At 33.8% G+C, this 83,012-nt stretch carries 70 protein-coding genes, 1 rRNA gene, 1 pseudogene and 2 riboswitches; of the genes and pseudogenes, 17 read left to right on the top strand and 55 right to left on the bottom strand.

From position 1 onward, the window contains the following. Nucleotides 1-1,029 precede the first annotated feature (1,029 nt). Complete coding sequence (locus tag ACIQ4I_RS19735) at nt 1,030-2,079, bottom strand: 2,3-butanediol dehydrogenase (protein WP_403099265.1); 1,050 nt, start codon at nt 2,077-2,079, stop codon at nt 1,030-1,032. A 578-nt stretch (nt 2,080-2,657) separates the two neighbouring features. Here ACIQ4I_RS19735 and ACIQ4I_RS19730 point away from each other — a divergent pair. Continuing rightward, entirely contained in the window at nt 2,658-3,218 is a 561-nt protein-coding gene (locus ACIQ4I_RS19730; protein ID WP_403099263.1) for an SLOG family protein, read from the top strand. Nucleotides 3,219-3,359: 141 nt separating this feature from the next. Here ACIQ4I_RS19730 and ACIQ4I_RS19725 read toward each other — a convergent pair whose 3' ends face one another. The 3 genes from ACIQ4I_RS19725 to ACIQ4I_RS19715 form a co-directional block, all read right to left on the bottom strand. After that, on the bottom strand, nt 3,360-4,706 hold the full coding sequence (locus ACIQ4I_RS19725) for a nucleobase:cation symporter-2 family protein (protein ID WP_403099260.1): 1,347 nt from the start codon (nt 4,704-4,706) through the stop codon (nt 3,360-3,362). 15 nt (nt 4,707-4,721) lie between these two features. Beyond that, nucleotides 4,722-5,291, bottom strand: a complete 570-nt coding sequence (locus ACIQ4I_RS19720) for a xanthine phosphoribosyltransferase (RefSeq protein WP_403099257.1) — start codon at nt 5,289-5,291, stop codon at nt 4,722-4,724. Between the two features lie 222 nt (nt 5,292-5,513). Continuing rightward, nucleotides 5,514-5,615: riboswitch (purine riboswitch) on the bottom strand. A gap of 239 nt (nt 5,616-5,854) precedes the next feature. Next, nucleotides 5,855-7,327: an amino acid permease gene (locus tag ACIQ4I_RS19715; protein WP_403099256.1), complete on the bottom strand. Its 1,473-nt coding sequence runs from the start codon at nt 7,325-7,327 to the stop codon at nt 5,855-5,857. Between the two features lie 143 nt (nt 7,328-7,470). Continuing rightward, nucleotides 7,471-7,650: riboswitch (Lysine riboswitch) on the bottom strand. 209 nt (nt 7,651-7,859) lie between these two features. Between ACIQ4I_RS19715 and ACIQ4I_RS19710 the strand changes: the two genes are divergently transcribed. Next, on the top strand, nt 7,860-9,074 hold the full coding sequence (locus ACIQ4I_RS19710; protein WP_403099254.1) for a CynX/NimT family MFS transporter: 1,215 nt from the start codon (nt 7,860-7,862) through the stop codon (nt 9,072-9,074). Between the two features lie 72 nt (nt 9,075-9,146). Here ACIQ4I_RS19710 and ACIQ4I_RS19705 read toward each other — a convergent pair whose 3' ends face one another. The 10 genes from ACIQ4I_RS19705 to ACIQ4I_RS19660 all read right to left on the bottom strand — a co-directional run bounded on the left by ACIQ4I_RS19705 (nt 9,147) and on the right by ACIQ4I_RS19660 (nt 30,114). Then, on the bottom strand, nt 9,147-10,211 hold the full coding sequence (locus tag ACIQ4I_RS19705; protein WP_403099251.1) for a nitric oxide synthase oxygenase: 1,065 nt from the start codon (nt 10,209-10,211) through the stop codon (nt 9,147-9,149). A gap of 601 nt (nt 10,212-10,812) precedes the next feature. Further along, entirely contained in the window at nt 10,813-14,016 is a 3,204-nt protein-coding gene (locus ACIQ4I_RS19700; protein ID WP_403099248.1) for a hypothetical protein, read from the bottom strand. Further along, complete coding sequence (locus ACIQ4I_RS19695) at nt 14,013-15,440, bottom strand: glycosyltransferase family 2 protein (protein WP_403099246.1); 1,428 nt, start codon at nt 15,438-15,440, stop codon at nt 14,013-14,015. The genes ACIQ4I_RS19700 and ACIQ4I_RS19695 overlap by 4 nt, the downstream gene beginning before the upstream one ends. A 2-nt stretch (nt 15,441-15,442) precedes the next feature. Next, nucleotides 15,443-16,474 carry a HEAT repeat domain-containing protein gene (locus tag ACIQ4I_RS19690; RefSeq protein WP_403099243.1) on the bottom strand — a complete coding sequence of 344 codons (1,032 nt, stop codon included), beginning with the start codon at nt 16,472-16,474 and terminating at the stop codon, nt 15,443-15,445. Then, the gene (locus ACIQ4I_RS19685) at nt 16,474-17,385 is read right to left on the bottom strand and encodes a response regulator (RefSeq protein WP_403099240.1); all 912 of its coding nucleotides are present in this window, start codon (nt 17,383-17,385) and stop codon (nt 16,474-16,476) included. The genes ACIQ4I_RS19690 and ACIQ4I_RS19685 overlap by 1 nt, the downstream gene beginning before the upstream one ends. 371 nt (nt 17,386-17,756) lie before the next feature. Continuing rightward, the gene (locus tag ACIQ4I_RS19680) at nt 17,757-18,881 is read right to left on the bottom strand and encodes a DUF5050 domain-containing protein (RefSeq protein ID WP_403099237.1); all 1,125 of its coding nucleotides are present in this window, start codon (nt 18,879-18,881) and stop codon (nt 17,757-17,759) included. Between the two features lie 346 nt (nt 18,882-19,227). Further along, nucleotides 19,228-24,162, bottom strand: a complete 4,935-nt coding sequence (locus tag ACIQ4I_RS19675; protein ID WP_403099235.1) for a collagen binding domain-containing protein — start codon at nt 24,160-24,162, stop codon at nt 19,228-19,230. 407 nt (nt 24,163-24,569) lie between these two features. Beyond that, complete coding sequence (locus ACIQ4I_RS19670; protein WP_403099233.1) at nt 24,570-25,688, bottom strand: response regulator; 1,119 nt, start codon at nt 25,686-25,688, stop codon at nt 24,570-24,572. Continuing rightward, complete coding sequence (locus ACIQ4I_RS19665) at nt 25,669-28,752, bottom strand: ATP-binding protein (protein WP_403099230.1); 3,084 nt, start codon at nt 28,750-28,752, stop codon at nt 25,669-25,671. The genes ACIQ4I_RS19670 and ACIQ4I_RS19665 overlap by 20 nt, the downstream gene beginning before the upstream one ends. 165 nt (nt 28,753-28,917) lie before the next feature. Then, nucleotides 28,918-30,114: an MFS transporter gene (locus ACIQ4I_RS19660; protein WP_403099227.1), complete on the bottom strand. Its 1,197-nt coding sequence runs from the start codon at nt 30,112-30,114 to the stop codon at nt 28,918-28,920. A 585-nt stretch (nt 30,115-30,699) separates the two neighbouring features. Here ACIQ4I_RS19660 and ACIQ4I_RS19655 point away from each other — a divergent pair. The 5 genes from ACIQ4I_RS19655 to ACIQ4I_RS19635 all read left to right on the top strand — a co-directional run bounded on the left by ACIQ4I_RS19655 (nt 30,700) and on the right by ACIQ4I_RS19635 (nt 35,416). Beyond that, on the top strand, nt 30,700-32,184 hold the full coding sequence (locus ACIQ4I_RS19655) for a catalase (protein WP_403099225.1): 1,485 nt from the start codon (nt 30,700-30,702) through the stop codon (nt 32,182-32,184). Nucleotides 32,185-32,617: 433 nt separating this feature from the next. Next, nucleotides 32,618-33,193 (top strand): accessory gene regulator ArgB-like protein, encoded by a 576-nt coding sequence (locus ACIQ4I_RS19650; protein WP_403099222.1) that lies wholly within the window; start codon nt 32,618-32,620, stop codon nt 33,191-33,193. Next, nucleotides 33,177-33,371 carry a cyclic lactone autoinducer peptide gene (locus ACIQ4I_RS19645; RefSeq protein ID WP_403099220.1) on the top strand — a complete coding sequence of 65 codons (195 nt, stop codon included), beginning with the start codon at nt 33,177-33,179 and terminating at the stop codon, nt 33,369-33,371. The genes ACIQ4I_RS19650 and ACIQ4I_RS19645 overlap by 17 nt, the downstream gene beginning before the upstream one ends. After that, nucleotides 33,372-34,673, top strand: coding sequence for a sensor histidine kinase (locus tag ACIQ4I_RS19640; RefSeq protein WP_403099217.1), 1,302 nt, complete (start codon nt 33,372-33,374; stop codon nt 34,671-34,673). Further along, on the top strand, nt 34,670-35,416 hold the full coding sequence (locus ACIQ4I_RS19635) for a LytR/AlgR family response regulator transcription factor (RefSeq protein WP_403099214.1): 747 nt from the start codon (nt 34,670-34,672) through the stop codon (nt 35,414-35,416). Before ACIQ4I_RS19640 ends, ACIQ4I_RS19635 begins: the two co-directional genes overlap by 4 nt. Before the next feature lie 190 nt (nt 35,417-35,606). On the opposite strand, the gene ACIQ4I_RS19630 is transcribed toward ACIQ4I_RS19635, so the two are convergent. The 4 genes from ACIQ4I_RS19630 to ACIQ4I_RS19615 all read right to left on the bottom strand — a co-directional run bounded on the left by ACIQ4I_RS19630 (nt 35,607) and on the right by ACIQ4I_RS19615 (nt 40,465). Next, nucleotides 35,607-36,908 carry an ABC transporter permease gene (locus ACIQ4I_RS19630; RefSeq protein WP_403099211.1) on the bottom strand — a complete coding sequence of 434 codons (1,302 nt, stop codon included), beginning with the start codon at nt 36,906-36,908 and terminating at the stop codon, nt 35,607-35,609. After that, complete coding sequence (locus ACIQ4I_RS19625; RefSeq protein WP_403099208.1) at nt 36,898-37,593, bottom strand: ABC transporter ATP-binding protein; 696 nt, start codon at nt 37,591-37,593, stop codon at nt 36,898-36,900. The genes ACIQ4I_RS19630 and ACIQ4I_RS19625 overlap by 11 nt, the downstream gene beginning before the upstream one ends. Before the next feature lie 204 nt (nt 37,594-37,797). Next, a complete protein-coding gene (locus ACIQ4I_RS19620) occupies nt 37,798-38,727 on the bottom strand; it encodes an AEC family transporter (RefSeq protein ID WP_403099206.1) in 930 nt (309 codons plus the stop codon). A 160-nt stretch (nt 38,728-38,887) separates the two neighbouring features. Continuing rightward, nucleotides 38,888-40,465, bottom strand: coding sequence for a sensor domain-containing diguanylate cyclase (locus tag ACIQ4I_RS19615; RefSeq protein ID WP_403099204.1), 1,578 nt, complete (start codon nt 40,463-40,465; stop codon nt 38,888-38,890). A gap of 845 nt (nt 40,466-41,310) precedes the next feature. Here ACIQ4I_RS19615 and ACIQ4I_RS19610 point away from each other — a divergent pair. Both ACIQ4I_RS19610 and ACIQ4I_RS19605 read left to right on the top strand, forming a co-directional pair. After that, complete coding sequence (locus ACIQ4I_RS19610; protein WP_403099201.1) at nt 41,311-42,111, top strand: LysM peptidoglycan-binding domain-containing protein; 801 nt, start codon at nt 41,311-41,313, stop codon at nt 42,109-42,111. Nucleotides 42,112-42,278: 167 nt separating this feature from the next. After that, nucleotides 42,279-42,617, top strand: a complete 339-nt coding sequence (locus tag ACIQ4I_RS19605) for a heme oxygenase (RefSeq protein ID WP_403099199.1) — start codon at nt 42,279-42,281, stop codon at nt 42,615-42,617. 101 nt (nt 42,618-42,718) lie between these two features. Here the strand turns inward: ACIQ4I_RS19605 and ACIQ4I_RS19600 are convergent, their stop codons facing one another. Beyond that, complete coding sequence (locus ACIQ4I_RS19600; protein ID WP_403099196.1) at nt 42,719-43,585, bottom strand: SDR family oxidoreductase; 867 nt, start codon at nt 43,583-43,585, stop codon at nt 42,719-42,721. A 279-nt stretch (nt 43,586-43,864) separates the two neighbouring features. Further along, nucleotides 43,865-44,629 carry a C40 family peptidase gene (locus tag ACIQ4I_RS19595; protein ID WP_403099194.1) on the bottom strand — a complete coding sequence of 255 codons (765 nt, stop codon included), beginning with the start codon at nt 44,627-44,629 and terminating at the stop codon, nt 43,865-43,867. A 604-nt stretch (nt 44,630-45,233) separates the two neighbouring features. Between ACIQ4I_RS19595 and ACIQ4I_RS19590 the strand changes: the two genes are divergently transcribed. Both ACIQ4I_RS19590 and ACIQ4I_RS19585 read left to right on the top strand, forming a co-directional pair. Beyond that, entirely contained in the window at nt 45,234-46,430 is a 1,197-nt protein-coding gene (locus ACIQ4I_RS19590; protein ID WP_403099191.1) for a class I SAM-dependent rRNA methyltransferase, read from the top strand. Nucleotides 46,431-47,075: 645 nt separating this feature from the next. Continuing rightward, nucleotides 47,076-47,840, top strand: coding sequence for a CsxC family protein (locus ACIQ4I_RS19585; RefSeq protein WP_403099188.1), 765 nt, complete (start codon nt 47,076-47,078; stop codon nt 47,838-47,840). 180 nt (nt 47,841-48,020) lie between these two features. Here the strand turns inward: ACIQ4I_RS19585 and ACIQ4I_RS19580 are convergent. The 5 genes and pseudogenes from ACIQ4I_RS19580 to ACIQ4I_RS19560 form a co-directional block, all read right to left on the bottom strand. Then, nucleotides 48,021-48,137 (bottom strand): annotated as a pseudogene (locus tag ACIQ4I_RS19580) (IS3 family transposase); the annotation flags it as partial. 111 nt (nt 48,138-48,248) lie between these two features. Continuing rightward, nucleotides 48,249-49,247: a biotin synthase BioB gene (gene bioB, locus ACIQ4I_RS19575; RefSeq protein ID WP_403099185.1), complete on the bottom strand. Its 999-nt coding sequence runs from the start codon at nt 49,245-49,247 to the stop codon at nt 48,249-48,251. 1 nt (nt 49,248) lies between these two features. After that, nucleotides 49,249-49,839, bottom strand: coding sequence for a biotin transporter BioY (locus ACIQ4I_RS19570; RefSeq protein ID WP_403099184.1), 591 nt, complete (start codon nt 49,837-49,839; stop codon nt 49,249-49,251). A gap of 395 nt (nt 49,840-50,234) precedes the next feature. After that, a complete protein-coding gene (locus ACIQ4I_RS19565; RefSeq protein WP_403099181.1) occupies nt 50,235-50,522 on the bottom strand; it encodes a hypothetical protein in 288 nt (95 codons plus the stop codon). Nucleotides 50,523-50,788: 266 nt separating this feature from the next. Next, a complete protein-coding gene (locus tag ACIQ4I_RS19560; protein ID WP_403099179.1) occupies nt 50,789-51,079 on the bottom strand; it encodes a S8 family serine peptidase in 291 nt (96 codons plus the stop codon). Between the two features lie 300 nt (nt 51,080-51,379). On the opposite strand from ACIQ4I_RS19560, the gene ACIQ4I_RS19555 reads away from it, so the two are divergent. Next, a complete protein-coding gene (locus ACIQ4I_RS19555; RefSeq protein WP_403099176.1) occupies nt 51,380-51,808 on the top strand; it encodes a hypothetical protein in 429 nt (142 codons plus the stop codon). Between the two features lie 625 nt (nt 51,809-52,433). On the opposite strand, the gene ACIQ4I_RS19550 is transcribed toward ACIQ4I_RS19555, so the two are convergent. The 6 genes from ACIQ4I_RS19550 to ACIQ4I_RS19525 all read right to left on the bottom strand — a co-directional run bounded on the left by ACIQ4I_RS19550 (nt 52,434) and on the right by ACIQ4I_RS19525 (nt 58,311). Beyond that, entirely contained in the window at nt 52,434-53,048 is a 615-nt protein-coding gene (locus tag ACIQ4I_RS19550) for a PH domain-containing protein (RefSeq protein WP_403099173.1), read from the bottom strand. A gap of 453 nt (nt 53,049-53,501) precedes the next feature. Continuing rightward, on the bottom strand, nt 53,502-53,879 hold the full coding sequence (locus tag ACIQ4I_RS19545; protein ID WP_403099171.1) for a hypothetical protein: 378 nt from the start codon (nt 53,877-53,879) through the stop codon (nt 53,502-53,504). 40 nt (nt 53,880-53,919) lie between these two features. Beyond that, nucleotides 53,920-55,377 (bottom strand): FTR1 family iron permease, encoded by a 1,458-nt coding sequence (locus ACIQ4I_RS19540; RefSeq protein WP_403099168.1) that lies wholly within the window; start codon nt 55,375-55,377, stop codon nt 53,920-53,922. 324 nt (nt 55,378-55,701) lie between these two features. Further along, nucleotides 55,702-56,352 (bottom strand): FusB/FusC family EF-G-binding protein, encoded by a 651-nt coding sequence (locus ACIQ4I_RS19535; protein ID WP_403099165.1) that lies wholly within the window; start codon nt 56,350-56,352, stop codon nt 55,702-55,704. Nucleotides 56,353-56,769: 417 nt separating this feature from the next. Then, on the bottom strand, nt 56,770-57,918 hold the full coding sequence (locus ACIQ4I_RS19530) for a VanZ family protein (protein ID WP_403099163.1): 1,149 nt from the start codon (nt 57,916-57,918) through the stop codon (nt 56,770-56,772). A 102-nt stretch (nt 57,919-58,020) separates the two neighbouring features. Beyond that, nucleotides 58,021-58,311, bottom strand: coding sequence for a DUF6509 family protein (locus ACIQ4I_RS19525; RefSeq protein ID WP_403099160.1), 291 nt, complete (start codon nt 58,309-58,311; stop codon nt 58,021-58,023). A 66-nt stretch (nt 58,312-58,377) separates the two neighbouring features. Between ACIQ4I_RS19525 and ACIQ4I_RS19520 the strand changes: the two genes are divergently transcribed. After that, nucleotides 58,378-59,607, top strand: coding sequence for an alanyl-tRNA editing protein (locus tag ACIQ4I_RS19520; RefSeq protein ID WP_403099158.1), 1,230 nt, complete (start codon nt 58,378-58,380; stop codon nt 59,605-59,607). Between the two features lie 47 nt (nt 59,608-59,654). Here the strand turns inward: ACIQ4I_RS19520 and ACIQ4I_RS19515 are convergent, their stop codons facing one another. The 13 genes from ACIQ4I_RS19515 to ACIQ4I_RS19455 form a co-directional block, all read right to left on the bottom strand. Continuing rightward, on the bottom strand, nt 59,655-60,392 hold the full coding sequence (locus ACIQ4I_RS19515) for a sulfite exporter TauE/SafE family protein (protein WP_403099156.1): 738 nt from the start codon (nt 60,390-60,392) through the stop codon (nt 59,655-59,657). A 173-nt stretch (nt 60,393-60,565) separates the two neighbouring features. Then, nucleotides 60,566-61,879: a hypothetical protein gene (locus ACIQ4I_RS19510; RefSeq protein ID WP_403099154.1), complete on the bottom strand. Its 1,314-nt coding sequence runs from the start codon at nt 61,877-61,879 to the stop codon at nt 60,566-60,568. Between the two features lie 149 nt (nt 61,880-62,028). Then, the gene (locus tag ACIQ4I_RS19505) at nt 62,029-62,727 is read right to left on the bottom strand and encodes a hypothetical protein (protein WP_403099153.1); all 699 of its coding nucleotides are present in this window, start codon (nt 62,725-62,727) and stop codon (nt 62,029-62,031) included. Next, complete coding sequence (locus ACIQ4I_RS19500) at nt 62,727-63,464, bottom strand: hypothetical protein (protein ID WP_403099151.1); 738 nt, start codon at nt 63,462-63,464, stop codon at nt 62,727-62,729. Before ACIQ4I_RS19500 ends, ACIQ4I_RS19505 begins: the two co-directional genes overlap by 1 nt. Nucleotides 63,465-63,485: 21 nt before the next feature. Next, nucleotides 63,486-64,229: a hypothetical protein gene (locus ACIQ4I_RS19495; protein ID WP_403099149.1), complete on the bottom strand. Its 744-nt coding sequence runs from the start codon at nt 64,227-64,229 to the stop codon at nt 63,486-63,488. A gap of 1 nt (nt 64,230) precedes the next feature. Beyond that, nucleotides 64,231-64,962: a hypothetical protein gene (locus ACIQ4I_RS19490; RefSeq protein ID WP_403099147.1), complete on the bottom strand. Its 732-nt coding sequence runs from the start codon at nt 64,960-64,962 to the stop codon at nt 64,231-64,233. Further along, nucleotides 64,946-65,842: an ATP-binding cassette domain-containing protein gene (locus ACIQ4I_RS19485; RefSeq protein WP_403099144.1), complete on the bottom strand. Its 897-nt coding sequence runs from the start codon at nt 65,840-65,842 to the stop codon at nt 64,946-64,948. The genes ACIQ4I_RS19490 and ACIQ4I_RS19485 overlap by 17 nt, the downstream gene beginning before the upstream one ends. Before the next feature lie 2 nt (nt 65,843-65,844). Beyond that, a complete protein-coding gene (locus ACIQ4I_RS19480; protein WP_403099142.1) occupies nt 65,845-66,219 on the bottom strand; it encodes a GntR family transcriptional regulator in 375 nt (124 codons plus the stop codon). Between the two features lie 130 nt (nt 66,220-66,349). Continuing rightward, entirely contained in the window at nt 66,350-67,018 is a 669-nt protein-coding gene (locus ACIQ4I_RS19475) for an ankyrin repeat domain-containing protein (RefSeq protein ID WP_403099139.1), read from the bottom strand. Nucleotides 67,019-67,051: 33 nt separating this feature from the next. Beyond that, complete coding sequence (locus tag ACIQ4I_RS19470; protein ID WP_403099137.1) at nt 67,052-67,669, bottom strand: NAD(P)-dependent oxidoreductase; 618 nt, start codon at nt 67,667-67,669, stop codon at nt 67,052-67,054. Between the two features lie 170 nt (nt 67,670-67,839). Beyond that, complete coding sequence (locus tag ACIQ4I_RS19465; RefSeq protein ID WP_403099135.1) at nt 67,840-69,138, bottom strand: M48 family metallopeptidase; 1,299 nt, start codon at nt 69,136-69,138, stop codon at nt 67,840-67,842. Between the two features lie 79 nt (nt 69,139-69,217). After that, nucleotides 69,218-69,871: an SIMPL domain-containing protein gene (locus ACIQ4I_RS19460; RefSeq protein ID WP_403099132.1), complete on the bottom strand. Its 654-nt coding sequence runs from the start codon at nt 69,869-69,871 to the stop codon at nt 69,218-69,220. Between the two features lie 169 nt (nt 69,872-70,040). Continuing rightward, nucleotides 70,041-71,246 carry an MFS transporter gene (locus tag ACIQ4I_RS19455; RefSeq protein WP_403099129.1) on the bottom strand — a complete coding sequence of 402 codons (1,206 nt, stop codon included), beginning with the start codon at nt 71,244-71,246 and terminating at the stop codon, nt 70,041-70,043. A 143-nt stretch (nt 71,247-71,389) separates the two neighbouring features. Here ACIQ4I_RS19455 and ACIQ4I_RS19450 point away from each other — a divergent pair, with 143 nt between their 5' ends. Next, nucleotides 71,390-72,121 (top strand): DUF421 domain-containing protein, encoded by a 732-nt coding sequence (locus ACIQ4I_RS19450; protein WP_403099126.1) that lies wholly within the window; start codon nt 71,390-71,392, stop codon nt 72,119-72,121. A 186-nt stretch (nt 72,122-72,307) separates the two neighbouring features. Here ACIQ4I_RS19450 and ACIQ4I_RS19445 read toward each other — a convergent pair whose 3' ends face one another. Together ACIQ4I_RS19445 and ACIQ4I_RS19440 are read right to left on the bottom strand one after the other, a co-directional pair. After that, nucleotides 72,308-72,724, bottom strand: a complete 417-nt coding sequence (locus ACIQ4I_RS19445) for a protein-tyrosine phosphatase family protein (protein WP_403099123.1) — start codon at nt 72,722-72,724, stop codon at nt 72,308-72,310. A 2-nt stretch (nt 72,725-72,726) separates the two neighbouring features. Further along, complete coding sequence (locus tag ACIQ4I_RS19440) at nt 72,727-73,683, bottom strand: carbohydrate kinase family protein (protein ID WP_403099121.1); 957 nt, start codon at nt 73,681-73,683, stop codon at nt 72,727-72,729. A gap of 203 nt (nt 73,684-73,886) precedes the next feature. On the opposite strand from ACIQ4I_RS19440, the gene ACIQ4I_RS19435 reads away from it, so the two are divergent. Beyond that, nucleotides 73,887-74,450 (top strand): GNAT family N-acetyltransferase, encoded by a 564-nt coding sequence (locus ACIQ4I_RS19435; RefSeq protein ID WP_403099118.1) that lies wholly within the window; start codon nt 73,887-73,889, stop codon nt 74,448-74,450. A 210-nt stretch (nt 74,451-74,660) separates the two neighbouring features. Here ACIQ4I_RS19435 and ACIQ4I_RS19430 read toward each other — a convergent pair whose 3' ends face one another. Both ACIQ4I_RS19430 and ACIQ4I_RS19425 read right to left on the bottom strand, forming a co-directional pair. Further along, nucleotides 74,661-75,482, bottom strand: a complete 822-nt coding sequence (locus tag ACIQ4I_RS19430; RefSeq protein WP_403099116.1) for an Rv1352/Rv1906c domain-containing protein — start codon at nt 75,480-75,482, stop codon at nt 74,661-74,663. Nucleotides 75,483-75,545: 63 nt separating this feature from the next. Then, nucleotides 75,546-76,238, bottom strand: a complete 693-nt coding sequence (locus ACIQ4I_RS19425) for a Crp/Fnr family transcriptional regulator (RefSeq protein ID WP_403099114.1) — start codon at nt 76,236-76,238, stop codon at nt 75,546-75,548. A gap of 155 nt (nt 76,239-76,393) precedes the next feature. On the opposite strand from ACIQ4I_RS19425, the gene ACIQ4I_RS19420 reads away from it, so the two are divergent. Both ACIQ4I_RS19420 and ACIQ4I_RS19415 read left to right on the top strand, forming a co-directional pair. Beyond that, nucleotides 76,394-77,284: an EamA family transporter gene (locus tag ACIQ4I_RS19420; RefSeq protein ID WP_403099111.1), complete on the top strand. Its 891-nt coding sequence runs from the start codon at nt 76,394-76,396 to the stop codon at nt 77,282-77,284. Between the two features lie 79 nt (nt 77,285-77,363). Further along, the gene (locus ACIQ4I_RS19415) at nt 77,364-78,137 is read left to right on the top strand and encodes a FixH family protein (protein WP_403099108.1); all 774 of its coding nucleotides are present in this window, start codon (nt 77,364-77,366) and stop codon (nt 78,135-78,137) included. Nucleotides 78,138-78,256: 119 nt separating this feature from the next. Here ACIQ4I_RS19415 and ACIQ4I_RS19410 read toward each other — a convergent pair whose 3' ends face one another. The 7 genes from ACIQ4I_RS19410 to rrf form a co-directional block, all read right to left on the bottom strand. After that, entirely contained in the window at nt 78,257-78,427 is a 171-nt protein-coding gene (locus ACIQ4I_RS19410; protein ID WP_403099105.1) for a hypothetical protein, read from the bottom strand. A gap of 63 nt (nt 78,428-78,490) precedes the next feature. Beyond that, nucleotides 78,491-78,892 carry a hypothetical protein gene (locus ACIQ4I_RS19405; RefSeq protein WP_403099102.1) on the bottom strand — a complete coding sequence of 134 codons (402 nt, stop codon included), beginning with the start codon at nt 78,890-78,892 and terminating at the stop codon, nt 78,491-78,493. 83 nt (nt 78,893-78,975) lie between these two features. Next, nucleotides 78,976-80,349 (bottom strand): HAMP domain-containing sensor histidine kinase, encoded by a 1,374-nt coding sequence (locus ACIQ4I_RS19400; protein ID WP_403099099.1) that lies wholly within the window; start codon nt 80,347-80,349, stop codon nt 78,976-78,978. After that, the gene (locus tag ACIQ4I_RS19395) at nt 80,346-81,023 is read right to left on the bottom strand and encodes a response regulator transcription factor (protein ID WP_403099097.1); all 678 of its coding nucleotides are present in this window, start codon (nt 81,021-81,023) and stop codon (nt 80,346-80,348) included. The genes ACIQ4I_RS19400 and ACIQ4I_RS19395 overlap by 4 nt, the downstream gene beginning before the upstream one ends. A 267-nt stretch (nt 81,024-81,290) precedes the next feature. Next, entirely contained in the window at nt 81,291-82,385 is a 1,095-nt protein-coding gene (locus tag ACIQ4I_RS19390) for a DUF1648 domain-containing protein (RefSeq protein ID WP_403099094.1), read from the bottom strand. A 225-nt stretch (nt 82,386-82,610) separates the two neighbouring features. After that, nucleotides 82,611-82,775: a GntR family transcriptional regulator gene (locus ACIQ4I_RS19385; protein ID WP_403099092.1), complete on the bottom strand. Its 165-nt coding sequence runs from the start codon at nt 82,773-82,775 to the stop codon at nt 82,611-82,613. 94 nt (nt 82,776-82,869) lie between these two features. Beyond that, nucleotides 82,870-82,986, bottom strand: a 5S ribosomal RNA gene (gene rrf / locus ACIQ4I_RS19380). Nucleotides 82,987-83,012 lie beyond the last annotated feature (26 nt).

The following is an 83,012-nucleotide window of genomic DNA, read 5'->3' as shown; positions in this document are numbered from 1 at the left end:
ATTAGGCACGCCGCCAGCGTTCGTCCTGAGCCAGGATCAAACTCTCCATAAAAGTAAAGTTTGAAAGCTCATTAGCTTTGCTAGCGTATCATCTAAAAGATGATATCTATTGTTTGTCCTTGTCACTAACAAAAGTTAGTGATCAAAGTTTATTGATTAACGTCTTGCTTGTTCAGTTTTCAAGGTTCATATTATTACGTCGCTATCAAGCAACTTTTATATAATATCAAATCTTTTATTTTTTGTCAACAACTTTTTTCTTAAAAGATTTAATTTATTATCACCATTTCACAGGCGACTTACAAATTATATCAGTTCATTTCTGCGTTGTCAACAAATATTTAATTCATTTATAAGATTCATATCATTTTTGTCGTTTTGTTTTAGCGACTTGATTATATTATCATGTATATTTATATCCGTCAACAGTTTTTATCTGATTTTAAAAAAGAATAATATGAATTCAATCCTAGTCTATTTATTAAAATGGATCACTTCTATTATACTAACTTTCTATATTCAATTTTTCTCCATGATGCGCAGTTGTTTTTTTCAACATATCAATTGAAAAATCCTCTGTCTACTTCTGGCATGGCAGTCAATGCATTATCAATAATCGTTGAGAGTAATTCCTTTATCTCTAATGACAATGTAAATGCACGAATACCTTCACACTATTCCTTCTGTTGATTTTGTAACTCGATTAACCGGTTCTTTAATAAGTAATTTTGTGCATATGTAGCAAGCAACATCATTTGATTTTCTTCTATTATATGTTCTAACTTAAGGCAGACAATAAAATCAGCGATTTCTCTTCCCTCTAACTGCAACATACATACAATTTCTGTTCGATTTCTTTATAAAGCATCCGGATTCCCTTAGTGACGAATTGCCATTGCTTAGTTTTTAAAGATGTAAAGTAAAACCACCTACCCCTATAAAAGTAGAAAAACTGCAGATACACCTTAAACAAGGATGTATCTGCAGTTTTTTTCTATCTATTTAAAAATATAGTCAATTTATAAAAGCTTATTTTTCCCCGCTTAATTCAACAAGGATTTTAGCTTGTGATTTATCGTTTGTTAATGCTTCGAAGCCTTTTTCTACGATATCGTCTAGTACGATTTGAGATGTTACAATACCCTGCGGTTTCAATTGGCCCGTACCCATTAAGTCTACAGTTTGTTGGAAAGAAGTTGGTGTATATGCAATTGTAGAAGTAATTTTAACACCCGTGTTTGTTAACTGTAATGGATTCCACTCGATTGGACGTGCAAAGATTGATACGATAACCATTGTACCACGTGCACGAGTTGAATCGATTGCTTGTTTAAATGTTGAAGCAACACCCGCAACTTCGAATGTTACGTCTACACCACCAGGTACGATATCACGAACGGTTGCAGGGCCATCTACTTTACCAGAGTTAATGATATGAGTAGCACCAAGTTCTTTGGCTTTTTCTAAACGAGTTTCAGAAAGATCAAGAACGATGATTTTGCTTGCTCCAGCTGATTTTGCTGCAATTGTTGTAAGTAAACCGATTGGACCGGCACCATAGATTGCTACTGTATCACCAAATTTCAAGTTACCTTCTTTAACAGCTTGTACTGCTACAGCAGTTGGTTCTACTAGAGCACCATCTTGAAGTGTTAAAGTTTCAGGTAAACGATATAAGTTAGATTCTGGAACATTCGTAAATGTTGTAAAACCACCATCTCCATGTAAACCGATGAAGCTAAAGCCATCATAACAATCTATATCCTCGGGTTTATTACCATGTGTTAGCGTTGGGTTCACAACTACACGATCTCCTACTTTATAATTTTTTACGTCTTTACCGACTGTTTCAATTACGCCAGCAAATTCATGACCCATGATAATTGGAGCAATTCCCCCTGTTAATTCGTCAACTTTTTCTACTGGTACAAATACAGGTCCTTCTTGATATTCGTGTAAGTCACTACCACAGATACCTGCCCATGCAACACGAACTGTTACTTCATTATCTTTTAAAGGTTTTAACTCTTTTTCTTCTACACGAATGTCCTTTTTACCATGCCATACTGCTGCTTTCATTGTTAAACCCTCCTAGAAAATTATAATTTCTAACTTTATAAAAATTTTAATAACCGTGAGGTAGATGAGCCTCTTTTATGAGCCGGTTTCCGGAAACGTTTCATAAACTGTACTATATTTTTCCTTATATTGATTAGTACTGTTAAATTATAGTTTATTTTTCCATAAAATACACTCTAATAATCTTTTAATTCACAAATTATACATTTAATTTTAAGATGCCGTACTTCTAAAATACTCATTTAACATTTCTCTTCATCGGCATAAACATTCCATTGTAAACAGAAAAGAGCTATTGTAAAATTAAAAAGCAGAAATTGTTACTTGTATGAGAATACCTATTTTTCTCAATGTAACCGGACTATTTAACATGTAATTTCATCAACGACAAATACTACTTCTATATTTACATCAGTCAACCGGTTTCTTGGGAAATCGGTTTTTATATTAAGAATGAAACGCCCTTTTCCTCTCACAGTGTGAGGGGAAGAGTATTTGACCTCAAGAGATTAACCTGTAGCTGGATAATCGTAGTAGTGGAGCACACCCAATCTTAAAGTTAATAAGGAGACCTCGTTATGCTAAACCGACTTGTAATTACAGGTTACAAAGCACATGAACTAGGCATTTTCAACGATAGCCATCCTGGTTTACCAATTATCAAAAAATCAATACAGGATCGACTAATACCACTGATTGAAGATGGACTTGAGTGGGTCATTTTAAGTGGACAACTAGGTGTTGAAACATGGGCTGCTGAAGTTGTTATGGACTTACAATTGGAGTATCCAGAATTAAAATATGCCATTATGACACCATTTTTAGATCAAGAAAAGAATTGGAATGAAGCAAAGCAAGAAAAATATGAAATGATTTTAGCACAGGCCGACTTTGTGACGAGCCTTACAAAGCGACCATATGAAGGCCCTTGGCAATTTATCGAGAAAAATAAATTCTTTCTCAAAAATTCCGATGGTATTTTAATTATTTATGATGAAGAGAATGAAGGATCTCCGAAATATATAAAAAAACTTGCCGAGCAATATGCCGACAAGTATAACTATGAAATCCTTCTAGTTAATGCCTATGATTTACAAGTAGTTGCTGAAGAAGAACAAATGAGAAACTGGGAACAATAAACAAGTTGCTACCCAAAATGGGTAAGTCTTCTTCATAGTGTAAAAACCTCATCCAAGAGTTTCATTCATTACTACTTCATTTTCTTAAACTATAAAAAATAGCCTCGTCCTTTTCGGATGAGGCTATTACTTGTTTAATTATTAAGCATGTTTTTCAGTGAATTTTGGATTTGCTTCTTTCACTTCTTCTTGTACTTGTACATGATCAATTTCTACTTTTTCATCACGTCTCCATGGAATCATGTTGAAGACGATATTTAACACGATTGCTGTAACACTACCAGCAACAATACCGTTACTAGTTAAAATACGAACAGTTTCTGGTAGCATTTTGAAGATATCAGGAACAACTGTTACACCAAGACCCATACCAATTGCACAAGCAATGATCATGGCATTACCTTCTGATTCACCAATAGTAGTACTTAACATTTTAATCCCTTGAGAGATAACCATACCAAACATGGCGATCATCGCACCACCAAGTACCGCTTTCGGAATGATTGTTGTAAGGGCTGCAATTTTTGGCAAGAAGCCAAGGCAGACTAAGAAAATACCTGTTACAAAAATAACGGCACGATTCTTTACTCCTGTTAACTGCATTAAACCAACATTTTGGGAAAATGCAGTGTAAGGAAACGAATTGAAAATACCACCAATAATAGAAGCTAAACCCTCTGATCGATAACCACGCGCAAGTGCTTTATCGTCAATTGGTGTATTTGTCATATCACTTAAAGCAAAATATGAACCAGTTGATTCAACAAGTGATACAAGTGCAACCAATGTCATTGTAACGATAGGTACAACATGGAATTCTGGAGTTGAAAAATAGAATGGTGTTACAATTTGGCCCCATGCAGCATCTTTAACAGGTGTGAAATCTACCATACCCATGAAAGTTGCAGCGACAGTGCCAAGCACTAAACCTATTAAAATAGCAATTGAACGAACGAAACCTTTAGTAAAACGATACAACAAAATGATGGCAATTAATGTACCAAAAGCAAGCGAAATGTTAGAAGCAGAACCAAAATTCGGTGACCCTTGACCACCACCAGCATTATTAAAAGCTACTGGAATTAATGTAATCCCGATAATTGTAACAACACAACCTGTAACGATTGGCGGGAAGAATTTTACCAGTTTACCGAATACTCCTGAAATAAGAACAACAATTATACCTGATGCGATGACTGCACCATATATTGCTCCTAAGCCGAATTCCGTACCTATTCCAATAATTGGTGTTACAGCTGTAAATGTACATCCAAGAACTAATGGTAATCCGATACCAAATACCTTACCACGAGCAACTTGTAATAATGTAGCAATCCCGCACATCATAATATCAATGGATACTAAATACGTTAACTGAGTTGAATCAAATTTTAGAGCCCCACCAATAATTAAAGGCACCAAAATTGCTCCTGCATACATTGCTAGTAAATGCTGAATTCCAAGTGTTGCAAGTTTTACCTTGTTCATTTGATCCGTTGCCTCCTAAGCAAATTGTACTTTTCCGTTTTCTAATGAAGAAACAATAGCTAATGAATCAACGCGATAACCTTGTTCGCGTAATAATTGGCCACCAGGTTGGAAACCTTTTTCGATCACAATACCGATACCACTTGTAGTAGCATCTGCCTGTTTTACAATATCCAGTAAACCTTTGGCAGCTTCTCCGTTTGCTAAGAAGTCATCGATGATTAAAACAACATCATCATTATTTAAATAATCTTTTGAGACAGAAATAGTACTTGTTACTTTCTTCGTGAATGAGTAAACATCTGCAGAATAAAAGTTATCTGTTAATGTTACCGATTTACGTTTACGAGCAAAGACAACAGGGATTCCTAAAATAAGACCCGCCATTACTGCTGGCGCGATACCTGAAGATTCAATCGTAAGGATTTTTGTTAAACCTGCATCTTTATATAGATCAGCAAACTCTTGTCCGATTTCTTGCATGAGTTTTGGATCGATTTGATGATTTAAGAATGAATCTACTTTTAAAACGTCTCCTGATAAAACTTTACCTTCACTTACGATTTTGTCCTGAAGTGCTTTCAACTTTAGGATCTCCCTTCTTGTTTCGTTTTCTTGAAATTCCTTTAATAATGTAGATTCTATATCAACTTTTGGAGTAAGACATTGAAATGCCTAACAAATTGATAGAACCAAAATAAAAAAGCCCAAAGAACTTGTACATCCAATCATCTACGAGTGGAGCAAAGTCCTTCGAGCTATAGAGTCGAAAGGAATAGTAAAGAGAATACTACTTAAGTATACTTATTACTATTCATTGCTGCTCATAGTCAGTTCATTTACGGTGACCTGGTAGAGACTCGCGAGCCATATTCTCGCTATTATATGAGTGAATGATATTTTGTTTTAGATTTGAGAATGTCCCAATTATAGCACGCTATAGACAAATTTCAACAAAATATTAAAATATAAAACTATTCAGAAATGTTCAAAACCCGAATATTTACAAATATATAAGCAAAAATATAGGCATTACGCGAACATTAATGATGTTTGCAATCATAAATATACGCTGATTCACCTTTTAATCCTTTAAAAAAGGCTAATCTATTTCAGGTATCTTCCCCTGAGATAGATTAGCCTTTTAATTAACCGTGATTTGGTCGATCAGATGTAAAATCTGCATCCTCTAAACGAACAATTTTAGTTTTATGCTTCCATTTGTAACCGAACCACAGGATAAAGAAGATTGGTAAACCAATATAGGATACTAATATGCCATACCAATCGATATGATTTCCCGTAAAAGCTGTATAGTTTTGTCCTAATACAACAATCGCACATAGTACAAATGCAAAGATTGGTCCAAATGGGAAGAATCTTGAGCGATAAGGTAGTTCAGATAAGTCATGGCCCTGTGCAACATACGCTTTGCGGAAACGATAATGACTTGCTGCAATCCCTAACCACGCAATAAATCCGCACATACCTGAAGCATTTAACAACCAAATATATACAGTACCTGTACCAAATAATGATGCTAAGAATGATAAACAAGCTACTAGAACTGTTGCAACAAGTGCAGCCACTGGTACACCACGTTTGTTTAATTTTTTAAAGATTTTAGGTGCTTTACCTTCCATCGCTAATTGCCATAGTGTACGAGATGATGCATATAAACCAGAGTTACCAGCGGATAATATAGCTGTTAATATAACAGCGTTCATAATAGATGCTGCAAAAGCAATTCCTGCATTTTCAAATACTAAAGTAAATGGACTTACTGTTACATCATCACTATTAGCAAGACGTGGATCTGTATAAGGGATTAACAAACTAATAGCTAAAATCGCCAGAATATAGAATAACAAGATTCGCCAGAAAATTTGACGAACTGCTTTTGGAATTGTTTTACCAGGATTTTTTGTTTCCCCGGCAGTAATACCCAGTAATTCTGTTCCCTGGAATGAGAATCCAGCAGCTAAGAAAATTCCAAATGTTGCAAAGAAACCACCGTGGAAAGGTGCATCACCTTTAAAGAAATTTGTAAATCCAACTGGTGCTTTGCCTCCAAGAATTCCAAAAATCATTAAGAAGCTGACAATCAAGAAGATGATAACTGTAGCTACTTTAATGAAAGCAAACCAATATTCACTTTCTCCAAAACTATTAACAGATAAGTAATTTAACACAAAAATAATCACTAGAAACGCTGCGCTCCAAATAAATGAAGGCGTGTCTGGGAACCAATATTTCATCACAATGGATACAGCTGAAATTTCTGCCGCAATTGTAATCGCCCAGTTGTACCAATAGTTCCAACCTAGTGCAAATCCTAATGCTGGATCGATAAATTTTGAAGCATACGTATTAAACGAACCAGAGACTGGCATGAATGCAGCCATTTCTCCAAGGCTTGTCATCAAGAAGAATACCATAATCCCTATCAATCCGTAGGCTAGTAATGCTCCACCAGGTCCAGCAGCAGCAATCGAATTACCACTTGCTAATAGCAAACCTGTACCGATGGTTCCACCAAGTGAAATCATCGTAATATGACGACTTTTTAAACCTCTATTTAAGCTCGGCTGTTCACCAGAGCTTGTATTTTTTGTATTCATAGTTCTTCTCCTCTTTCCCATTTTCATTGCAAGAAAGGTCGGGTTGAAGTCAATTCAGCTTCGGACACAAGCCCGTAGCTATAAAAATAAAAATACCATCACAAGGATGCTTGAGATGGTATCTAAAATTCCCCATCAACCTTGATAAAGATAGCTCAACACGTCGTTTCAGACGTGACAGTTCTGTACCTTTCGATAACAGCCCCAGCATTGTTAATAAAAAGCTTACCAACACTTCGGCAATATTCCCTTTTTAATCGAGTCGTTAATGCTTTTTCATCTCGTCGATCATACTCATGAATACCGCGACCTCTACCTCACCTATTGGATGAGGCATGCAATATATAATTTCAATACGTTCCTCATTATAATACAAGGTATCCTCGATAACAAGACATAAAGCACATGGTATTTTAATACAATAGAAGTTTTGTAAATGTCCTAACCTCTTATTTTATGTCGAAATATTGAAATTTACTATCTATTAATGATACGGTTGCTAAAGAATCTTATTTACAAAGGAGGAAAGAGATTGGCTTCACAACAATCCACTAGAGAAAATAAAAAATTATCTTGGAATCGAAATACTTGGATACTCGTGCTTGGCATTATCTTCATTGCCGCTACATTACGTTCACCACTTACTTCAGTAGGTCCAATTATTTCTTATATAAAAGAAGACTTGGATATTTCGAATGTACTAGCTGGGTTTATAACAACCATCCCTTTACTAGCATTTGCAATCGTGTCACCATTTGCACCAAAACTCGCCAGAATATTCGGATTCGAAAAAACACTACTAGTTGCAATGGTCATATTAACAGCCGGTATTTCCATCCGTTCACTTGGAAATACTTTCTTCCTATTATTAGGAACTACATTAATCGGGATTGCTATAGCATTTGGTAATGTTTTGCTACCAGCTCTTATTAAGTTAAAATTCCCTTTACAAGTAGGCTTACTCACATCTATCTTCACTGTTGCGATGAATGTCTCAGCAAGCGTTGCAGCTGGGGTTAGTTATCCAATAGCTGGTACATCCTTCGGTTGGAAAGGTGCACTTGGCTGCTGGATTATTCTTTCCATTATCGCAATTATTGTATGGTTACCACAATTACGCCAGAAAGTAGCGATACAAGAAAATCAGAATGACGCGAAACTAAGCAAACCCATTTGGAAATATCCCTTAACTTGGGCAATTACACTAGCAATGGGATTGCAATCTCTAATATTCTATACAACAGCTGCTTGGATTCCAGCAATGTTAGAATCACAAGGAATGAGTGCAAATCAGGCAGGATGGATGTTCTCTATTATGCAATTTTCACAATTGCCTATGACTTTTCTTATTCCTATTTTAGCAGGGCGCAGATCTGATCAACGCTCACTTGTAGTAATGTTCGGTGCATTCTATGTGGTTGGCTTTACAGGAATATTAATGAATTGGACCTCACTGACTATGCTATGGATGATTCTACTTGGACTCGCAGGTGGGGCATCATTTGGACTTGCCATGATGTATTTCTCTTTACGTTCTCGCAATGCATTAGAGGCAGCAGAACTTTCTGGCACAGCACAATCTATTGGATACCTACTTGCAGCAGCAGGACCTGTTCTTTACGGATATATACATGATTTATGGGATAGCTGGCATGCAGCAAACATACTTTACGCAATCACAGTTGTCGGTTTAATAATCTCCGCATGGATTTCAGCAAAAGACCGCTTTGTAACGCCAGAAAAGTAAAAAAATCTTGAGCGACAACGTAATGTCGCTCAAGATTTTTTGTTCCTTACTGTTTATCATTAAACAAATATATTAATAAGGTGCTTTTTGATATGAATAAATGGGTGATTTTTTCGTATTATCGTAGGGCTTACGGAAAATATGCGTTGTGGCTGGTGATAACGGTGGTATTAGCCATGTCCAGTTTCCTGTTACATCACGATTTGCACTCTCTTCATTTGCCTCAAAACGTTTAAACTGTTGCGCCGCTGTATGATGATCGACAATACTCACACCATCTTCTTTAAAAGAATAAAGTACAGCTGTATTTAGTTCCACTAATGCACGATCTTGCCATAAACTTGAACTTGAAGACATATTTAAGCCCATTTTCTCCGCAACAACCGGCAATTGATTATAACGGTATTCATCTGCTAAATTACGGGCACCGATTTCCGTCCCCATATACCAGCCATTAAATGGTGCTGCTGCATATGCAATCCCCCCTACTTCAAGCTTCATACTTGAAATCATCGGTACTGCATACCATTTCAAATGTAACTCAGCAAACCAATCAAATTCAGGATGTAGCAAAGTTACTTCTTTTACATATTCTTGCGGGATATTAAACAATCGAGGTTGACGATCCTCAATTTGAATAACTAGTGGTAATACATCAAACTGACTACCTTCTCCTTGCCAACCTAATTCAATACACTTTTTCGTAAAAGTAAGAGAATCAGAATCCCCAATTACGGAACCATCTTCTTGTTCATAACCAGCATAACGAATTAACTGGTGATTCCAAATCCGTACTTTTTCCGGTTCGAAGATGGAAATGGTAGGTCGTATTTTCCCATTATTCGTAGCAAACTCGATATGTTCTAAAAGCTTTTCATAAATCGTTTCTTCATCTGTTATAGCGCGTTGATCTTTTACTTGTAGCGATTGCCAAAACAAACGTCCGATACACTTATTACTATTTCGCCACGCCACTTTTGCCCCGTAAGCAAGTTCATCTGAAGTATGTGTATAATGTCCATACTCCATAATATCCCTTTCAACTTCTTCCAGTCGTTTTTCTAACTGATCTATTGGCAAATTATTTTCCGTATAATACAACTTTATAAAATCAAAAGCCTCATTTAGCATCGGCATAATATTACTAAAAACCTCCTATTAAAAACCAAGTACTTCTATCATAAATGAATTATTCTTAATAAAAAATATGTAGATAAAATACTAATTTATATCTTAATTTTTATTAGGTAATATTCTATTCATGAGCTATAGGCTCTCAACATTGAATAATTTTATACATAAAAAATGTCCGGAGTATAAACTCCAGACATTAACATCTTCTATTTTAAAATAAACATATGATTTTTATATTTAAATTTTGAGCAAAACTAATCTCTTGTCGAAAATCCCAGCTATTATCTATGTACTTGTTATCAAGCATAAACAGTCACTCCCATTAAAAGTCCTCTAACCTCTAAAATACTTTTACATTAATATCAATTCACCCAATTATTTTCTATTCAAAACGAAACAATTCATATAATTTATTTCCAATATATCAATTAATAAGATGGAATAAATATCCTCTGTTATCTATATTCATAGTTATATTAACCTATATTAAATAAACAAATTCCGAACAAACGTTCAATATATTTATCATAGATTAGCAGAATACCAAAAAGAGACCCTAATTAAAAAAATATTTAGGGCCTCTTTTAACATTAACTTATTATTCCTAGTCTCCAATAGAAGTGAATTTTTTTTGCAAGATATAATAGGATTCTTTTAAACGATAGGTAGACGTTGGTAGATCCCAATTATCCCAGCTATATTGTTTAAATGCAGGGATCGTCTTTTTTTCTGCTTTCGGGAATGAATCTAACAATTCCCCTTGCTTATTTACATAAGCAACTCCCACCTGAATTCCATTCACTTTTTCGCTTGCAGAAAAGTTTAGTTCGCTTATGTTCCCCATAATTTCCTTCGTACTAGGGTCTTTAAAATTCAACAAAAGCCAAGGAATACGTAACTCTATGGTATTTTCCTTTTCATTTATATTAAAATCAGCTAATGAGTTATAGTCCTTACTAGCAGGATTTCCATTCCCTTCTTTCAACTTACCCGTTTCATAGTATGAAAAAGGAATAACCTTTTTAGTCGTAGGAATTGTAAAACTATCATTTAATACGTAACGAACAGGAGAAAATAAACCTGTATTTCCTTTGCTATAATAATCGAATCCTGCTCTATAGCCCCTATAAAGAGCTGCAAATAAATCATATTGACGATCCACTAAGACATGTGCATCATTTTTACTTTTAATTGGTACAATGAAATCAAGTCCGTTTTTTGTATGAACCATTGGCATCTGCTTAATGGAGGTATTCCCTTTTCCTTGTAACGTATCTAGTAGTAATACAGGATAACCTTGTTTTAAGTCATTCATTTTTATCTTGTAATATAAATAACATTCATCATGGTCGACCATTAAAGATTGTAATTCTCCTTCGCCGCCTTTATAGAGTTCTTTAGCTTCGGACCAATCATCATACTTTCCATCCACTTTTATCTTTAATCGATCAAAACTTAATAGACCAAATTGCTGCTCGTTCGTTTGAGCATTCGACCAATAAGGACGACGATTTGGATCATCATAATCCATCGTATTCCAAGTTCTTTTAAACCACTCATCCTGCCATGTAAAGGCAAGTCCTCCTAAAAGCCCCTCATGTTCAATATCTTCATACAAATGCACTAAGATATCACCTTGTTCCTTTTCAGATAAATGACCTTGATTCCAACCGTAGATATTTGTATGGGTCATTCCTCTAGAAGATGGTACACCAAATTCAGCAACTAAAATGGGTAGTTTATGTGCCTTATGCAAATCATGTAAATATCCAGCATAGTTATTTTTCTTCCCTCTAAAATCAACAAAATTTTTATAATCATAGTTCATTGATTCCGGGTAATAAGGATAGATATGATAACTCGCAAATTCCTTGGTCAATGTATAGGGACCTTTTAAATGAATAACATTCGGATTAACAGAAACTAAATCTTCCTCTTCACTTGGTTCAGTAGGATGTTTTAATAAGTCTGTCGTCACCCAGTTCGTGAAGCTTAGTGGACGTATCCAATTATAATTTTCTAATTCATATGTTGCCGTATAATCCATTTGTGTAGCTAACCAGTTTTCAAACGGAGATGCATTTTTTGCCTCGACATATTTCCCCTTATAGTCGTGCATTGTTTTATTCAATTTATTTGTTGATTGAACCATCTCAGGATCCCATTCAATCCCAAGTATCCATCCAATAACGTATTTAGAAATATCCGCATTATATGCACCTGAAGCATGTCCAGCTTTTGGTAAAATCAATGCATTCCCATGAATAATATCTATCGTCTTCTTTATTTCATTTTGAAAATTAATTGTTCCTACTTTATCAAAGGCATTGCCCTTACTAACCAGTCTTTCCTCGTCAATCCATACACCATGTAGAACATATATAGGTTTTTTATGATTTTCATTGTATTTTTTTAATGCATTATAAAATCCAGGTGGGTGGATTGTATAAACTCGGATTGTATTGGCTCCTAGTTTACCTATGTCTTTAAACCACTGATAATACTCATCTTCTGTAATAGCTGTTTCTCCTGGAAAATAACCAGGTTTTGCAATACCAACATTTACTCCTTTGATCTTCATACTTTGCCATTTATCGTCTATTTTAACTTCCATTTTGTCGTCAGATATTTTAGCTGTGTAGTGAACATCATTATTATTTTCAGTTTTCTTCTTGCTTATATGTTCTTTATCATCGTTTTTATCGTCATAAGCCTGTTTTAAAATTTCTTTCATCATGGGAACATATGCATCAAAATAAAATGCTGAATCTGAAAATCTATTAGCGTATTTATTAATAGTAAGGATGCCTTTCATTTTGTAAAAGTTTGGCGCAGTTGAAATATCATTAAAATCTCCTGCTAAATAGTAGGTTGTTGCATTCTTAATTTGTGTTTTATTTACTGCTACAAAGGATGTTGGAATATTATTATCTGTTAATTTCTCTTGCCCTTTTTTGGTTAAATTCCAATCATAATTAGCCAATACATTTCTTTTATCTTCTGATGTCACAATATCAAACCAATAATTATATTTGACGCTTTTTTCAATATTGAACTCTTTCTTACCCTGTTCAGTGAAATTTAGCCAAATCCCCTTGTTGTCTATATCTTCTCCCGTTTTTAATACAACGATTTCATTTTCTTTCTCATTAATTAATATAAAGCCCTTACCTTTATATCCCCAATTACTACCGTATTTATCAACTATCCATTTAGGAATTTCATTGTTTTTACGATAATCCAATTCATCAAAATATCGCCCCATCCATCCAGATGACTGAATACCTAAAACACTGCTCATATGATTTCTTACTGTTTCATCTGTTGGGGATGCTAATGTATTAAATTCGGCTACTAACGTACTTTTTTTGTCCTCACTTAATCGATTAACGATCGCTTTCCATTCATTCATTTTCAGTCCGCCGTATACTAGATTAGATCGCTCTCCTTCTCGATTTTTATTTATCCAAGGAAAATCATCTTGATACACTCCATATGTATCGGCAATGTAAATGACATCATCATTTTTATATGAATCTGGTAAATCTTTTATAGAATACGTTTTTTTACTGGTATTCGGTTTAAATCCAAAATAATCATCCAGCTTATAGGAATCATTATTTGAATCTACATATTTTAAGGTTTTTAATAACCAATTCAATCCTAAGTGTTCTCTATAGGATTCATCGGGCACTGTTTTATCGATTATCGCTATTTGTAACTTCTTCTCATCTTCTAGTTGCCAAAGGATAAATGATAAAGAAATGACCAGGATTACGAAGACAAAAATCCCTATAATCTTTTTCATTCTACTTTCCCTACTTTCCTATCTAGACCTTTTCTAGTCATATCCCCCCAACTACTTTTGCGCGTAAGATAATTCATAAGTCCTTCTAATCTAAATAATAAAGTTAAAGGCTTGTACCATAAAACTTCTGTAAAAGAGAGAATTAATAGATTCAATAAGTCTTTTATTTTAGGATAGCTTTTCATCGTCCAACCTTCTAATATAATTGATAGCATAGAAAATAACGTTCCATACAAAATAAACAACAGTAACAATAAAACAGCAAATTCAAAATAGACTTTTCCGGTAAAGAATGCGTAAATAACGTAGATATACCCTCCTAGCTCAACAATCGGGCCAACACATTCAATAATAAGATAATAAGGAAAAGCAATCATTCCAATGCGTCCGTATTTAGGATTCAACATCATCTGGCGATTTTTCCATAAACTTTCCATCAACCCTTGATGCCAACGACTTCTTTGTTTTCGAAGTGTTTGAACAGTTTCAGGCGCTTCTGTCCAACATACCGGATCTGGTACAAAAACAATTTTTTTCTTTTCCTTTTTTTCTCTCGTTAATCGATGAAGTCTTACTACGAGTTCCATATCCTCACCAATTGTATTTCTTAGATATCCTCCAGCATCAATCACATATTTTTTAGAAAACACACTAAAAGCGCCTGAAATAATCAACACCATATTTGACTTACTAAAAGCAATTCGCCCCATTAAAAATGCACGGAAGTATTCAATAACCTGCATTACAACAAGTGGTTTTTTTGAAAAACCAACACTCATAATTGAACCCATTTGAATATCCGATCCATTTGCAATCTTTACACTCCCACCAGTTGCAATGACATCATCTGATTGAATAATAGGTTCCATTACTCGTAATAACGAATTAGTATCTAGAATACAATCACCATCAATTGAACAAAAATAAGGATACTTAGACACATTAATTCCACAATTCAATGCATCTGCTTTTCCACCATTTTCTTTATCTACTAACACGATTTTTTTATTAATTGTGGATTGGTAAATAGCTCTAATTGGATTGGTGGTAATTTGTTTACATACAACTTTTTCAATTTTTTTCATTTTGAAATTTTTGATTAAGACATCGAGTGTTTTATCTTTTGATCCGTCATTAATAATGATAATTTCATACTCTGGATAATTGATACATAATAATGATTGAACCGTATCCAAAATATTCTGTTGTTCATTATATGCTGGAACTAATATGGAAACTGGCTTCGAAAATTGAATATCATTTAATTCTTCATATAAATTTACCTTATCTAATTGATGATCTTTCCATAATGTATATAAAGAAAAGAGCAGCATAATAGTATAAGTGAACACGATGATTAATACATAAAATAATATTAAATATACAAATGGATGAATTAGCATCTGTTTTAGTAAATAGTCCATATTTACGCTCCTAACGACTCTAAAATAATATCTCTAGCGTATAGATCATCTGTTTGTTCATAAAGTAATTTCAATACTTTTTCACCATTCTTTTGATCTGTAATCATTTGTACAGTATGATACCTTACCCACCATGAAGGATCCGTTACCAAAACTTTGAGGTAATCTATAATCTCATCTAATGAAAAATATTTTAGTATTTTTGCAAATAACATTCTTTCTCTCCAATCGTCTGCATAGAAAAATGGTTCATATGTTTCAATTGGTTGAATAAAACCTATTTGCTCGATTGCCTTCATGGCATGTATCCGAATCTCAATATTCTCATCTTTAATCAATTCATGCAGGAAATCTGAATACTCTAACATACTTTTTGATGCAATTGTATCAATAACAGCAATTTGTTGGCTTTGTGTTAATGATGAAAAGTCTTGCATGATTTCTTTTATAGTATCCTCTTTTAATAAGGCTAATACTTTATATAATTCAATATTACTTATTCTATCAGTAGAGTTTTTTAATTGGCTCATTAAGTGTTCTGGCATGAAGAGGGCAATCACCTTATACATTTCAAAATACTCTTTTTGCGAAAATTTTCTGGAGCTATTTAAAAGTTCCAACACGCTTGGCGCTAAAGTTTGTATTTTAAAATCAAGTATTTTAAATATCGCGTTTAAACGTATCCCCCATCTTCTACTTTTGAGGTTTTTTTTATAATGCTCTGATAGGTTCTTTTCAACATATTGAGTTATACGATTCACGACATCTTGATCGTTTAATAAATGAATATATTTTGTAAGAATGATTTCGATTGCTTTGACTTGATATGGATTATGAATATTCTCGAGAGTTTCTATTGGACTACCTTCTATGAAATAGTAATAACACTGAGGTAAAAGTTCTGATACGTATTTCTGGACATTTTTTTCATCTTTATTTTGTAGCAAACGACTATAAATAAGATAAATAGAGCAACAAGCAACGATTACGACGGTACAAAAAACAACGATTGTCAAAAGTAATATTTCACTCATTATATTCGGATCCTTTTAATCATTTGTTTTAACTCCGCTCTTACGACACTTAAATTAAACGGTTTAATAATAAAACCATCTACTCCCGATTCATAAGCATAAATCAAATCTTCCGGGGCTTGCTGTTTCGCAATAATATAAATAATGTATTTTCTGTTATTTGGCATCGACCGTAATTCATGCAATAATTGCATTCCATTCTTTTTAGGTAAAGCGTAGTTCATTAATATTAAATGCATATGATCTGATTGATACCATGACGAATCGAGAAAACTTTGACCATCAAAAAAAGAACGTATATTTAATTCAAAATTTTCAACATCTATTTTTTTCATCATCTCACAAAAAATATTATTTGTGATTTGGTCATTCTCTATAATACTTACTTTTAAATCTGCAGGTTCTGGTGTTTGGTACTTTTCCACAACCTTAAAAGAAAATGATTCTTCCATTAAAGCTTCTTTTAAAGCCTGTATTCCATCTGTATAAATTTCTTCAAATGTAGCAAGTGTATTCTTAATTTCAACTATACTAGCACACCATTTTATTCCCTTTATTATAGAAAATTCTTCTCTTATCTTATTTAACCTTCTTAAATAATAAACACCCTCTAATTCCTCTGCGTTTGGTAACAAGACGATCCAGCCATTAAAATCCGGTAGTTTTGTCAATATATCTGATTCTCTTAATGTTTCGGAAAGAAATTGATTCATATAATCATACTCGAGTTTATAATCAGTACCATTCGAATTATTTTTTTGAGGGATATTTTGAATATTGATAAATATTAAGGTTACTGGACTTTTTGTACGCTTATTATTACTAGAAATAAAATTAAAAAATGTAAAAAAATCTTGAAACTGAACTAAATTCGACTTTTGTACAGTTGACAGATTTATGGTATTTTCCATTTTTCTATTTCCCTTCTTTCAATCTTTAATAGAATGCATAGGTATGTTCATATTAATGTATTTATCTAAACAAATTCTGAAAATATTCGATTCGTGTCACAATTTTAGGGATATATAAGTTAATAGATTTCGCTCTACATAAGCACATTTTGGAAGTGTAATTAGCTAAATTTATTCATTTCATACTTGCAGTTACTTTGCTAGAATACAGAACTTGTAATTATTACGCCTACTCATATGAAAGAAACTAACAATTACCTAATATTACTTCGTCTCTTTATATTATTTATCCAAGGTCTTTATAATAAGCGCCACATAAGAAGAAAAGCAAACTCTTTTAGAGTTTGCTTTTCTTTTTAGCGTTATTTTTTCTAAAGCTCTATGCGGCCTATTTTCCCTGAGCTTTTCACCGTATAATACAGTACATTACTCTGAGTATATAAATTTATAACATGAAAATTTTTCACTTTCATTTTTTCTTTACCAGTAAGCTTCACTTTGTATAAATTACCGCCATCTGAATAATTACTGTAATAGATCCACTGACCAGATATAGCAAGATATGGAGCTACATTATTAACTACTTTTGATATTTTTTCGCTGCTTTTATTCATTTTATAAAGAATATCATTTTGTGCGTTTGAGTAATAGTAGAAGCCGTTTCTTTCAATCATGTTGTTCATATTATGAAAATAATTGTAGTTTTCGCTAGTAGCAGTAGGATAATTACTTTCCACCCAATAGTGGTCTTTTTCCAATTGTTTGTTCGTCAATAGAAAATAATTATAGTTTACTACTCCTTTTTTATTTGGCGCAGGATCATCCCACGTAGTATCTACGTGGTAATGTTTTCCGTTTATTTTTACTAGGTTCCATGAATGATTTCCACCATTTGCCGTTCCCGTTACATAAATAGATTGTATACCTGCCTTTTTCAGCAGTAGCTGCATTGATTTTGAATACCCATCACAGACCGCTTTTTTATTTATTAAAGCACCATAAACTTGATAAGAATCATCTGAGACTGTATTGTTTAGATAATTTTTATTATCATATTCTACATTTAAAACTAGATAATCATGGATGGCCTTTACCTTTTCAAGATCATTCATTTTCTTTTTTATAGTTGTATTCATGACCTTTTTTACTGCATTATCAATTTTATTTTTCTTTTGAATAATGTTCTTTTTGCTATCATTGTATTTAAATATAATTGTTCCGTCCGAAATAACCGTCACACCATTATAATAAAAAATCTCTGGGTTTTCTTCGACAACTTGATTTACAATATCCCCGACATCTCTATAACTAATATTTTCAGGATTAAAATTAGCACTGCTATCTATATTTAAGATGCTTTTTAGTGCAATATTATAAACAGTTTGTTGTTCTTTACTTAGCGTATGTACGGAATCTTTCTCCATTGCAAATCCTTGCATTGGAGCGATACTAATTATTAATATGATGGATAAAATAACTTCTATTAATTTCCTCATCTGTATCATTCCTATCACTTATTTTTCTTTCATTATAATAGAAATGACACAAAACTAAAACGTTACGTTAGTCTTATGGACTATTTAAACTCCATAAATACCAACAGTAAAATTACCTAAAAATATAAATAATTAGCGGAAATAGATTGTTTTTATAGGCATGAAAACCTAATTGCGTCATTAGATTAATAGTTTTATATAACAATACGGATGATATTCCATCATTTTTGCTACAGATAGACCCTTCACTCACAAAGGATGCATAAGAAATCCACTATCATATATCAAAACCAATAAAAAAAAGCTATTCAGTAGATTAAATTCTGCTGAATAGCTCTTCTATAATTTACGCTTTTTTATTTCTCTTATTAAATACGATCCATAAACCTAACAACATGATTAGCATCCCTGCAAATATCGATCCCCATAAAGAGTCTATACCAGTTTGGGGTAGAAATTCACCTTTGTTAGAAGACGTTGGTTTTCTCAATTCTTCCGTCTCTTTCACATCTTTAGGTTTGTCTGGCTTTGTATTACCCGAAGAATTAGGTTGATTTTCTTTATCTTTTTTACTAGAATGATTTAGCTTGTGATTGTTGTTATCTTCTTGGCTATTTGGATTATTTGGATCTTTAGAGTTATTCGGTTCACTTGGCTTACTTGGCTTTCCTGGTTTGCTTGGTTTCCCTGGCTTACCTGGCTCTCCTGGTTTGCCTGGTTCTCCCGGCTTACCTGGCTCTCCTGGTTTGCCTGGTTCTCCCGGTTTACCTGGTTCTCCTGGCTTGCCTGGTTCTCCCGGTTTACCTGGTTCTCCTGGCTTGCCTGGTTCTCCCGGTTTACCTGGCTCTCCTGGCTTGCCTGGTTCTCCCGGTTTACCTGGCTCTCCTGGCTTGCCTGGTTCTCCTGGCTTGCCTGGTTCTCCTGGCTTGCCTGGTTCTCCTGGCTTGCCTGGTTCTCCTGGCTTGCCTGGTTCTCCCGGTTTACCTGGTTCACTTGGATCTGGGATATAAGGTATACGTACATTAGACTTTGATAAATCTATAATATTAATCTGTTCTCTATCAATAGTAAATTCAACTGGTTTATTATCTAAATAATATCCTGTTGGTGCTTTTATTTCTATTAGTTGATAATTACCTTCTTCCAGGTTTTCTACATAGATTTCTCCGTTATCGTCTGTTACTAGTTGTTCTTTCCCAACAACAACTTCATATCCATCTGTGCCCGGTTTTTGATACATTAATTTAAATTCGGCACCTTTTAATCCAAGCTTTGTATTATTAGCATCTACTTTTTTCAGTTTAAATGCATGAATAATTTTATTATTTTTAATCTGTTCTTCTTTGTTTTCTTGATCTAAATCCACTGATAGATTGCCATCTTCTTTATCGATCGCATATCCTTTTGGTGCTTTTACTTCTTTTAAGGTGTATTGATCATAAGGTAAATCTGTAAAAGTAATTTCGCCATTATTATCAGTTTCTTTAGTAGCAATCAAAGTATTTTGACTATCATAAAGCTCAAATTTTGCCCCTTTTAAAACTTGTGATGGATCTTTTCCATCGACTTTAACAATAGAAAGATTACCTTTGCCTCTTTCATTTGTCTTTTTAACTTCTTTTGTTGCTATTTGGTCCTTTTCAATCGTAAATGAAACTGGTTTTTGATCTAATAAATAATGTTCAGGAGCTTTTGTTTCAACAAATTGATAGTCACCTGGATCAAGATTATTAACAAGGATTTTACCATTTTTATCCGTTATAAATTTTGCATTTCCTTCAACTACTTTATAGTTGCCTGCTGTATCTTTTTTCTGTAATTCAAATTCGGCACCTTTTAATGCCTTTTTATCATTGTTTGAATCTACTTTTGTAAGCTCTACAGCTCGTATGATTTTTGAATTTTTAACAGGTTCTAAGACGATATCACCATCGATCTCTACTTTTTGCTTTTTAATATCTATTGCATAGCCATCTGGAGCAAGTAGTTCTTTTAATAAATAGTTTCCAAAAAGAAGTTTATCGAATCTTGCAATACCCTCTTTATCAGTGGTTACTGTTTTAATCACAGTTTTAGTTTCCTCATCAATTAATGAGAATACAGCACCTGGTAAGAATTTTTTCGAATCGTCTGCTGCCACCTTTTTAAATGTAAGGCTACCTACTTTACCTTCACCTGTTCCCATTCCTGTTGTTTGTTTCACGGTAACAGTAGAAGAGGATTGCGTATTCTCTTTCGTTATTTCATCACCTGTTAGTTTGATGTCATTATTAATTTTTGCACCTACTTTATCTAGTATAAGTGATTGATATTCTAGTATATATGGTACATCAATGGCGCTTGTAAAGTTAATTTCAAACGATTCTTTATCAACCGTCATCGTAATTGTGTAGTCTTTGCCCTCTTTTAGCTCTTTTCCCTTGGTAACATTTCCATTTTCATCAACAATCGTGTCAAATAAGCGGAAAGAATCCTTTAAAATGGATTGGTTTTCGCTTGGGGTATCCTTTAAAACAACATTAGAAATTGCGGATTGGCCAAAGTTAATATTCACACGCCAATTAATAAATTTACCTTTTTGCTCAGCTGATTTTGTTGTATATTCGCCACCGTGTTTTACAGATACAGCTGCTGAGAGATCCGTTACTTTTTCTTCATTATTATAAAGTGTAGCTGTGTTGTGATATTGATTTTTTATAAGTGAATCTTCTAAGTTCGTTTTATACGTAATTTGATATGGTTCATTTATTCCCTTTTGGAATATTACTTTAAAACCTGAATTCCCATCCTTATTTGGACCGATTTTTTCTACGGTATAATCTTCACCCTCAGTTAATGCCCCTTTTTCGACGCCATTATCTCCTCCAGTTAAAGACATTTTAGAAACAATTATTGAACTTAGATCAAGCTTTTGACCATCTAATATATAATCTTCTACCGAAGCTTTTGAAAGTGTTTTAAGATTATAGTTAACCCCAATATTCCACGTGATTTCTTTATTTACTGCATTGTATGAACCATTTTTAAAACCATTCGATTGTGTATAGTTATCCGGCTTGAATGTCGCAGTTGCTTCTTTTGATTTCTCATTATCTTTTTCGTCTTTCCATGAAAGAAGCGCTTTATTGTCTAGTGATTTTTTAGTTTGATCTTCACGCTCTTCGTAGTTAAATGTTGTTTGGTACTTAATTGTATATGGCGCATTAATTTCGTTTGTAAAATTAATTTCAAAACCATTATTATCTGATGTAACTTCATAATCTTTACCTAATTGAAGTGTTATTCCACCAGTTTCAATCACTAATGTATCTAGAAGGAAAGTTAGTCCTTTATTTGTAAAGATATCATTTAAAATGACGTTCTTCATTAGATGACTATCATTATTAAAAGTAACTTTCCAACTTGCAGTCTTATTTTTATAATCTGCACCAGTAAATGCTTTAGTAAGTATTTGTTGATTGATGTCTTGAGTACCAGTTGCCTTTGTATCATCACCATTTGTTACATCATTTGTGATTTTCTCTCCACCGTATACACGATCAATAGCTTTTGTTTGATAGACAACTTTATATGCTTTATTTATTTCATGGTCGAATTTTAGTTCAAATCCATTTTTTCCTTCTTGTGATTTTTTAGCTACTGTAAAACCAGATGTAACCGGAATTAAATTCCCTTCATTGCCATCATCCTTAATAGTAACTTCATATACCTTAACTGAATTATCTTCAAGCTCTTGTGAATCATTAAAGTAGTCTGTTAAGGTTGCTTTGTCTGCTGAGATAGTTTTTTCGTTGTAATTGTACTTAATTTCCCAATTAATGGTTTGCTTAGAACCATCGTAACCTGTTGATCTTTTGGATAATGATGTCCCACGGCCAACATTTACGGTTGCGCTTGCAGACTGATTAGTAAAATCATCACCAGATAGTGTGGCTGTATTAGCATATTGAGTTTTATCTTGATCCGTAATATTGGTTGTGTACACTACTCGATAGGCTGAATGAATATCTCCTAGATTTAGTTGGAAATCCTTACTTTCTGTTGTCTTTCCAATTTCCAATCCATTTACTTCTTCTCCTATTTTTACACTTCCATCAAGATGTGTAATTAATTTATACACTTTGATCGAACCCTCTTGTAATTCCTGACCATCTTGAATCGGATCACTTAGTACTGCATTTTTGATATCATTAAGATTTTTATTGAAATCAACTGTCCAATCGATTGTATTAGCATTGTATTTTTTATTAGGGGTACCGCTTTTATCTATTGTAGAACCATTCGAAATGTAGTTAATCGGAATATCTATTGATGCTTGCCATTCAATAGGAGTTACACTCACTTTTTTATCATCAGAAATTACTGTTTTCTCACTAAGTTTAGATAAAACTTGGAGTGTACCCTTGATATTAGAGTGAGATTCAATGAAGTTATTAAAAACTACCGTAACTTCTCCATCCAATGCTACTGAGAATTCCCCAATAGTTTGACCATCAAATTTAAGTGGCTCATCTTTCAACGTTTCGTAAACTTCTAATTCCTTTGGTAGATGAAATTTAAATGTAGCCCCATCTGTATAAGTATGACCATTCGGAAGGGCATACGTGTAATCTACAGCAATTGTTGATTCACGATCCACCTTCTCAATACTTTCACCTTTTGTATTTGTAAAGGTTAAATTTGAACTTATTAAAATACTTTCTTTGATATCAGTATTTGATGTTTTAATACTGTTAATTTCCTCAGCATTTTCATTTGCATCAGCTTGAGGTTGTTCTTCAACATTTTCTGCCGGTTGTTCTACTGATTTCTTTATGACTGGTTCTATTGGTTGTTCTGTTGTATTTGCTACTGATTCTGCTTGTTTTTCTTCAGCAGAAGTATCAGGAATTGGATCCGTAGTCTCTTTTTTTCCATCCATCTCAATCGTTCCTGTCCCATTAACTGTTTGATGCGCTGAAATAGATACTTTTATCTGATTACCTGATACGGTATATGAACCAATTGCTGCACCATTAATTTGTAAAGAATTTGTTTGTGTATTTTCAACTTTAATATTTTCAGGTAATTGAAAGTCGTATGTCGTTTCTGTTTCCTTATCACCAGCGGTAAAATTCCAATTATATGTTACTTTTACCGATGATTCGTCTATTGCATTTACTTTTGCTTCACCTAAAGTAAATGCTTGTTCGTTCGTATCCGTGGCATATGCAGCGAGTGGTGTTAAGAAATTATTTGCAAGTAATAGTATTAATGCAACTATAAAGCTAATCCTTTTCATAATGCTCTCCTTTTTATTATTGATAAAAACACTTAGTCTTCGGGCTTAAACTATTAATTCTTCCAGCCCCTCCTATTCTTCTATTATGATTGCTTTCTATATATCTGAACTAATAAGCTTGTAGAATTAGCTCAAGCTTGAAGTCTTTTAGTACATATTAACGGTGTAAACTAAACAAATTCTGAAATTTATATTTCGCTGTAAGTAAAAGTGCCTGTTGTATCATATATTTGTTATTCCATTCAGCTTGAATTAGCGTTTTTATAATTCTTAATACCCGAAAATGTCGTTTTATATATATTTTCAATAAATAAACCATTACTTAATTACCAATTATTTATTCTCTATCATTTTATTGCACACAAAAAAGCTTATGATTTCTATAAAGCTAGAAATCATAAGCCTTTTTAAAATTTATTAAAATAATTATTTTTCAACTCTACGATATTAGTTGGTATACTTACTCCTAATTCATCTTTTAAGCGATGTGTAATGACTTGGAATACTTCTTTCACTTTTCTTGTGTTGTTTAACTCACAATAATACTCCAATAATTGATACATAATCGTGTCATCGTATGGATTAAGAACGAACATTTTATCTAAGCATACCCCAACTAACTTTGTATAATCTTTTTCGTACTTTGGACTTACGACAAACTTTTGAAGATAGCATAGAACTTCTTGCTTTAATTCTTGCTGATGTTGAATCGACCAAATAAAATCATCATTTTCTAAGTAGTCTCCACTATACAGTTCAATTACTCTTTCAACTTTTTTTGAATCTAAACTATCAGATTGAATGATCTCCTGTAATTCAAGCACATCCGCCTCTAATTGAACTGATAATTTATAATGATCGTTTATTAGTGTTATAGGATTTTCTACACCAATTTCCTTTAATGTTTTTCTCAGCTGATAGATGGTCGTATGTAGTAAAGACACAGCTTTCTCCGCTTGCTTATCCGGCCAAAGTTCCTCAATAATAAGCGATTTGTGTATAGGGTTTTTGCCATTATGCCATAGAAATGCGAATAACTCCTTTACTTTTTTTGTACGCCATTTCACCTCATTATTTTGATAGTCAATTAACTGAAAGCTAACCATAAAGTAGCCACGCAATATACTTTTTGATTGATCAGCAAGCTGTTCTCTAGTCTGATACAAAACTAACTTTTCTTCTATCTTATTTATTGCCTTTTGCAATCTCATCATACTAACAGGCTTCAATAAATAATCAATCGCATTAACCTCGAATGCTTCTAAAGCGAATTGCGGATAGGCTGTTACAAAAAGCACCTCAATATCACTATGCTTCCCCATCACTTTCTCTGCAAATTCAAGACCATGCATACTAGGCATCTCCATATCAAGGAAAATGACATCGACTTGCACTTCATCCAGGTCTTTTAACGCTTCAATAGGATTGTTGTATTTCCCTACAATTTCAATGTTCGGTATTTTATGAAGCATGATTTCCATTACTTCTAAAGAAAGTTCCTCATCATCAATTAATAAGACTCTCATTATATCCTACCTCAGGTAATATTATTGTAATTCTCGTTCCTTTTCCTTCTGTGCTTTCCAATGAAAATGTTGCTTTTTTAATTAACTTTAATTTTCTAAATGGGTTAGAGAAACCAATTCTTGTTCCTCTTTCATTTAATAATTCTTCTTGTTTTTGAATCGGAATGCCCACTCCGTTATCTTCTACTACTATTTTTATTCCTTCCTCTACTTTCTTAATGACAACTTTAACAACCCCACCGTCTTGCTTCGAAACAATTCCATGATGTACTGCATTCTCTACTAGCGGTTGAATTGTCATAGAAGGTATTACAGCCTTAATATTCTCATCAATATCATATTCAATATGCAATCGATCACCAAATCGCATTTTTTCTATTGCTAAGTAGGCTTGTACTAATTCAATTTCATTTTCTAACGGGATAAGATTATTTTGACCTTTATAATCTAATTTAGCTCGGAAATAGATTGATAAACATTGCAGTGCTTCTCTAGTTTTTTCTTGATCTTTATAGCTCAATCCAATAATCGTATTAAATGTATTGTACAAGAAATGTGGAGTTATCTGAGTTGATAAGAAATTCAATTCATTTTTTATCGCTTCTTGTGAAGATTCCTTGATTAGTAACAATGAATCTATACGAACTTTCAATTCTTCCATATTCACAGGCTTTTGTAAAAAATCATTAGCCCCTCCTTTAAAGGATACGACCAAATCAGTTAGTTGTCCTGCAGCTGTTAAAATAATAATTGGCAATTCCGTTAAATCATAATCCTGTCGTACAATCTTACAAACTTCAAGGCCAGACATAGTGGGCATCATTAAATCTAATACTAATAAATCAATCGGTTCTTCTTTTATTATTTGAATAGCTTTTTCGCCATTATCAACAGCAATAACTGTATAATCCATAGAACGTATGCAATTAATCATTACTTTTAAATTTGTATGATCATCATCAACAACTAAAATGGTATATGATTTTTTCCCTTCTATTTGAAGAGGTAATTGCAAAAATTGCGATTGACGATTAAATCGCTCTATCACCTTTGTGTTGTTTGGTTCAATCGATGCTGCATATTCTTCCGTATTAACTTCTTTTAGTTGGTTACTATTCGCCAATGGAATAGTAAAGGTAAAAATAGAACCTTTCCCTACTTCAGATGTAACCCAAATTTGCCCACCAGATGCTTCTACTATTTGCTTTGTAATACTTAATCCTAGTCCAAGCCCTTCTGATTCTCGACCATGCACTTGATATAAGGATGCAAAAACTTTCTCAAGGTTTTCTTTTGTAATTCCTTCGCCTGTATCCTCAACAGATATTTGCATTTCTTCGCCTTTCACCTTAGCTGAAACAGTAATTTCTCCGTATTTAGTAAATTTAATGGCATTGTAGATTAGATTAAAAAATACTTGCTTCAATTTACTTTCATCTACGTAAACTGGCGGTAAATTAGCTGGAACTTTATTAATCAAATCTACATTATGTTCCGATGAAATTAAATAAGATAGTTCTTTGATAACTTCTTCCACTATATAGATATTAACTGGTGACGGAATTAGATGAATATCCTCGATCTTCATTTTATCGGCATATAATAAGTCCTCTACAACTCTTTCTAATCGACGCCCAACAGAGTGAATAGAAATAACCGCTTCTAATTGTTCTTTTTTTAATATACCATTATTTCCTTCTATTAAAAATTTTGAAATATTAATAATACCGTTCAAAGGCGTTCTTAATTCATGAGAACTCTTCATCAAAAATTCATTCTTCATCTCATCCATACGTATCAATTCTTTCGATAAACGATCTATCTCTATAAAAGCATGTTGATGTCGGAAACCTATTAATGAAGACATTCCAATAACCATGATTAAAAATAGAAGGAATGGTTCATTGTTAATATGCGTTTCAAACAAAAAGTGCAATCCTACTAATAATCCATAACACCCAAACGATGTCACGATAAATAAGAGATACTCAGAGCCTTCCACTTTTTTTACTAATACCTTTAGTAACACATAAAATATATAGCAATAACTAAAACCGATAATAATAACCATACCTATTTTCTCAACCATAACCGGCAAATGAAGCCACAGTATTGGACTTGGTATACCTTCAATTAGTTCTTGCACAATGATTAAGGAACATAAAACCTTCACAATCAGCTTATTTACATACGGTTTATAAAAGTCGTATATAAATAAAAGGAAAAATAGCAATGCTAAATGAAAAAATGACAATTGAAAAAACGCTCTATGTAAAGAAGGCATCTCAGGCGTTCCGATAAATAGCAACTGTTGATTTAACGAACTAATATAAAACCCCTGAAAAAGGCAAAATAAACTAAAGTACAATTCATACAAGTTTTTTCTTCTTTGGAGAAAAGTGACGAAATACATAATAAATAATAGAGAATAACCTGAAAAAAGTGCTGTATCAAACAAAATATCGATGGTTTTTGATGTGGTTATTTTCTCCTTTTCACCAAATTCAATTGATTTAACAATCCCTACCACAGGATAATCCGGAGATGCTACTTGCATAACGATTTCTATTTCATTGTTTTTACTTGTACTATATGCTACATACTTTTCGTCACTATACTGATATTCCCCCATATGTTTCGTTGGGTTCCCTGTTTCTCCGGATTCAACTCCATTTATAAATAATCTGCTAGCGTTTCGAATTGTATCGGTTTTAACTCCATATGATCCGTCTTTAGGCAACTTAATAAGCAAACGATACGTACCGATTTTATATTTCTTTTGATCATTCCAATTTCCTGGGACATGAATAGTTGTTAGCTTATGTTTATACTCATTGAAGGTGTGCGGATTATTATCCGGTGTGATTAAATCCCCCCCATAAAATTGCCACTCACCATCTAAATTCACGTTTCCATTTTTCTCAAAATCCCAATGACTTAAATCTAATACACCATTTTTAGCATCCGGGCCATTTGGCTCGAAAATATTAAAATAGTTAAAACTACTTATAATGGTGAAAAGAAAAATCATGATACAGCCAATAATAAATAACTTTCTTTTCATAGAGCACCTCTTTAAATGAACATCCAATGTAATTATTATTTGGTATTATAATACATAATTATCTAATTCTATTGTAAATGAAAAATCCTATAAACACCTTTTATTATTTTAGAAAAATTAGAAATAAAAAGATGCCCAAAGTAAAAACTTCAGACATCCATTCACCTATACAAATAGCCGTCTACTTTTCAAGATGATCATCATCCCTACAAACAATAATAACCCAGATCCTAAAAATACAATACGAACGCCAATCCAGTCTACCAAAACCCCAACTAGCAATGCCATGACGCCATACATACTTAAAGTTGCGGTACCCATTGATGCATAGACAGTTGGTAGTTCCTCTGTCGGAACAGATTTTTGAATAATTGTAGCCTGCGGAATATTCTTTAACTGTCCAAACATCCCCATCAATCCTGACATAACAAGTGCAACAATCGGTACACTTGTTAAACCGAAGAGTATTGTACTGACTGTAGTAATAATAGAACCCATTAAGATGAAGAGAAATTTTCGGTCATCCACTAATGTAGCATTTTTCATAACATATAAACTGCCAAGTAATAAACCTATAAAAAACGATCCATTGATAAAGCCCCACCACTTTTGACTGGTCTGTAATGCCTGTTCTACAAATACATAGAGTATCGAAGCAATCCAAACGGTACTGACCATTGTTTCTAGTACTTCTATACTTAGCTGCACTTTTAAAAGCGGTGTTTTCCGAATGATTTTCCAGCCTTGCGTTAAGCTCGCGCGCATACTTATTTTCTCTTGATTTTTTTGAATATTAACAGTTGTTAAACAACCAAACATTATAGAAGAAATAATAAATAAAATTGCGACGAGCAAGGCAAAAGCATTGGTACCCATCCAAATTAAAAGTAAACTTCCGAAAAGCCAAGATGCAATTTGGATCGTTTGTGAAACAGAGTCTACTATACTATTAGCCTTCACCAGTCGACTTTCTTCTACATAATGAGGTAGTAACGAATACATAATGGGATTTGCACAACCATCAAGTAATGCAATACCTGCTATTACTATGAAAATAGAAAAGAAATTTTCTTCATTAATGAAAAAAACGATAAACAGGCTTAAGAACAACAGCAGGATTGTTTTCCCAATCTGTGAACTAACTAATAATGATTTTAATGACCATTTTCTCATAGCAAGTGGAGATAAAATACTCGATATAAACATAGACATAGTAATAGTAAATGGCACAAATGCACTTGCCGTTGCAGATCCGGTTATCTTATATAGCGTGCTAATAATACAAATGATATAAAAGGAGTCGCCTAAATTAGCAATCGACTGACCAATTAATAACAAATAGAAATTACGATTAAAACGCATATTAATCCCCCTATTAAATACAATTTATCTTCTGCTATAGAGGCATTTTAAATTGGACAATTCATTTGTTGTCTACTCTCCTTTTTGTAGTTAACTTACTAAACTTCTATAGGGGGCATAAAAGCTTTTTTTGTTAACCTATTTCCCTTTTCATAAATTTATTATTTTTCCATAAATATGTCAATTCATTGTAAAGATGGCACAAATCCATCTCGTTCTACACAGTTGATACCATTTTCAATTATGCTCATTCTTATAGATAAATTGATAATAATAATTATTATAATATGCAATTATTCATTTTATTTTTCACATTAATGAGAAAATAAAATCATCCGGCATAACCAATACTTTCTTTATTTTTTAATAATTAAAGCGTCATGAATCTGTCACATTCATAAATGTTGATTTTTTCTGCTGCAAAAAGACTTTATTGATAATACGTTAATTGTTTACCATTTTATATTTCTTTTTTTAAGATAAAAATTACTAAAATAGAATGATTATAATTTACTTTCAATTTCTAATCTGTTATAGTTGTTTTCGAAGAGGTAATTCTATTTTTTTTATAGGAGGAATTAATTCATGACAAATGACAACAACAAAAAGTTAACTACTGCCGCTGGTGCTCCTGTCGTAAGTAACACAAACTCTATGACTGCTGGTAAACGTGGTCCGGTTTTACTACAAGATGTTTGGTTGATTGAAAAGCTAGCAAACTTCAACCGTGAAGTAATTCCAGAACGTCGTATGCACGCAAAAGGTTCAGGTGCATTCGGTACTTTCACCGTAACTCATGACATTACTAAATATACAAAAGCAGCAATCTTCTCAAAAGTTGGTAAGAAAACAGAAATGTTCGCTCGTTTCTCTACTGTAGCTGGTGAACGTGGTGCTGCTGATGCCGAACGTGATATCCGCGGTTTTGCATTAAAATTCTACACAGAACAAGGTAACTGGGATTTAGTTGGGAACAACACGCCCGTATTCTTCTTCCGTGATGCAATGCATTTCCCTGACTTAAACCACGCTGTTAAACGTGACCCACGTACGAATATGCGTTCCGCTAATAACAACTGGGACTTCTGGACAAATCTTCCCGAAGCATTACACCAAATAACTTATGTCATGGGCGATCGTGGTATCCCAACTGACTATCGTCATATGCACGGTTTTGGTTCTCACACTTATTCAATGATTAATGCTGATAACGAACGCGTTTATGTGAAATTCCACTTCTCAACTCAACAAGGTATCCAAAACCTTTCTGATGAAGAAGCAGAAAGAGTTGTAGCAAAAGATCGTGAATCTTCACAACGTGACCTTTACGAATCAATTGAAAAAGGCGATTTCCCTAAATGGACTATGTCAATCCAAGTGATGACTGACGAACAAGCCAAAAATCTTCCATACAATCCATTTGATTTAACTAAAGTTTGGTATAAAAAAGACTTCCCACTAATTCCAGTTGGTGAATTCGAATTAAACCGTAACCCAGCTAACTACTTCGCTGAAGTTGAACAAGCAGCATTTGCTCCTTCAAACGTAGTTCCTGGTATTAGCTTCTCTCCAGACCGTATGTTACAAGCTCGCTTATTCGCATACGCTGATGCTGAACGTTATCGTTTAGGTGTAAACCATAACTTAATTCCAGTAAACGCTCCAAAATGTCCAGTACACAACTTCCATCGCGATGGTGCAATGCGTACAGACGGCAATTTAGGTAGCACATTACACTACGAGCCAAATAGCTATGGTGAATGGAAAGAACAACCTGAGTACAAAAATCCAAGCGAAGAAGCAGGTCCAGCAGATATTCATGACTTCCGAGAAGATGATGATAATTACTTTGAACAACCAGGTAAATTATTCAACATCATGAGCGAAGATGAACAACAACGTCTTTTTGAAAACACAGCTCGTAACATGGAAGGCGTTGAATACTTCATCAAAGAACGTCATATCATCCACTGCTACAAAGCAGATCCCAAATATGGTAAAGGCGTTGCAAAAGCAATGGGTATCGAGATCAACAAGATCGATGTACTGAAAGAAGTTCAATACCACTAATATTCTCAATTAAACATAATTCGACAAAATATCCACAAAAGACTGTAGACAAACTCTTTAAGATTAAGTTTGTTTACAGTCTTTTTTTGGCTCTATTAAATTTGATTATAGTTTTTTTAAAGATTATTTTACTTTATTGATTTAGACAAAGACGCCTTGTATAAAGCGCGAGAACGAACCGCATGAGACGACGCAGTTGGCTCATGCGGTTTTTGCGCTTAGCGGGGGGCTTAGCAGAAAAAATATTAGGCTATTTTTTAATTCAAGTAAGACGGCTGTTCGATAGTGAGTTATAAATCCGCATACCCATATAAATACAAGTAAAAAATATACCTTATTGAACGGTCAAGACTGTTTTCTCGACGTTAATGATCATATATATCAAAATAACTAAAATATTGTTAAAATATTGTTGGATGTGAGGAGGATATAAATGTTTGGAATTGAATCAGCTATTATTAATACACTCATAAAGCAAAAAAATTATACACAGCTGGATCAAGCGAAAATACGATTTGGCATGCAAATAATTTTATCTGATGTATATAAAACAATAATTATTTATGGAATTGCTTTTGTACTAAACTGTATAGTTCCAACCCTTATTGCACATCTAACATTCTATTTACTTCGGCAGAAATGCTTCGGGTATCACTTTTCTACTACTTTTACTTGTATACTCTGGAGTATTATCTCATTTCCATTTTTATCTGCATTTTTAGTTTTGTTTCAATTACCACAGTGGCTAGTTTGGGGTATTAGTATTTTCTCAGTATACATAATTTTTGCATACGCACCTGTTGAAACTTTGAAACATCGTATTGTTAATGAAGAACATCACAATTATTTAAAAAAGCATGCACGAATACGATTGTTTGTGGTTATCATTTTTATAAATATTTTGCCAATAACTTTTCAAATATTTGTGGTTCAAGGTTTATTCATTCAAAGCTTAGCTATTCTAATTCAAATAATATTAGGGGGAAAAACACATGAATCTAATTTATAAAGTAATACAATGCATTAACAACTATGTTCTTTCTAGATTATCAAGTGTTGCCTTATTTGTAGGAACCCAAGCTGTTGTAAATTCTTGTACATTGTTTTTTCATGAAGAGGAAATTCCTAAAGAACTCCAAAAAAACCATCCCTTTAAAAAAATAATTCTAAATGAAGAAGGGTTTTAATTGACGAATAGCTTCATATTTTCTGCTTTTATTGAATATAGTTCCATTTTTATTGCTTTAATCTATACATTGAACATCCGATTAAATATTAAATTGATTTTAGCAATTATTGGATTAATTATTTTACCATCTAGTTTTGTTTATTTATTTCTTGTAGATTGGTTAGGTATAATAATTCTTTTTCTATTCACTGCAGTCTTTTTTTATATAATTTCAAAAAATATCCGAACGTTATTAGATATATGTACTATATTTTTTATAGGTATGTTAGCAGACCAACTTACACAGCTTCTCGAGAATTCTCTAATTCCAAAAGGTGTTATGTATCTTCCTTTGCATTATGTATTTTTTATTATTTTTTTCTCTATATTTGTTTACGGCTATAAACAGATTATTATTATGAAAATGTGGGCTCGTTTAGATATTCCACTAATTGCACAAGTTTCTATCTTTATGATTTCTAGCATAACGGTTATAGTTCTTTATTTAAATGTTTTTATTCCTGGTAATAAAGATGCAATAGAATTAGTAAAAATTAACTTAGCGATTCAAATAGGCTATTTTCTTTTAATGCTTTTTTTATTCGCTTTACTTTTATACAACATAAAAAAGGAGAACCAAGTGAAGCAAAACATGGTAGAAAATGAACAATTTAAAATATATGTAGAGGAACTTGAGCATGTCAATCGCGATATGCAGAAGTTCCGTCACGATTATGCCAATATTTTACTTACGATGAAAGGCTATTTAGATAACAATAATTTAGATGATTTAAAAAAATATTTTGAACAGCATATTTTAAAAACCGAGGCAAATGCTTCTTTTAACAATAATGTATTAGGCAATCTGGATAATTTACAACTACTTGGATTAAAAGGGCTTATAGCCACTAAAGCTCTACAGGCGGATGAGCTAGGCATTAAAATCAGTATCGAAATACCCGAAACAATCAATAGCATTTATATGAATATTATAGATTTAACTCGAATTATGGGTATTCTAATAGATAATGCCATTGAAGCAAACAAGTTGGTAGAATCGGGAGTGATTAATCTTGCCTTCTTTAAAACACGAACAGATTCAGTAATCATCATTATTCGGAATACAATGGGAGAAGAAATCACTAATTTAAAGGATATTTACAATGAATCCTTTTCCACAAAAGGAAAGGATCGCGGAATTGGTTTATCTAATGTTAAATATATTTTAGAAAGATATCCACAAGTAATTATGAATACACGAATCGAAGAGGATTGGTTTATACAAGAATTTGAGATTCCGTTTAGGAGGCGCAAAAAGTGAAAGTAATTATTTGTGAAGATGATGAATCACAACTTCGTTTTATTCACACAAAGCTAAAACAATATGCATTCATTGAACACTCTGGTATAGATTTTGTCCTAGTTACTTCTAAACCTGAGGATGTTCTATTTTATATAGAAAAAAATCAAGCTGATTGTTATTTTTTGGATATTGAATTAGAAAGTCATATAACAGGATTAGAATTGGCGAGTAAAATTCGTGAATATGACCCACTATCAAGTATCATTTTTGTGACTACTCACGCAGAAATGCTTCAATTGACTTTTACATATAAAATTGCAGCACTTGATTTTATTATTAAAAGAGAACAAGAGGAGTTAACCCTCCAACTAATAGCTGCATTAGAAACTGCTTATCAAAAATATAAGCAATTAGGCCTTGTTGATGAAAGACACTTTTTTCAAGTGAAAATTGGAGAATTGATTAAAAATATACCCTATGATGAAATTTGTTATTTTTCAACATCTACTCAAATTCATAAGGTTCAATTACAAATTAAAAATGGACACTATGAATTTTATGGAAAGCTAAAAGACATTGAAAAACTTGATGGAAGATTTTATCGTTGTCATAAAAGCTTTATAATCAATATAGATCATGTCCAGGAAATTGATAAAAAAAATCGGACTGTTACAATGTCTAATGGGGAAATCTGCTTTATTTCTTTTAGATCTATACGAGGATTACAGGAAAAAATAAAGAAAGTATCTGTTTATCAATAAGTAAGGATGCGTTGTCTAATAAGTCTCTAAAAAGATAAGAACCAACAAAAAACAAATTGTTTTTCGTTGGTTCTTTATCTCTTCCTGCTAGTTACTGACCATGGGAGAGACAATGAAAATTGAGCTTCCTACAGTCTTTATTAATTTTTGCTAGTCAAGATTATGTTGAAGCTAGATGGGCGCCCCACTTTTATTCTTGACGTAATGCTTGAATAACATCAACTTTTGTCGCTTTTCGTGCTGGTCGCCAACCGCTCATAATAGCAACACCTATACTAATCAATGATGCAATTACGACAAGCTCCCATGGTATCGTTGAAAATTGAATTCCTGCTTTTTCAATACCACTATCAGGCATGACCGCATCTAAGATTTTTGGCAATGCAAAATTCGCCAAAAAGCTAATGATATAAGAAATGATAATTGCAATAACTGTTCCTAAAATACCTATATAAGCACTTTCCATTACAAACAATCTTTGAATTAACTTTGGACCGGCACCAATCGCCTTCATCACACCTATTTCACGTGTACGTTCAGTAACAGCCATTGTCATCGTATTGAAAATACCAATAGAAGCAATTAAAACCGCTATTGTTCCCACAAAAATAAGTCCCACTTTTAGGGCTAGGAAAAATACATTTAATTGATCTAATTGTTCGGTTACAGAATAAACTTGCAAATTCATTGCCTTTAACTCTTTTAGCACACCTTTAACTGCTTCAATATCAGTTGCATAAACAGAGTAGTTCACATAGTAAAAGTCTTTTTCTTTCATCGCTTTATCGACTATTGCATTATAATCCTTTAGAATTTTAGGCTTCATAGTATCGCTTAGTTGTATACTCGTATCCATAGCCCACTCTTTAGAAGGCTTCTCTCCAATTCCAACTACTTTATATTGTCGTACCTTCGTATGTTTATCTCCATTCTCTGGTGTAAAGGATAAGGAAATCGTTTTACCTAATAATGAATGCTGATAACCTTTTTTTGATGTTCCTTCCTCATTTTTTTCCTCTTTAATACTTTGTTCTTCCTTCTTCGTCAATAAGTTTTGTCCTAAATTATAGCCAACAACAACTTCGTTCTCTTTTGTAGGATATGTACCCTTCGATAATTTAATTTTAGCTTTTTGTTGTTCTTCAAAATTATTAAATTTTACATCGCCAAAACCGGAACGATTATCAAATTTCACATTTGGATTTATTGCAGTTGTAATTTGAGTTGTTTCACCTAACGCCTGAACATTCGGGATTTCTTTAATGGCTTTCTTGTCGATGCCCTTTTCATCGGAATTATATACTTCGATCTTCGTCACAGCACTATCTGTTAAAATTTCTTTCTTAATTGAACCTTGTAGTCCAAATGCAATCGATGCTAATACGATTAAAAAAGCACAGCCCATCGTTGTTGCTAATATAGTCGTGAAAATTCGCATACGGTTTTTCTTTACATGTTGCCGAACAAAATCAACTTGATCTCTAAACTGCACTTGGAACAGCCTCCTTCAATACACCATCATGCATACGGAATTTTCGATGTGCTATATTCGCTACTTCTTCATCATGGGTGATGATAATAAATGTAATATCCATCGATTCATTTAATAGCATAATCAGCTGTAAAATTTCTTGTTCCGTTTCAGAATCCAAACTTCCAGTTGGCTCGTCCGCTAAAATAATGGGTGGATTTGTCACAAGCGCTCTAGCAATACAAACACGTTGTTGTTGACCACCAGATAATTCATTTGGATAATGATCTGATACTTTCTCTAAACCTACTTTTCGTAAAATGTTTTGAACTACTTGAAAGCGTGCATTTTTGCCCATACCTTGAATTTTCAAAGACAATTCGATATTTTCAAAAGCTGTTAATCCTGGCATCAACTGAAAATTTTGAAAGATGAAGCCAATATTTTTAGAGCGGAATTTTGCATGCTCTGCTTCTGTTAGATTAGTCGTTTCTTTACCATGTATCATAATTGACCCCTGCTCCAGCTTCAAAAAACCAGCAATTGCATTTAATAATGTTGATTTACCAGATCCACTTTTACCAACAATCGAAATAATCTCTCCTTGCTCTACCGAAAAAGAAATATCCTTCAATACAGGAACCTTTTTTTCGCTTCCTTTCTTACCAATTTTAAAAGTATGATTTATATTTTGTAGCTTAATCAATTTCGTAATCCTCCCTCTACAATCAATCTATTAACAAGTATATGGAATAAATCTTAATAATTAGGTGGCAAAAGAATGAAGATTTTCTTAAGATTTCATCATATTAAAAAGGAGAGCCTTGCTACAATATGTAGCAAGGCTCTCTTAAAAATTTAAATTTCAATTAATTCATTTGTAATTAGTTTAAAGTTGATATTGATTCCTTTATACATATAATAATTTCGCCACATAAATCACGATGGTCACAGTTATACAGCTAACAACGGTTGTAAAAAGAACTGTTTGTGCAGCAAGTTCTGGCTCGGCGTCATACTCTAAAGCCAAAGTGGCACTGTTTCTTGAAGTTGGAAAAGCACTTGCTATTAATAAAGACTGTGCCACAACACCATGGAACCCGAAAATGGTAATCCATGCGAAACCGACTAACGGCCCCATAAGTAATCGGCCGATACAACTCATATATAACATTTTATTAAACATCGTACTAACGTGAATTTTTGACAGCTGTGCCCCTAAAGTGAGTAGCGCGATTGCAACAAAAGCATCGGCCGTATGTCCAACAGCAATGGATAAAAACTGTGGCAACTGAATATTCGCTACATTTAAAATAACACCCAGTATTAAACCATGTACAATCGGTAATTTAACAATACTTTTGGCGATTTCCCATCCGGATTTTGTCGTTGAAATCAAATTATACAATCCGTATGTATAAGTCGTTAAATTTTGAAAAATTACCGTAATGATTTGAATTGCTGTACCTAATGGCTGTGCATGGAATACCATTTGACTTACCGGAATTCCATAATTCCCAGAGTTAATAAGGACAATACTATTTTTGAAGATTGCTGCTTTCTTTTTTTCAAGCTTCAATACCTTACTAATAATCGTACTAATAACCATTAAACTGATACTAAAAGCAAATAAATAGAGTAATATTTTCCCTAAAACTGCTGGGTTCACTTTTGTTTCATATATATTAACAAATACAGCTGATGGCATTAAACAATATGTGATTAAATTCGACAATGCTTTCAAGTTAAATTGAAACTTGCGTTGCATGATTCCACCCACGACAAGTAAAACTAAAATAGGTGCGACTACTTGAAAGAATACTAAACTTAAATAACTCATCATCTCTCCCCTATCTCATTCCTCCTCTATTATGGAGCTTTTCAAAATAAATAAAAAGAGTAGCTATTACGAATTTATTTAATTGTGATGATGAAGTAACTTTTATTTTAGGTGTTTTTTCAAAATCTAATCTTACAAAATATAAAAAAACCCAACTACTTTATCTAGTTGGGTTTAAGCTATTCGCCATTATAACACGGTTTCGACCTTGTTCTTTTGCTTGATATAAGCATTGATCTGCTTGTTCAATTAGCTTAACAGCAGTATATTCTGTTTCCGGGTATTCAGCTACACCTGATGAAATTGTTATTTCTTTTCCTGTAGGACTGGATGTATTTTCAAGATTTTTCCGTAAAATTTCTGCGACTTCAAAAGCTTCTTGAGCAGTAGTGTTTGGTAAAAGGACGATAAACTCTTCTCCACCATAACGACAACATAAATCGGTTGCTCGAGTGACAGTTTTCATTTTATATGCTAAGTATTGTAAAACTTCATCTCCTACACCATGTCCATAAGTATCATTAACCAGTTTAAAATGATCTATATCCATTAAAATAATAGAGAATGGTGTTTTTGCATTTATCAATTCATCCATTTTAGCAGTTAATGTTCGTCGGTTTGTTAATCCTGTCAATGGATCTGTAGTTGATTGATCCATAAAGAAATTTACCTGTTGATGCAAAAAGCTTAAACTGTGAATTAATGCATTTTTTAGTTGTATCACTTCGTAATACCATGCTGAAACAGCAGATAGATTTTTTTCTTCATTTTTTTTCATGCTACTCTCTGTTAATTCGGCTAATCGTTGCAATGGTCTTGAAATTCTGATTGCTGCCCAAATAATGATGGCTAAAGTTATGATGAGTAACGGTAATGCTACATAGAGCGTTTCTTTCACCATATTTTCTGCAGGCTGTAATGAAATTTCTGTTGGTCTTTGTGATACAACTCCCCAACCAGCGGTATCTACAGTTGAAAAACCAGCTAGCATATCTTGTCCCTTTGAATTGGTTACTCTTTGTACACCACTTTTATCGTGATTCATTATTTTTTGAACTATAGGATTTTCAGTCACTACATCATTAATACGTGAACGATCTTCGTGATAAATAATACGGCCATTTCGATCTACTACATAAACATATGAACCGTCATCATAAAAATGTTTCCCTAATAACTCATAGAGAATATTGGCTTCTTCCAAATAAATTGTTCCACCTACAAGACCTAAGTATTTACCATTCTTATTAAAAATAGGTGCCGAAATATATATTAATTCACGATTTGTAATCGCTCTATATGGATCTGAAATCATTGGTCTTTTTTCTCTTATGGCATCTTTTATAGCTTTGGATGTTAAGACTTTACCCTTGATTTCTAGCGTTTGCGGAGAGGTGGCCAGCACTTTTCCCTTTGTATCGACAATAGAAATCGAGTTAAATGTATTTGTTTGCATTCTCAGACGATCAGCCTCTGCATTAAGTCTTTCTTCGTTATCTATGTATTTTGCGATAGTATTTGAATTATACACAAGGGTTTGAAGTGTCTCGGTTAAATAATTATTAGCGGTAGTTGCTAGTTTTTCAGCATATACTCGGTTAGTTTCTAATGTGTTATCCATTAACGTTTGATTGTTCATACGATAACTGCTCCACAGACTACTTGCAATCGTTAAGAGGAATGCTAAAATTGCAACACCAATTATTAAATGCTGCAGTTTTAAGTGATATTTTTTCATTTTTTTTCTCTCTTTATGTTTTTTCTTTATTTTACCAAATAAAGTTATCTATTGCTTAAAGAAATAAAAAATAGCTAAACTGATCAATATAACACCATCAGCTTAACTATTTGATTAATACTATGCATCATAACGGTGTATTGTATCATCATAATCATCATCTAGATCATCTTGTATAAAACCTAAAAACCTTAATAGCTTTTTCAACATACAATCATCCCCTTAACTTGTACATGCATATCGCTAAAACGGTTGGCTATATTTCCGAATATTCTTTACTTATATTTTACATGAACTTAATATAAAATTCTATTAAAATGCTGTTTTGTGTCCGAAAATACATTTTTGATGACTCAAATTTGACATACCCATCCATCTATTTTCTATACTGATTCGTTACCTATTTACTTCTAGATTTATCTGTATTGGAAATTTTTGATTTTTCACTATTTTTATAGTTAGTGTATTGCATTTGACGCTCTAACATCCTATAATATTAACCAATTAGAATAGTAGGAATTGAACCCTCCCTTATTCTAATAGCTGACATTTCGTAAATGTTAGTGAGCTATGCAATTTTGTCACAACACTTTTTATTAAGTTGAAAAATTGTATAGCAAAAATGTAGAACTCTCCTTATTATAGGCATCAGTAGCCCCCTCAATGGTTGCTGGTGTTTTTTTGATTCACTCAAATAAATGAAAATCATATCACCATCTAGCTCAATTTTTTCAATTTGTAAAATAGTACCTCATTTTGTAATACTAATTTGATATTCTTATCACAATTTTGCCATTTAAGTTCTTTATAATTAAACTTGTGCAAAATTATAAGGGGGATAAAAATTGAAAAAATTTAAACTATCTGCAGTCGCACTAAGTTCAGTGATGCTTTTCTCGACAATGTGTGACTTCACTGCTTCAGCAGCAACTACTACATATAAAGTTAAATCCGGTGACACTTTATCAAAAATTGGTGCAAAATACCATACTTCATATAAAAACATCATGAGCTGGAACCATCTTAAAACCACAAAGATTAAAGTTGGACAAAAATTAAAAATTAAAAAAAGCTCATCTTCAAGTAAATCTAGCACTTCTTCTACTACTTACAAAGTAAAAGCTGGTGATACACTTTCAAAAATCGGCAAAAAATATGGTGTATCTTATAAAACCATAATGAGCTGGAATAACTTAAAATCAACAAAAATTAAAGTTGGACAAAAATTAAAAATTAAGAAGTCTACAAAGAAAGTTAGCAGTAGCGTTCCATCATCTACTGCCAATTCCAAACTGCAATCAGCAGTATCTATTGCAAAATCTGTGCAAGGTGTACCCTACGTTTTTGGCGGATCTTCAAAAAGTGGATTTGATTGTAGCGGATTAATATACTATGCCTACAAGAATGCTGGCATTTCTGTTTATCGCACAAGTGCTGCAGGATTTTATTCCATTTCATCAGCTACAAGTTCACCTAAAATAGGAGACTTAGTATTTTTCAAAAATACATATAAATCTGGTATCTCTCATGTTGGCCTTTACATGGGAAATGGTAAATTTATCAGCGCAAGTGGTACAAAAGTTCAAGTAAGTTCAGTATATGAATCCTATTGGAAAAACCATTTCGCAGGCTATCGACATTTGTAATGTCTTTACAGAACACAGTACAAAACGCTTGAAATGTCCTTTTTCAAATTAGTAAATAAATTCTCAAGAAATTATTGTCTTGTCATGGTTCTCATTTGCATAGAAGCCTTAAAATAATATAAGATTTCATAGAAGATATGCAATTGAATGAAAAGGAGCGATTTTACATGTACGTAGTTACGAACCGTATTAAAGTAAAAAAAGGCTTTGCAGAAAAAATGGCGCCAAACTTCACTCGTCCTGGTGCATTGCAATCATTTGAAGGATTCATAAAAGTAGAAGTTGCTGTTTGCAGAGATTTTGAAGAGTATGATGAAATGAGCGTAAACATGTACTGGGAAAATCTTGATGGCTTCAAAAAATGGCGTGAAAGTGATGCGTTCAAACACGCTCATAAACGCCCTGAATCTAAGCCTGGTGAAGCACCAAAAGAATCTCCATTACTTGGTAGTCAAATTGTCGTGGCAGAAATCGTTTCAAGCATTGGAACTGCTACACAAGCATAATCATAAGGAAAAAGCTCTAGAAGAGAATATTACGTTCTCTTACTAGAGCTTTTTTTAGCGTTTTTATTTGATCCGATAACGCTGGGCGAGCCGCTTTTAATTTATGAATTCATGATAGCACCTCCATTTACATGAATGCATTGCCCAGTCATGTAAGTGCCTTCATCCGATGCAAGTAACACATATGCACCTACTAATTCACGTGGTTGTCCTGGTCTCTTCATTGGTGTATCTGCTCCAAAGATCGCTACTTCCTGAGCATCAAATGTGGATGGAATAAGGGGTGTCCATATAGGACCGGGTGCTACCATATTCACACGAATCCCTTTACCCACTACATTTTGTGCAAGTCCTCGTGTAAAACCTACGATAGCTCCTTTGGTAGCTGAATAATCAATCAATTGTTCATGTCCTTTATATGCAGTAATTGACGTTGTCGTAATAATCGAGCTTCCCTCTTTTAAATGTGGTATCGCATGTTTACTTAAATAAAACGCTGGATCAATGTTTGTTGCAAAAGTTTTATGCCATTGCTCAGTTGTAATTTCTGTAAAATTTTTTACTGGATATTGTACCGCTGCGTTATTAACAACGATATCAATTTTGCCAAATTCCTTTATTGTTTGATCGACAATTTCTTTACAAGTTGCTTCTTTTGAGATATCCCCTGGTATAAGTAGACATTTAACTTCTTCCTGTTCAACAAGTTTCTTCGTCTCATTTGCATCTTCATGCTCTTCTAAATAATTTATTACAATATCGGCACCTTCTTTTGCAAAAGCAATCGCCACCGCTCGACCAATACCCGAATCGCCACCTGTAATAATTGCTACACGACTTTTAAGCTTGTCACTCCCTATATAATTGAGTGGTTGTATAGGAGCCGGGTTCATAATTGACTCAATGCCTGGTTGTTTATCCTGAGTTTGAGCGGGCTGTCCACCCTTTTGTTGTTTATTGATATTCATAGAAAGTTGCCTCCTTGATTTTGACTACATTCAGCCTTTGCCAACCACAAATGAAATTAAACATTAAAAAGGGCAATTTCACCCCGGTTCACTTCGTAACAATCCTCGAGGAGCACATGTGAAGCCAATATCTATTCTTTTTCAGCTATCAACAATAAATATTTAACAGCGCCAATATAAAAAGCCACACTTCTTATCCAGCTGGACAAAAAGTGTGACTTTCTTTTAATGAAGAAAGAAATTCCTTCAACATATTCTATTTTTCTTCATAAAACTTACTTATAGTGAACCATAACCGATAACGCGAGCTGCCCAATAGCTACCTTTCGCTACACTTTGGAATTGTACTTTGTTACCTGCTGCATGTAACACTTGACCATTCCCTGCATAGATTCCTACATGTGTAATTGTATTGCTACTTGGTGTTGCACCGAAGAAAATTAAATCACCAACATCTGGACTGCTTACTCGTTTTGTAACAGAATATTGTGTATTACTGCTATGAGGTAGTGTACCGTAACCTGCTTTTTTGTAAACATATGCTGTAAATCCTGAACAGTCAAATCCTGATGGAGACATACCGCCCCATACATAGGGAACACCTAAGTATTGACGACCAATGCTGATTAATTCGTTTCCAGCTACTGCATTAGACACTTTTTTAGTTTTTGTATATTTCTTTAAATAGGATGCTGAAACCCAGCCTGTTTTGCCTTTATATTTTACTTTATACCACTTTTTGTTACTAACAGTTTTCTTATATGTAGCAGTAACAACCGCACCTTTTTTTAAAGTAGTGACTTTTTTATATTTTGTTGAAGCACCTTTTCTCATGTTTAGCGCTGCTTTTGTTTTATATTTGCCTGATATTTTGACAGCTTTTGAGCTAGATACGGTTGTAATATTATTTGAAGTATGTTCTATGTCTGTTTTTGCTTGTGCTTGTATTTGTTCTTGAGGAGCTGCTCCTAACAATGTCCCAAGGCCAAGTGTTAGAGTCAACGCACTTGCGGTAATTACTTTTAATACGCTTTTCTTGTTCATATAGATGATGTTCCTCCGTCATTAATATTATTTATATTTGATGATCCGATTAACTTTGCTGAATTCTTAATAGCTTATGCACTAATATTATGGGAATTTTGATGAAGAAACAACGCGATTTCATTTACAATGCTATTACTTTTTATTACAAATAATACAAAATGACATATCATTGCGCGATTTTTAATACTTTCGAAATTTAATTGGATTTTTTTTACACACAAAAAGCGTTTTAAGCTTTTTATGTCGAAATGCTTTTTTCTATTAGGTAGTGACACTGATTTTTCTGTTTAAGCGGATTCATTTCAAACTTCCGTGGATAAACCGTGATTTTTTTTTGGGGAGTTGGTTGCTCATATTATAGTTAATCTTTCAGTAAACGATGGATATTCTTCCTTTAAGTAAAAAGAAAACATGTATAGTATGCAGCACGTATCAATAAATTAAAGAACTTTACTCAAATAATATTGGACTGTAATCTAGAGTAGCTGTAGCTTCAAAGTTAAATACTCATTGCTTCATTAGCCAACACTTAATATACTTACCTTCGCATTTCTTCCTGAAAAATGCGATAATGAGGAAAATAAACATTAAGGATGACATGATGACAAATATTCTCACTTTACGAGTAGACCCTAAGTATGTTGCTGAACTTAATAGAGGCTATTCACTTATATTAAAAGAAGCAATTCAAAATAAAGATTTATTAGAAGATGAAGGCGAGATCATCCGTTTGGTTGATCATCATAACCGCTATATTGGAACTGGTTATTATGGCAACCAGAATAAAGGGATCGGCTGGGTTTTAACAACAAAAGAACATGAACAAATCGACCAAGCTTTCTTTAATAAGAAATTAACAATTGCGCTATCTCATCGCGAGGATTATTTTAGTGATAGCAACACTACAGCTTTCCGCATTTTTAACGGAGAAGGCGACGGCATTGGTGGGTTAGCAATTGACTACTTCGATGGATACTATATGGTGAGCTGGTATAGCGAAGGAATATATTCATTTAGAGAACATGTTTACAATGCTTTAAATGATCTTGTTGAATACAAAGCGATCTATGAGAAAAAGCGTTTCGATACAAAAGGTCAATATATCGACCAAGATGATTTTGTTATGGGAACTGAAGGTGATTTCCCTATCATTGTTAAAGAAAATGGCATGAACTTTGCTGTTAATTTAAATGATGGCGCAATGACGGGTATTTTCCTTGATCAACGTGATGTTCGTCGTGCTATTCGCGATCATTATGCAGATGGCACAAATATGTTAAACACATTCTCTTATACAGGTGCTTTTTCAGTAGCTGCTGCATTAGGTGGTGCTACAAAAACCACAAGTGTCGACCTTGCAAAACGTAGTCTAGCGAAAACAATTGAGCAATTTAGTGTTAATGGTATTGACTACGAAGCACAGGATATTAAAGTAATGGATGTCTTCCACTACTTCAAATACGCTGTTCGACATGAATTAAAATTCGATTTAGTCGTACTCGACCCACCAAGTTTTGCACGCACTAAAAAAATGACCTTCTCAACTGCGAAAGACTATCCAAAATTATTAGCAGATGCCATTGCCATTACTGAAAAGAACGGTATCATCGTTGCTTCAACAAATAATGCAAGCTTTGGCATGAAAAAATTCAAAACCTTTATCGACCAAGCGTTTAAAGAAACTAATACAAAATATAAAATTATCGACCAATATGGACTACCAAAAGATTTTCGTGCAAATCGAGACTTTCCAGAATTTAATTATTTAAAAGTAGTCTTCATAAAAAAACTAAATTAATCATTCCTATACAAAGACGACTCATCATAATGGTGAGTTGTCTTTTTTATTAGAAAAAAATCGATATATTTGAGACGGTTCTATAAAGAACCAATAAAAGCTAGGTAGCATGCATAAATAAAAGGAAATCTTATTTATGGAGTGGATGGCATGAATACTCGATGGATTAATTTTGATGAATTAGATCTACTTCAAAAATGATGACTCTGGACATTCCGAATCTCGTACAGAATCAAATAAGTTTGATGATTTGGAGGAAGAAGGATTATATGAAGAAAAAGAGGTTGTAAGCAATTAAAGAAATTATTAAATAACATAAAGAGCCCGTCAAAACAACACTATGAACAAAAGAACATTCAACTCCAACAAAAGGTAAATCTTAACTTAATGGTTATCCCTTCACAGATACAAAAGATTAAGACGATCCTAATATGTTAGGGGTAATATAGAAGGTACATGCATCAAGATTGGGTATTTGTTCTTGAGTCTTGCAATGCGGGCCTTACGCCCGTTAATGTGGATATGCCAATTAAAAGTATACTTGGATTAACTAATCTATTAGCCTATTCAACAAGATTTAACCAACATATCGTATTACTGTAGAGTTTGAAAAAGCTCAAAACAAACCAAAGGAGATGTTAATGTATGTCAAAGAAATGTCATAAACATAGTGAGCCATGTGAAATAACTCCAATGCAACAGATTCCGCTCCATGATAAAAATATCGACCTTAAGAAGACTGACAACCCGTGCCCTATATTTAAGGTGCCAGTTGTGCTTGCGGAAACGAAGCTTCAAATTGTAATAGAGGCAGATATCGACCTTGATCCAAAAGCAACAGAGATTAAACGTGTAACAAAGAATGTCTTTTTAACGCAAGTAAAACTTATCCCTGTGGAATTTGAAAAAGCTTCTGATGAACATTGTCACCACATTCCAGGCTTTTTTAAAGTAAAGAAAGCAAAATTATTTGTAGCAGGACATATTCGAAAAAATATCGAATATTCTTCTAGTGAATGTCAAGGTACCCTCCACGATCGAATTGTGACTGTACCGTTTAGTGGATTCGCTGAGCTTAAACATGGTGACTTCTTAATCTCCCCTATTATTGGTGTATCTGATAGTGGCAAATCGTATTTCTTAAATGACAATAATGGTGAAGTGCCTCGATTAGACAAAAACTTCTTCCAAAATCTTGTGAGATACAATGAGCAACCATATGGTGAATTAATAGGTGCTAATTTCTTTGAACTTGATTTCTCACCAAAAACTGTAAAACCAGAAGGGGAATTTGGCAAATTACGTGAAAAAATCGTAATGGATCTCTTTTTAAAAGTATTACAAGTTCAACAATTCCAGGTGCATGCTCATAGGGTATTACCAGTACTTGATGAAGGTACACTTGGATAACATTTTAAAGGTATAATATGGACACTGCACTTTCATAACCCGGCACTTGATAAGATCAATGTGCCGGGTTTTTCAATAGAAAAGTGGATTATGGGCATATGCTACAGAAATAATGAAACACCCCATTAACGTGAACTGCGCCCTTAAAAATGGCCAGTTTAAAAAAGGTAACTTATCAGCTTACGCTGCGATCAAATGACTTCGGTATTGTGCCGGAGTCATTTTCTTTAAGTCCCATTGGTATCTTCTTGTGTTGTATTCCTCTATGTATTCGTCAATCCAGTGTTTTAATTGGTTAAAACGGGGCTTCTAAATAGAAAAAACCCCGAAAGAGTCACTTTTTTAAAGTGTCTACTATTCGGGGTTCAGTTCAACGATCATCACACGGCTTTTTAACATTTGATTATTTTACATACAAGTACTCTTTTGCAATGGTGCCATATCGATTTCAAACCCTAAATCTTCAAGTATTTTCTTATCTTCATCACCTGGTTGACCGTCTGTTGTTAAGTAGTCACCTAAGAAAATAGAGTTGGCAGGATATAAGCTTAATGGTTGAAGTGAACCTAAGTTTACTTCACGACCACCTGATACACGTATTTCCTTCGTCGGATTGATGAAACGGAATAATGCTAACACCTTAAGGCAGTATCTTGGATTCAGTTCATGCGTCCCTTCTAGTGGTGTACCATCGATAGCATTTAAGAAGTTTACTGGAATAGAATCTGCATCTAATGCATGTAGGCTACGTGCCATATCAATAACATCTTGTTTTGTTTCCTTCATACCGACGATTACGCCTGAGCATGGTGAGATTCCTGCTTCTTTTGCACGTTCAACTGTTTGCACACGATCGTCATACGTATGTGAGGTTGTAATGTTAGTGTGATTTCTAGCTGATGTATTGATATTGTGGTTGTAACGATCTACTCCAGCTTCTTTTAGACGCTCGGCTTGCTCAGGCTTTAAAATACCTAAACATGCACAGATCGTCATATCTTGATGCTTTTCTTTAATCGCTTTTACAGAATCAACAACGATATCAATTTCTCGATTCACAGGACCTCTACCACTAGCAACGATGCAATAAGTACCAACATTTAATGCAGCCGCACGATCTGCACCTTCCATAATTTCTTCTTGTTTCATCATTGGATATTTTTCGACTGGTGCCTTTGAGACAATAGATTGTGAACAGTAGCCACAGTTTTCAGGACATAATCCTGATTTTGTATTGATAATCATATTAAGTTTTACTTTATTACCAAAATAGTGGTGGCGGATTTGGTAAGATGCATCGAGTACTTTCAATAGATCAATCTCTGGACACTCTAAAATTGCTAATGCTTCTTCATCTGTGATTTTATATCCTTCAATTACTTGCTGAGCTAATTTTGCGTAATTCATATTAATGACCCACCTTTATAATTTTTTGTAATCGGAAACCAAAGATGCCTGCAAATACTGCTAATATAATGTCTTTTGGAAGAGGCGGAACCATCCATAACCATGCCATTTTGTATGTAAATCCTTCTGGAGCTGCTGCCCAGAGTTTGTATGCATAATACATCCAGTTTGTACCAATTAAATAGTTAATGGCTATCCCAACAAGTGCTGCTACAATATACATAGATTTCGTACGGCGATATTCCACCATTTTCCCTGCTACATAAGCTGATAATATAAACGTTACGATAAATCCAAATGTTGGACTTAAAATAGAAGAAAAACCACCACTAAACCCGGCAAATACAGGTGCTCCAGCTAAACCAACAAGCGTATAAACAGTTATAGATATGGCACCTAGACGGCTACCTAAAACAAGTCCAGCTAAAATTGCAAATAACGGTTGCAGTGTAATGGGTACCCCACCTACTACTAAAAACGGCGCGAAAGATGTAATGTTTGCGCCAATCATCATTAAAGTAGCAAACATTCCACAATACACAATTTCTAATGTAGAAAGCTTACTTTTTGTTCCTGAAACATTTGAAGTCATTTTTTCCCACCCTTAAAGTTAACTAATTTTAAATATAGGTTAACATATTTTCGCGAAAATGAAACTAAAATTTTTTAAAAAGTTAGAAGAATATAGGAAAATCCCGCAGGATCTAGGTAGCTTTATAAATAGTGTGCATTTATCTATGTTGCGATTTTTCTTAGTCATTATATTGTTGGCTTCTTTATCTAGTAGACTTAATAATTTTTCTTCTTTCATGATGGATCATTTGATGTTCATCAAACAATTATCATCACCTACAAAATAAAAAAAACGCTAAATTTCCCGTAAGAAATTTACGAGAAAGAATAGCATTTTTCAATAAACATGGTTCGATTTTAAAGTGGATGGTTTAATGGCTGTTTTAAACGTAATCGTTGTATATTTTTTGTTTTTCATATGTAATATGCTTTTACTTGTGTTGACTTTGCCGTTGTTGAAATTGCCATTAAATTTAGCTTTCCACGGTATTTTTTAACAGCTTTTTTTTGAGAAGGATTTAAATCGCTGTATACCTTGTAAAGTGGCAAGAATTCCGATTTCAGACTCAGTTTCTTTCCTTTGTTGATCTTCTTTACAACATTATTAATCGTCGCTTTATTTTTATTTACATAGATTTTTGATGCAGAATCTTTTGCTGTTGTAAATTGAATTGTTTTGCCCGTAGATTCTTTACTGATCATGCTGATTATTGTTACTTTTGCATAATACGTTGTACCTTGTTTTAAGCTTGTTAATACATAATTCGTATCTGTTGTTGTGATTGCTTTCTTGCCAGTTACTTCTATTCGATATTTCTCTACTAGAACATTACGTTTTGTGCTATCTCATAGTGCAAGGTTGCTGATGTTTTCTTAATATTTAGTACAGAAAATTTGCTAACATTGCTCGGGTTCGCTATAGCTGTATTCAGTAATCCATAACCGTACAGGATCCCTTCCTGTTTCTCCTAAATTAATCGACGTAGTTCACTAGGTGGATAGGTTGGATGTTGTTGCTTTAGTAATACGATCATTCCTGTAATATGGGATGCCGACATGGATGTACCGGCTATTTGTACATAGGATTTTGTTGGACTCAGTGTATAAATGTTTACACCAGGTGCACTATACTCCACCTGATCACCTGTATTGGATTTCTTCCATAGCATTTTAGCATTATCGATCGATGATACGGCAATTACTTCACTATAATTTGCTGGATATTCAACATCATGTGCATTGCCTCCACCATATTGCATCTCTTAACATAACTTCACCTGTCTCTATTCAATTAGTATCGTATGTATATTTCCAATATCTTTAAGGTTTTTTCTAGACAGTTTTATAGTACCATGTAGTAAGAGTATGATTATCTAACAAGCGAGTTAAGTTTAATGTAACAATTCATGTGCAATGTCATCGCTACTGTTCTATAATGTGATAGATTGAGATTTAAAACTTCTAATAACAATGAATAGAAACCTATTTTATTAGGTGAAGAAGGGATTTCTATGTTTAGAAATAAAAAGATTAAAATTCGTGTTTCTGGATGGTCAGCTTTGTTACTAATTATTGCTATTTTAGCTATATCACTTACTTTGGCCATTACAGTGCCTTACTTTGGTTTTTACGGTTTATATAATATACTGGCTAAATTCAATCTAGCGAGTATTGATATTTTCGAAAAATGGTACCAAGATCTTTTCTACTTTGGTTGGTTTATCATATTAATCTTTTCTATGATTATCTTACTTGATTTGTTTTGCTTATTTATCATTGCAAGTTGCAATATAAAATTGACGAAGTCAGTAGATACTATTAGTACTATTACGCAATTTGCTATTAGTGTTGTACTCTTTAAAAAGTTCATTGTTCCTGGTTTCGAGCGTATTGATGTAACATGGGCTGGCACTTTCATTCTTTTCTTATTGCTCTATGTTGTTGTAGCTGTTTTTAGTTATGAAAAGTCTAACAATGTAAACAAATAAGGGGAAATCTTTGATTTGATAACAATTAACATCGTTGTGTCAATATCTATACAACACTTGAACATGCATTGATAGTGTGATAGAATCCTAAAGTTCAGTATTTTATTTCTAAATAAAATCTGAACTTCATGTGAGTTTAAACCTAATTTTGGGTCTTTAGCTTAAAGCTGAAGACTCTTTTTTTATTTGACTCCGTTATATGAAATAGCAACAGTATTGTTAAACAAATCTTTTTATCCAAACCAAATAGCTTGTTTTAAAGAATGCCCATAAGTTTATATTCGCTACTTATAATAAGTCCTTAAGTAGTAGAGGAAATTAAAATAGCTCCCCTGCCTTGCATAGAGCGCGAGAACGAATCGTCTCCAGCTCCGCGCGCCAGCTTTTTGTACCAGATAACTTCTCACTGTGGAGGCAAAAAGCGCCTCTTCGTGTGAAGAACTTCTGACCAATAAAGCTAAACAGGCGCGTTCCGCTTTTGAGACAACGCAGGTGGCTCATGCGGTTTGTGCGCTTAGCGGGGGTGCTTAGCAAAAAATAGTAGAATGTTTTTCAATTCGAGTAAGAAGGATGTCCAATAGTGGGTTTTTCATTCACTTTAAGACAGCTCCCCTCAAATACTATATTAATGATTAATATACAATTCAAACACGTCACTATAATCTTTTTTCATACATTGTTCTTTGTTTCTTAACGCCCAATCATTTGCGAACCGTGTAATTTGTTCGAATGATTGTGCAGGTGTTACTTCTTTTGATTCTATTTTTCCGATAGATTGTGCTGCATAGCTTAAACTATTTTGTGCGATTTCGAAGTTTTTCTTATTATGAAGCATTTCTACTGAAATTGTATGGAATGCTTTATAAAGATCTTTGATATCAGTATCAAACTTTTTATGAATATCAATTGACATCGGTATGTTATCAATTGTGAATTTAATTTCAATATCTAAATCGATCGTACCTGCTGTTTCTAACATTACATCTGATATTGTGCTATGTTCATAATCATATCGTTTTAATAGACGCTTTTTACTGATCGCTGAATCACCGTCTACATGGATTAACGCTTGATTTGTAAAACAGTATTCATCTGACTTCGTTTTAATCAAGAAATACACAACTTCTCCTGATTCATGCTTAACAAAATCATCAGCCTCTGTTTTATCGAAATCCTCTCTTGGTACAACGACCCCAATATCAGATAATCCAAGTGCATCGGATGCTAGTTTTTTTAACATAAAGCATTCCTCCTAAGTTTATTGTTGCTCTACTATATTTACGAAAACCCCCAAAAAAAGTTTCAATAAGAAATTCACTGTTCCGTTTTGCACCAATTATTATCGCGAAAGCTCCATCCACAATAAGAGTAAATTCATGTGGATAAATTTAGACTATGTTAATGGATACTGTTAATTTTTATCCAAATCCCAGTATGCGCTGCGCAAAAACTTGATAAGCATGTGGATAAAATCGTTTTATCCCCTTTTATTAATCTGTTATTAACATTTTGTGCATAAGTTTTATGTTATCTGTGTACAGAAAATTTATTCAAAAAAAGTTTATCCACAAGTTAATGCATCATCATCTAATGGTTTACTGATGAAAGGGAAATCTTCTATAAGCCAATCATCTTAATAACAAAAAAGCCGAAGCACTGTAGCTTCGACTTTTTTACCAAAATAATAGTTAATTTACTTTGTTTTATCAGCTAATTCCTTCAATGCATCAGTCAGCTGATCATTTAATGTACCCAAAGCTTTTTTGTCTAAAGTAGGTGCTTCTGAACCTGCAATCGTTGGATCTAGATATTTTTCAACTTTTCCATAAAGATCTTTATTATCTTTTTTCACTTCATCTTCAAAAACTTTCCATTGATCTTCTAATTTCGGGCCAACTTCTTTTACTTTCGCTTGATCCCCACTATCAATTGCTTTTGATAATTGTTCAGTTGTATCAAGCATTTTATTAACTCCGTCAGAAACTTCATTGCTATTATTTGAACCACAACCAGCTAATAATAACGCGCTTCCAAATCCAATTGATAAAACCATCGATGTTAATTTTTTCATGACCTTTTCCTTCTTTCTTAATGAGTATTATTTATTTTAACTAGTTATTACTTTTAAACTTTTTCACTAGAATGATAGCAACAGCAACAATAACAAGAATTAATTGTGGGATGGCACTCTCCCATGAAGGGTATAATGCAAAGAATTCAATGCTTGGAATACTTTCAACATTAGTTGTTGGAACTAATCCAGCTAATTGTAGGCTATGAATGCCCATTCCAGTAAACTTAATGCAAAGATAAAATACAATTAGGCTTGATACCATAAAGAATGGTCGAAGCGGTAACTTCAAGCCTACATATATCATTAAAAAGGCAATGATTCCTAGGATAGCTGCTCCTATTAGAAAACCAAATAGAAGTGACTGAAGCTTAATTTGGCTTGCCATTCCAATATAAAATAGGACAGTCTCTGTTCCTTCGCGGAATACTGCTAGAAAAGCTAAAACTCCAAGTGAAACAAGTTTTCCGGTAGATAGTGCTGCCTGACTTTTTTCACGAATATATCGATTCCAATCAGCAATATTTGATTGGCTATGAAGCCAATAGCTCATATACAACAACATGACCGCTGCAAATACTCCTGTCCAACCAGCAATAAGTGCATTATTATTACCAAACGCTCCGGAAGATATCACGAATTTGACTATTAGTGCAAGAATAATACTAACTCCAAATCCACTTAGAACGCCACTCCAAATCCATTTCTTTCCTCTTGTTTCGCCTGATTTATTTACAAAAGACATCAAGGCAATTACAACAAGTAATGCTTCCAACCCTTCACGAATAAGGATCATTGCAGCATCCCAATAGGTGTAACTAGATTTTTCGGCTAATGGTGTAAGATAATTAATCATACTATCTATTGTTTCATTTGCTTGTTTATAATTTGGTGGATTAGCAGACAACATTGCTTGTATTTTCACCAAATCTCTTTCGGAATCACTATAGACTGATGCAGATTGTGCAACGACTACTCCCTCAACACTTAGCCAACTAGCACTCGCTTTTTTTATGTCCGCAAGAGCGTTATTTTGATTTTGATTATTTATCTCCTTCTTTGTTTGTTGAAGTAGAATAATAAAATCATCTAAAGAAATGTCTTCTTTCTTAAAACTTTTCTCTTTTGGATACCCACCACTTGCAAATTTGTCATTTACATTCTTTAAACCCTCTAAAGCCTGAACTACCTGATCTTGCTTTTTAAGAGTAAATGCATAGACTACTTGTCCCATATTTGATTCAATATCTTGATAAGCTTTTGCTGAGTCATTTTTTATTCCAGTTTCAATTTCTCGCCAAGTTTTATCATATTCGTTATAGGTTTTCTCTGCTTCAGAGAGGTCCCCTTTTTTTGCCAATTCAATAGCTTTATCAACAGATTTCTCAGCCTTTTTCATATCATCATTGGAATTTCCAGCAGCATACGCAGGATTATGTATTCCAACTCCAATAACTAATAAAAGGATAGTTATAATAAATAGTAATTTTTTTCTCATAGGTTTCTCCCTCGAAGATTATAACAATCTTCAACTTAATTGATAATGAATTTCAATATCAAAATACATTACTATTCTAATCACATTGATGTGGACTGTCAATGAGTAATTTATTGCATTTACATAAATATTTAATCAGGAAAGTAAGTATTTCTACAGGACGTTTTCAGCGCACTATTTTGTGTAGATTTATTCGTATTTTATACAGATTAGAACAAACCCACTTTTGTAGGAAAAACTGAGTTATAGGTACTTAACTTTAGAAAAGATTGTATAAAAAGAAAAGACCTCTCGATTTTCTAATGGAGAGGTCTTTCCTTTTATTTAATGTGTAACACGTTCAAAAAAGTCATTTAATCTTTGCAAATCTGAGATGTTCTCATTGCAATTTTTACTATCTGTACAAATGTAGTTACTGTATTTTGTAAACGTATCTGTAACTTGCCCTTTTACCTTTGTTGTGAACAGACTAACATCTGAATGGCGATTACAAACTGCACAAATCCCTTTAATTACCTTGGTATCGATGTTCCCTTTGATAGCTTTAAGCTTTTCTCGTTGTTCAAGTACTACATACTTACGATGTGTACTAACATCGTCCCAAGTTAAATAGCAGATATGTTGAAAATCTATACTTTCTAGGTTAGGTAATTTTAATTTCTTTTCTTTTTTGAAAAGACTTTTTAAATTACTTACTGTCACTTCTCTAAAAGGAATGACATAGGGTTTTAATCTTTCTAAATATAATTCACCTTGAGTGTAATCCGTCATATTGTATAGTTGCTCGATTCGTATTAATTGATTAGGATCAAGCTCTAAATTTTTTGACAGCTCTGTTTCAACAAGCCCTTTTACGGCAAGAATCACATTTTTATCCTTTGTTGTGTGATGTGTATTTATGATTTTATTCATTTGTTGTTCGATTAAATGATAGTTTGCTACCGACAAGAATGGTTGAATTGTTTGTTTTTCCATTTGAAATCACTCCAATTATTTAGGCTTTAAAACTAAGGGAACTGGCCTAAAGAAATGATCCAATTTGTCTTGGAAAAATAAATCATTTTTTGCCTAAGACATTTTATGAAACTTCGATGGAGATTTCTTTGGCCATGAAGTTTCGTGCTTTAGAGTATGCATTAGAAAATAATGCGACCATTTAGATTCCTCCTTGTAAAGAGAACTACCTTCATATTAGCATCCGTTAACTTAAAATACAATTTTGTAAAATTTTAGTTGCGCGAATCGTTTCATATTTGGATATTCTAAGTTTGATGCCATATACGAATGAATCGGTATCAATGGAGCGAAAGACAGTCGACTTCAGCGGGAAAGCGAAGCTAATTCCACATCATTCTAGTATTTATGAAATTGATGCCTATTTAATCCAGCATATCAACCTTTTCTTGTCGTATATAAATTAGAAGCCTCATCGAAATAGAATCTACGTTTACCTTTTCCAAATACAACAAGCATAATATGGATAAAGAGTACAACTGTTAAGATAAAGTACAGAATCATTGTTCCAATTTGTAGGAAAACCGAAACATGATAATACGGCGAATCCATTGAAATTTGAGATTGATTTAAAACATTTATTACGAAGATAATAAAAAATGTTACATAAATCGCAGCAAAACGTTTAAATAGTCGATTTATTGTAGAACTGCGACTAACTTTACTATCGTAGCGGAAACGTATAATGAATGTCCCTAGGGTTCTTCCATTCCAAAGTATTGGAATCACAAAGAAAACTATAAATAGAGAAATAGAGCGCATTAGAAATTCATTTACTTCATTTGTGCTCGTAACATGTAGAATAATTTGAGTCACAGTATCAGAGATAAATAAATCAATGACAACTGATAGTAATACGGCCATCGGTTTTACTTCATCTAGTTTTAATAAAAGCTCTGCCTTCTCATGGATTTTTTCTTTCGATGGGAATAGTGCTAATACTGCTGGAGCGATAAAGAATCCAACAACCCCACCCAATGTATTTAACATTAGATCATCCACATCAAAAATTCGATAGGCACAGTTGTAAATCCCATAAATCCCCGTCACTTGTGTCAATTCATAAAATAATGTCAATAAAAATGTAAGCCCAAATGCAATGGGCCATTTTTTCTTTTGTTGTAAGAAATAACGTAAGTAGACACCAAAGGGCATTAATAACATAAAATTAAAAAACGCTTGGTAGAATGCAGGCTGTTTAAATAAATGTATATACGTTACGGGTTGTGACCATATAATTTCGCTGTTTTTAGACATATCGATCACGAACTGGAATGGTACTAAAGAGTAATGTTGTGTTCCAGGTTCTTGCATTGAACAAGTATCTCGAATTGTTGGTAAAGGTAATAATACTAAAAATAGCGCAGCCAAAAAGTAAAAGATAAACGAGAACGAAATTAACGTTGTAGATAATGGCATAAATCCATATTTTCGATATGTATAAATAAGCCATGGAATCCAAATCACAAATGCTAGTAGTATAAAAGTAAAAATCGCAATTAGAATCGGTTGTGTATAAGCATCCATTTCTTTCAACTCCTTTTTTTCTGAACGGAAATAGACATCCAGAAATCCTACACTTAAGTATTCCCGAATGTCTATTAGACAAAGCATATTACAGGCTGTTTTTTATTCTCCTGCAGCAATATGTTCTTTACAAAAAGCTAAAATCATTTCTTCTTCATCATCTTCTAATGCAAAGTCTAATAATTTTTGGCTTGCTTTTGCAGTGATAAAGTAACTAGCTAATGCAAGTTCGTCATCTTTTTTTGCGACAATCGCTCGAATCTCAATTCCTCCTTCTGTATACAGTTCATCGTCTTCATCTACATTAATATCCAACAGAAATTCGAAACGTTGACCTTCAATAATATTAGTTGGATCTAAAATTTCTTCCATTGTATATGATAAAATATCCAATAAAATCGCTCCTTTTACATCTTTCACTACTTTATAATATAGGAAATTGGCAATTAGTAAAGTTTTATGTTAAAAATAGGCGATAACATAAGGGAGTGTGGAAAAATGCAAGAACTTTTCTATTATCAAGATGGCATGATGAAGGAATTTAACGCAAGGGTTCTAACTCAACAAGAGGATGAAGAAGGAAGAAAATATATCGTATTAGACAATACTGCTTTTTACCCCACTGGTGGTGGACAACCGCATGATAAAGGTATGTTAAATACTGTGGAAGTAATAGATGTGGAGAAAATTGATGGTGAGATTCGACATTATGTAACTAAGTTTTTGCCAGATAATACGACAGAAGTTCATGGTGTGCTTGATTGGCAACGTCGCTTCGATCATATGCAGCAACATGCTGGCCAACATATTTTAACGGCAGCTTTTGTTGAGCTTTTCAACTATCCTACGGTAAGTTTTCATCTTGGGACAGAAACAGTGACGATCGATATTGATCATGCGAAAATTTCAGATGAAGAACTGGCTGCAGTAGAAAAGAGAGCAAACAACATTATTTTGGAAAATCGCCCAATTGTAACAAAATGGGTAACAGAAGAAGAGATTTTAAATTATAATTTACGAAAAGCTGTCTCTGTTACTGGAGAAATTCGTCTCGTTATTATTCCAGATTACGATTATAACGGTTGTGGAGGCACTCACCCTACATCTACCGGACAGGTTCAAGCTATTAAAATTTTAGCGACAGAAAAGCAAAAGAAAAAAACACGTGTGCATTTTGTCTGTGGAGGACGTGTACTTCATGAACTACATTGGCGAAAAAAAGAATTATCTGAAGCAGCTCGTCTTTCAAATGCACCTGAAGAGAGAACAGCACAAGCCGTAACAAAGCTATTACAAACGCAAAAGGAACTTGAAAAAGCCTTAGCTGATGCCAATAATCAATTGCTAACTTTTGAAGTAAAAGAATTAATAAAAGAATCCGATGACAATCTTATTTGTAAAATATTTACCTCCCGCTCCGTTCAGGAGTTACAACAACTAGCACGCGCAATTATATCTACAGATGAAGCAAGCACTGCCCTATTCGTTTCAAAGCATGCTGATAAACTACAATTTGTGGCAGCAAAAGGGGAGGCTGCACATATTGGTAGCATGAAGGAAATAGCAAACACTGTATTACCAGTCATCAACGGTAAGGGTGGCGGAAATGATACCTTTGTCCAAGGTGGCGGTGAGGTTACTATTTCTGCTGAACAATTGCTTGAGCAGATGACAAAAGTGTTAGTATAGTACAAAAGGACGTTTCCAATCTATTGAGGGAAGCGTTCTTTTACCAGTTACCCTCTAAAATAACTGATTACAATTTGAACTATTAGAATAAGCGTAATCATTCTCAGTAATGGATTCACATATTTCGTATCCAGCTTTCGTGCAACCCTTACTGCTACTTGTGCTCCGATTGTTGAACCTATCATTAAAGCGATCGTTAATCCCCACATTATCTTTCCTGTAGCAATGTAGGAAATTGCTGAACCGAAGCAACCTGCAAATACCCCTACCCTGGCAAGTCCAACAGCACGAATATAGACAATCTTTTCATGTGCATATAAATACATTTGTAGTGTGCCACTCCCCGGTCCGAACATACCATCATACATACTAATCCCTAACAATGAAGGCACCGTTATTTTATTGGGCTTAAATAATGCATGTCCTTCAAAATCATTTTTACTAAAAAATGAAGTGACAAATGCGAAGGCAAGTAAAATAATGGCGATCATTGTTAATGTGCTATCGCTTAAGAGGGTAGCGATGACTCCACCAAGTGCCCCTCCTATTAAACACATCACAAGAACCGTAAACGTTTCTTTTAACGAAATCTCTTTTTCTTTGAAAATAACAAGAAAGCTTGTAAAAGAACTAACAGTATTTGAAACTTTATTTGCTCCGATTGCAGAATGGGCAGGTAACCCCATTAGTAACATCGTCGGTAATGTAATCAGACCTCCACCGCCACATAGTACGCCGACAAAATTACCTAAGAATCCAATGATCATAAAAACAAAAAATTCCATCTCTACACCCAACTTTATGTATAGTTTATCCCCAATTAACAGGCAAAAGAGACTCGCTGAATACGACCTATTTTAATAGGATAAGTTCTTCTTATAACGTATTATTATTATTTGCCTTATTAATAGAAAAACTGTGGATACTAGTTGGTACCCACAGCATATTAATAGATCATTTATTCGAATATTTTCCCAGAGGTGAATATCATCGATGGCTGCACTGCTATTTTTTCGATAAAACGATTCCAGTCTTCAATCATTGTACTGAAATGAAAGGCATCTGGTTTACCTGCAGGATAAGTGATAGACTCTGCATTCTCATAAAACTCATCCCAATCATTTTGCTCCTGATAACGTTCAAGTAGGCTACCAGCTTCTACTTTTTTCTGAAATTCTGCGAATGCAGCTGGCAAAACTTCTAGAAAAACAGATTCAACATTTTCCTCTTGAATATGACTTCGCATAATAGTTGCCCAATGCAAAACAACCTTCTCATTTAATTTCGCATATTTCTTATTTAGACGTGTATATGGATAGTGTTTAGATTCTTCTTGACGTTTATTAATATCTTCAATTTTATAAGAAGTAAATGATTGATAGACTCTGCCTAGTTTTTCTTTCAAATTTTGAGACAGATCCTCTTTACGTGATAGAACCTCTAATTTCATACCTAGATAACCTAACTCTACCCCAAGCTGTTCCTCGCTTACAGCTGTTGATTTTTGATTAATAAGCCATTTATGAGCAGATTGATAGAAAGCTCCTGCAGCTGCTAAATCATAAGGAGTATATAAATGCTCAGGTAATAAAATACATTGAGAATAGACCTTAGATACCACCAAACGGAGAATGTCTCCCATAAAGTATGAATCTCTTTCAAGCCATTCGTCTTTTGTTCCTTTAATGTAAGCATAATCAGGATAAATACTGATAAATTGCTCATATTGCTTTATTTTACGTTCATAAAGAGCAGCAATTGACTTTCGCATTAACTCTTTTTCACTATTGATCTCATTTCGCTCAAAGAAGGTACCCACTGTTTTAACATAAGCATTTGAAAGGCGTTCAAAGCCACGCCCTAAAATGGCATTTAATTTCTTAAGCTGTTGTTCCTTTTCTTGACCTTCAAAATCACGATGAATCCGTGCCTTATACGTACTATATTCAGAAGCTAAAAAGTTAATATGTTCACTAATAGCGGCAATTCTTTCAAAAGATACCCCACCTCTTGCACTCACATTAAATTCGACCATTTTCCAAAAGATTTCCTTTGGTAAACCATTCAATTCAATTTCTTCCTTTGTAAGTGCTTGCACTTTCATACGCTTATTAGCAGAGAAATATTGAGGTATTCTATTCTCGGCATCTTGTTTATAATGTTCTTTTATTTTTTCAACATTTAGTATAATTTGTAAATTTTCATGGTCATTCTTTGTATCATGCTCATTGAATGACACAGATGGTAAAGGCCAATTCTCATGTTCCTTCATGTCCTTTTAAAGGGCCCCCTTTTCAAATTTCAGACCAAATTGAATATTACTAAAATCATTATGCTTATTCTATCAATAATTGTGACATGCGACTAGAGAATTTTTCACTATTACTTTATTTTATGAACGTTTTTTATCGTTTATTGCACTTATTCAGCTTTCCATATTAAATGATTGATATCCTTAATTTTCACTTGCTTTGGCACTTTTAAATTTATGATGGTATATCCATCTAAAAAAGATGAATAACCGCTTCGAGAGTACCCCTTGAAATATCCTGGATTAAACGAAAATAAGGGTGTTGAATCTGTGATAACATGATATGTCTTTTCCAACACTGCTGGTTTTGAAATGCGTAATGTGTGTGGAAATTGCCAATCTACTTTGGCATAAGAAATTTCATCATTGAAATTTAGTGAACGATGGTAGGCGTTTGAATGATACACCTCTCCTTCCACTATATGATTATTGTTCTTTATACGTTGAACATAAACAATTAAATTATCATTCCCTGTATCAGCCGTAATATATAGTTTATTTCCTTCTATATTTTGCTTAAAGGATTTGACAAAGAAATCTTCCTCTTTCCCCTTTAATTGGTGATGTTCTGCACGAGTAACAAAGTCTTCATTTTGCTTCACTATATTTACTTTTTCCGATTTCGTCATTACTTTAACATCACCCTTCATAAAGCCAACATAGATCGTCGCTATAATTAATAGGGTGCCATAAACAACTAATATTATTTTCATATATTGCAGCTTCAACTGAACTATTTGAAACAATTTCTTTGCCACCAAGATAATTGACCCAAAAATCAACATGCTAATAATAACAGAAAGAGTCATCACATCTTTACCTCCAATTTATTACTCATTAAATAAGCAATACACATGGAGATTAGTGAAATTATCAAAAAGGGAATATCGAATAATAGTGAATTTGAGGATGACTTAATATTCTCTAAAAACGTACCGTACATATGAAACATAGAGCTTTTAAATATCAGCACCAAAGCGGCTCCCCCAACTATTGACCATTTAGATATTTGACTAAGTATACTAATGACATATGAAAATGTTCCAACGGCTAGTGCTATAACAGTCATCGTAAAGAGGTTATTAAAAAATACAACGGGCGCATTCCATAGTGTATATCCGATAATATACTCTGCGCCGAAAACTAAATTTCGTATCATCGCTTGAAGATAATTAGCCATACTTGTAGTAAGTGCAATTGTTAAACTGAATAGTCCTATAAGCAATAAATCACCTACAACGTGATTAGTACTACTATAACTAAATTGGCTTCCAATCTTCCTTTGCTCTTTACTTGGAAGTTGTAGGATAACCACAAAAAGCCAAAACAAAGTAATAATAAACATAACCGTCGGAACATGTATTTTAAAATCAATTATCATATTGTCACTGCTTGTTCCCTCTCCCATACTACCACCGTATGATGTCAGTAAAAGCATAACAAGTTCAATGATTACTAGCTGCATAAAACTACTGATATGCATTTGAATTTTTAACGTAAGCTGTTTTTTCAATACATACATTTTCGAAGGCTTCACTAATTCCATCAGCTTTCTCCCTTCTCTCGATTAATCATAAATACGCATATTATTTTCATCGATAATATCCATATGTTTTGGTACTTTTAAATACAGAAAATAAGAAGTATTTAAATCGATCTCATGCTCTGCTTCCCATTTTGATGAATAATCTAGATTTTCATTTTCAAATAAGCTTTGCCCAACTGGAAATGCCACGATTTTATCCGTAATGATTTTATTATTTAATTTGATAGATTTTGGATTCTGAATAAATAATGTATGATTGTTTTTCCAAGTAACTTTTGGCTGTTGTATCTTATTTGTGAGGTCAAGTCTGTATTGAATAAACGGTGAGCGGTACAGATGGGCCGATACTTGTTGTGAATCAGATTGAATCCATTCGACAACAACACGCACATAAGGATATGGTCCATTTTCATCCAAAAGTTTTAATTCCAATTTGTCACCTTTAACTTCAAACGACCAATCTTCCAAATTATATTTACTATATTTAGCTAATTTCCCTTGTATTAAATCCTTTGCAAATGTTTCATGTTTCTGAACTTCCGTTTGCTGTTCAGCTTTGCTTAGAACTTTCAAATCTTGTTTATTGGGTAATAAAAAATATACAATCGGTGATAGCAGCAACACACAGCTATAAATCAAAATAAATATTTTTGAAAACTTTTGATTGCCTCTCATATATTTTTTTGCAAAAGTAAGAACTAAAAGTGTAGGTACGATCAATATAACAACTGTCAATATGATTGTTATCGTTAGCAAATAGTTCATTTTACCGCACCTCCAACGCTGTGGAAAATCTTGTACTGATACCAAATAATAGAGTAATTGATATACAAATACTTCCAAAGAACAAAGACGGATTGTTCAGCTTTTCGTATACAACCTCAGCATCTTGTTTTTGTAACCAAAATAAGAAAGCGCAGATTGCCGCAAAAAATAGCGTATAAACAAATTTATATTTATAGGCGAGTAATCCTAAAAAATAGCCAATAGCACTTGTGAACAATAAACATAATATTCCGATTATAAAATTTACAAAAAATATGCGTGGTTCATGTAGCAAATTCGATTCATCTATAATGCCTGTTGAGTTGTACAGTGAAAGCACAATTCGTGTTACATAGTTCAACAACATAGTTGTAAGACTAGCGAATATTGAAAAGCATAAAAAGAGAGATATATTTGTGGTATGTTCCATTTTCCTTGTAACGATAAATGATGCCATTTCTAACCGCTGTTGCTTTTTTGTTACCAAAATCCCCATATAAAATGACCAAATAGCCGAGAAAAAGAGAACGAAAATTGGTGTAAATGCGTGGTATTCTAGATTTACAAGCGGAGCGCTACCACTCATCAATATCCCATCTATATATAAAAACAAAACTTCAGCAATAATTTGCAAAATGACCAAATAGAGTAACATATCCAAATACATATGGATTTTCAACTTAAATTGCGCTGAATAGATATCCCTGAAGCTTTTATTAATTAAAAAGTTCATCAATCCCCACATCCCTTGTATTTGTCATATACATATATACTTCGCTCGCACTAACAGATGAAATGGTAATATCCTCTTGCTGTAATGCTCGTTCATCAAAGGTGCAATCTTCAGCTCTTAAAAGAACTTTTGCATATCCCGGGGCTATTTGCTTTTCATCTAGCTTTTCGAGTCCAACAGTCCACTTTTGTATAGCATCAGTTGGACCTTGCAGTGCCAATGCAAATAATTGTATTTCCTCCAACGATTTATTAAAAACCACTATTCCTTGATCTATGAGCAATACAACCTCAAGTAAATGCTCCATTTCCTCTAAAAAGTGACTCGAAATAATAATGGTTCTTGGATTAGCTATATAGTCTTTTAAAAGTGCTCTGTAAACATCTTTTCGAACCGCCTCATCCATCCCGTTAATCGGTTCATCGAATAATGTTAGTGCACAATGTGTTGATAAGCCTAAGATAAAGTTAAAGGTATTTTTCATCCCTTTTGATAAGTCACTATGATACGCTTGGGGATCCAGACTAAAATATGATATTAGCTTGTTGGCAAGACTTTCATCCCAATTACCGTAAAAGTTCGCTGCTGTCTCTAAAATATCCTGTAATGTAAATGATCCCGGAAATTGCATCTGATCATGAATATAGATGGAATTTGCAGATACAAACAAATTATTAAAAGGCGTTTCTCCAAATACTTTTACCACACCTGAAGTTGGTTTTGTCATACCTGCTAAAAGTTGCAAAAGTGTCGTCTTTCCTGCACCATTACGTCCTAGTAAACCCATAATTTTGTTCTCTTCTAGCTGAAAGGTAATATTCGATAATGCATCTTTTGTTTTAAACTTTTTTTGTACATTAGAACATTCAATCACAGTCATCTTCAGCACTCCTCTCGATAAGATTTTTTTATAAAGTTAATGATTTCATCCTCTGAAATTTTGAGCCTTTTTGCCTCTAATACAATATCGTCAATCATTTTCGTAAAGCCTTCATTTTTCCGTTTTGCTAAAATAACCTGCTTTGCTTCTGTTGTGACGAACATGCCAAGCCCCCTTTTTTTGTACACAATTTGTTCTTCTAAGAGAATACTTAATCCTTTACCAGCAGTTGCTGGATTTATATTAAATAGCTCTGCTAGTTGATATTGCGAATACACTTTATCATCTGGTTTTAAATGGTCTGCGATGATCTCATTTTCAATCCAATCCGCAATTTGCACATAAATTGGCTTCGTTCCATCACTATTTAAATGCACAAAAAGACTCCTCCTTTCATTTTGATAATTAGTACATTACTGTTGTAATGTACTATACATTATATACCTATAAATGTAAATAATTAAAAAAAGACCCATCCCATTGGATAGGTCTATATTTAAATTATTTTTAGTAAGTGTATTTCTTTAATAATACTTCAATTTCTTTATACCCGAGTTTTTCCGCATGTTCGATTGGTGTTACACCATCTTTATCTGCAATATTCGGATTTGCTTTATGTTGCAGTAACTTCCGTATGCATTCTTGATATTTTTTTCTACCATCGCCTAAAATGATGGATTCAAGTAATGCGGTCCATCCCAAATTATTAATGTGATTCACATCTATTTCTGTTTTATTTAATAACAAGTTCAGAGCGTCCAAATTGCCATGTTCAGCAGCTGGTATTAAGGCTGTATTACCATAGCGATCTGTAACAGTGGGATCCGCACCAGCTTGTATCATTAGTTTCAAAATATCCAAGTACCCCTCTGCAGCAGCATATAAAAACGGTGTATTTTGCATATCGTCTTGAATATTTACATCAGCACCTAAATCTATTAACATTTTAGCGATTTCTACATCATGGTTATATGTAGCAATCATCAGTGGTGTACGTCCTCTATCATTTTGTTGATCTAAATCCGCACCATCTCTAACCAGCTTTTTCACTGCGTGTAAATCTTGTTGATGTACAGCGTTCAAAAGCGTCATTTTCCCATCTTTACTTTTGGAAAATTTCACTAATGCAAAGCCCAAAGATAAAGCAACCATTGCAGCTTTATGACTTTTTTTCATGTACTCTCCTCATTCCCCATCTGCTTCTGTTCCTTAATAAGCGAGCCCTACCCTTGTATATAAGAATTGTTGTTTGAAGCATTCTTCATACGCAAATTTGGCAGTATCACCTACTGTTATCTTTTCCCCATTCAAAGGTAATTTATTTTTTTCTATTCGATATTTTCCTATTGCTTCACCGTCTGGTAAGTAGGTTGGGCATACGATTGTCCAATCTACATTTGATTCTGCTAGCATTTTATACACTTTGGCGTGTTCCTCAGCAGCAAATGTTAATTTCTGTTTTGATTCACTTGATTGAAATCGGAATTTTCCAGGTTCCGTACGGCTATCTAAGATTCCCGCCGTTCCTATAGTGACGATTCTTTTTATATGATGTTTCTTCATCGTGGAAATAATATGTGGAATACCTTCTGATAAGGTTGTTGATCTATCTGTACCTAATGCACTAATTACTACATCGGCACCAATAACTGTATTTTCAATATCTTCTTCATTAAATACATTTCCCTGAAGAATTGTTATATGACCAAAATTCTTTAATTTTGTTGGTGTCCGTACAAGTGCGATCACTTCATGTCCATCTTGCAATGCCAGGCGTACTATTTCGCCGCCAACCCTTCCAGTTGCTCCAAAAATAGCCAACTTCATATAGAACTTCTCCTTCCGATACTTTTTTCTAGTCATTATTTTATCATTGCATATTTTTCTTACAAAACAATGCGATTATTCAAAAAATGTAACCATTTAACTATGTGCATAGATAATAAAAGAGGCTGATCAAGAGTTAAAATGACTACTCTTGATCAGCCTTTTATTTTTTATTTATTTCTTTTCCGTTCTTCCTTTTTCTCTGGTACTAAATCTTCATTTTTATCAACTACCTTATATATTCTTTCTAACATTGGTGGGTGCGTATAGCGGAACCATTTCACAAGTAATGGCGGATTCACTTCACTTAATCCAGCCTTCGTAAGTTTTTGGAATGAAGTAACAGCAGCTTGATGGTCTCCAGTTAATTCGATTGCATACTGATCAGCTCTTGACTCCTGATATCTCGAAATATAATTCGACAATGGGCTTGATGCAAACAGCAGAAAAGAGGTAACGAGTAAAAACAATGGCATCGAACGAAGATCGCTTATTTTGCTGATTTTTAATGCTTTTCCATAACGTGCGATGATCCAATTCATCATTTTCGCTGCTAGCCAAAGACCAACAAATGATAGAAGTATATAACAAGCTATTCCGATATAAATATGTTTTTCTACATAATGCCCCATCTCATGTGCCATGATGAAAAGAATTTCTCGATCGGTTAATCGATTTAATGTTGTATCCCATAACACAATTCGTGAATTACTTCCTATTCCAGTAACATACGCATTCATAGCATTCGTCTTTTCTGCCATATTCACTTCATAGACATGGTCTGAAGGAATATTGGCTTGGTCTGCTAACGCGAGAATTTTAGCTTCTAATTCTTTATTTTGCAGTGGATAGAAATCATTATATAAAGGATCTATCACTACTGGTTGCACAAACATGACGAAAATTGAAAAAGGAATGGATAACAGCCAAGCATATAGCCACCATCTCTTTGTGCTTTTTTTAATAAGCCAATAGACAACCGACATAACTAATACAGATGTTACATAATTAACACCAAAGTCAATTAAACCGTCCTTCATCCAAGAAGGGAAAGTCTGAGTGCTAATGCCATAGTCTTTACTTAAGTGATATCTATAATAATCTAAAGGCCATAACACGACATACATGAGAAGTGATAACCAAAACACATAAATAATTGTTTGGAAAAGTGTCGATTTAGCCCGCGAAACAGACCATTTTTCAAACAACTTTGAAAGTCCAGCGAGTAAAATAAATAAATAAATAAGCCATTCTAATGGTGTAGCCACAAAAAAGAGATAGTTTCTAATTTTCGAATATTCCCCACTCAACAACAACTCATGATGAGACATAAATACTGCTGGGTCTGCAACAGTCCCCTTCAATGCTGCTGGAATTTCACCACTACCGCTATGAAAAATATAAAGATACATCCCTACAGCATAAACTCCAAATAACATCAGAGCTATAATGCCCATTCTCTTTGCCATGTCATCTCCACCTTGTTTAGTCTGTCCTATATTTTAGTGTAATCATTTAAAAAAAATATAGAACTAATTTGTATGAGGATTAGTATTGAAATTTCACTCTTAATGTTGCACTAATTGTAATTAGACCTTGTTCAATTGGTGTTGTAATATTCTGACTTGCCATAGCAGCTGATTTGTATAATACAGGCTCCGAAGTACTTTCTTCGAAAACCTGGATTGGTTGTGGTGGAATAGTTAAGTGCATTGTCTCAGCTATTGTATTTGCTTTCATTTGTGCATCTCGAAGGGCCAAAGATAAAGCCTGTTGATAATAATGTTCTTCATGGTCAATTTTAAATTGAATGCTCGAAACACGATTTGCACCACTTTTTACTGCTGTATCTATGACGGTTCCCACTTGATTCATATCCCTTACCTTTACAGTTATCGCATTGGTTACTTCATATCCTCTAAAAACTTGTTTACCCTCGATGTAATCATAATTTGGTGAAACATTATAAGATGCCGTTTGAATATCCTCTCTCGGAATTCCTAATGCTATAAGAGATTGAATAACTCGATTCATAATTGCCGCATTTTCTTGAGCTGCCGAACTTACCTCTTTTCCATTCGTAATTACTTCTACTTGAAGTTGAACGTAATTCGGCGAAGCAGCTATCTTACCATTACCTATCACTGTGATAACACGTAATGGATTGAATAGTCGTATTGGATGAACTTTTTGATGATTCATAGGATTCCACCTTCCATTTTGTTCATACTGCTTATCCTATGCTTTTTCTGTTGAAAACTTTCATTGGAATCATTTTTATTAAATAGAAGTGGTTTAATTGTATTTTTTAAGAAAAAAAAGCTCCGAAGAAAAATATTCCGTTTTTCATCGCAACTTTATTTTCAAATTCTTATGCTGTTTTATGATCCGCCGGAAGCCAAAAGGCAACAAATGCTAAAATGGGTAATACTGATATAAAAATCATCGTATCCAAAACACCATAATGGTCCATCATCATGCCAATAACTACTGAACCAATCGCCCCCATACCAAAGGCAAGTCCTACTGTTAAACCAGCCATAGTACCAACTTTACTTGGCACCAATTCTTGAGCATAAATAACCGTTACAGAAAAGCTCAGCATGATGAAAAATCCGATAACAGCAAGGAAGACTACGACTAACCATAAAGGGATATATGGCAACATTAGCGCAAAAGGCATTGGAACTAGAAATGATAGCAAGATAACATTTTTTCTCCCCATGCGATCTGCCATTGGGCCGCCAAAAAATGTTCCAACAGCTCCAATTGCAAGAAAGATGAAGATCAGTAATTGCCCTTTTTGAATCGTTAAATGATATTTGTCCATTAAATAAAAGATATAAAAGTTCGTCATATTGGTAACATAAAATGAGCGGATAAAAATTACAGCCATTAATAAACCAATGGCAATTCCAATTTGTTTTTTCGTTAAAGTAGGTAAATTAGAAACCAATACTTTTTTCGTTTTCGAGACACTTTCTTCTTCTAATTGTTGTTTATACCACACAGAAATTCTTGATAGCAGAAGAATGCCAACAGCTGCAACAATTAAAAACCAGGCTGCTCCAATTTGACCAAATGGCACAAGAACAAACGCGCTAATCAGTGGGGCTAACGCTTGTCCAGAGTTTCCACCAACTTGATAAATGGATTGAGATAGTCCACGTTTTGGACCTGCCGCCATAAAACTAACTTTTGAACCTTCGGGGTGGAAAATAGCAGAACCTAACCCTAAAAAGATGACAGACAAAAGAATCATCCAATAATTTGAAGATATAGCAACACCCGCAAGACCAACAAATGTACAAGACATTCCTAAAGGCAGAGCATATGGCTTTGGATTGCGGTCACTGAAAAAACCAACAACTGGTTGTAATACAGAAGATACCATATTCAACACAAATGTTATTAACCCCAATTGTGTAAATGTTAAACCGATTTCTTTTTCTAAAACTGGAAACATCGCAGGTACTACAGCCTGCAATGTATCATTAAATAAATGACAAACGCCGATTGCTACCATCACTGGATAAATAGGATTTCCTAATGCTTGCCTTGCCATTGTCGTTGACATGATCGATTTTGCACTTCCTTTATATTTTGAAATTGGTGTACTAATTATAACAATTTTCCAACAATAATTATTATTTAATATGAGAATATCCTCTTTTTTAATGTTCATACTAAGTACGATTAGAAAGAGGAGGAATTAAAAAAATGGAGAACTTTTTTGAATTGAACTTCTGGGAGATGATGCTTCGAACCACAATTTCATTTGTAGTACTACTGTTATTAGCTCGTTTACTCGGTAAAAAACAATTAAGTCAGCTAACATTTTTCCACTATATAACTGGTATTACCATTGGTTCTACGGCGGCCGACATTGCTTCACAGAAGGAAACTCCCTTTATCGATGGCCTTATTTCTCTAATATGGTGGACCATCCTTACAATGATTGCCACTAAAATTACACTTAATTCCACTAAAATGCGTGATATATTAGATGGTAGTTCAACTGTTATTATTAAAAACGGTGAGATTTCGGTTCAAGCATTGAAGACTTCCAAACTTCATATGGATGACCTTCTAATGATGCTTCGAGAACAATCCGTTTTTTCTATACAAGACGTTCACTATGCAATATTAGAAACTAATGGTCAACTTAGTATCTTAAAAAAACCAGCTGAACAATCAGCTACCAAACAAGATGTAAAAGCAGATGTTTCGATACCACCACACATTCCTGTAGAAGTTATCGCTGATGGACATATTGTATGGAATACAATGGAAGAATTAAACTTAACAGAGGATTTGTTAATGAAAAAGCTGAAGAAAAAAAATATTGAAAATATTGAAGACGTATTTTATGCACAACTTCAACCAAATGGCTCATTATATATATGTACTCGAGAAGAAAATAAAGCAACACAAAATGATAAATCAGAGTAACTTATACATTGACATCAATTGATGGATTCCCATAAATTCCGTATCGATTCTCTATAATTCCCCAGGAAATATCGCTATAAATCGCTATATTTCTCTTTTATATAAAATAATCCTCATTAAAAAGGAGTTGTACGTATACGTACAACTCCTTTTTCTCTTTTTATAATAACAACTACTTATTTTGTATTACTCATAAATTTGTTGTAGTGCTTTTTTCATCGGTTCGCGTACATTTACTTTTGGGCGGATTGCTTTTGCTTTTTGCTCTGCTTCCTCCACCGTTTTCGCTTGTCCAAGTTCTAGCAAAGTTGCCGTTGCAATAGTACCAGCTCGGCCACTTCCACTTCCGCAATGGAAGAAAACCTTTTCGCCATTATGATAAGCTTTCATAACTTCACTTATTGCATGCTCGATGGATGGTGCAATTTCCGCTTCCTCATCTGCAATGGGTGCATGAATTCGCTTATAATTTACTTCTCCTGGTTCTACTAATCGTAAATCAATTACTACATCAATGCTTTCGTTTGCAATGGCTTCTTCAGCATCGGCTGCTCCACCAAAGAAAATTTGATTATTTACTAATTCCTGATAATTTTTCTCCATCTTTATCCCTCTTCGTGAAGTAATTCTTTGATTTCTTCATAATGTGGCATTGCTGTAATAGCCCCTGCTTTTGTTGCTGTATAAGCTCCTAAATGATTCGCAAAGTATACATAGTCATAAGCTTCTTCCATTGTCTTAGGTATGCCATATAAGTGAACTTGACGAAGAACCCCTGCCATAAATGCATCGCCTGCACCCGTTGTATCTACACAGTCAATTTTAATAGAAGGAACATGTTTAATTTCATCATTAAACACAACATATGCACCCTGTGCACCAACAGTTATCATGATTAATGGAATATCAAATTGTTTCAGAGCTTGAATACCATCTTCCAAATTATCTGTTTGCGTTAAGAAGAACAGTTCTTCATCTGCCAGTTTCAATAAATCTGCATCTTTTAAGAAAGATGCAATGGTATCTTGACAAACTTGAGCACTTTCCCAGCGAAGTGGACGAATATTCGCATCCATTGCCACAAGCACAGAATGTTTTTTCGCTAAAGCAACTGCAGCCTTTGTTGTTTCTAAAGCGATAGGATGGAACATGGTATTAGAGCAAAGATTAAAGATAGAGGCACGTCTGAAAGCCTCTTCTTGTAAATGTTCTGTCTCTACTTGAAGATCTGGCGTATCATCAATATAATTCGTAAAAATACGTTCATTTCCTTCAGTTAAATGAACATGGACTCCACTTACTCGCTTTTCAGGAATGATTTGTGCATAATTCATGATGACGCCTTCGTGATCTAGTTCATGACGAACGAACTCAGATGTTTCATCATCCCCTGTTACGGTAATCAATGCAGAAGGAGCACCTATTCGGCTGATACCTGCAGCCACATTGACAGTTGCTCCACCCAAAAACTTAGTAAACGACGTATTCGTAGTATCATTAGCTATAAAATCAACAAATGCATCCCCATAGACGAGAACGAATTCTTTTTTGGACTCTAACATTTACAAACTCCTTCACACATATCTTCCTTCTATCGTACCATGAAGTCTGACAACGCAAAAGTAACTTACGAAATAATTTAGGTAATAAATCATAAGATGCGAAAAAATACACTCCTAATTGGATAAATTCTTCAAATTATGTCTAGTCTAAGCAAATATTTACGTCCTCTGTTATACTATCTTCTGAAGGAGATTGATAAAAAATGGACATTACTGTAAGACCTGCTCAATTAGCAGACGCACCATTTGTTGCACCTTTAATCGTAGATGCTATTGATGAAATTGCAAATCGACTTACAGGTGAAGATGAACCTCGAGCTATTCTAAATGAATTGGAAGTTCTATTTAAACGCACAGATAATAGACATTCTTATAAGAACACATATATCGCTGAAATCACTGGTGAAATCGCTGGCATTATGGTTGTATATGGCGGAGACAAAGCACCTACATTAGATGGCAACCTTGAAAATTGGTTAGTCTCTAAAGGCGCAGAAATTCAAACAATTGAAGTCGAAGCACGTTCAGACGAATTCTATATCGACACAATCTGCACAGCCCCACACTTCCGAGGTCATGGCGTTGGCACAACATTATTAAAATATGCTGATATAATAGCTAAAGAAAAAGGCTACCACAAAGTATCCTTAAGCGTGGAAAAACAAAAAGAACGAGCTCGTCACTTATACGAAAAAATGAGCTTCACTTACGCAGAACCCTGGATGATTATTGGTGAAGAATTTGATCATATGGTAAAAGAAGTTTAATTCCTACTAGCTGTATACGCTGAATTTTACAAAAGACAGCCTAAATTGCTTGTCTCTTGTTCTCCAGATTAAAAATAATCAAATTAAAAAGGATGACTCTAGCTGAATCTAGAAGTCATCCCATAACGATTTAAACATTAAACATCTATAATCCTTTTGTTAAACTGCTCTATTTTTTTAGAGCAGTTTACTTTTCTACATAACTATTTCTTAATAGGACGGTGTAATCTTTAAAAACTGGCCATTTTTCACTTTTACATACTCGGTTCCATTAATTTCGCCATTATATTCGATTGCATCGAGATTTAAAATTGAAGAGTTATTGATTACCTCATAGTAGCTACCAAATGAAATTTTATGAGTACCCGCTTTTAAATCCGTACCTATTTTATACATACCTGGCTTTTTAACAGATGAGGAAAGCGTATGTTTTACTTTTGAAGAAGGGATAAAGTAAGCACCTGTACCATAGTCAACTAGCTTAAAATATTGTCCTTTTGATAAACGAACATATGCTTGATTGTACACAAAATCATTTGTAAGAATTGCTTCGAAATTTGATGGTTCTTTTGATATTTCATAGTATATATTCTTACCGAAAATCATGTACTCTCCAGCGGCAATATCTTTACCTACTTTATATGTACCTGCATATTTGGCATATGGTATAAATGTTTTTGCAGATTTTACTGTTGAATATTTACTATAGTATGTTTTCTTCCCTGCCTTTTTTATGGCACGAACTTTATAATAGTACTTTGTAGAAGATTTTAATTTGCTATTGGTATAGGAAGTATTTTTCGTTGTAACTATATGTTTATAATTACCACTTTTTGAATTAGCACGATAGATCTGATAAGAAGTTGCTCCCTTTACCTTTTTATAAGAGATGCTAATCTTAGTTGTACTTGTAGCCTTCACTGTAATCAAAGGTTTAGAAGGAGAACTTACAGCTGATGCTACAAACTGATTACTTAAAACTAAGAAAATTGGACAAGCTAATGTAAGAAATGTTACGATAATTTTTTTCATCTTTACCTACCTTTATTAATAATATGTTTAATGTTAATACAAAAGATAGAAAATTACCATATTTTATTCATACCGAATCCCCTGTGACATTTCCTCTAGTACTTGCTCATCTAATATACGAATAGCTCGTCGACTTTTTTCGATAACCCCTCGTTCACATAAATCACGAATCACTCGATTTAAATGTCGATGTGTCGTACCAAGCAAATCAGCAATTTCCCCTATATTCGTCGTTTGTAACTCTAAGCCAAACTCATTATCTGGCGTTGTTGTTGACAATAAATAGCTTGCAAAACGATTTTCCACCGATGCAAGTAAATTAACACGAGAAGCGGTTGTACTTGTTTGTAACTTATAGCTTAAATGACTCAAAAGATTCTTTAAAAACAATGAATTGTTCATCTCGAAGTTGTAAATATAGTCAAAGGATAATGCGATGCATAAGCAATCTGTCACTGCTGTTATTTGGGATTGTACTGGCACATGACGCACCAATTCTATATCACCAATAATGGCAAGTGGATGGTTAAAACGTAATAATAAAGATCTCCCTGTCTCTACACTTGAAGTAGCCTTTACTTTTCCTTCAACTAGGTAGAGCAGTGAATGTAAATCTGTTCCTTCATGGAGTAAAATCTCCCCCGCCTTGTACTTTTGAAGGACAAACGGCAGTACATCAACATCAGTAAAAATTTGCTGAAACTTATATTCAGTTAATTTTCCGTGGAGTAAAACTGAATCCTCTATGACTTTCATATAAAATCTCCCTTTTGGACATATGTCCTTTTTCATTATAATTTGAATTGCTATGATGGTTGAAGTAAAAAAACACAAAATAGCGTTTTGTTCTAAGAAAATTGCTATTCATGTTATAATTCTTCTTTAGTATTTTTATATTCAGGAGTGTTAATATGAACAAAAATTTAATATATCCATTGCTGATTGTTATTGGATCGAGCTCATATGGAATTTTATCTACAATCATCAAAGTTGCTATGCAACATGGCTTTGAAACGAAGGAAGCTGTTACTAGCCAATATGTAATCGGTTTCTTGCTTGCATTAGTCTTATTCATCATTACTCAACGTTCTTTACCGAAGTTAACTGGAAAAGGCTTTTTAATAATTATGCTTTCTGGATTATTAACTGGGAACACAGGGATTGTTTATGGACAAGCTGTACACTACCTACCTGCTTCCCTTGCAGTTGTTATGCTATTTCAATTTACATGGATTGGTCTATTTTTAGATTGCATCATTCGTCGCCGTCGACCAACACGTAGTGAGTTAATCTCCGTTGTATTTCTTGTCATCGGTACAATTTTAGCCGCAGGAATTCTAGATGTGGATTTAAGTGGTCTTGATTGGCGTGGATGGGCATTTGGTCTGGCATCAGCACTTAGCTTTGCTTGCTTTATGCAATTCAATTCAAAACCAGTTGAGGGAATATCAACAATTGGTCGTATGACGATTATGTCATTCTTTGCTATGCTCATTGTTTGTGTATTCCAAGCACCAGAAATTATGATTAACGGGAAATTATTTGGATCTGAACTATTATACTTTGGTCTAGCTCTTGGTTTCTTCGGAATCATTTTACCGATACTACTATTTACTATCTCCGTTCCTAAAGTTGGAGGGGGACTAGCATCTATTTTAAGTGCGATGGAGCTTCCAGTCGCTATTATTGCTTCTGTCATTGTACTTCACGAAAACCTAACGTTGCTTCAAGTAGGTGGTATTGTTTTAGTATTAGTGGGCATGACATTACCAACCATTTTACAAAAAAGGCCAGCTAAATAGCACGACTTCACACTTATTTCGCAAACTCCCTTTCTTATTTTGCTACAATGATTTATGCAACTAGAAGGGAGTTTTTTAAATGAAAAAAATGGCAATGTTATTCATGGCATTAGCAACAACTGCTGCTCTTGCAGCCTGTAATAATAACACAAATACAACAAACGATACGAAAAAAGAAGCAGCACCAATAAAGGCGACTTTAACTGTTCCTGAAACAGCAAAAATTGGCGACAAAGTTGAATTAAAAGTTGATGTAACACAAGATGGTAAAGCTGTTACAAATGCTGAAGATGTAGCATTTGAAGTTAAAAACAATGACACAAATTCTGATAAAATGGTGACAGCAAAACTACAAGATGATGCATACGTTGCTTCTTATGATGTAAAAGATACAGGTAAATATAAAATCACAGCACATATTTCTGCAAAAGATGGTGGACATGCAATGCCAAACGCAGATATGACTGTTGCAAAAGATGCCACATCTTCAGAACATGCTACACACAATGACCATAAATCCACAACTGAATCAGCTACAGAAGAACATGATCATCATCATGATGTAGCCATCACATACAATCATAAGCATACTGTAGCGAAAGACAAAGAGATTAATCTAAGCGTCTCTTTAAAACATGATGGCAAAGCATTATCTAAGGCAAGTGTACATTATCAAGTTCTTCCACAATTCAAGGGTGGTAAACCAACATGGATTACTTTAGAAGAAACTTCTAATGGCACATATGAAGGGAAACATACATTTACACAAGCAGGATCATATCAACTAAAACTGCATGTCGAAAATGATGAAGGCCTGCATGCTCATGAAGTGAAAGATTTTACTGTAAAATAATATTTCAAGGAAACTTCTAGTGAATTTAGAAATTTTCTCTAACAAAAAGCCTGAATGGAATTGTTATTTCCATTCAGGCTTTTAAATTCTAATGATTAATCATGTTTCAATTTTTTTGGTCAGTAGCCAAATTTGTCAAGTATTACAATGAGCGCTGGGATAACAATCGGACGTACAAGGAATGTATCTACAAGTACAACAATTGCTACAGCAAAACCAAATGCACGAAGTTCCATTACTGGTTGTGTATTGATACGGCGAATATTGCAGCGACAATGCTGAAGTAGCAATAATCCAAATTAGTAGGATAGCAAACCATCTTTTTTCTCTTTAATGATTTTTATACACAACCACTAATCTCTATTAGAGCTAGAATCAATCATAAAGGTTGAGAGAATAAATAACCCAAAACTAATTAACAGTATTGTGCCACCAATAATATAAAACAGTAGTGCAAATGTATCGTTAATACCAAATGGTTTTAAAGTGTTTAGCCACATACCTACTGTTAATCCGATTGAGCCAATAATTGCTGTCCAACCATGAGCAGCTACTAATTTAGCCGACTTTATTTTAAATACGCTATAGAAAATTCCCCATGCAAAAACGGATAACCATCCAACGACTAAAATATGTGCATGAATTGGACGGAATTGATAGCTGCCTGAGCCAGCCATGTGTGAGCCTAACATTGCACCGATTAAACCAAAGATTGCAGCTAAACGAATTAAACGGATTCCCCATTTTCTTTCCATACTATTTACCTCCATAGATTTCAGATTTTTAATACTATGATGTAAATATATACTGTCAATATGAACGCTCTATGAACGCCACATTACAAATTCGGAAGTATGATGATAAAGATTGTCCCCTCACCAAGCTCACTTTCCACCTCGATATGTCCTTCATGAAAATGAATAACCTGCTCTACAATAGATAAGCCAAGTCCAGTTCCGTCTTTTGTACGTGATTCATCTGCACGATAAAAACGGTCAAATAACTGTTTCTTTGTCACATCACTCATGCCAATTCCTGTATCCTGTATACGAACAGTCACCTCATGATCAGACGATGTCAATGATACTTGAATATCTCCATTTGGACGATTATATTTAATCGCATTGGTCAATAAATTCTCCCAAACATTTTCTAACAAGCCAACATCACCATTAAAAGTAGTTGGCTCTAAAGTCATCGAAAGATTAATACCCTCTTCTTCCAACCACCAACGATACTTTTGTATCGTCGCTTTTAGTTGCCGATCAAGTGAGTACGCCTTTCTCTCCATTCTGCGCGTTGATTGATCAAGTGAGGTTAATAATAATAGCTGCTTCGTTAGTGTCGATAATCGATGTGTTTCAGTTTGAATAATAGAAGCGTAATTTTGGCGCTGCTCATCAGTTATATACTCTGATTTTAACAATCCTGCATACCCTTGAATATTTAATAACGGTGACTGAAAATCATGCGAAACATTGCTAATAAATTCTTTACGCATCAAATCATTTTCTTGTAATTGACCCATCATCGTATTAAAACTTGTTGCCAGTTGTCCGATTTCATCTTGCCTCCCAATTTTTAGTGGCGTATCAAATCGTTCATTTGCAATACGTTTTGTTGCTGCAGTGAGTTCTGTAATGGGTCTAATTAATAATTTCGCAAAAAACAACATCGCTACTAAACTAATAATTCCCATAGAGAGAGTCCATCCACCCATAATTGTATGTACTTCATTAAATAACAGTTTAATGTCTGGTCTTAAAAACATCGCATAGTGTTGATGATTATATTGGAATGGAACACCGACTGTATTAGACATATAATTCGCAAAGAAGCCTGTTACAAAGGTTTCTCTAGGGAAATCCCGCATACCATGATAAATCTCACCATCTAGCACAATTTGAATAGTAGAGTCAGGTAGATCCTTAACACGATAATTTCCTCCATAAAACTTATGCTTTTTATTGTCTTCTACAATATAAATTTGGTATCCCACATCGCCGATTGTTTTTAAATAATGATCTAAATTGAGGTCTGGTACTTCATTAATATGTTTAATAATCGACTGTGCAATTGCTACGTTTTTTGCATCATTTTTTTGCTTTGTCACTTGATGATAGTATGTGTTCGTTATTAAAAAGCCTGCGATAGAGCTAAAAATCATAATTAAAATTGTCGCTAATAAAAACTTACTATACAAAGATTTCATTGGCTATGTACCTCTAACTTATAGCCAATTCCTCGTATTGTTACGATTTCTACATCTGTCTCAATTTTTGCTAGTCGTTCACGAATTCGTTTTATATGCGTATTTAATGTTTGCTCATCTCCTTCATAATCAAAGCCCCAAACTTTTTCCATAATATCTGCTCTTTCGAAGACTTGATTTGGGCGGGATGCAAGTAATGTAAATACCTCAAATTCCTTTAGTGGCATGAGCAAGGTACTTTGCCCAGCAGATACTTCAAAACTTTTTCGATTAACTGTAACGGAGCCTACCCGAAGTATAGCGTCACTTGGTTTATCATATCGACGTAAGATTGCTGCGATACGGAATAATAACTCTTTTGGTGCAAATGGCTTCACCATATAATCATCTGAACCAGCTATGAATCCCTTCTCCTTATCCTCTAATTCTCCTTTTGCCGATAATAATAATACAGGCAAATCTAATTTCTCACGTAAACGTTTTATCAGTTCATAGCCGTTCATTCCTGGCATCATCACGTCTACTACTGCCAAATCAGGTATCTCTGTTTCTAAAATACTTAGTGCTTGAATAGCATTTTCAGCTTTCAACACTTGATAACCTGCTTGTGTTAAATGAATACTTACTAAATCTAAAATATTCTTATCATCATCTACGATTAAAATTTTGGACACTGTGGTCGCTCCATTCCCGGTTTTTTCTTCCATTATAGCGAAAGAGCTGGTGAGACTATACCCACCAGCTCTCTTTATGTCGAGGCTTTGTTTATTCGACTGTTGATATTTTAATATTTTAGCTACAGGTGGACACTTTCCGCGGGCCAATCGATCAACTTCCTCGCTACGCTCAGGGGTCTAATCTGTCTTGCTTTCCCGCAGGAGTCGCTGCCTTTTGCCAAGTATAATCCATTCCCTAAAATCAACAATATCATAAAACAGAGTCTATGTTAAAAATGCTATTAAGAGGATGATTATGATTGGCATAAATACTATTAAATAACTCATTGGTCTAGCAAAATTAATCGTCCAACCGATTCCAAATCTTTTTTCAACGAAAAGTGATGGATCTTCTTTATTAAAATACATTAATCCACCTTTCCAATAGCGATCATCATCTACGTCCGTAATACCATCTGGAAAGCTTGAATCATTACCAACTTCCTCTAAACTGCTAACTTTTACAGAAAAAATAATACTACCTACAATAGTCACTACTATAAATGTTATAAATATAGTCAGCATAATACCTTCCCCTACAATACCATGATGAATAGTTGTTAGCTGTAGAAAGGTAAATAAGATAGTAATAAGAAAAGCTGTCAAAAACATAAACCAACTGGTATATTTCCTTTTCTCCAATTGTTTATAAGCTGATATTTGAGGATTAATCGCACTTATCTTAATACCAGAACGCTTTGTTCCTTCAGTTAAAGTAGCAAATAAAATTTGCATAAAGAACATTAAAAGTGGTAACAAAATTACTGAAAAGCGATTCTTCTCCGTAAAAGCATCAGGGTCTCCACTTGGTCCCCAATGTGTAGGAATTTGTTCAGGTAGTAAAGCATACTGATAGTACGTGTAAATGATTAGTATTAATGGAACAAAAGCTAAACTTATAAAATATGAAAGTGGCAGCATCTTATCTTGCCCACTTAATGATGTGTCCACTACTTTCACTTCTGTTAAATTGACTCCCCATTGTTGTTTTTTCACTCGCAATTTTTGATGAAAAAATGCATAGAATAGCATACTTACTATCATTAAGAGGAACATTAATGCTGTACCAACAATGACTCGAAGGTCTTCACTATGAGTTACTAGAATTGACCAAATGCTATAACCAACTAAAAACAAGAGCAAAATACTCGCTACAGCTATACTATAGATTTTTTTAGCTTGAATAACTGATTTGTCTTCAATATGTGAAGCAGGAATCGTAACGCCAAATACAACTGTCTTTTTTAACATATAAGGGATAAATATTTGAACTAGCCCTGTAAAACATAACATAACAATAGAAATCCAAAAACCAATCATAGCTAAACCTCCTAGTGGAATTTTTTCATAATCCTTTGAATTAATCCTTCAAAGTCACTCATTTCTAGCCATTAACAATACTTCGGCTACCACTGGGCGTAGCATTTTCTCCACATAGTCTAACTGTTGTTCATTAAATTTTTTTCATCTTACCAAATGCATTCACAATCGCACCAGATTTCGGCAGAGTTGAAATCAACCCTTTTTTCTCTAATCCATAATAGCTCATATTAACTGTATGCATATTACACCTAAATCGGCAGCAAGTGCACATACAGAAGGTAACGATTCATCTGATTTTATGTCTCCATTAGCAATACCTTCAATGATTTGTTGTGTTAATTGAGCATATATAGGGACGTCTATATTTAGTTCAATTTGAATAAACATTTAATTCCTCAAATCTGTTCTATATGTATTATAACAAAATCAACTTCAAAAAATGAAAAAAGCACAACTGAATAATCAGTTGTGCTTTAAGTGTGCCTAGCAACGTCCTACTCTCGCAGGGGGACAGCCCCCAACTACCATTGGCGCTAAAGAGCTTAACTTCTGTGTTCGGCATGGGAACAGGTGTGACCTCTTTGCCATCATTACTAGACTATTGAGATTGTTCTCTCAAAACTG

It is taken from the genome of Rummeliibacillus sp. NPDC094406, from assembly GCF_044763875.1.
GTDB lineage: Bacteria > Bacillota > Bacilli > Bacillales_A > Planococcaceae > Rummeliibacillus.
This window is presented reverse-complemented; position numbering and strand designations above follow the sequence as displayed.

Coding starts and splice junctions, on each gene's coding strand:
- ACIQ4I_RS19735 (WP_403099265.1), bottom strand. CDS start 2,079: ATGAAAGCAGCAGTATGGCATGGTAAAAAGGACATTCGTGTAGAAGAA.
- ACIQ4I_RS19730 (WP_403099263.1), top strand. CDS start 2,658: ATGCTAAACCGACTTGTAATTACAGGTTACAAAGCACATGAACTAGGC.
- ACIQ4I_RS19725 (WP_403099260.1), bottom strand. CDS start 4,706: ATGAACAAGGTAAAACTTGCAACACTTGGAATTCAGCATTTACTAGCA.
- ACIQ4I_RS19715 (WP_403099256.1), bottom strand. CDS start 7,327: ATGAATACAAAAAATACAAGCTCTGGTGAACAGCCGAGCTTAAATAGA.
- ACIQ4I_RS19705 (WP_403099251.1), bottom strand. CDS start 10,211: ATGCCGATGCTAAATGAGGCTTTTGATTTTATAAAGTTGTATTATACG.
- ACIQ4I_RS19700 (WP_403099248.1), bottom strand. CDS start 14,016: ATGAAAAAGATTATAGGGATTTTTGTCTTCGTAATCCTGGTCATTTCT.
- ACIQ4I_RS19695 (WP_403099246.1), bottom strand. CDS start 15,440: ATGGACTATTTACTAAAACAGATGCTAATTCATCCATTTGTATATTTA.
- ACIQ4I_RS19690 (WP_403099243.1), bottom strand. CDS start 16,474: ATGAGTGAAATATTACTTTTGACAATCGTTGTTTTTTGTACCGTCGTA.
- ACIQ4I_RS19685 (WP_403099240.1), bottom strand. CDS start 17,385: ATGGAAAATACCATAAATCTGTCAACTGTACAAAAGTCGAATTTAGTT.
- ACIQ4I_RS19680 (WP_403099237.1), bottom strand. CDS start 18,881: ATGAGGAAATTAATAGAAGTTATTTTATCCATCATATTAATAATTAGT.
- ACIQ4I_RS19675 (WP_403099235.1), bottom strand. CDS start 24,162: ATGAAAAGGATTAGCTTTATAGTTGCATTAATACTATTACTTGCAAAT.
- ACIQ4I_RS19670 (WP_403099233.1), bottom strand. CDS start 25,688: ATGAGAGTCTTATTAATTGATGATGAGGAACTTTCTTTAGAAGTAATG.
- ACIQ4I_RS19665 (WP_403099230.1), bottom strand. CDS start 28,752: ATGAAAAGAAAGTTATTTATTATTGGCTGTATCATGATTTTTCTTTTC.
- ACIQ4I_RS19660 (WP_403099227.1), bottom strand. CDS start 30,114: ATGCGTTTTAATCGTAATTTCTATTTGTTATTAATTGGTCAGTCGATT.
- ACIQ4I_RS19655 (WP_403099225.1), top strand. CDS start 30,700: ATGACAAATGACAACAACAAAAAGTTAACTACTGCCGCTGGTGCTCCT.
- ACIQ4I_RS19650 (WP_403099222.1), top strand. CDS start 32,618: ATGTTTGGAATTGAATCAGCTATTATTAATACACTCATAAAGCAAAAA.
- ACIQ4I_RS19645 (WP_403099220.1), top strand. CDS start 33,177: ATGAATCTAATTTATAAAGTAATACAATGCATTAACAACTATGTTCTT.
- ACIQ4I_RS19620 (WP_403099206.1), bottom strand. CDS start 38,727: ATGAGTTATTTAAGTTTAGTATTCTTTCAAGTAGTCGCACCTATTTTA.
- ACIQ4I_RS19615 (WP_403099204.1), bottom strand. CDS start 40,465: ATGAAAAAATATCACTTAAAACTGCAGCATTTAATAATTGGTGTTGCA.
- ACIQ4I_RS19605 (WP_403099199.1), top strand. CDS start 42,279: ATGTACGTAGTTACGAACCGTATTAAAGTAAAAAAAGGCTTTGCAGAA.
- ACIQ4I_RS19600 (WP_403099196.1), bottom strand. CDS start 43,585: ATGAATATCAATAAACAACAAAAGGGTGGACAGCCCGCTCAAACTCAG.
- ACIQ4I_RS19595 (WP_403099194.1), bottom strand. CDS start 44,629: ATGAACAAGAAAAGCGTATTAAAAGTAATTACCGCAAGTGCGTTGACT.
- ACIQ4I_RS19590 (WP_403099191.1), top strand. CDS start 45,234: ATGACAAATATTCTCACTTTACGAGTAGACCCTAAGTATGTTGCTGAA.
- ACIQ4I_RS19585 (WP_403099188.1), top strand. CDS start 47,076: ATGTCAAAGAAATGTCATAAACATAGTGAGCCATGTGAAATAACTCCA.
- bioB (WP_403099185.1), bottom strand. CDS start 49,247: ATGAATTACGCAAAATTAGCTCAGCAAGTAATTGAAGGATATAAAATC.
- ACIQ4I_RS19570 (WP_403099184.1), bottom strand. CDS start 49,839: ATGACTTCAAATGTTTCAGGAACAAAAAGTAAGCTTTCTACATTAGAA.
- ACIQ4I_RS19565 (WP_403099181.1), bottom strand. CDS start 50,522: ATGATCAGTAAAGAATCTACGGGCAAAACAATTCAATTTACAACAGCA.
- ACIQ4I_RS19560 (WP_403099179.1), bottom strand. CDS start 51,079: ATGCAATATGGTGGAGGCAATGCACATGATGTTGAATATCCAGCAAAT.
- ACIQ4I_RS19550 (WP_403099173.1), bottom strand. CDS start 53,048: ATGTTAAAAAAACTAGCATCCGATGCACTTGGATTATCTGATATTGGG.
- ACIQ4I_RS19545 (WP_403099171.1), bottom strand. CDS start 53,879: ATGAAAAAATTAACATCGATGGTTTTATCAATTGGATTTGGAAGCGCG.
- ACIQ4I_RS19540 (WP_403099168.1), bottom strand. CDS start 55,377: ATGAGAAAAAAATTACTATTTATTATAACTATCCTTTTATTAGTTATT.
- ACIQ4I_RS19535 (WP_403099165.1), bottom strand. CDS start 56,352: ATGGAAAAACAAACAATTCAACCATTCTTGTCGGTAGCAAACTATCAT.
- ACIQ4I_RS19530 (WP_403099163.1), bottom strand. CDS start 57,918: ATGGATGCTTATACACAACCGATTCTAATTGCGATTTTTACTTTTATA.
- ACIQ4I_RS19520 (WP_403099158.1), top strand. CDS start 58,378: ATGTTAAAAATAGGCGATAACATAAGGGAGTGTGGAAAAATGCAAGAA.
- ACIQ4I_RS19515 (WP_403099156.1), bottom strand. CDS start 60,392: ATGGAATTTTTTGTTTTTATGATCATTGGATTCTTAGGTAATTTTGTC.
- ACIQ4I_RS19510 (WP_403099154.1), bottom strand. CDS start 61,879: ATGAAGGAACATGAGAATTGGCCTTTACCATCTGTGTCATTCAATGAG.
- ACIQ4I_RS19505 (WP_403099153.1), bottom strand. CDS start 62,727: ATGACTCTTTCTGTTATTATTAGCATGTTGATTTTTGGGTCAATTATC.
- ACIQ4I_RS19500 (WP_403099151.1), bottom strand. CDS start 63,464: ATGGAATTAGTGAAGCCTTCGAAAATGTATGTATTGAAAAAACAGCTT.
- ACIQ4I_RS19495 (WP_403099149.1), bottom strand. CDS start 64,229: ATGAACTATTTGCTAACGATAACAATCATATTGACAGTTGTTATATTG.
- ACIQ4I_RS19490 (WP_403099147.1), bottom strand. CDS start 64,962: ATGAACTTTTTAATTAATAAAAGCTTCAGGGATATCTATTCAGCGCAA.
- ACIQ4I_RS19485 (WP_403099144.1), bottom strand. CDS start 65,842: ATGACTGTGATTGAATGTTCTAATGTACAAAAAAAGTTTAAAACAAAA.
- ACIQ4I_RS19475 (WP_403099139.1), bottom strand. CDS start 67,018: ATGAAAAAAAGTCATAAAGCTGCAATGGTTGCTTTATCTTTGGGCTTT.
- ACIQ4I_RS19470 (WP_403099137.1), bottom strand. CDS start 67,669: ATGAAGTTGGCTATTTTTGGAGCAACTGGAAGGGTTGGCGGCGAAATA.
- ACIQ4I_RS19465 (WP_403099135.1), bottom strand. CDS start 69,138: ATGGCAAAGAGAATGGGCATTATAGCTCTGATGTTATTTGGAGTTTAT.
- ACIQ4I_RS19460 (WP_403099132.1), bottom strand. CDS start 69,871: ATGAATCATCAAAAAGTTCATCCAATACGACTATTCAATCCATTACGT.
- ACIQ4I_RS19455 (WP_403099129.1), bottom strand. CDS start 71,246: ATGTCAACGACAATGGCAAGGCAAGCATTAGGAAATCCTATTTATCCA.
- ACIQ4I_RS19450 (WP_403099126.1), top strand. CDS start 71,390: ATGGAGAACTTTTTTGAATTGAACTTCTGGGAGATGATGCTTCGAACC.
- ACIQ4I_RS19445 (WP_403099123.1), bottom strand. CDS start 72,724: ATGGAGAAAAATTATCAGGAATTAGTAAATAATCAAATTTTCTTTGGT.
- ACIQ4I_RS19440 (WP_403099121.1), bottom strand. CDS start 73,683: ATGTTAGAGTCCAAAAAAGAATTCGTTCTCGTCTATGGGGATGCATTT.
- ACIQ4I_RS19435 (WP_403099118.1), top strand. CDS start 73,887: ATGGACATTACTGTAAGACCTGCTCAATTAGCAGACGCACCATTTGTT.
- ACIQ4I_RS19430 (WP_403099116.1), bottom strand. CDS start 75,482: ATGAAAAAAATTATCGTAACATTTCTTACATTAGCTTGTCCAATTTTC.
- ACIQ4I_RS19425 (WP_403099114.1), bottom strand. CDS start 76,238: ATGAAAGTCATAGAGGATTCAGTTTTACTCCACGGAAAATTAACTGAA.
- ACIQ4I_RS19420 (WP_403099111.1), top strand. CDS start 76,394: ATGAACAAAAATTTAATATATCCATTGCTGATTGTTATTGGATCGAGC.
- ACIQ4I_RS19415 (WP_403099108.1), top strand. CDS start 77,364: ATGAAAAAAATGGCAATGTTATTCATGGCATTAGCAACAACTGCTGCT.
- ACIQ4I_RS19405 (WP_403099102.1), bottom strand. CDS start 78,892: ATGGAAAGAAAATGGGGAATCCGTTTAATTCGTTTAGCTGCAATCTTT.
- ACIQ4I_RS19400 (WP_403099099.1), bottom strand. CDS start 80,349: ATGAAATCTTTGTATAGTAAGTTTTTATTAGCGACAATTTTAATTATG.
- ACIQ4I_RS19390 (WP_403099094.1), bottom strand. CDS start 82,385: ATGATTGGTTTTTGGATTTCTATTGTTATGTTATGTTTTACAGGGCTA.
- ACIQ4I_RS19385 (WP_403099092.1), bottom strand. CDS start 82,775: ATGTTTATTCAAATTGAACTAAATATAGACGTCCCTATATATGCTCAA.